We start from the raw sequence: 114,113 nt of genomic DNA, 5'->3' as shown, positions 1-114,113 counted from the left end.
GTCGTCGGTGATGGCCATGGTGAAGGTCCTCCCGGATTCACATACGTCGTATTCGGCTGAGGGTCGTGCAGGTCCGCAGCTCGGCGGCCGGTCCCCTGGTCCGGTCAACCGGCCGTCTGCTGCGGGTCGGCGTCGCTCTCGTGGTTCCGTGTGCCCGCCGCGCCGTCGCCGTCCGCGAATCCGTTCTCCTTGCGGAAGGACTCGTAGATCTGGAGCAGCACCTGCTTCTGCTGCTCGGTCAGCGTGGGGTCGGCGAGGACGACGGCACGGGTCGCCCCGTCCCGGTACTCCTCACCGTCCCGCTCCGCGTCGAGGATGCCGGCCCGCACGTACAGCGTCTCGGCGGAGATCCGCAGCGCCTTGGCGACCTGCTGGAGCACCTCCGCGCTCGGCTTGCGCAGCCCGCGCTCGATCTGGCTCAGGTACGGATTGGACACGCCGGCGGCTTCGGCGAGTTGCCGCAGCGACAGCTGCGCGTTGCGCCGCTGCTCGCGCAGGTACTCACCGAGATTGCCGACGTTGAGCGATGCCATGGCTCCACTGTGCACCAGTCTTGCTAACTATTGCAAGCACCTGCTTGCAATAGTGTGTCGCGCCACTCGTACGCCCCACTCCCGGCCTCAGCCTGATGTGGGCGGCTTCCGTCCGTCGGCACGAAACCGTCCGCGCGCCGTACAAGGAGACGGCCCTGCCGACCATCCCTCTCGCGGACGTCGCGTCGGTGGCACGGGTGGCGCTGACCGCGCCCGGCCATCAGGGGCGCACGTATGCCCTGACCGGTCCGGAGCCGGTGACACCCCGCCGGCAGATCGAGGCCATCGTCGCGGCGCCGGGCCGGGAGGTGTCCTTCGCCTCACATCCCTCCTTCTCACGTCTCCTTCCTCACGTCTCCCTCCCCACACCCCTTCCTCACGTCTCCCACGGCAACTCCCGTTCGTGCACCACCTCAAGTCGCGAGACCGCGCGGGTCAGCACCACGTAGAGCCGGTTCAGGCCGCGCTGCTCCGACTGTGCGATGGCCGCCGGTTCGACGGCGACGACGTGGTCGTACTCGAGGCCCTTGACGAGGGTCGCCGGGACCACCGTCACCCGGGCGGCCGCTCCCTCCGGGCCGTCCGGGGCGGCGGTCGGGATGCCGGCCCCGGTCAGGGCCGCGCGGACCTCGTCGGCCTGGGGGTCCGCGGCGATGACGCCGATCGAGCCCTCGTGCTCAAGCGCGTCGCGTACGGCGGCGACCACCGCGCGGGGCAGATCGCCGTCGGCCCGCCGGACGCGCAGTTCACCGTCCCTGCGCAGGGAGTCGGCGCGTGGCACGTCGACGTCGAGGAGGTCGAGGAGGCGGCCCGCGAGGGCGAGGACGGCGGCCGGGACACGGAAGCCCGTGGTCAGCGGGACGATCGTCGCGCCCGGCTTGCCCAGGTGGGCCATCTGCACCGGCCAGGAGTCCGCCGCCCAGGGGGTGGTGCCCTGCGCCAGGTCGCCGAGGACCGTGAGCGAGCCGAAGCGGACCCGGCGGGCGACCACCCGGCACTCCATCGGGGAGAGGTCCTGGGCCTCGTCGACGACGACATGGCCGTAACCCTGGGGACGGTCGAGGAGGCCGGCGATCTCGTCCAGCAGGACGAGGTCGGCGGACGACCAGCGCGCCGACCTCGGCGAACGGGGCGGGCGCGGCCGGCGCAGGGCCCGCTGCTCCGCGGCGTCCAGGAGGCCGTCCGCGGCCCGTGCCAACTCCTCGCCGTCCGTGAGGAGTTGTGCCAGGACCTCCTCCGGACGCGCCTTGGGCCACAGCGCTTCCACGCAGGCGCTCACCGGCCGGGCGCGTTCGATGCGGCGCGTCCAGGAGGCCGGACGCGGCCCGCTCCGGCGTTCCACCAGCTCCTGGATCCGGCGCACGATCCGGCTGCGCACCCGCTCGCGCCCGATCTCGTACGGCGGCTCCTCGGCGAGCACCCCGCTGACGATCTCCGCCAGCCGGTCGCCCGCGATCCGCCAGCGGTAGGAGCCGTCGGGGACGAAGAGGTCCTCGGCGCGGCCGGCCGCCACCCGTCCGTACACCGCCCTGCGCAGCACCTCGGCCATCCGGGCGTCGTGCTTGACGGCGGCGGTCCGGTCGGGGTCGGTCCCGGTGACCGGCCGGCGGGCGATCTCGTCGTGCAGGGTCGACTGCCGTACGCCGGTCTCGCCGAGGGAGGGCAGCACTTCGGCGATGTAGGAGAGGAAGGTGCGGTTGGGGCCGAGGATCAGCAGTCCGCCGCGCCGGATGCGCCGCGGGTGGGTGTAGAGGAGGTAGGCGGCCCGGTGCAGGCCCACGGCGGTCTTGCCGGTGCCGGGAGCGCCCTGCACGCACACGGACTCGGCGAGGTCCCCGCGGACGAGTTCGTCCTGCTCGGGCTGGATGGTCGCGGCGATGTCCCGCATCGGGCCGACCCGGGGCCGTTCGATCTCGCGGGCGACGATCCCGTCCGGGCGTCCCGCCCCGTCCCGCCCGTGCCGTCCGGCCCGCTCCACGTCGTCGAGGCGGCCGCCCGCGTCGAGGCGCTCGTCCTCCAGGCCGGTGAGGTCGGCGGATGCGCCCCGGCTGCCGGGGGCCCAGCCGAACCGCCGCCGGACGGCCACGCCCTGGGGGTCGCGGGTGCTCGCCTGGTAGAAGGCGCGGGAGACAGGGGCGCGCCAGTCGACGACGAGGGGCGGGGCGGCCGGGTGCTCGCTGATGCGGAGCCGGCCGATGTGGTGGGCGAGGCCCTCGTGCTCGCCGCCCGTGCCGTGCGCGAAGTCCAGCCGGCCGAAGAACAGGGGGCCGTCGGGCAGTTCGTGCAGGGCCTTGGCGTGGCTGCGCAGCCGGTAGCCGAGGACCTCGGCGTCGGCGCCGGAGGCGGAGACGTCCTCGCCGGTGACGACCTGGAGGTCGGCGCCGTCGACCATCGCGGTGAGAGCGGCCCGGCAGAGGTCGTGGTGGGCGCGTTCGTCGCGCAGCGCGGTGCCGAGATCCGGAGGGCTCTTCGGGTCGCCCTCGGGGGCCGGCTCGGGTGTCGTCATACAGCCAGGATAACGAATAACGTTACCTAGTAACGTTTTTTACCAGGTACCACCGAGCCGGGTCAGCCGGCGAGCTGCGGCAAACCCGCCGCCAGCGCCGCGAACGCCCGCTCCACCGCCGCCTCCGCGTCGCCCCGCACGTCCTCCAGCCGCTCCCCCTCCGCGATCCGCCGCCAGTTCTCCTCGGCGAGGATCCGCCGGACGGCGACGATCTGGCCGGCGGCCAGCCGGGCGTCGAGAGCGTCGGGCAGCTCGTCCGCCAGGGCGCCGGCGAGGGCGCCCTCCGAACGCTCCAGGTAGCCGTGGAGCCGCGCGACCAGGGAGGGCGTGCCGTAGAGCATGGCGTAGAAGGCACGCACGTGCGGGTGGTCGTTGAGGCCGGTGACGGGGTCGTCGGCGGCCAGTCCGGCGAGGAAGTGCCGGCGCAGGGCGGGCAGCGGTGCGACCCCCTCGGCCCGCGCCGCCGTGACGACCCGGGCCGACTCCTGCTCGTGGTCGGCGATCCGGTGCAGGACGAGGTCCTCCTTGGCCGGGAAGTACCGGAAGAGGGTCGGCTTGGAGATCTCGGCCGCCGCGGCGATCTCGGCGACGGACACCGCGTCGAAGCCGCGCTCGACGAAGAGCCGGACGGCGATGTCCGACACGGCCTGGTACATCCGCTGCCTCTTGCGCTCGCGCAGCCCGGTCTCGCTCATGGGCCGAGCCTACGGGGACCCCTGTCGCCCGACCCCGCTTCGTCCGGCCGCGTCGGGTTCACGTTCCGGCCGCGGGTCAGGTGCGGCCGCGGGTCAGGTGCGGCCGCGGGTCAGGGCCAGTTCGAGGTAGGGGTTGGTGGCCCGGGGGGACGGGAGGCCGAGGGAGGCGGTGGCCGCGGCCAGTGTCTCGGCGTAGGAGTCCACGGCCCGGCGGACGTTGGGGGCGTCCAGACCGGCCCCGGTGGTCAGGCGGACGAGGTCGATGTACGCCGAGCGGATGATCTCGATCCAGCGGTAGACCGACCAGTCCGTGCGCCAGTCCTCCGTGTACTGCTTCGGCAGCTTCTCCTCCCACCGCCGGAACATCCGGGCCCGGATCTCCGGCCGGGTCGGCGTCAGGTGCATGTGCCGGACCAGGTCGTAGAGCGGGTCGCCGACCAGGGCCATCTCCCAGTCGATGATGGTCAGCGCCCGGTCGTCGTCGCGGCGCACCAGATTCCACGGGTTGAGGTCGCCGTGCAGCAGGGCCGGGGTCCGCAGGCTCACCCGGTGCCGGGACAGGATCTCCCGCAGCCGCCGCTCGTCGGGAAGACCGAGCAGGCGGGCCAGTTGCAGCGACTCCTTCGGCAGGTCCCGTACGAGCCCGATCAGTTGTTCCTTGAGCCACTCGCAGAACTCGGTGACCCGGACACCCGTGTCGAGCAGCCTCTCGTCCACGCGGGTCAGCTCGCACAGTTGGTCGACCAGTGCGTCCGCCTCGTGCGGGAGCAGCCCGTTCACCGGGTGGACGGGCGGCTGGTCGATGCGGGTGCCGACGTACGTGTGAATGCTGAAGGCGTCGTTCGGGTAGCTCCTGCCCAGCGCCAGCACCTTCGGCGCCGCCACCCGCACCCCCGACTCCTGGATCGCCCGCAGGACGGCGTGCTCGCTGAGGTAGCTCGGCTCCAGCCGCGAGACGTTGGGCCGTTTGCGCCGTACGACCAGGGGGGTCGGCCAGCCGTCCACGCAGACCACGGAGTTGAGGTGCGCGGTCCCCTTGAACACCCGGCCCGCCGGAGCGGCTCCCTCGGCGAGCAGGGCCTCGCGCACGGCCGACCGCGGGAAGCGGGGGTGTTCGGGAAGGCGGTGGTCCGGCTCCCAGGCGGGGGCCTTCGTCACCCAGTCCGGGCCTCTGACACCCCGGTCCTCACGCGAGGCCAGCCAGCGGAAGAGCGCGCGGGCGATCTCGTCGTTGGCCGGAACGTCTCCGAGCCGCAGCGGCTCGGCGGCGGTCTCCAGGGCCCGGCGTACCTCCGCGGTGGCCTCGTCCATCGTCTTGCGCGTGGACGACCCCTGCAACGACCGCGCGGCTCGCATCACGTCCGGATAGACGGACTGCGCCCGCTCGAACGCGACGTAGTGGGGAAGGTCCTTGTGCAGGCCCTTGACCGCGGCGGGCCGGTACCGCCGCATGGCGGCGGCCCACGCCTCGATCACCTCGTCCCACTGGTGGTGCGGGTACCGCATGCGCACCAGGTGGGTGGCGAGGTCGTGCAGCGGGTCGCCGAAGGTGGCCAGTTCCCAGTCGACGCAGATGAGCGGCGGGTCGCCGGCGTAGGACACGATCAGGTTGTCGCGGTGCAGGTCCGCGTGCAGGAGGCTGTACGGCCGGCGGGTCATCGCGGGCACGCCCGCGGCCAGCCTCGGCAGAGCGTCGTCGGAGATGCCCAGCGCCTTGAACAGACCGCCGAACTCGTGCCAGTTGGGCCGGCGGATCTGTTCGTCCGCGCACAGGGCCAGGGTCTTCAGGAAAGCCTGGCTGTCGCTGTGGTTGGCGGGCCAGGAGCCGGGCAGCGGCGGCAGTGCCTGGCGACGCACCAGGGTCATCCGGGCCAGCAGCTCGGCCAGCGCCTTCACCAGCAGGGTGTCGACAGGCTTACCGTTTCCGCAGATGGTCGAGAGCGGTACGCCGTCCACATGGCTGTGGACGGCGTAACCCGGCGTCTTGACCAGGCACGCGGGTGCGTGTGACAGGGCGCCGTGGAGGGCGTCGAGGATCGCGGCCTCGTCGTGCCAGGTCCTGATCACCACGGGCAGCGCGTCCGATCGCCTGACGCGCACTATCACCGAGGTCCCCGGTGCCAGGCCGACCAGGGGCGCGACGTCCTCCGTCAGCGGCAGCACGTAGTTGCGGTTGTGATGGCCGCTGGACTCCTGGGTCGACGCGGCGGCCTCGAGGAAGGCCCGCAGCACTCCGGGCACGTCCTCGGTGGTCCGTTTCCCCAGGTGACGAGGGGAAACAAGGTGGTCGACCACTGGCCGCTCCGGTACTCGCGCTGGGCAGGGTAGGGCAAACGGTAAACGCGCCGCACGACCGGAGTGAGGATCAGCTGAGCCGAATGGTGGTTTTGCCACGCACTCACGTCGAGTCGTTCGAGACCGGCTTGTTCGCCGTCTCATACGTACGGACGGGAGCGATTGCTCGCGCGATTGAGGCATGCTAACGCAGCCGGACCGGCTATTCGGCGAGAAGGTTCCAGACGGAGTCGAACCACGCCTGCCAGGCGCCCACGAAGACGCTGCCCGGCGAGCTCGGGTCCTCGTCCTTCACCAGGTGGGTGAGCGTGGCCCCGAGCCCCAGCACGTCGAGAGCGGCGATCTGCTCGTCCTCGTCGTCCGCGCCCACGTCGATCTGCCGTTGGATCACCTCGTACGGACCGAGCAGCGCCTCGGTCTTGTTGACGAGGTAGAGCTTGAAGGCGGGGGTCAGGGGGGCGTGCCGGATCTCGACGTCGACCTCGACCCCCGGCATCTGGGACCGCACGAGTCCCAGCACCCCGCGCAGCGACTCCGTGTGGCGGTTCGTGATGTCGTGCAGACGTGTGCGCAGCCGGTCGTCGTCCTTGTCGCCCTTGGCCCTCGGGTAGGGCAGCGCCAGCTTCTCGGAGGGCAGCAGCATCCGCAGACCGATGTGCCGGGGGGCGATGGACCCCTGGAAGATCCGCTCGGCCTGCAACCGGATGTGCGCGTCCAGCGACTCGGACGTCAACGTGTAGACGTCCAGCGTGACCTCCGGTTGCTCGAAGGCCTCGCTGAGCACCGGTCCCAGCGTGGCCCCCCGCCCCTGCCGGAGGACTTTCGGTGGGGAGGACTCGGCCTTCCGCGTCTTGATCACCCGGGACCCACTGCCCTGACGGGACTCGATCCAGCCCTCGTTGACGAGTTCCCGCATCACGCGGGAAATGGTGTCGCGGGAGACGCCGAACTCCTCGGCGAGGTTCCGCTGGGGCGGCAGGAAGGAGCGCAGCGAATACGTCCCGTCCGTCATCCGGGCACGTAGTTTGTCGGCGACCCGGTGGAACTCCCGGCCGCCACTGTCACCACCCTGCTGCGCTTCCACACACCGACCGTACCGCCACCCGTCCAATGGCAAACCAATCTCAGTCAAGTCCCGCACAGAGCAGGCCGATTAAGGATCAATCAGGCAGGGGAAATCCATTCCAAGTCAAGCAGTCCAATTGGACCGGGACTTGCATGGTTCACCGAATCTGGCAGGAAGGCGGAAGGCCATGCTCCTGTTATCGGCACTCTGGGAACTCCTGGCGTTCTGCGCGGGGTTGACGGTGCAGGCGAAGCTGGGGGCGGTGGGCGTGATGCTGCTCTGCACCGTGGCCGTGGGCGTGCGGGCCCGGCACGACGTGCTCGCCTTCGGGGCGGCCGTCGTGCTCGTCCTGCTGCTGTTCAGAGCTCCCTGACCGCCTTCAGGACCGTCCCCAGCGAGTTCACCACCACCGTGGCACCCGCCTCCCTGAGCATCTTCTCCTTGCGCTCGTTACGCGCGTAGCCCAGGAAGGGCACGCCGGCCTCGCCGGCGGCCTCGAAGTCGGAGGGGGCGTCGCCGATCATCAGGGCGGTGTCGGGTGCCGATCCCATGGCGCGCAGGGCACGGTTCAGGCAGTGCGGGTGGGGCTTGAGGAGACACAGTTCCCGGCTGCGGCCGTAGATGTGCGGCGCGAAGCAGGAGGTGAGCCCGCGGCTCGCCAGGTAGGCGGTCGCCGCCTGCGGGGAGTTGTTCGTGGTGATGGCCAGCCGCAGCTTCCGTGCGACCAGCGTGCGTATCAGGGGGTCCGCCCATGCCGTGGGCATCGCCGTGGACGTCGCCTTCAGTTCCTCCTGGGTGAGGCGCTCCTCCAGCTCCGCGAGCAGGTCGCTGCCCGGATGCCTGCGGTCCACCGCGTGCAACACGACGTGCGGATCCGGCGACTCCCGCTCGGACTCCCGCAGCAGGCCGCGCAGACCCCGCCCTTCGAGCCATTCCACGAGGCCGTCGGCCACCTCGTGCGCCGGGTGACCGGCGAAGAGCCGGCAGATCGGCCCGTCGAAGTCCCACAGGACAACCCTCGCGCGGGTGATCAACTCCCGCACTTCCTCGATCCCGTCGCCCGTGTCTTCGTTTCCGGTGTCGGCTGCCACCTGCTCAGTCTGCGTCGTATCAGAGGTCACTAGAAGAGTGTCAGGTCCGTCGTGATGGTTTCCCAGAGGGCGTCGAACCACTTCTGGGATTCCTCCACGAACGCGGCGTCGCGCTGACCGGTGGCCTTCTCGAAGGAGAAGAGGAGCGACTCGGTGCCCCGCACGTCGTACATGTCGAGGGTTCCGCTGTCGGTGGTCTCCTCCGTGCGCGCGACCATGTAGTACGCGATCAGCGCTTCCTGCCCGTTGAGGAGGTACAGCTTCACCGGCGGGGTGAACGGCAGCGCGCGGAAGGTGATGTTGACGTCCACGCCGTGCGAGCGCAGCGCCCGGAGGTTGTAACTCAGCACCTGTCCCTGCGCGTTGCGCATCGCCAGCCAGCGCTGGTGGACCGGATCCTCGTCGTCGCCGCGGTCCTCGACCGAGACCGGGAAGGCCAGACTGATGTCCCGCGACGGCAGCAGGATGCGGACGTCGACCTTCCGGGGCCGGATGCTGCCGGCGTGGATCAGCCGCAGGGGCTCCCCCAGGGCCGGGATCAGGCTCTCGGCGGTGAGGCAGGCCGCGTCTATCCGCACATGCGGGACTCCGAAGGCCGCGGTCAGCCGCGGGGCCAGGCCGACCATCGTGGGCTGCGGCTCACCGCGGTCCGGCGCCGGCGGCTCCGCGATCCGCGGCGGGCTGCCCTTGCTCACGTTGGTGAGCAGCCCGTCGTCCTGGAGTGCCCGCAGGGCCTGGCGGACGGTGCCGCGTTCCACGCCGAACTCGTCGGCGAGCTCGGCCTGGGTGGGCAACCGGTCGCCGGCCCTGAGATCCCCGACGCGGATGCGTTCGCGCAGGACATCGGCGATCTCACGGGGTGAGAGCCTGCTGCCGTTCACTGCCACGTTCTCCTGGGTCACGACCAAACGCTACAACTTACATCCATCTGGCGGGAGTTGTTTGAAAGTTGTTTAGCAGTCGCCACCAAGTGGGGACAACATAGTCATAGTTGGCAACCAACTTGAGTGAGTTGGCGGAAGGCTTGCCTCCCACTCCCGTCTCGGAAGGGGGAACCACCATGCCCGTCCTCGTCCTCCTCTGTGCCGCCTTCGTCGTCGGTGTCGAACAGACCATCCAGTGGAAGTACGGCACCACCGGTGCCCTCGGCCTGCTCCTGCTCAGCGTCGGCATCAAGGCCAAGAGCCCGGTCATCAGTTCCGCCGGCGCCGTGATCCTGGCCCTCCTCGCCACCGGGCCCGCCGTCAGCTCGTGAGCACCAGCTCCGAGCTGATCGTCTCCCACAGCGCGTCGAACCACAGGTGGGACTGTTCCACGAACGTCGTGTCACGCGGTCCGGCGCCCTGCTCGAAGGCGAACAGCACCGACCGCGTGCCTTCGGCGTCGTACATCTCCAGGTGCTCGTGGTCGATGGTCTGCTCACGCCGCTTGACCATGTAGTAGGCGAACAGCGCTTCCGTCCCGTTGAGGAGATACAGCTTGACGGGCGGGGTGAAGGGCAGTGCGCGGAAGGTGACGCGTACATCGATGCCGTGTGTGGAACGCAGGGTGAGCAGGTTGTGCCGCAGCACCTGGCCCTGCGCGTTGCGGTGGGCCAGCCAGCGGCGCTGGAGCCGCCCGGTGTCCGCGAGGTCCACCGCCGCCGGGAAGGCGAGGTCGATGTTCCGGGACGGCAACAGGACGCGGACGTCGATCTTGGCCGGTTTCAGTCGCCCCGCGTGGATCTGCCGCAGGGGCTCGCCGATCGCGGCCGTCAGCGAGACGGCCGTCAGGCACAGGGCGTCGACCTCGACGTGGTCGGCCGCGAAGGCCTCGGTGATGCGCGGCGGGAGCGCCACCATCGCGGGCTGCGGCGTCGCCGCGGGACCCACAGGGAAGCCGACCGCACCCGGCCGCGCCGCGACCGTCGCCGGGCTTCCCTTGGAGACGTTGGTGAGGAGCTGCTCGGACTGGAGAATGCGCAGCGCCTGCCGTACGGCACCCCGCTCGACGCCGAACTCGTCCGCCAGCTTGGCCTGCGTCGGCATGCGTTCACCCGGCCGCAGCACTCCGGTCCTGATCCGGGTGCGCAACTCGTCGGCCACCTCGCGATGTGACCGCTGCGGCCGCACCGCCGCCCTCCGCCCATTGACGGAGGCATGTTCCGGCTCCACGTCCGCACACTACAACTTCTCGCCATCTTTGGGCAGTTCAAAGATAGATGGTTATAGGACGCTTCCAAGCGGACATAGTTACAGTGAAGTTGGCTGCCAACTTCAACAACATGGTCAAACTTCCAGACGGTTGGCCGGTCGGGCTCCCTTCCGGAGGGGAGCCGGGAGCCCGAGCAGTCGGCACCGACGTACAGCCACAACTGAACATCGTTCGCACAGCCACAACTTCAGAGGGATCGCACAGCCACAACTGAACAGCACGACCGAACAGCTACGGATACCCGCGTCCGAGGACGCACGAGCACCACGGCACCACGGCAAACAGCACCACGCGGCCACACGGCCACAGAGCCGCTCAGGCCCCAGGCCGCTCAGGCACCAGGGCACTCAGGGCGCACAGTCACGCGGAAAGGAGCCGTCAGAACATGTCCGGGCACCAAGGCCGCCCGGACGTTCGCAGCAGGGCGTCGGCCCCTCGGGCGGCGCCCGCTCGTTCTTCCCGGAGCCGGCCCAGCGCCGCCAGCCGCCCCGCGGACTCGTCGCCCAGCCACAGCGTCGCCAGCTCGGCCACGTCCAGGGTGAGGTCGGCGCTGCGGGTGGTCGGCGTACAGGAGGCGCCGTCGGGGGTCGCGTCCAGCAGGAAGCGGCCTCCGGTCAGGCCCGCCCGGTCGACGATCTCGAGGACCATCGCGCCGGACCCGTCGTACGTCCGCGCCTCCAGGGCCCGTACGACGTCCAGGATCCGCACCCACAGCCAGTCCGCCTGGGTGGTGATGCGCGCGGCGCGCGGATCCGGCAGATACAGCGGGAGCAGGTCGTCCGGGGAACGCCAGCCCGTCTTCACCCGGGTGATCCAGTCGATGGAACAGAGGTAGTGCCACAGGGCACGCTCCGCGGCCGGGGTCACCGCGCTCAGCCAGTTCACCTTCGCCGTGTTCAGCGGCTGCTTGCCGTCGCTCCACTCGTCGTCGGTCCGGTAGGAGGCCATGCCCTCGACCACGCCGTCCGCCGAGCGGTACACCACGAAGAACGGCTCGACCCACGCATCGCCGTGCAGCCACAGCTGCCCGGTCCGCGCCGCCCACCAGTGCTCGTCCCGGTCGATCGCGCCCGGCTGGCCGCGACGCAGCCGTTCATGCAGGTCGGGGCCGATCCGGCGGATCTCCTCGCCGTCGGCGAAGTCGATCCGGCCGCCGTCCTGCGGGACCGACCGGTTCGGGTCGAGGCCGGCGCGGGGTACGTCGATCGACCATTCGGTCATCGTGGTCGCCGGGCCGAAGCCGTACCGGCCGTAGATCCGGTACTCGGCGGCTATCAGGGTGGCCACGACGTCTCCGCGGTCCTTCGCGGCCGTCAGGTCGTCGGCCATCAGCCGGGTGAGGAGTCCGCGGCGGCGGTGTGTGGGCGCGACGGTGACGTTGGAGATGGCGTCGGCGGGGACGGCGGCGCCGCCCACCGCCGTGAGCTCCTGGTCGAACGAGCGGAACGTCGCCACGCACCGGCCCGCGTCGAAGGCGCCGGAGACACGGGAGTCCGCGAACGCGAGACGGCGGTCGGCGAGCATCTGGTCGGGGACGGTGGGCGGGCGCAGAAAGCCCGTGTTCACGGCACGGGTCCAGTCGGGTAGCTCCCCGTCGGTGATCGGACGGACGTCGAGGGACTGCTTGGCTCGGCGGGTCATGGGATCACCGTAGGCAGGGCCGGCCGGGTGGGGCGAAGACTTTTCCCGCCCCCGCCCCCGCCCCCGCCTCCCGGTCCCGGTCCCGGTGGGACCCTCCGCCCCGGCCCGGTGGGACCCGCTGCCCGACCCCGGGGGACACTCGGCCCTGCCCCGGTGGGCACTCGCCCCTGTCCCGGTGGGGCTCGCCGGAGTCAGACCAGGAGGTCCTCCACCTGCGCCTCTCCCTCCCGGTACCGCCTCGTGATCTCCGCGCCCGACTCGTCGGCCGTGCGCTGGAGACGCTGGCGGCGGCTCGAGACCTGCTGCTCGTAGCGGACCAGGCAGCCCATCGCGTCGTTGAGCTCGGGATCGGTGCGTGCGCCGAGGTCGGAGAGTTCGACGTCGGAGAGCATGTCGGCGGCCAGCCGCCGGTACTCCTCGCTGTGCGGGGTGCCCAGGGTGACGTGGCGGGCCGAGGAGCGGTGGCGGGCCGGGGCGTCGGTGAGGATCTCCGACAGCCGCTCCACCACGGAGGCCGCGCCCGACGGGGAGCGGCGGGCCAGTTCGGCGCGCAGGATGTCGATACGGCCCTGGAGCAGCCGTCGTACGTAGCTGAGGTCGGCCTCGTCGCGCTGGGCGTCGCGGCGCAGGGTGCGCAGTTCGGGCAGGCTCAGCCGGGTCAGGTCGTGCTGGGGTGGTTCCGCGGGCAGCACGGGGCTGTCGCTGCGCTGTGTCGGCGGCCGGTGTGTGGCGGGCCGCCGGGTATTCGGTGTGTTCATGTCCTTCGACCGTCCCCTCGACCGGCGTGTGGGAAGCATCGTGCCACTCCGATCGGCCGCCGGGTTACCGAGTCCCCCCGAACGGCCCCAGATGGGGGCTTAAGGATCAAAAATGGGCCCCTCGCGGGCCGGTGCGGGGCACCCGGCATCATGGTCCGCATGCGAGCGGTGGTGCAGAGGGTGGACGGCGCGAGCGTCGTCGTGGACGGCGAGACGGTCGGGGAGATCGAAGGCGAGGGACTGTGCGTCCTGGTCGGGGTCACCCACGAGGACACCGAGGAGAAGGCGGCTCGACTCGCCCGCAAGCTCTGGTCGGTCCGCATGCTGCACGACGAGAAGTCGTGCAGCGACATCGACGCCCCGCTGCTGGTGATCAGCCAGTTCACGCTGTACGGGGACGCGCGCAAGGGGCGCCGCCCCACCTGGAACGCGGCCGCCCCCGGCGAGGTCGCCGAACCGCTCGTCGACGCGGTCGTCGCGCGGCTGCGGGAGCTGGGCGCGACGGTGGCGACGGGCCGGTTCGGCGCGCAGATGCGCGTGTCACTGACGAACGACGGCCCGTTCACCGCGCTGATCGAGATCTAGGGCTCCACGACCACTTCCTGGGCGGCGGCGGTCGTCCCGGCCAGCAGGGGCGCGTCCAGCGGCACGTTCCGCTTCACCAGGGCCAGGGCCACCGGGCCGAGCTCGTGGTGGCGTACGGACGTGGTGATGAAGCCGATCTTGCGCCCGTCGGGGGCGTCGTCGGCGACCCGGAGTTCGGTGCCGGCGACCGGCAGGTGGACCTCGCTGCCGTCGAGGTGCAGGAAGACGAGCCGGCGGGGCGGCTTGCCGAGGTTCTGCACCCGGGCCACCGTCTCCTGGCCGCGGTAGCAGCCCTTCTGGAGGTGCACGGCGGTGCCGATCCAGCCGAGCTCGTGCGGGATGGTGCGGTGGTCGGTCTCGAAGCCGAGCCGCGGGCGGTGGTGCTCGACGCGGAGGGCTTCGTGGGCGAGGATCCCGGCCGGCGGGCCCGCCTGCCCGGCGTAGGCCTCCAGGTCGGCGCGCGGCAGGAAGAGATCGCGGCCGTACGCGGTCTCCCGGACGACGACACCCGGCGGGACGGGGGCGATGGAACCCGCGGGGAGATGGACGACCGCGAACTCGGCGGTGCGGTCCGCGACCTCGACCCGGTAGAAGAACTTCATCGACTCCAGGTACGCGATCAGCGCCTCCTGGGTGCCGGGTTCGACGTGCAGCCAGACCGTCAGACCGTCGTCCACCAGGTAGAGCGCGTGTTCGATGTGGCCGTTCGCGGAGAGGATCAGCGCTTCGGTGGCCTCGCCGACGCGGAGGTCGGTGAGGTGCTGGGTGAGGAGGAGGTGCAGCCAGCTCAGCCGGTCCTCGCCGGAGACGGCGACGACCCCGCGGTGCGAGAGGTCGACGAATCCGGTGCCGTCGGCGAGGGCGCGCTGCTCGCGGAACAGGTCGCCGTAGTGACCGGCGACGCCTTCGTCCACACCCTCGGCGGGGACGGCGCCGGGCAGGGACAGCAGAGGGCTCTTCATGACCCCAAGCCTACGACTTGGTAATTGAACCCTTGAGCGTGCAGTCCCCACAGCGCCCGAAGATCGCGAAGTGCTTCATGTCCGTGTCGAAGCCGAAGGTCTCGCGCAGCTTGTCCCGGAACTCCGCGGCCACCTGCACGTCCGCCTCGATGACATTGCCGCAGTCCCGGCAGACGAGGTGGAGGTGATGGTGCCGGTCCGCCAGGTGGTAGGTCGGCGCCCCGTGCCCCAGGTGCGCGTGGCTGACCAGCTCCAGCTCCTCCAAGAGCTCCAGGGTCCGGTACACGGTGGAAATGTTGACCCCCGACGCCGTCTTCCTCACTTCCACGAGGATGTCGTCGGGGGTCGCGTGCTCCAGGGTGTCCACGGCTTCGAGGACAAGCTGGCGCTGCGGCGTCAGCCGGTAACCGCGCTGCCGCAGGCCGCTCTTCCAGTCGGTGCTCTCAGTGCTCACCACACCGAAGAGTCTAGAACTACTTGAAGAAGGCGATCCCGTCGTCCGGCATGTCGTCGGGCAGGGCCTTCGCCCAGCGCTCGACGTCCTCCGGGGTGACGACCTTCTTCAGGTGCGCCGACATGTAGGGGCGCAGCTCGACCTCGGGGGTCTGCTTCTCGCCGACCCACATGAGGTCGCTCTTGACGTAGCCGTACAGGCGCTTGCCGCCGGTGTAGGGGCCGGAGGCGGCCGTGCGGGCCACCGCGTCGGTGACGAGGTCGATCTGCGGCTTCTTGTCGGCGATCTCGCCGTACCAGATCTCGACCACGCCGTCGTCGCGGACCATGGTCACCTCGACCTTGCGGTCGGCGTCGACGCGCCAGAAGCCGGACTCCGACTCCAGGGGCCGGACCTTGTTGCCCTCACCGTCCAGGACCCAGGTGTGGGAGTGGTACTCCAGGAAGTCCCGGCCGTCGTGGCCGAAGGTGACCTCCTGCCCGAAGTTGCACTTCTCCGAACCGGGGAAGTCGTGCACGCCCGCGCCCGCCCAGCTGCCCAGCAGGAAAGCGAGGGGGACGAGGTCCTTGTGGAGGTCGGACGGAATCTCGATCATGGGTGACAGTTCCTGGACGTCGTCGGTCAGCGCTGGCCCTGGTACAGCTTCTTCACGGTCAGACCGGCGAAGGCGAGGACGCCGACGCAGACCAGGACCAGCAGGGCTTCGAAGAAGATCTCCACGGGGTGCTCCTCGGATGAGCGTGCTTTGAGACGTACGACAGGGCCGGCCCCCAGCTTACGCGGCCGGGGGGCGGCCCTCCGTGTGAGGTACTCCCTCGCGGGGGTCAGCCCAGCAGCTGCGTCTGCAGGGCGACGGTCTGCTGGAAGGGGATGGCCGCGGCGGTGCCCTTACGGGACTGGAGCACCAGGGCGACGACGTCGCCCGCGCGGAGGTAGGCCTGCCGCACCTGCTCCTCGCCGTACGGCTTCGCCTCGTCGTACGCGTAACGCTGGATGTCGGAGAGGTCGCCGGCGGTGGGATACGCCTCGTCGAACATCGCCGCGGTGGCGCCGTCGACGGTGTGCAGGGGAGCGTTGTAGGAGGTGAGCCCGCCGAAGACGACGTCGGACACCGTCTCCGTGTCGAACTGGAGCAGGTAGACGCGGGTGCGGGTGCCGTCCGGGGTGGTCCAGCCACGGGCCGCCGTGTGCCGCAGCCCGTTGTCGGTGAGCAGCTGGCCGACGACGTCCCGGTCCGACTCCGTCTCGAACACGGTCAGGAAGTCCTTCGTGGGCAGCCAGCCGTCGGCGCCCCGCAGCGTCTTGTCGTCCGTCGCCCCCTCGGGCGCGGGCAGCAGCAGCGCGCGCAGGTCCGCGTAGTGGGCCTGCGCCCAGTTGTCGGTGTCGAACGGGGCGGGACTGCCCGAGGGCAGCGGCGGCCTGATGAGCTCCGGGTACGCCCAGCGCCCGTCCGACTCGGTGGCGAGACCGGGTACGTCCGTGCGCTCCATGCGCGTGATCCCGTAGGCCGTCCCCGCCCCGAGCGCGGCGAACACCGTGACGACGGCGGTCCAGCGCGCGAGCGCCCGCAGGACTCGCCGGTCCTTCGGAGCGACGGGGCCCTGCGGGACGGCCGGTTCCTGCGGGCCTGCGGGGCCCTCAGGCGTGGCCGGGTCCTGCGGGGTGGGCGGGTCCTGCGGGGCGGGTGTCGACGCGGCCGTCGCACCGGCTGCCTCGGGGCGCGCCACGTCCGCCGTCGCGACGGTCGTTGCGTCAGTCGTCGCGACGGGCGGTGCGGCGGTGGCCGGCGTCTGCTGTTGCTCGGTCATACGGCCTGTCCCGGGTCGTCGATGCGGTCGAGTTGCGCGGTGAAGAAGTTGGTCACGAACTTCGCGTCGAGCGCGCCGGGGGCGTTGGCACTGACGCTGACCAGCACGTCTCCCACGCTCGCGGTGCAGAGCGCGACGCCCAGTTCCTTGTCCTTGTCCTTGACCTTGGGTGTCAGGAAGCACTGGGCGTCCTCGTGGCCCGCGATCTTCGGGCCCTTGCGGAAGACGTCCGTGGCGGCGAGGAAGCCGTTGAAGGACGCCGCCGCCTCACGCACCGCGGTGCGGTTCGCCATCCGCGACAGGTTGACGTCGACGGAGAGCGCGTCCGTCGTGTTGTAGTCCAGCCGGCCGACGGCGTAGCTGCGCATCGCCACGCCCTTGATGCGCTCCTTGTCGATCAGCTTCTCCAGCTGCCGGCGCGACTTGCTGGGCAGGCCCTTGATCGACTCCTTGCGCATGGCCGTGGCCTGGGCTCCGCTGAACTCGGCGTCCGCGCCGAACTCGCCGAGGTCGGGGCCGCGCTCGAAGCCGTCGGTGCCGAAGGGCACGAGCAGGGCGCTCAGCCCCGTCGCCACGTCCTTCTTGGTCTTCTCGTCGTCCTGGGCGGCCGGCGGCGGGAACTTCCACGTCGGCTTGCCGGGGTCGCGGTCGGCGTCCTGGACGGTCACGACGGTGTAGCCGACACCGCCGAGGAGCGCGCAGGCCAGCAGCGCCGCTCCCGCCACGGCCGCGATCCGGCCGGGACGGAGGACCCTGCGGGCGGGCTTCACGACGGCGGGCTCGGCGCCCACGCCGACACCTTCGACGACCTCGGAGCGCTCGGGGCCGACCCCGGAGCTGATCTCGGGACCGTTCTCGGGGGTGTTCTCCGGGGTGACCTCGGGAGTGTTCTTCGGGGTGACCTCGGGAGTGTTCTCCGGGGTGGCCTCGGAAGTGTTCTCCGGGGTGGTCTCGGAGTTGAGGTCCGGGTTGTCGCTCACAGCTTCCCCACCTGCCGCTGGGCCAGGTCCATGATCTTCGCCTTGGAGATCGGCTTGGTGTCGTAGACCTGGATCTCCACGCAGATGTCACCGCGCCACGCGTACGCCTCGGCCGAGTACATCGGGAGGTAGCCCGCCTCCTCTTCGGGTGTGTCGTGCACGTACGCCGTCCCGTTGTCCTCACCCGTGCCGGGGATGGGCCAGCTGCGCGTGTCGTCCTCTTCATCGGCCCAGTAGGAGCCGTTCTCGGCCCACTCGGACGCGGCCGCCTTGCTCTCCTGGTGGAACTGCACGAGGGCGATCTCGACGTTGTACGTCTCTCCCACGCGCCACGAGACCATGGCCGCGCGGCGGAACTCGTCGTCGACGAGGGTGTTGAACGTGGCGCCCGGCTTCGTGTACTCCTCCGCGTACGTGGCCAGATCGGCCCAGCCGTCGCTGTCCACCGCGAAATCGGCGTCCTTGGCCCCCTTGGGGCGCGTGATCAGCAGCTTGCGCAGATCGCCGTCCGTCTTGACCCGCCGGTCCTGCGCCGCCGACAGCGGCTCGACCTCGCCCTTGCCCTGGGCGAGCACGGGCTGGGAGAGCGGCGGCAGCGCGGTCGGTTCGCGGTCGGCCTGCACGAGGAAGCCGGCGCAGGCGCCCGCGACGACACCGAGCACGGCGGCTCCGGCGATCATCAGCGTCGTACGGCCGCGCCGACGACGGGGGCCCGGAAGCGGCGGTTCGGCCTGTTCGGCCTGTTCGCCCGCGACGGCCGCGACCGATCCTGCCTCGACGGCCCCATCCGTCCCGCCCACCTGGGCGTTCGCCTCGACATCCGCCTCGACGATCCCGATTTCACCTATTACCTCTTCGGCCCTTTCAGGACCTTCCACAACATCCCCCTCAGAAGCGTGAAGCGCGTATTCCGTATCGCGCTTCACAGGAGACCCATGGTCAACTCCAGGAGTTGTAGTCGAGTTGATTACGATTCAGGCATGGCGAAGAAGCTCGTGATCAAGGTGACGGCAGGGGCCGATGCGCCCGAGCGGTGCTCTCAGGCGTTCACGGTCGCGGCCGTCGCCGTGGCCAGCGGGGTCGAGGTCTCGCTCTGGCTGACCGGGGAGTCCGCCTGGTTCGCGCTGCCGGGCCGGGCGGCCGGGTTCGAGCTGCCGCACGCGGCCCCGCTGCCCGGTCTGCTCGACGCGATCCTGGCCGGTGGCCGCATCACGCTGTGCACCCAGTGCGCGGCCCGCCGGGACATCACGGAGAAGGACGTCATCGAGGGCGTACGGATCGCGGGAGCGCAGGTGTTCGTGCAGGAGGCGCTGACCGACGGCGTCCAGGCGCTCGTCTACTAGGGCCTGTCCTGGGGGCGGCGCTTCTTGCCGTCCAGCTCGTCCCACCACTCGTCGGACTTCGGGTCGCCGGAGGGGTCGTCCCACCAGCGGTCCTCGGGGCCGCGCCGGTTCGCGACCATGGCGGCGAGCGGCGGGATGACCATGGCCACCACGCACATCCCGACGGCCACGGGCATCGACCAGAGCCGCACGACTCCCCAGGCCAGGACGAACAGTGCGATACAGCTGCCCATCATGGCGAAGTAGACGTGCCTGCGGCGGGCGTACATGTCTCCAGGGTAGAACCGCGGCGCCGGATCGGGGCGGGGCCGGGCACGTGGAAGGGCCGTGCCCCCGGGTGTTCGACCCGGGGGCACGGCCCTTGCGTCAGCGGTGTCGGAGCCGGGGCTCAGACCGCGATCGCGACCTCCGCGAGGCCGCCCTGCTGGGCGACGACCGTGCGGTCGGCGGTACCGCCGGGAACGAGGGCGCGAACGGTCCAGGTGCCCTCGGCCGCGTAGAAGCGGAACTGTCCGGTGGCGGAGGTCGGGACCTCCGCGGTGAACTCGCCGGTCGAGTCCAGCAGGCGGACATAGCCCGTCACCGGCTCGCCGTCGCGGGTCACCTGACCCTGGATCGTGGTCTCACCGGGCTTGATCGTCGAGGCGTCCGGGCCGCCGGCCTTCGCTCCACACATATGCGTCTCCAGAGGTCGTTCAGGTCGGTCTTCGGATGGTTACTTGTTGGCGCCGAGCTCGATCGGGACACCGACGAGGGAGCCGTACTCGGTCCAGGAGCCGTCGTAGTTCTTGACGTTCTCCACGCCCAGCAGCTCGTGCAGCACGAACCAGGTCAGGGCCGAGCGCTCGCCGATACGGCAGTACGCGATGGTGTCCTTGGCCAGGTCGACCTGCTCGTCGGCGTAGAGCTCCTTGAGCGCGTCGTCCGACTTGAAGGTGCCGTCGTCGTTGGCGTTCTTCGACCACGGGATGTTGCGGGCGGACGGGACGTGGCCCGGACGCTGCGACTGCTCCTGCGGAAGGTGCGCGGGGGCGAGCAGCTTGCCGCTGAACTCGTCGGGCGAGCGGACGTCGACCAGGTTCTGCGAGCCGATGGCCGCCACGACGTCGTCGCGGAAGGCGCGGATCGACTTGTTCTGCGGCTTGGCCTGGTAGGAGGTCTCGGGGCGCTCGGGCACCTCTTCGACCAGCTCGCGGGCGTCCAGCTCCCACTTCTTGCGGCCACCGTCGAGGAGCTTGACGTTCTCGTGGCCGTAGAGCTTGAAGTACCAGTAGGCGTAGGACGCGAACCAGTTGTTGTTGCCGCCGTAGAGGATCACCAGCGTGTCGTTGGCGATGCCCTTGGCCGACAGGAGCTTCTCGAAGCCCTCCTGGTCGACGAAGTCACGGCGGACCGGGTCCTGGAGGTCCTTGGTCCAGTCGATCCGGATGGCGTTCCGGATGTGGTTCTTCTCGTACGCGGACGTGTCCTCGTCGACCTCGACGATGGCGATGTCGGCGTTGTCGAGGTTGGCCTCGACCCAGTCGGCGTCGACCAGGACGTCACTGCGGCTCATGCTCGTTCTCCTCCGGGGCAGGTGCGGCGGGGGTGTGCAAGAAAGAGGGTGCGCGGCCGGGTCTCGCCGGCGGCCGACGCACGGATGCCCTCGAACGAGGGCGCCGGGAGGCGCGGAAGGCCGGCGGCGCTTCCGCTCAGAAAGTGCGACAGAGCATGGCGGCGACGCGGCACAGGTCTACTGCCCGCCGCTTCGTGAGGTCCGCCTGTCGCTGCATCATGTCGACGATCGTAGGGACGGACAGGTGGGCATGTCACCAGCATGCCGAATAGTGAGATGCGATCGTCCGAATAGTGGGACAAGGGAAGCGCCCGGGCCGTCGTGGCACGGCTTCCGGGCGCTTGTGTCCGTCGTCACCTCTGCCGAACGGACGACGCCGTCTCGCCTGTCGGACGTCCGCCGTCCACCGCACGCCGGACCGGAGGACCCGGTCCGGGAGCAGCCCTACCCGGCCAGCTTGACGTTCGAACCCTTCACCGAGATGTCCACACCGTTCGTCCCCGCCTGGACCTTGTCGAGCTGGATCCCGCCGGGCAGGTCGTCGATCTTCTGCTCGAAGTCGGTGATCGAGCGCACCTCGCTCTCGGCGGCCCGCACCCCGCCGAAGCTGGGCAGCGAGTCGGCGTGCACGCGCACGGTGTCGCCCTCGACGGTGACCGTGCTGAGGACGTACACGGGCTGCGGCAGCTTGGTGCCGAGCACGGTGGCCTCGACGGCGACCTTGATCTTGCCGTTGCCGCCGTCCGAGAGACCGACCACGTTCGCGGTGACGCCCTGCATCACCTGCGTGGGCTCGGACTTCGCCGTCTTCAGCAGCTCGGCGTAGGTGATGGACGCGGTACCGGTGGCGCTGGAGGCGGTGGCGGAGCTGTAGTCGCCGGAGAACTCGACGCCCTTCATGTCCGCCTGGAGGTCGTCGATCCGGATCGACCGACCGCTGGTGCCGGTCGCCGCCTCGTAGTCCTTCATGCCGACCTCGACGTCGTCCAGCGAGCCGCCGACGACCTGGGTGAGGAACGGGAAGCCCTTGATGGATACGTCCGGGGTGGTGGCGAGGCCCTCGTGGGCCTTCAGCTTGTCGGCCACCTCACCCTCCGCGAAGTTCACGGCCAGGCGGTCCGCGAGCACGAACAGGCCGCCCAGGACCACGACGACGACCAGCAGTATTCGAAGCGCACGCATGCGGTAGTTCCCCCACCCGGATGACCTGAACGGTTCATTGACAACGGTTCAAGGTAACCCCGCGCGGAAGGGGCACCGGCGATTTGTCGATCACCTGTGACAGACCATCACCGCTCTTCACCCCTTACTCCGGCGCCACTCCCCGCGCAGGCCTCACGCCAGCGCCCGCCCGAGCACGTAGATCGCCGGTGCGGCCGCGGCCAGCGGCAGGGCCACGCCCGCCGTGAGGTGGACGAAGCGGGAGGGGTAGTCGTAGCTCGCGACCCGGTGGCCGATCAGCGCGCAGACCGCCGCGCCCGCGCCGAGCAGCGCGCCCTTGGCGCCCAGGCCGGTCATCCCGCCGACCGCGATGCCCGCACCCGCCGCCGCGAGCAGGGCCACCACGACGGAGGCCGGGGTGGGCAGCGGCAGCGCCCGGGCCAGGACGGCCACCGCCACCGCGGCCGCGCCGACCGTCACCGCGTCCGGCTCGGCGCCGAGGTGCCCGGTGGCGAGGACGGCCAGCGCGGAGGAGGCGACGGTCGCCATCAGTCCGTACATGCGCTCGTCGGGGTCGGCGTGCGAACGCAGCTGGAGCACCAGACAGAGCAGGACCCAGACGCCGAGGGTGCCGAAGATCGCGGCGGGCGCGTTCTCCCGGCCCGCCGCGAGGAGCGCCGCGTCCGAGACCAGTGCGCCCAGGAAGGCGAGCGCGATGCCCTGGCGGGCCGGCCACATGCCGTTCAGCCGGAACCAGCCGGCCGCCGTGACGGCCTGGAGCACGACGAGCGGGACGAGGAGGGCGTACGAGCCGACGGCCGCCGCGCCGGACAGGAGCAGACCGAGGAGAGCGGTGAGCGCGGCGGGCTGCATCCCCGGCTCGATGATCGGCGAACGCCCCTCCAGGCGGGCCCGCTGGGCGTCGGTGACGCGGGCGTTGCCGGCCAGGGTGGCGGGTCCGTAGGTCATGCCGGTGTCTCCGGTCGCGGGTTCCGGCACCGGCGCGGAAGCAAGGGGGGCGGCAGACGCCGAGGGCAGGTGGGAGGCCTGCTGCGGGGCCGGGGCCACCTGCCGGTCCCCCGCATGGGCGTGATGCTGCTGGGCCTGGTGGTGCGGCTGGGCGTGGTGCGGCTGGGCCTGGTTCTCCGGCGGCAGGGCCGCACGCGCCCCGGGGCCGCCGCCGTACGACGGGGTGTCGCCGTACCCGGGGCGGTCGCCGTACGCGGAGGAGTCGCCGTAGCCAGGGGTGTCGCCGTACGCGGAGGAGTCGCCGTAGCCAGGGGTGTCGCCGTACGCGGAGGAGTCGCCGTACCCAGGGGCGGTGCCATACGCGGCGGAGTCGCCGTACGCGGACTGCCGGCTGCCGTGGATCGGTGTCTCGCCGGTCTGCGGCGGCAGATAGGCGGTCTGGGCCGGGTCGGCCGGGGTGATCGGCGCCTGGACGCTCGTCTCCCAGGTCTGGCCCTGCCACTGCTGCGTGTGCTGGAGGTGGGCCTGCGGGTCCTCGTAGCCCTGCTGCTGCCCCGGCCAGGCCTGCTGCTGGGCGTGCCGGGGCTGGTGAGCCTGCTGGGGCTGATGAGCCTGCTGGGACTGCTGCTGGGCGTAGGGGTCGTCGTAACCCTCGTAGCCCTCGCGCCCCTGATAGCCCTGCTGGTCGTACGGCTGGTCGGTCATCTCACCCTCCTGCGAACGGCGGGAGCACCTCGACCGTGCCGCCGTCGGCCAGCCGTACCGTCTCATGTGCGCGGGTGCCCACGGGGTCACCGTCGACGAGGAACGAGCATCGCTGCAGGACACGCACGAGTTCACCGGGGTGTCGCGCGCGTGCGGCGTCGAGCGCCTCGGCGAGCGTGGCCGCGTCGTGCGGCTCCTCGGCGACCCCGGCCGCGGCCTTGGCGGCCGCCCAGTAGCGCACCGTGACCTTGGGCATCAGGTTCCTCTGTCGATCGGCTGTGTACACGGTCAGGCTAGCCCGCCCGCGCGACGGCCCAGTCCCCGATGCGGGCCAGCAGGCCGTCGTCGGCCGCGTGCTCGGCGTGGCCCATGCCGTGCTCCAGCCAGAGTTCGCCGTGACCGGCGGCCGCCTCGGCCAGCATCCGGGGGTGGTCGAGGGGGAAGTAACCGTCCTGGTCGCCGTGCACGATCAGCAGCGGGGTGGGCGCGATCCTCGGGACCGCCTCGACCGGGGAGAGCGGGACGGGGTCCCAGTCCCGGCGGTGGATCCGGGTGCGGAAGCCGTAGCGGCCGACCAGCCGGCCCTCGGGACGCGTGACCATCCAGTGCAGCCGGCGCATCGGGGCGGTGCCGCGGTAGTACCAGCGGGCGGGGGCGCTCACGGACACGACGGCGTCCACCGTCCCCTCGTACAGCGCCGCGTGCCGCAGGACCACGGAGCCGCCCATCGAGAACCCGACGGTCACCACGCGCGTGTGCCCGAGCGAGCGTGCCCACTCCACCGCGGCGGCCAGGTCGAGGACCTCGCGGTCGCCGACCGTCGAGTGTCCGCCGGAGCGGCCGTGCCCCCGGAAGGAGAAGGTGACGACGGCGCCGTGCCGGGCGAGGGCGGACGCCACGCGCCGCACGTGCGGACGGTCCACGTCCCCGGTGAACCCGTGGGCGACGACGAACACCGGGTGACGGGTGGATGGCGCGGAGGCGTCGTATACGGCCGCACCCGGTTCGTATACGGAATCGACGGCAATCCCGTCGGCGGTGGGCAGAAACGTCCGCAAAGGTGCGTGCGTGCCCGTCTCGGAATTCGGACGAACGGTGGAACGTGCCACATGACCTGCCGGACCGCTGCTCATGTGGGCTATTCTGCTGGACAGAGGACTCGGGCAGCGTAGCCCCCGGGTCCTTTTGTGCTTTCGGAAGCGTTGTATACGAAATGGGAACCGGGCGGGAAACGCCAGGTGACCGTAGGTGTACGGCCCCGCCGGGATCGCAGAGCAGTGCCGCAAAAGCCGCAGTGCCGCAATGTCCTCGCAGGGACCGAGGAGGAACCAGACGTATGAGTTCTCTGCTGCTCCTGACCAACGCTCTCCAGCCGTCGACGGAGGTGCTTCCGGCCCTCGGACTGCTGCTGCACAACGTGCGAGTGGCGCCGGCCGAAGGCCCCGCGCTCGTCGACACCCCCGGTGCCGACGTCATCCTGATCGACGGCCGCCGCGACCTGCCCCAGGTCCGCAGCCTCTGCCAGCTGCTGCGCTCCACCGGACCCGGCTGTCCGCTCATCCTCGTCGTGACCGAGGGCGGCCTCGCCGCCGTCACCGCCGACTGGGGCATCGACGACGTGCTGCTGGACACCGCGGGACCGGCCGAGGTCGAGGCCCGGCTGCGACTGGCCATGGGCCGCCAGCAGATCGTCAACGACGACTCCCCGATGGAGATCCGCAACGGCGACCTGTCGGTCGACGAGGCGACCTACAGCGCGAAGCTGAAGGGACGGGTCCTGGACCTCACCTTCAAGGAGTTCGAGCTGCTGAAGTACCTGGCCCAGCACCCGGGCCGGGTGTTCACCCGCGCACAGCTGCTCCAGGAGGTCTGGGGCTACGACTACTTCGGCGGCACCCGTACCGTCGACGTCCACGTACGACGGCTGCGCGCCAAGCTCGGCCCCGAGCACGAGTCGCTGATCGGAACCGTCCGCAACGTCGGTTATCGATTCGTTACCCCCGAGAAGGGGGAGCGCGCGAGTGACGACGCGAAGGCCAAGACGGACCGGTCGGAGCGGTCGAACGCGGACGATACGGACAACCGGGACGCCCTGGATGCCACCGAGGTCTCGGCGGAGGCGTAGTACCCGCCGGTAAGCCCGGCACCTGCTCGGGAAGGGCGTTGCTCGCGCACAGGGAAGCTCCTGTACGCCCTGCCCGGAGCAGGTCCATCCGCGTAGACTCCGCGCGTGGCCAAGGTGACTCGGGATGATGTGGCGCGACTGGCGGGGACTTCGACCGCCGTCGTCAGCTATGTCATCAACAACGGACCCCGGCCGGTCGCCCCGGCCACGCGCGAGCGTGTACTCGCCGCCATCAAGGAACTGGGGTACCGGCCCGACCGGGTCGCCCAGGCGATGGCGTCCCGGCGCACCGACCTCATAGGCCTGATCATCCCGGACGCCCGTCAGCCGTTCTTCGGCGAGATGGCGCACGCGGTCGAGCAGGCCGCCTCCGAGCGCGGAAAGATGGTGCTGGTCGGCAACACCGACTACGTCGCCGAGCGCGAGGTCCACTATCTGCGGGCGTTCCTCGGGATGCGCGTCTCGGGCCTCATCCTCGTCAGCCACGCGCTGAACGATCTGGCGGCCGCGGAGATCGACGCCTGGGACGCCCGGGTGGTGCTGCTGCACGAACGCCCCGAAGCCATCGACGACGTCGCCGTCGTCACCGACGACCTGGGCGGCGCCCAGCTCGCCGTACGCCACCTCCTGGAGCACGGCTACGAGTACGTGGCCTGTGTCGGCGGCACCGCGGACACCCCTTCCGTCGGCGACCCGGTCTCCGACCACGTCGAGGGCTGGCGGCGCGCGATGGACGAGGCCGGCGTCAGCACCGAGGGCCGGCTCTTCGAAGCGCCGTACAACCGCTACGACGCCTACCGCGTCTCCCTGGAACTGCTGGCGGGGCCGGACCGGCCGCCGGCCGTCTTCTGCTCCACCGACGACCAGGCGATCGGCCTGCTGCGCGCCGCGCGCGAGCTGCGCATCGACGTGCCCGGCGAACTGGCGGTCATCGGCTTCGACGACATCAAGGAAGCGGCCCTGGCCGACCCGCCCATGACAACGATCGCATCGGACCGTTCGGCGATGGCCCGCGCGGCGGTCGACCTCGTCCTGGACGACGGTCTGCGGGTCGCGGGGTCGCGGCGCGAGCGGCTGAAGGTGTTCCCGTCGCAGCTGGTGGTACGGCGGTCCTGCGGCTGCGAGTAGCCGCTCGGCCTCGGGCAACTGCGCGGGGTGCCCGCGCGGGCCTCGATGAGCCGTGCATGACTCGATGAGCCGTGTATGAGACGTCTCTGAGAGGCTTCCGCCTTCTCGGGGATCGCTCTTTATTTCGGGCATACGAGGTTCTGGCGGGCTTCTCAGGGAGCGCTCAGGGAGCTCTCATGGTCGGGCGAGAAGCTTCCTTCCATGACCGAGAGCATCCGCCGCAGCGGCGAGTACGAGAACTTCGAGAACCCGTACCAGGCCCCGTACGAGGGCGCCCAGCAGCACGCCTCCGCCCCCGTGGGCTCCTCCCCGGTGAACCCGGAGTGGCCGCCCCCGCCGGCGTACGAGCCGGTCGCGCAGCCCGCACCGCACCAGCCGGTACAGCAGTCGGCGCACCAGCAGCCGGCGGTCGAGCCCACCGCGGTGTGGCAGACCCAGGCGGCGGCCGACGGCGCCGACCACGGCGGCTACGGCGGCAACGGCGGCGGAACCGCTCTCCTCACCCCCGTGGCCTCCGAGCCCGCGCCCGCCGGGAAGAAGCGCGCCCGCGGCCCGCTCGCCCTGCTCGCCGCCGTGGCGATCGTCGCGGCGGCCATAGGCGGCGGCACGGCCTACGGCATCCAGGAGCTGACCGGCAAGGACCAGGTGGTCAACTCGTCCACCACGACCAGCGTGGTGCCCTCCAGCAAGACCGGTGACGTGGCCACCATCGCGGCGGCGGTCAGCCCGAGCGTCGTCGAGGTCAGCGCCACGCTCAGCAACGGGACGTCCACCGGCTCCGGGGTGATCATCACCAGTGGCGGCGAGATCGTCACCAACAACCACGTCATCTCCGGCGCCACCTCGATCAAGGTGTCGACGAGCGACGGGAAGTCGTACACCGCCAAGGTCGTCGGCACGGACAGCAAGAAGGACCTCGCGCTCATCAAGCTGGAGAACGCGTCCGGCCTGAAGCCCGCGACCCTCGGCAACTCCGACGGCGTCAAGGTCGGCGACACGGTCGTGGCGATCGGCTCCCCCGAGGGCCTGACCGGCACCGTCACCAGCGGCATCGTCTCCGCGCTCAGCCGGGACGTGACCGTCTCGACCGACGAGAGCCAGAGCCAGGGCGGCCAGAACGGCCAGGGCGGCGACGGCAACTGGCCCTTCCAGTTCGGCGGCCAGCAGTTCAACGGCGACACGGGTACGTCCACGACGACGTACAAGGCGCTCCAGACGGACGCCTCCCTCAACCCCGGCAACTCCGGCGGGGCGCTCATCGACGCCGGCGGCAACATCATCGGCATCAACTCCGCGATGTACTCCGCCGCGACGGACTCCTCGTCCTCCGCCGACGCCGGCAGCGTCGGCCTCGGCTTCGCCATCCCGATCAACACCGTCAAGGCCGACCTCGCCACCCTGCGGGCCGGCGGCTCCGACAGCTGACCACCCACCATCGAGCCAGGGAGTACGTCATGATCAAGCAGGTTTCGCACACGGTGACCGGTTGTGGTGCGGCCGACCTCGGCCTGGCCCTCGACGTGGCGTACGAGCTGCACCCGCCCGTCGCGCCGACCCGCGCGCCGGAGGTGGCGGCCCCCCAGTTGATGGGTCTGCGCACCACCGCGGCCCGCCCGCACCAGCGCAAGGTCCCGCTCAACCGGCTCGCGGCCATACACGGCTGATCTCACCCCAACCCACTCTTTACGCGGGCACCGGGAACCGTGCGAGGCTGAGGACACTCAGCACGTTCAGCAGGTCCAGCCTCCCGTCGTCCCACCGCACCCCCGAGGAATCCACGCCCATGAGCCCCGCCGAAGGCGACCGTGACACCCAGCGCATCCTGATCGTCGACGACGAGCCGGCGGTGCGTGAAGCACTCCAGCGCAGCCTCGCCTTCGAGGGCTACGACACGGAGGTCGCCGTGGACGGCGCGGACGCGCTGGAGAAGGCGTCGGCCTACCGGCCCGACCTGGTGGTGCTGGACATCCAGATGCCGCGCATGGACGGTCTCACCGCCGCGCGCCGCATCCGCGGGGCCGGCGACACCACGCCGATCCTGATGCTGACGGCCCGCGACACGGTCGGCGACCGGGTCACGGGACTGGACGCCGGCGCGGACGACTACCTGGTCAAGCCCTTCGAGCTGGACGAACTGTTCGCCCGCGTACGGGCTCTGCTGCGGCGCAGCTCCTACGCCGCGGCGGCCGGCGCGGCCGTGGAGGAGGACGAGGCCCTCACCTTCGCCGACCTGCGCATGGACCTCGCGACCCGCGAGGTCACCCGCGGCGGACGCCCCGTGGAACTGACCCGCACGGAGTTCACCCTCCTGGAGATGTTCATGGCACACCCGCGTCAGGTGCTCACCCGTGAGCAGATCCTGAAGGCGGTCTGGGGCTTCGACTTCGAACCGTCGTCCAACTCGCTGGACGTGTACGTGATGTACCTGCGCCGCAAGACGGAGGCGGGCAAGGAGCCGCGACTCGTGCACACCGTGCGGGGCGTCGGGTACGTGTTGCGACAGGGCGGCGCGGAGTGAGCAAGGTCATGCGGCGGTTCCGGACCCTGCCCATCCGGGCCCGGCTGTCGATGCTCGTGGCCGCCGCCGTGGCCTTCGCGGTGGCGGCGGTCTCGGTGACCTGCTGGTTCATCGTGCAGGGGAAGTTGTACGACCAGCTGGACAGTGATCTGAGCAAGTCGGCGCAGCGGCCGGTGAGCCCCACCCAGTTGCAGGCCATCCTCACCGCCTGTCCGCAGGAACCCACGGAGACGACCTTCAACGGCCTGCGGTCCCACGACAACTTCTACTCCCAGATCGTCAAGGCCGATGGGACGGCGTGCGTCTCCTCGGACTCCGCCGGCACCGTGAAGACGACGTCCGACGACAAGGACGTCATCGAGAACGCCGCCACCGGCGAAGGCATCTACCGCAACGGCACCGACACCGACGGCGACGACGTCCGGGTCCTGACCAGGCCTGTGATGGTCAGCCAGGGTATGGGCGCGCCCCAGCTGTACCCCGATGCCGCCCTGCTCGTCGCCGTCCCGCTCAAGAGCACCCAGGACACCCTGAACGACCTGGCCCTGGTCCTTCTCCTCGTCTCCGGCATCGGGGTCCTCGGCGCGGGAGCCGCCGGGCTCGCGGTGGCCCGCGCCGGACTGCGGCCCGTCGACAAGCTCACCGAAGCCGTCGAACACGTGGCCCGGACGGAGGACTTGAGCATCCGCATCCCCGTCGAGGACGACAGCGACGACGAAGTCGCCCGGCTCTCGCGTTCGTTCAACTCGATGACCGCCTCCCTCGCCAACTCCCGCGAGCTCCAGCAGCAGCTGATCGCGGACGCCGGGCACGAGCTGCGCACCCCCCTCACCTCCCTCCGCACCAACATCGAGCTCCTCACCCGCAGCGAGGAGACGGGCCGTCCGATCCCGCCGGCGGACCGCAAGGCGCTGCTCGCCTCGGTGAAGGCGCAGATGACCGAGCTGGCGTCGCTCATCGGCGATCTCCAGGAACTGTCCCGTTCGGAGGGTCAGCGCGGCGAACGCGTGCAGGTGGTCTCGCTGGAGGACGCGGTGGAGTCGGCGCTGCGCCGGGCCCGCCTGCGCGGTCCGGAGCTGACCATCACGGCGTCGCTGGAGCCCTGGTACACCCGGGCGGAGCCGGCCGCGCTGGAGCGGGCGGTGGTCAACATCCTGGACAACGCGGTGAAGTTCAGTCCCGAGGGCGGGACGATCGACGTCCGGCTGAGCCACGGGACGCTGACCGTCCGCGACCACGGTCCCGGCATCCCCACCGAGGAACTCCCGCACGTCTTCGACCGCTTCTGGCGCTCCCCCAGCGCGCGTGCCCTGCCGGGTTCGGGCCTCGGTCTCTCGATCGTCGCCCGTACCGTGGAGCAGGCCGGCGGCCAGGTCGGACTGGCCCGGGCGGACGGCGGCGGCACGGTGGCGACGGTCCGGCTGCCGGGGGCACCGACCCCTCCGCCGGAGGATCCCGCCATCACCTCGTAGCCGGCGGACGCATTTCTCCCACGTTTTTCCGTGAGGTCGGCAACCTTACCGATCCGGGCGGCGACCCAGCAGGGCACCAACTCCCCCCGCCCCGCACGGAACGGATGTCGTATGAGCGCGCACCGCAGCAGAGGCACCAGCAGGCCCCGACACCGCAGGCGCGGTACCACCCTCGCGATCGCCGTACCCCTCGCCCTCACCGCCGCCGGCACCCTCGCCTACGGCACGGACCTCGGGCTCTTCGGAGCCGACGCGCAGGCGAGTGCCTCGGCGGCGACCGCCGCCACGCCCGCCTGGGCGACCGCCACCGCCGACGGCTTCGCCTCCGTCGACGCCCTGGGCCAGAACGGTACGTACGGCGGCCGGGACGGCAAGACCGTCACCGTGAAGACGCTCGCCGACCTCGAGAAGTACGCGACCGCCGCCGAGCCGTACGTCATCGTCGTCGCCGCGACGATCACCATGGATCCGGTCGGGAAAGAGATCAAGGTCCAGTCGGACAAGACGATCGTGGGATCCGGGACCGCCGGGCACATCGTCGGCGGCGGCTTCTTCCTCGGGCAGGGCGTCCACAACGTCATCATCCGGAACCTGACGATCCGGGACGCCTACCAGGGCGTCTGGAACGACAAGGAACACGACTACGACGGCATCCAGATGGACGGCGCGCACCACGTCTGGATCGATCACAACGACATCCGGCACATGGCCGACGGGCTCATCGACAGCCGCAAGGACACGACCCACCTGACGGTGTCCTGGAACAAGCTGAGCCAGGACAACAAGGCGTTCGGCATCGGCTGGACCGACAACGTCACCGCCGACATCACGATCCACCACAACTGGATCCGCGAGACCGAGCAGCGCAACCCGTCCACGGACAACGTCGCCCACGCGCACCTGTACAACAACTTCCTGGAGGACGTGGCGGGGACGGACATCAACTCCTCGTACGGCAACTACTCGCGCGGCGCGACGAACATGGTCCTGGAGAACTCCTACTTCCAGGGTCTGACCAACCCCGTCGTCCGGGACGCCACCGCCACCCTCGTCCAGCGCGGCAACGTCTTCTCCGGCACGACCGGCAAGAACGAGAGCGGCGGTACGGGCGCCGCCTGGGACCCGAAGACGTACTACGCGTACACCCTCGACAAGACGGCCGACGTCCCGGCGCTGCTCAAGTCGGGCGCGGGCCCGCGGAGTTCGATCGGCACGACGGCGTCCACCGCGACGACGGCCACCCCGAAGGCGGCCGCCGCCACCACGCTCACCGTCGCCAAGGACGGCAGCGGGCAGTACACGACCGTGCAGGCCGCCGTGAACGCCGTACCGGCGAACAACCCCTCGCGCGTGGTGATCGCCGTCAAGCCGGGCACCTACCGCGAGCTGGTCAAGGTCCCGTCGAACAAGCCGCACGTCACCATCCAGGGCACCGGCGGCAGCCGCAAGGACACCACGATCGTCTACGACAACGCGTCCGGTACGCCGAAGCCCGACGGTTCCGGCACGTACGGCACCGGCGGCAGCGCGACCGTCGCCGTCGACGCGGACGACTTCCAGGCCCGTAACCTGACCATCTCCAACGACTTCGACGAGGCCGCCCACCAGGACATCGCCAACCAGGCGGTCGCCCTGCGCACCTCCGCCGACAAGGTGTTCCTCGACAGCGTCATCATCAGCGGCGACCAGGACACCCTGCTGGTGGACACCGCGGCCAAGGCGAAGCTCGGGCGCGTCTACGTCACCAACTCCTATGTCGTCGGCAACACCGACTTCATCTTCGGCCGTGCCACCGCGGTGATCGACAAGTCCGTCATCACCCTGAAGAAGCGCTGGAACGGCACCTCGGCCGGCTATGTCACGGCCCCCAGCACGGCCGCCGACCGCAAGGGCATCCTGATCGCCAACTCCACCGTGACCGGTGACGTGTCCGACCGGAGCTTCTTCCTCGGCCGCAACTGGCACGCGGGCGGCGACGCGACGCTCGACCCGCAGGCAACCGTCCGCAACACCTCCCTCAGCGCCGCGATCAAGACGACCCCCTGGTCCGACATGAGCGGCTTCTCCTGGAAGGACGACCGGTTCGCGGAGTACAAGAACACCGGCGCGGGCTCGGGCGCCGCGAGCACCGACCGTCCCCAGCTGACCGACGCCCAGGCCGCCGCCCAGGAGGTCGCGGACTGGCTGGGCGACTGGACCCCCACGGCCTCCTGACATCCCGCTGCCAGCCCCGCCACAGCCCCTCGCTCCACCGTGAGGGAATGGTGATACGCACGGTGAAGGAGACGGCGGCGGGGACGGCAATGGGGACGTCGGCCGAAGGAGCGGCCGGGGGGACGCGCACAGCGGGGGGAGCGGGTTCGGCGGGGAGGATCCTGCTGGCCGACTACGACGCGGACGTCCGCGAGGGACTCGGCCGGCTACTCCGCTTCGAGGGCTACGAGACCGTCCTCGCCGGAGACGGACGGCTCGCCCTCGACCTCGCCCTCGACCTCGTCGGAGCCCCCGGCAACGCCCCCGACCTGGTCCTGATGGACGTCACCATGCCGGGCCTCGACGGTCTGGCCGCGACCCGGCGGATCCGGGCCTCCGGTTCCACCGTCCCGATCCTGATGATCACCGGCCGGGACGCGGTGGGCGACCGTATCGTCGCCCTCGACCACGGCGCGGACGACTACCTGATGAAACCGTTCGCCGTGGAGGAGCTGCTGGCCCGGGTGCGGGCCCTGCTGCGCCGGGGCACGCGCTGGGTGTCCCCCGCCGCCCGGGCGGCCGCTCCCCGGCCGGCCTTCCACGACATCGCGATGGACCTGTCCTCGCGTACGGTCACCCGCGCCGCCCGCCCGCTCGACCTCACCCCCACCGAGTACTCCCTCCTGGAGTACTTCCTCCGCCATCCGGCGAAGGTCCTCAGCCGCGCCCAGATCCACAAGGACGTCTGGGGCTTCGACTTCGAACCGACGTCCAACACGCTCGACGTGTACGTCATGTACCTGCGGCGCAAGCTGGAGCAGTACGGCGAACCCCGGATCATCCAGACGGCGCGAGGGCTGGGGTACATGCTCCGGGTGGCGTGACGCCGGCGCCGCACGGCCTGCCGACGCCGCACGGCCTGCCGGTGCCGACCGTGTTGCCCGGGGGGCCGGTACCGCCGGTCGACCGGTGCTCTCTCACAGCCGCAGCACCAGCGTGTCGTCGGTGAACCGGTCACGTGGGCGGGTGGGCCGGCGCGCCGTCTCCGACCACGGTTCGACCAGCCTGGTGTAGGCCTCGCAGCGGGCCATCAGCTCGTCGTGCGTTCCCGCGTCCAGCAGCCGCCCCTCGTCCACGACCAGGATGCGGTCGGCGTCGGGGGCGAGGCTCAGATCGTGGGTGATCATGATCGTGGTGCGCCCGGACATGAGGCGGCGCAGGGGTTGGACGATCTGCCGGGCCGCCACCGAGTCGAGGCCCGCGGTGGGTTCGTCGAGGACCAGGACCGGGGCCGCGCGCAGCATCGCGCGGGCGATGGCGATCCGCTGGAGCTGGCCGCCGGAGAGGGCCGCGGTGCCGGGGGCGATGTGGGTGTCGTAGCCGTCGGGGAGAACGGCGATGAACTCGTGGGCCGCGGCCGACCTGGCCGCCCGCTCGATCTCCTGGTCCGTGGCGCCCGGACGGCCGCACTCGATGTTCTCCCGGATCGTGCCGTTGAGGACGAGGGTCTGCTGGGGAAGCAGCGCCGTGTTCTCGCGGACGAACTCCAGTGGGACGTCCGTGAGCGGGACTCCGTCCAGGCAGACGACGCCCGCGTCCGGGTCGTAGAAGCGGGTGAGGAGTTTGGAGAGGGTGGACTTGCCGGCCCCGCTCGCGCCCGTGACCAGGACCAGTTCGCCGGGACCCACGGTGAAGGTCACGTCCCGCAGCGACGCGCGGGCCGCGTCGGGGTAGCGGAAGGAGACGCCGTGCAGGCTGACCCAGCCCCGGACCGGCCAGGCGGGGACGGGAACGTCCGGGTCCTTCACCGCCGGCTCCGCGTCCAGGAGTTCCGCGATGCGTTCCGCGCCCGCCGTGGCCGCGGTGACCGTCAGGCCCAGCTGGCCGAGGCTGCGGACCGGGGGATAGAGGTAGCCGATGAACGCGGCGAAGGCGAGCAGGGCGCCGAGGGTCATCCGGCCGGCCGAGATCTCCCAGACGCCCAGGCCGATCACCGACAGGACACAGAGGGTCTCGACCACCTCGACGAACTGCTCGTACATCTCGCTCAGCCGGGCCCCGCGCACGCTGGCCCGCATCCACGCGCGGGCCTCCTTGTCGAGGCGCCGCTCCTCGTCGCGGCGGCGGTTGTACGCCTGGGTGAGCACGACGTTGCCCAGCGACTCCTCCACCACCGAGGTGATCGCGCCGTCGGCGACGCGTTCGTCCTGTGAGGCCTGCTTGATCCGGCCGGAGAAGCGGCGGGCGGCGAGGAGGAAGAGCGGGGCGAGGATGAAGGTGGCGAGGGCCAGGTCCCAGCGCAGCCACAGGGCCGCCACCGCGTAGAAGACGGCCGAGAAGCCCGCCGAGATCGTGCCGACCACGCCCGACACGACCAGCTGTTCGATGGCCTCCACGTCTCCCGTCAGCCGTTCCACCAGGTCACCGCGGCGGTGCCGCTGGAAGAAGTGGGGCGGGAGCTCCTGGACGTGACCGAAGACGTTCGCGCGCAGCCGGAGGACGAAGCGTTCCGCCGTCCAGGTGGCGAGCGAGTTGCCGAGGTAGCCGACGAGCGCGCCCAGCGCGGCGACGCCCAGCCAGGCTCCGGCCGGACCCCAGAAGGCGGCGAGCGAGCCGGCCTCGAGGGCGTTGTCGGTGAGTTCGGCGAACAGCAGGATGGACGCCGTCTCGGTGAGCGCGGACACCACCACGCACGCCACGATCACCAGCATCCATCCGCGGTCGCCGCGCGTCAGCGGCCAGAAGCGGCGGAAGGCCTCACGGGCTTCCCTCATGTCAGCAACTCCCTCGACTCCCTGTGTGTGGAGGCACGACCGAGGCGGGGCCCCGGCGCTCGCCGGTGACCCCGCCTCGTGGTGTGCCGTCAGCCCTTGTGCGAGACCGGGCGTCGCTTCGGAGCGACCTTCTTCGCGGCCTTCTTCTTGGCCGCGGGCTTCGGAGCCGGGGCGGCGGCGGTCTTGCGGGCCTTCTTGACGGGGGTGATCTTGTGGAAGCTCATGGGAAATACCTCTTCGATTATCAGGTGCCGACTATGGTGGTTTTACGCGTGGCTTATTTGTCGCGAGTTTGCAACAGCGCCGACTGTGGCATCAGCCCTTATGGGAGACCGGGCGTCGCTTCGGAGCGACCTTCTTCGCGGCCTTCTTCTTGGCCACCGGCTTCGGAGCCGGGGCGGCAGCGGTCTTGCGGGCCTTCTTGACGGGGGTGATCTTGTGGAAGCTCATGATGTTCTCCTGATGTCGTCGATGCTTTCGTTCCCTGCGTCGTTCGCTCTCTTCGCTTTCGCGTCGTTCGCTTTCGACATGGAAAACACTACGGGACGACGGAAGAAGAAAAAGCCGATTCCGCTGAGACCTCGATGAATTGAAGCTGAGACGAGTTTTCAGACGGGCGCGGGAACCAATGGCGGACTCACACAGGTTTTAATACGAAGAGGCGGCCGCGTCACCGACGCGGCCGCCTCTTGGCTGTCTTGCCGAAAGGGTTACTGCACGATCGCGATCCGGTTGGCCACCGGCGGGGCGATCGGGCCCGTGGCCGAGGAGTTGGCGAGCAGGTACTGCTCCAGGGCGGTCAGGTCGTCGGCGCCGACCAGGTCGTTCGTGCCCTGGCCCAGCGTGGTGAAGCCGTCGCCGCCGCCCGCGAGGAAGTTGTTCGTGGAGACGCGGTAGGTGGCGGCCGGGTCGATCGCCGCGCCGTTCAGCTTGATGGAGTCCGTGACGACGCGGTCGGCGCCGCTCTTCGTCAGGTCCAGGGTGTACGTCAGGTTGGCGGACGGCTGAAGGATCTTCGGTGCGCTCGCGTTCGTCCCGCTGACCTGCTCCTTGAGGACCTGGATCAGCTGAGCGCCGGTGAAGTCCTGGAGGTTCACGGTGTTGGAGAACGGCTGGACCGTGAAGCCCTCGGCGTAGGTCACCACGCCGTCGCCCTCACTGCCCTTGGCGGCGTAGGTGAAGCCCGCCCGGACGCCGCCCGGGTTCATCAGCGCGAGGTCCGTCTGCGGGTCGAGCTCCTTGCCGTACCAGAGCTGGGCGTCCGCGATCAGGTCGCCCATCGGGGACTCGGTGCCGGTGTTGGGCACGTCCGCGGAGATGTAGCCGATCGCCCGGTTGCCGACAGGAGCCGCCAGGGTGTTCCACTTGGTGATCAGCTCGGTCATGTCGGGCGCCTTGGCGACGGTCCGGGTGACCACGTGGTTCGCCGACTTGACCGCCGTACGCGCGATGTCACCGGTGAAGCGGTCGTACGTCAGCGTGGTGTCCGTGTACAGACGGCCGAAGGACGCGGCCGAGGTGACCGTGCGCGGCTTGCCCGACGGGTCCGGGATCGTGCACGCGTACGCGGCGTGCGTGTGTCCCGTCACCAGCGCGTCCACCGACGGCGTGATGTTCTTCGCGATGTCGACGATCGGGCCGGAGATGCCGGCGCCCGCGCCCGGGGAGTCACAGTTGTAGTTGTAGGAGCCCGAGGCCGGCAGACCGCCCTCGTGGATCAGCGCCACGATCGACTTCACGCCCTGCTTCTGGAGCACCTTGGCGTACTTGTTGATCGTCTCGACCTCGTCCTGGAACTTCAGGCCCTTGACGCCCTCGGCGGACACCACGCCCGGGGTGTCCTCCAGCGTCACGCCGATGAAGCCGATCTTGACGTCCTTCTTCTTCCAGACGAAGTACGGCTTGAGGATCGGCTTGCCGGTCTTCTCGGACAGGACGTTGGCCGCCAGGTACGGGAAGTCGGCCCCCTTGAACCTCTTGTCCGTGTAGCAGCCGGCCGTCGGGTGGCAGCCGCCGTTCTGGAGCCGGGCCAGCTCCTTGGCGCCCTCGTCGAACTCGTGGTTGCCGACCGACGTGACATCCAGGTCGAGCTTGTTCAGCGCCTCGATGGTGGGCTCGTCGTGGAACAGACCCGAGATCAGCGGCGAGGCGCCGACCATGTCACCGCCGGCCGCGGTGACCGAGTACGCGTTGCCCTCGCGGGCCTCGCGCAGGTGCGTGGCGAGGTACTCCACTCCGCCCGCGTCGATCGTCTTCGTCGTGCCGTCCGCCTGGAGTTCGGTGACCCGGCCGGAGGAACCGGACGGGGGCTCGAGGTTGCCGTGCAGGTCGTTGAAGGACAGCAGCTGCACATCCTGGTAGCGGCTCGGCAGCGGCTTGGAGTGCTTGGCGTCGTGGGCGTCCGCCGGGAGCGCGGCGGCCATCGCACCCACGGTGGCGAGCCCGGCGGCGGCCGCGAGAAGACGGTACGTACGACGTCTGCCGTTCGGATGCGGCTGGGAAGTGGCTGGCATGCGCCCCCCTGAGGTGTCTGCCTGTGGCGTCTGCGTCCCCCGGGCCCGACCGGCCCTGAGAGACGTGTGAGGAAGTGGCCCCGTCCGGCGCAGCCTAGGGTCAACGCGCGTAGCGCGACAGGGGGTTCTTGGTTACATCCTGGTTTCCCTTTGTCCTGCGCTTACCCTCCGCTTTGCCTTTCCGGACCGCCGTCTTCCGCCTTTCCTCCTGCCGCCACTTTGTGCGGCCCGCCCCTTACCCTCGTACGCATGACCAGCGACGACATCGCACGGATCCCCGGCTCCCGATCCATCGAGACCCACGCCGAGCTCTCCCCCGAACAGACCGAGGCCGTCCTCGAACTGCTCGCGGAGGCCGCCCGGACGGACGGCCAGCAGGCGGTGTCCGAACAGGGCCGCCTTCAGCTGCGCGGAGGCGCCCGGGAAGGCGTCTCGCACCTGGTCCTCACCCTCGGCGACGAACTCGTCGGCTACGCCCAGCTGGAGGACACCGATCCGGTCGAGGCACCCGCAGCCGAACTGGTCGTCCACCCCTCGCACCGCGGCCACGGACACGGCCGGGCGCTCGGCTCCGCCCTGCTCGCCGCCTCCGGCAAGCGGCTTCGGGTCTGGGCCCACGGCGGTCACTCCGCCGCCCGGCACCTCGCCCAGGTCCTGGGCCTCTCCCTGTTCCGTGAACTGCGCCAGATGCGACGGCCGTTGACCGATCTCGAACTGCCCGATCCGGTACTGCCCGACGGGGTGAGCGTCCGCACCTTCGTCCCCGGGAAGGACGACACCGCCTGGCTCGCCGTCAACGCCGCCTCCTTCGCCCACCATCCCGAGCAGGGCTCCCTCACCCAGCGCGACCTCGACGCCCGCAGGTCCGAGCCCTGGTTCGACCCGGCCGGCTTCTTCCTCGCCTTCCGCGGCGAGCGGCTCGTCGGCTTCCACTGGACGAAGACGCACGCCGAGGAGCGGCTCGGTGAGGTGTACGTCCTCGGCGTCGCCCCCGGCGAGCAGGGGGGTGGCCTCGGCAAGTCCCTCACCACGATCGGCCTGCGGCACCTCGCGGCGCAGGGCCTGCCGACGGCGATGCTGTACGTCGACGCCGACAACAAGGCCGCGGTGTCCGTGTACGAACGGCTGGGCTTCATCACCCACGAGACGGACCTGATGTACCGCACGGAGACGTGAGCCGCGCGGGGGAAGACGGCGAGGTGAGCCGCGCGGGGGAAGACGGCGAGGTGAACCGCGCGGGGGAAGACGGCGAGGTGAACCGCGCGGGGGAAGACGGCGAGGTGAACCGCGCGGGGAGGGTCCGGGCCTCATCGGCGGCGGGTGCCTCACCCGCGGCGACCGCGACCGCCCCCGGTCGGGCCGACCCGGCCTGACCCGGGTCTCCGGGGTCGCCCGCGCAGCGGTTCCGGTGTCCACAGCACGCTCAGCACGACCGTCGCCGCCAGCATCACCGCCCATCTCGCCTGCGTCGCCGCCCAGTAGGGATCCTGGGACGTGCCCAGCAGGCCCCACCGGTTCGGGACCAGCACCGCCACCGCGGCCGCCGACCCCAGCCAGATCGCCGCGCCTCTGCCCACCTCCGCCGCCTGTGTGCAGCGGACGGCGATCGTCGCGAGGGCGAGCGCGGCGCCGGCCATCCCCGCCGCCTCCAGCGTGGCCGGGCCGAGCGCGGGGCGGGTGGGAGCGGGGGTCAGGAGCAGGGCCGCCGCCCACCACAGGGCGGGCAGGGGGGCGATGACGGCCAGCCGCAGCAGGGTGCGCAGCGGGCGGCCCACCGGTGTCGTCGCCGTGGTGTTGCGGGCCGGGTCGTCCAGCAGGAAGGCCAGGCCCAGTGCGCCGGTGAGCGCGGTGAGGCGCAGCACCAGCCGCCCCAGTTCGGCGTCCGGAGGGTGGCCCGGCAGCCGGGTGGTCCCGGCGAGCAGCAGGCCCAGTCCGCCGGCCGTGGTCAGCGCCCGCCAGGGAAGGCCGCGCCACACCGGCGGCACCAGGGACCGCAGCAGGTCCGGTGGGACCCTCGTCGCTTCCGCTCGCCCTAGTCCCCGCACGGGTCCGCCTCCTTCGGCACCGCGACGCCCAGCAGCTTCGCGGCCTGGACGGTCGTCGTCCTCGCGGACGTCAGTTCCGCCCAGTGGGCCTTCACACGGGCCGTCATCGCGGCGCGTGGCCGGTCCAGCAGTTCCCCGATCACCGTGGTCTGCGCGCTCGACAGGCCCAGTCCGTCGGTCGGCGTCAGGACCACGCCCGAGCCGGTGGTGCTGTCGTCCAGCCGCACGTCCCGGAAGGTGGCCATCGGGGTGGGGTCGTTGCCCAGGACCAGCCACATGACGGTGACCGCGCGGGCGTCGCACATCGGCTCGGTCGTCACGTCCTCCGTGCCGCCCACCAGGACCGACGCGACCCCGACCGCGAACTCGGGGACGCGGTTGCCGCCCCAGCGCGTACCGACCGTCACCTCGCCGGGCGTGGTGGACGCCTCCAGCGCGCCGTCGACCTCCGCCTCGCCGTCGGACCAGATGCGCTGGCGGATCGTCAGGGGGGTCTCCGCCGCCGCGCCGCCCGCCCCGGACCGGACCCGGTCGACGACCTCGGCCCACTCGGACCGCACCCCGCTCCACTCGGGGTACGAGCAGTACGTCGAGCCGTCGTACGTCGTGCACGACTGGACCTTCTCCGGCGAGCCGGACGCCGTCCTGCGGGCCGCTTCCAGCGCCGCCGTGTCGCGCGGGACCTGGCCGATCACACCCACCGCGGTGACCGCGAGGGCGAGAGCGGTCGCCGCCTTGACGGCGCGCGTGCGGCCGCCGGCGACCAACAGGGCCGCGCAGGTCAGCACCGCGCACAGGCCCGCCACGTACAGGGCGTGCCAGCCGGCCGGGCGGCCCAGCAGGTCGGAGGGGACCGGGTCGCCGCCGCTCGACTGGAAGAACTGGATCGGGTCGAGCCAGACCAGCCCGTCGCGCCCGGAGCCGATGAGTCCGGAGACCAGGACGCCGAGCACATACACGGCGATGACGAACAGTATGGGCACGAAGGAGGAGGGCAGCAGCCGGGCCAGCAGCACACCCGTGACGCCTGCCAGCAGGACGCTCAAGGGTCCGACGGCCAGTTCCCCGAAGGAGCCGTGGCCGATCGCGCCGGGCTTCAGCGCCTCCCGGGTGTACTCGGCCGCGACGACCAGCGCGGTGAGTCCCGCGTAGGGGATCACGGACAGCACATGGGCGAGGGTGCGCCGCCAGGGCTCCATGGCCAGTACCCCGAACTGCTGCGCCGTGCCGTGCTTGCGCGAGCGCAGCGTGGCCGCGTTGGCGCAGATGAACAGGGCGAGGGCGAACAGCAGGGGCGCCGCCTGGGTGCGCCGGTCGACCGTGTTGAGCACGGGGAAGTCGTCCATGCCGTCCTTGCTCATCAGCCGCAGGACGACGAGGACGACGTACAGGGCGAAGAAGAACAGCACCGGGATCTGCCGGAGCAGCTCGCGGGCCTCGAAGCGGGCGAGGGCGAGGACGGCCCCGGCGCGGCGGGCCTCGGGCGGCGGCTCGGGGAGCGTGCCGGCGGGTTCCGTGATTGTGGGCGTGGCGGTGCTCATGCCGCCACCTCCGCGCTCTCGCCGTCGAGGGCCAGCAGGTAGCCGTCCTCCAACGTGGGCTCGAGCAGCTCGGCGCCGGTCGGGGGATCGCCGATGTTGCGGAAGCTGCCGGTGCCGGTGCGCCAGCCCGCCAGGGCGTTCGGGTCACGTTCCGTGCTGCTCCAGACCCGGCCGTCCGCGCGGGCGGTCAGCTCGGCCGGGGTGCCCTCGAAGCGGACGCGGCCCTGGGCCAGCACCACGACACGGTGGCAGAGCATCGCCACGTCCTCCGTCTGGTGGGTGGACAGCAGTACCGTGCGGCCCTCGCCGGCCTGCGCGATCAACTCGCGGAACCGCATGCGCTGTTCGGGGTCGAGGCCGACCGTCGGCTCGTCCAGCACCAGGAATCCGGGCTCGCCGACGAGCGCGGCGGCGAGGGCGACGCGCTGCCGCATGCCACCGGACAGCCGCTTGATCCGCGTACCGCGCACCTCCGAGACGTCGACGGCCTCCAGCACGCGCCGCACCTCGCGCAGCCGGGCGCCGCGGTCGGTCAGCTCCTTCAGGATGGCGACGTAGTCGACGAACTCGAAGGCCGTGAAGTCCGGGTGGAAGCCGGGGGTCTGGGGCAGATAGCCGAGCGTGCGGCGCAGGGCGAGGCGGCCGGACGCGGTGCCGGGGTCGTGCCCGAGCGCCGTGAACGCCCCGCCGTCGGGCGGCACGGCCGTGGCCAGCACCCGCAGCAGGGTGGTCTTGCCCGCGCCGTTGGGCCCGAGCAGCCCGGTGACACCACGCGTCAGGCGCAGCGAGACCCCGTCGAGGGCACGGGTCCCGCCGAAGCGCAGGGAGAGGTCGGTGGCCGTCAGGGTGGCGGGGCCGGGGGCAGCGGTGGTCATGTGGAGCTCCTGGAAGTCCGGTGGGCGGGCGGGGCCGGGGCGGGGGCCGTGGGGGCGGTCGGCCGCGTCACACGGTGCCGCCGTCCGGGAAGCCGCCCGGCGGGCGCGCGTCGAAGCGGTCACGGGCCTGGTAGAGCAGGAGGGCGGCGAGCGCCGCCACGGCCGCCGCCGCCGACTGGCCGGCCACCGTGAACGGGGCGAGCGTGTCGTGGGCGTGCACCTGGCTCTTCGCCACCACCAGCAGCGCCACCCACACGCCGCCGACCAGGGCGGGCGCGACGACCGGACCGAGCCGGGCGGTCAGCGCGAGTCCCGCCGCGGTGAGGGCGAGCGCCGGGAGCAGCCAGGCCAGGGCCAGCAGCCCGTACCCGGGCAGCGCCAGCGTCGCCAGCCCGTTGAACGCCAGGCCCGCGGTGAGGACCGCGACCGTGCGGATCATCAGCAGCCGGAAGCCGTGCAGCGGGGCGACGACGGCCATCTCGTACGTCGGGTCCAGGGACGGCCCGTACGACAGGGCGACCCCGGCGAGCGGAAGCAGCGGGGCGAGCGCGAGGAACAGCGCGGGCTGGTCCGCCACCCGCACCGCCAGCACCGTCATGACCAGGAGGAACAGCACCGAAAGGAGCCAGGACCGGCGCAGCACCGGCGTCGCCGTGAGCAGCCGCGCGGTGTGGTCGGCCACGCCGAGCCGTACCAGCAGCCGTTCGAGCAGGCCCTGCCGCGGCGCGTCCAGCTCGGCGTCCAGCCGCTCCCAGCCGGCGTCCAGCGCGACGGGGTCGGTGGTGTCCGCGAGCCGGGCCCGGCACGACGCGCACCCGGTGAGGTGGGTGTCGGCGGACCACAGCAACGGCGGCGCCAACTCGCCGTGCGCGTACGCCCGCAGATCCTCTTCAGCCACATGCCACGTCATGCCACGACCTCCCTCGACTGTCCGTCACCCACGCGCCCGCGCGGGTCCGTTCCGCACACGTACCGCCTCATGCCAGCGCCTCCCGCAGTTGCTTGCGGGCGCGCAGAGCCCGCGTCTTGACGGTGCCGGGCGGGATGCCGAGCAGGACGGCCGCCTCCCGGGTGGTGAGCCCGTCGATGACGGTCGCCTGGAGGACGGCCCGCAGCTCCGGCGAGAGGCGGGTGAGGGCCCCGGCGAGGTCCCCGTGCTCCACCCCCGCGAGCACGCGTTCCTCCGCCGAGGCCTCGTCGCGGTGGCGCAGCCGGTACAGCGCCTGGCGCATCCGGCCTCGCGCCCCGTCGCCGCGGACGGCGTCGATCAGCCGCCGGGAGCCGATGCGCCACAGCCAGCCGGCGGCGTCGTCGGAGTGGCCCTCCTGGCGGTGACGGGCGGTGCCGCGCCACACCGCGAGGAAGGTCTCCTGCACGACGTCGTCGACTATCCCGGCGTCCACGCAGCGGCCGCGCAGACGCGCGGTCAGCCAGGGCGCGTACCGCCGGTACAGCTCCTCGAAGGCGTGACGGTCCCGGTCCGCCGCGATGGCCCGCAACAGCTCCCCGTCGCTTCTCGTTTCGCTCACATCCCCTCATCGGACGGGCCCCGCCCATCGGTTCACGGTTCGCCGCACGATTTTTTCTTGACTTCGCACACCACCTTCCACCACCCTTTCACTACTCAATTAGTGAAAGGGTGGTTGTCCAGTGGTCGAATACCGCATCGACCGGCACAGCGGCGTGGCCACCTACGTCCAGATCGTCCAGCAGACCAAGCAGGCCCTGCGCCTGGGCGTGCTGCGGGCCGGCGACAAGCTGCCCACCGCCCGCGAGGTCGTCGAGGCGACCGCCATCAACCCGAACACCGTGCTGAAGGCGTACCGCGAGCTGGAGCGCGACGGACTGGTGGAGGCCAGGCGCGGCATCGGCACCTTCGTGCGGCGCGGGCTGAGCACCGCCCCGGCCGACTCGCCCCTGCGCGCCGAACTGGACGCCTGGGCCGTCCGGGCCCGCGAGGCCGCACTGGACCGCGACGACGTGGCGGCACTCTTCACCGCCGTACTCGACGAGCACTTCGCCGCACCGACCCCCACCGACCGGACCGACCGCACCGACGGGGCCGGCCGGCACAGCCGAACCGACGTGCACGAGCCACGCAACCCGCACGACCGGCACGACCGGCACGACATCAATCCTGGAGACCCCTCATGACCGACACCGCCATGGCGGCAACCGCGCTCGGCAAGCGCTTCGGCCGACGCGGGGGCTGGGCGCTGCGCGACTGCACGTTCCGCCTCCCCGCCGGGCGCGTCTGTGCCGTCGTCGGCCCCAACGGCGCGGGCAAGTCCACGCTGCTCGCCCTCGCCGCGGGCCTGCTGGCGCCCACCGAGGGCGGGGTCACCGTCCTCGGCACGGATCCGGCGTCCGCACGCGCGCGTGTCGGTTACGTCGCCCAGGACAAGCCGCTGTACCCCCAGCTCTCCGTCGCCGAGACACTGCGCGTGGGCGCCGATCTCAACCCGGGGCGCTGGGACGCCGAGACCGCCGAGCGGATCGTCTCCGCGGGCGATCTCGACCCCGGGAAGAAGATCCGCGCCCTCTCCGGCGGCCAGCGCACCCGGGTGGCGCTCGCTCTGGCCCTCGGCAAGCGGCCCGAGCTGCTCCTCCTCGACGAGCCGATGGCCGACCTCGACCCGCTGGCCCGGCACGAACTGATGGGCACCCTGATGGCGCGCGCGGCGCAGTACGGCACGACGATCGTCATGTCGTCGCACGTGGTCGCCGAACTGGAGGACTCCTGCGACCACCTGCTGCTGGTCGGCGGCGGTCGGGTGCGCCTCGCCGGTGAGATCGACGACCTCCTCGCCGCCCACGCGCGCGTGAGCACCACCGCGGGCTCCACCGGGCTCCCCGAGCCCACCGCGGACGGCTCCCCGGGCGGCCCGCCGGAACTGGCCCCGCACATCGTCGTCGAGTCCCGGATCACCGGCCGCCAGCTCACCGCCCTGGTGCGCCCCGCCGGCCCCCTCGCCGACGACTGGCGCACGTCGACGCCCTCCCTGGAGGAACTCGTCCTCGCCTACCTGCGCAACCCGCACGCCGCCCCGCTCACCCCGGCCCAGCCCGAGGAGGCCGCCGTATGACCGCCCTCGCCCCGTCGCCGACCCTCTCGGAGACCAGCAGGACCACCCCCGGAGCGGGCTGGCTGCTCCGCCTGCACCGGCCCGCCCTGTACCTGTGGATCGGTGCCGTCGCCATCCTCGCCGTCGTCCTTCTGTGGCTGGGGGGCCCGCTGACCGATACGGCGGCCACGGCCTGGCGGGAGTACGACAAGGCCTGCAGCAACGGCGGTTCCTGCCGCTACGACCAGGATTCGATCGTCCGCTACAAGGACGTGTACGCGTACACGACCGCCGCGCTGACCGCGCTCCCCTTCGTCGTCGCCGCCTGGGCGGGCGCCGCGCTGTTCGGCCGCGAACTGGAGCACGGCACCGCGCAGCTCGCCTGGACGCAGAGCCTGTCCCCGACCCGCTGGCTGACCACCAAGCTGATCGTGCCCGCGGTCCTGGTCACCGCGGGCACCGGCCTGCTGGTCGCGCTGCACCGCGTGATGTGGACGGCGGGCAGCGGCCGGATCAACACCGCCGACGCCTGGTACGCCAACCTCACCCTGCACACCAACGGCCCCACCACCGTCGCCTTCGCCCTGACCGGCCTGGCCGGCGGCGCCCTCGCGGGCGTGCTGCTGCGCCGTACCCTGCCCGCGCTCGTGCTCGCGCTCGCCTGCGTCGCCGCCCTGCGGTTCCTGGCCGACCGGCTCATGCCGCACCTGTGGCCGGCGGTCACCCAGGTCAGCAGCCTCGCCGACGGCTACCGGGGCTCGGGCCTCGGCGTGGACTCGGGCCTGGTCACCGCCACCGGCGCGCACATCGCCGACCCCGGCTGCGGGCCGACCTTCGTCGCCGGCTGCAAGACGGTGTACGCCGACCTCGACGCCACCGGCTTCTACACCACGTACCACCCCGAGTCCCACTACTGGCCACTCCAGCTGACCACGACCGCCCTGCTGCTGGCCGCGACCGCCGCTCTCACCGTCGCCACGTTCGTCCTGCTCAGGCGCTCGACGGCCACCGTCCCGCGCGCGGACGACAAGGCCGCCCCCACGGCCTGATACCCCTCCCGATCCCGGGGTGTGCGGGTCCCACCACGGGGGGAGGGACCCGCACACCCCGTAGCCCTCCCCGCACCGCACCCCGGCGGAAATCCCCGCGACCGGCGCCCGCACACAACCCTTCAGACACCCTTGGTCAGCCTCGTACACAGCCGCTCCACGACATCGACCCCCGCGAGCCGCCCCCCGATATCCCGCACGCCATGTCTTGGTAACCAGTGGTTAAGACGACCTTGCGACGCTCGGCGAATGACGCCCGCCGTGCCCGAGCCCTCGCCGCCTCCGGGGAGAAATCGCCCCCACGGAGAATCCGCCGCGATCCCGCCCGCACGCTCCGACGCGCCTGTCACGCTCCTGGCGCGGAAGAATGGGTCCATGAGCCAGTCAGACGCCCAGGCCGAGGTCCAGCACGCGCAGCCCTCCGTGGGCTCCATAGCAGCGCACCGCCCGCACACCGTCTCCGCCGTGGTCTCCGATCTCGAGCCCGACATCGACGCCGACCTCGACACCTACGAGGAGGCGCCGTACGACGGCCCGCAGCTGCCCCAGGGCCGCTTCCTCGACCGGGAACGCAGCTGGCTCGCGTTCAACGAGCGCGTTCTGGAACTCGCCGAGGATCCGAACACGCCCCTCCTCGAGCGGGCCAACTTCCTGGCGATCTTCGCCAGCAACCTGGACGAGTTCTTCATGGTCCGGGTGGCCGGTCTGAAGCGCCGGATCGCCACCGGGGTCGCCACCCGTTCGGCCTCAGGCCTCCAGCCGCGCGAGGTGCTGGAGATGATCTGGGCCCGCTCCCGCGAACTCATGGCCCGGCACGCGGCGACGTACCACGAGGACATCGCCCCCGCCCTCGCGGAGGAGGGCATCCACCTGGTGCGCTGGGGCGAGCTGACGGAGAAGGAACAGGCACGCCTGTTCACGCTCTTCCGGCACCAGATCTTCCCGGTGCTGACCCCGCTCGCCGTCGACCCCGCGCACCCCTTCCCGTACATCTCGGGTCTCTCGCTCAACCTCGCGGTCGTCGTGCGCAACCCGGTCAGCGGCCACAAGCACTTCGCGCGCGTCAAGGTGCCGCCGCTGCTGTCCCGCTTCCTGGAGAGCTCCCCCGGCCGCTACGTCCCCATCGAGGACGTCATCGGCGCCCACCTGGAGGAGCTCTTCCCGGGCATGGAGGTGCTGGAGCACCACGCCTTCCGGCTCACCCGCAACGAGGACCTCGAGGTCGAGGAGGACGACGCCGAGAACCTCCTCCAGGCCCTGGAGAAGGAGCTCATGCGGCGCCGCTTCGGGCCGCCGGTGCGCCTGGAGGTCGAGGAGTCCATCGACCGTGAGGTGCTCGACCTGCTGGTGCGCGAGCTGAAGATCGGCGAGGCCGAGGTCTACCCGCTGCCGGGCCCGCTCGACCTCACCGGTCTCTTCCGCATCCACGGCCTCGACCGGCCCGAGCTGAAGTACAAGAAGTTCATCGCCGGCACCCACCGCGATCTCGCCGAGGTCGAGTCGTCGTCCCCGCCGGACATCTTCGCGGCGCTGCGCAGCCGGGACGTCCTGCTGCACCACCCCTACGACTCCTTCTCGACGTCCGTGCAGGCCTTCCTGGAACAGGCGGCGCTGGACCCGGACGTCCTCGCCATCAAGCAGACCCTGTACCGGACCTCGGGCGACTCCCCGATAGTCGACGCGCTCATCGAGGCCGCCGAGTCCGGCAAGCAGGTCCTCGTCCTGGTCGAGATCAAGGCCCGCTTCGACGAGCACGCCAACATCAAGTGGGCGCGCAAGCTGGAGGAGGCCGGCTGCCACGTCGTCTACGGCCTCGTAGGCCTCAAGACGCACTGCAAGCTGTCGCTGGTGGTCCGTCAGGAGGGCGACACGCTGCGGCGCTACTGCCACGTCGGCACCGGCAACTACCACCCGAAGACGGCCCGGCTCTACGAGGACCTCGGTCTGCTCACCGCCGACCCGCAGGTCGGCGCGGACCTCTCCGACCTCTTCAACCGGCTCTCCGGCTACTCCCGCCGCGAGACCTACCGCCGTCTCCTCGTCGCCCCCAAGTCCCTGCGGGACGGCCTGATCGCCCGCATCGACAAGGAGATCCAGCACCACCGCGCCGGACGGCCCGCGCACGTCCGCATCAAGGTCAACTCGATCGTCGACGAAGCCCTCATCGACTCGCTCTACCGCGCGTCCCAGGCGGGCGTCCAGGTCGACGTGTGGGTGCGCGGCATCTGCGCGGTGCGCCCGGGCGTGCCGGGCCTGTCGGACAACATCCGGGTCCGTTCCATCCTCGGCCGTTTCCTGGAGCACTCCCGGGTCTTCGGATTCGGCAACGGCGGGGAGCCCGAGGTGTGGATCGGCAGCGCCGACATGATGCACCGCAACCTCGACCGCCGTATCGAGGCCCTGGTCAGGGTGACCGACCCGGCCCACCGGGCGTCCCTGAACCGGTTCCTGGAAACGGGCATGTCCGACTCCACCGCCTCCTGGCACCTCGGCCCGGACGGCGAGTGGATCCGGCACTCGCACGACGCGGACGGCGCGCCCCTGCGCAACATCCAGGAGACGCTCATAGACGCCCGGAGGCGCCGGCGTGGCACAGCGACACCATGACCTGACGGACCCCGCGGCCGGGCCCGCGACCACCGGGGACGCCCTCGCGGGCTATCTCCGGGGCCAGGCCACGGAGTTCCTCCGCGCGCTGCGCCTGCACCGGGAGACGGGCGGCGCGGCGTCGAACGGCTCCTCGGGCGCCTCGGCGGGCGGTCCGGCGGGCGCGCAGGTGCGCGTGGACGCGGTGCGCGCCCTGCGCCGCTCGGCCCGTCGGATCAGCGGCAGCCTGCACACCTTCCGACCGCTCCTGGAGCCCGAGTGGTCGGAGGGCATCCGCCCCGAACTGGCGTGGCTGTCCGGCACCCTGGCCCTGGAGCACGCGTACGGGGCCCGTCTGGAGCGGCTGCTGCTGGCGCTGAACCGGCTGTCGGGCGCGGCGCCGGTACCCGGCCAGCCGACCGGCCCGACCGGCCCGCTCGGTTCAGCAGGAACGATCAACTCAGCAGGCACGCTCGGCTCGGCAGGGCCGAAAGCGGACGACCGGACCGTCGCCCACCCCGCGACCCCGGACCGCGGCAATCTGACCGTGGGCGCGGCGAAGGCGGGCGCCCTGCTGGACCGCCAGCTCACCCTCGCCCGCACCCGGGCCCACTCCACCGCCCTCCAGGCCCTCGGCTCCTCCCGCTTCCACGCCGTCGCGGACAAGGTCGCCGTCCTCGCCAGCGAGGTCCCGCTCACCCCCGCCGCCGCGGCCACCGCTCTGCGCCCGCTGGCCGCGGCGGCCGAGGAACGCCTCGCCGACGCGGTCACCGCGCTGCCGCTCGTCACCGCGGGCAGCCCGTACAACGCGGCGGCCCTGGTCCACGGCCTCTCCCCGGACCCGGCCCCGCACCCGCAGGACGCGCCCTGGCACCAGGTCCGCCTCCTGCTGCGGCTGCACCGCTACGCCTGCGAGGTCGTGCACGGCAGGAGTGCGCCGCCGGACGTCCGCCTGTTCGCGGCGGGCGAGGCCCTCGACCGGCACCGCGACGCCTCGGAGGCGTCCTCCGCCGCGGCCCAGGCGGCCCGCACCCCCCGGATAGCGCCGGCGACGGCGTACGCGCTCGGCGTGCTGCACGCGGATCAGCGGCTCGAGGTGGAGGCCGCGCGGTACGCGTTCCAGCGGTCGTGGCAGAAGCAGACCATCGGCGCACCCTGACCGGACAGGTGGTGAGGACCAGGTGAGCAGCGCGGACAACCCCGACGCCATCCCCGACGCCGACCCTGACGCGGGCCCTGACGGCATCCCGGCCGCCGACCCGGACACCGCCCCCGTCGCCGGCCCCGACGCCCTCCCCGTCCAGGCGGCGGGCTGTGTGCTGTGGCGGCGCTCCCCTGCGGACGGCGGACTGGAGCTCTGTCTCGTCCACCGCCCCAAGTACGACGACTGGTCGCACCCCAAGGGCAAGCTGAAACGTGGCGAGGACCCGCTCGCGGGCGCCCTGCGGGAGGTCCACGAGGAGACGGGCTACCGGGCCGCGCCCGGCACCCGGCTGCCGACCGTGGGCTACGAGGCGAACGGCCGCCCCAAGCAGGTCCGCTACTGGGCGGCCGAGGCGGTGTCCGGCGCGTTCACCCCGAACGACGAGGTGGACCGCCTCCTCTGGCTCCCCGCGCCGGCCGCCCGCGACCGGCTCACCCAGCCGAGGGACCGCACGCTCGTGGACGCCCTGCTGCACGTCCTGCACCTGGCCTGACGGGTCGCGGACCACCGGTCGCCGGAATCGCTCCGTGTCCTCGACGTAAGCGTTCCGTGACCTAACCGCACCGCCGCCAGGGGTTCACCCCCCGTTCACCCGCGCCCGTAGGCGCCTTCACCTGTTCTGCCTAATTTCGGCCTTACGCGGTGCGGTGCGGGACCCGGGTGGTCACGTCTGCGCCGAGCAGACTTCTGCATACTCCGCACGCCGCTGGATTCAGGACGGCGGCTCCTGGAAGGATCTTCCCCAAGTGAAGCTTCAGCGCATGAACCGGCGGGCTCTCTCCCTCGGTGCTCTCGCCGTCTCCGGCGCCCTGGCCCTCACGGCGTGCGGCTCCGACGACACCGGCTCCAGCAGCGACGGCAGCACCTCGTCCGCCACCGCGGCCGCCGGATCCATCAAGTGCGACGACGCCAAGGGCCAGCTCCTCGCCGACGGCTCCTCCGCGCAGAAGAACGCGATCGACGCCTGGGTCAAGAACTTCACCCAGGCCTGCTCGGGCGTCCAGGTGAACTACAAGGGCTCCGGCTCCGGCGCCGGTGTCACCGCGTTCACGCAGGGCCAGGTCGCCTTCGCCGGCTCGGACTCCGCGCTCAAGCCCGAGGACGTCACCGCCTCCAAGTCGGTCTGCTCCGGCGGTCAGGGCATCGACCTGCCGATGGTGGCCGGGCCGATCGCCGTCGCCTACAACGTCGCCGGCGTGGACAACCTGGTCCTCGACGCCGCGACGATCGCGAAGATCTTCGACGGCAAGATCACCAACTGGAACGACGCCGCGATCGCCAAGCTCAACCCCGACGCGAAGCTGCCCGACCTGAAGATCCAGCCGTACCACCGCTCGGACGAGTCCGGCACCACGGACAACTTCACCAAGTACCTGATCGCCGCCGCCCCGGACAACTGGAAGTACGAGGGCGGCAAGGCCTGGCAGGCCAAGGGCGGGCAGGCCGCGGCCGGCTCCTCCGGTGTCGCCCAGGGCGTCAAGCAGACCAACGGCGCCATCGGCTACATGGAGCTGTCGTACGCCAAGGACGGTCTGGGCACCGTCGCCGTCGACACCGGTGCCTCGGCCCCGGTCAAGGCCTCCTCCGACGGCGCCACCAAGGCCGTCGCCGCCGCGCAGGTCGTCGGCACCGGCAGCGACCTGTCGCTGAAGCTGGACTACAACACCAAGGCCGAGGGCGCCTACCCGCTCACCCTGGTCACGTACGAGATCGCCTGCGACAAGGGCAACAAGGCCGCCACCCTGCCGGCCACCAAGGCGTTCCTGCGCTACATCGCCAGCGAGGACGGCCAGGGCATTCTCTCGGGCATCGACTACGCGCCGATCCCCGACGCCATCATCTCCAAGGTCCGCACCACCATCGAGGGCCTGAGCTGATCCCAGTGGTGCGGTCCGGCTCCCGGGGAAACCCGGTCCGGACCGCACCCGTCCGGTGCACCGCCGCCAGGGGCCGTCCGTAACCCGGCCCCACCCGAGCCGCCCCCACCACCGCAGGCGGCTCCGCAGACCGGAGACCTCCATGAACATATCGACACAGCACACAGACACGGACGACGCCCCTCCGCCCACCGCCCCGCCGGCCGAGAGCGCCGAGTGGAAGCGCGCGGCACGTGGTGCCACCCGACCCGGTGACCGGATCTTCCTCGCCCTCTCCCGCGGCTCGGGCATCTTCCTGCTGGTGATCATGGCCGCGATCGCGGTCTTCCTCGCCTACCGGGCCTACCTCGCCATCAGCAAGGACGACGCCAACTTCCTGACCACCTTCGAGTGGAACACCGGCCTCGTGCCGCCGAAGTTCGGCATCGCGGTCCTGGCCTTCGGCACCGTCGTCTCGTCGGTCATCGCGATGGTCATCGCGGTCCCGATCGCCGTCGCGATCGCCCTGTTCATCACGCACTACGCCCCGCGCCGCATGAGCGGCCCCGTCGCGTACGTGATCGACCTGCTCGCCGCCGTCCCGTCCATCGTGTACGGCCTCTGGGGCGCCCTGGTCCTCGTACCGCACATGGACGGCCTGTTCGGCTGGCTGAACGACTACCTGGGCTGGACCGGCGTCTTCTCCTGGGACGACGGCGCCCCGCGCTCGATGCTCACGGTGGGCATCCTGCTGGCCGTGATGATCCTTCCGGTGATCACCAACGTCAGCCGCGAGGTGTTCCGCCAGGTCCCGCAGATGCACGAGGAGGCGGCCCTCGCGCTGGGCGCCACCCGCTGGGAGGTCATCCGCATGTCGGTGCTCCCCTTCGGCCGCTCCGGAGTCATCTCCGCCTCGATGCTCGGCCTCGGCCGCGCGCTGGGCGAGACGATGGCGGTGGCCACCGTCCTCTCCCCCGACTTCGACATCCACGCCAGCCTCCTCAACCCCGGCGGCGGCACCTTCGCCCAGAACATCGCCAGCAAGTTCAACGAGGCGACGGAGTTCGGCCGGGACGCGCTCATCGCCTCCGGTCTGGTCCTGTTCGTCATCACCCTGCTGGTCAACGGCGCGGCACGCATGATCATCGCCCGCCGCAGCGAGTACTCGGGGGCCAACGCATGAGCCACGCAGCAGTAGCGGACAAGTCCCCGAGCACGCTCCAGGGCGCGAGCCTCCCCCGCTGGTCCCCCTGGGCCATCGCGGCCGGTTCGATCGTCCTCGCGCTCGTCATCGGCCTCGTCGGCAGCCTGGACAGCAAGGTCCAGCTGGGCCTGATCGCCGGCCTCCTCTTCGTCTTCGGCACCTTCGGCATCGCCGCGAAGGTGGAAGGCCGCCGCCAGGCGAAGGACAGGGTGGCGACAAGCCTGGTCTGGGTCGCCTTCGTCCTGGCCGTGGTCCCGCTGGTCTCCCTCCTCTGGACGACGATCCAGCGCGGCGTGAAGGTCCTGGACGTCTACTTCCTCACCCACTCCATGGGCGTGGTGGCGGACAGCGAGCCCGGCGGCGGTATCTACCACGCGATCCTCGGCAGCCTGGAGCAGGTCGGTCTGGCGACCGCGATCGGCGCCCCGATCGGCATCCTGACGGCGATCTACCTGGTGGAGTACGGCCGGGGCGCCCTCGCCAAGTCCGTCACGTTCTTCGTCGACGTCATGACGGGTATCCCGTCGATCGTCGCGGGCCTGTTCATCCTCAGCCTGATGCTGATGTTCGACATGCAGCCCTTCGGCTTCGCGGGCTCCCTCGCCCTGGCGATCCTGATGATGCCGGTCGTCGTACGCTCAACAGAGGAAATGCTGAAGCTGGTCCCGAACGAGCTGCGCGAGGCGTCCCTCGCCCTGGGCGTCCCGAAGTGGCGCACGATCCTCAAGGTGGTAGTCCCGACCTCGATCGGCGGCATCATCACGGGAGTGATGCTGGCGATCGCCCGTATCGCGGGCGAAACGGCGCCGGTCCTCCTCCTCGTCTTCGGAAACCCGTTCATCAACGCGAACCCCTTCGAGGGTGCGCAGGCGTCGCTGCCTCTGTACATCTACCAGCAGTACTCACAGAGCGCGGGGTCGACGGCGGCCTACGACCGCGCCTGGGCGGCGTCGCTCACACTGATCGCCTTCGTGATGATCCTCAACCTCGTGGCCCGCGGCATCGCCCGCTGGAAGGCCCCGAAGACCGGTCGCTGACACAGCGATCCGCGGCCACCGCCGCGCACGGGCCCCCTCAGCGACCGACTGGAAGTGAAGTAGAAAACATGGCGAAGCGAATCGACGTAAGCGGTCTGACCGCCTACTACGGATCCCACAAGGCGATCGAGGACATCTCGATGACGGTCGAACCGCGCTCGGTGACGGCCTTCATCGGCCCCTCCGGCTGCGGCAAGTCGACGTTCCTGCGCACGCTGAACCGTATGCACGAGGTGACGTCGGGCGGCCGCGTCGAGGGCAAGGTGCTGCTGGACGACGAGGACCTGTACGCCGCGGGCGTGGACCCCGTCTCGGTCCGCCGCGAGGTCGGCATGGTCTTCCAGCGCCCGAACCCGTTCCCCACCATGTCGATCTTCGACAACGTGGCGGCGGGCCTGCGCCTCAACGGCAGCTACAAGAAGTCGGAACTGGCGGACGTCGTCGAGAAGTCCCTCAAGGGCGCGAACCTCTGGAACGAGGTCAAGGACCGTCTGAACAAGCCCGGCTCGGGCCTGTCCGGCGGCCAGCAGCAGCGGCTGTGCATCGCCCGCGCCATCGCGGTGGAGCCGAAGGTCCTGCTCATGGACGAGCCCTGCTCGGCTCTGGACCCGATCTCCACCCTGGCGATCGAGGACCTGATCGGTGAACTCAAGGCACGGTTCACGATCGTCATCGTGACGCACAACATGCAGCAGGCGGCGCGCGTCTCGGACCGCACGGCCTTCTTCAACCTGTCCGCCGTCGGCCGGCCCGGCCGGCTGATCGAGATCGACGACACGGAGCGCATCTTCTCCAACCCGTCGGTCCAGGCAACCGAGGACTACATCTCAGGCCGCTTCGGCTGACCCGCCCCGGCCTCCCCAACCCCTCGCGGTGCTGCATGGCGGTGCCACCGCGAGGACGCAAAGGGCCCGCCCTCCGATCGGAGGGCGGGCCCACGCATGTGCCTGCGGCGGCTGAGCCGGGACGCGACGAAGGCCCCACCGGGGGGCGACGGTCCCACGCCCGGAAGGCCGGCAGGGGTGTAGGGACGCAGTCCCGCAGGGATGCGGGGCGGAGCCCCCGCCAGGGTGTACGGGACGACCCCCGCAGGGGCGCAGGGGACGCAGTCCCCGCCCGGGGTCCGGGGCAGAGCCCCGTGACGGGGACGCTCTCCCCACCGAGCCGGGCGGGTGGGTGGGCAAAAACCCCCTACAGAAACGCCACGTTCACGATCCAGAACGCACACGCGGCGACAAACCCCGCCGCCGGCATCGTGATGAACCACCCCAGGACGATGTTCTTGGCGACACCCCACCGCACGGCATTGATCCGCTTGGTCGCCCCGACCCCCATGATCGCCGAAGTGATCACATGCGTCGTGGAGATCGGCGCCTTGAACAGGAACGCCGTGGTGAACATGATCGACGCCCCGGTCGTCTCCGCGGCGAACCCCTGCGGCGGATCAAGCTCGATGATCTTCCGCCCGAGCGTCCGCATGATGCGCCACCCACCGGCGTACGTCCCCAGCGAGAGCATCACCGCACAGGCGATCTTCACCCACACGGGAATCGGATCGTCGGCCCCCTGCACATCGCCGATGACGAGCGCCATCACCACGATGCCCATCGTCTTCTGCGCGTCCTGGAGACCGTGCCCCAGCGCCATCCCCGCGGCCGAAACCGTCTGGGCGATCCGGAAGCCCCGCTTGGCCTTGTGCGGGTTGGACCTGCGGAACAGCCACAGGATGGCCGTCATCACCAGGTATCCGGCGATCAGCCCGACGACCGGTGAGAGGAACATCGGGATGACGACCTTCTCGAGGACGCCGGACCAGATGACCTCCGTACCACCGGCGAGCGCCGCGCCCACCATGCCACCGAACAGCGCGTGCGAGGACGACGAGGGCAGCCCGAAGTACCAGGTGACCAGGTTCCAGACGATCGCCCCGACGAGCGCGGCGAAGAGGATCCCCATCCCCTTGGACCCGTCGGGCGTCTCGATGAGCCCCTTGCTGACGGTGTGCGCGACCCCGCTCCCGAGGAACGCCCCGGCGAGGTTCATGACCGCCGCCATGGCCAGCGCCGCCCGTGGCGTCAGCGCCCGGGTCGAAACCGATGTGGCGATGGCGTTGGCGGAGTCGTGAAAGCCGTTGGTGTAAGTGAATCCGAGCGCGACGCCGATGGTCACGATCAGAGCAAAGGTGTCCATTAAGGGCTCAGGACTCCTTGACCGCGATGGTCTCCACCGTGTTGGCCACGTGCTCGAAGGCGTCGGCGGCCTCCTCCAGCACATCCACGATCTGCTTCAGCTTGAGCACCTCGATGGCCTCGTACTTGCCGTTGAAGAGGTGCGCGAGCAGCTTGCGGTGGATCTGGTCGGCCTGGTTCTCGAGCCGGTTGACCTCGATCCAGTACTCGGTGAGGTTCTGCATGGTCCGCAGGTTCGGCATGGCCTCGGCCGTCAGCTCGGCGGCCCGTGCCAGAACCTCGATCTGCTGCTCGACGCCCTTGGGCAGCTCTTCGACGTTGTAGAGGACGACCAGGTCGACGGCCTCCTCCATGAAGTCCATGATGTCGTCGAGGGAGGACGCGAGGTTGTAGATGTCCTCACGGTCGAACGGCGTGATGAACGAGGAGTTCAGCTGGTGGAAGATCGCATGCGTGGCGTCGTCACCTGCGTGTTCCGCGGCCCGCATACGCTCTGCGATCTCGGCCCGGCCGGCGGGGTCCGCCCCGAGCAGTTCCATCAGGAGTTTCGAGCCCGTGACGATGTTGTCCGCGGATGCGGCGAACATGTCGTAGAAGCTCGTCTCCCTGGGGGTCAGACGAAAGCGCACGTGGGGTCCTCAGGATGCATCGGTTTCGGTCAGGCTGATGCTAGGCGCATCATCCGGCCACGGCTAATGGGCCGTCCACCAGTGTCGCTCATCGGACAGAGCGACCGGGAGGGGGGCGACCGGCAGGTGGGACACCGGCGAAGTCCCTGCTCGGGCCGCATACCCACCGAGGTTCGGTACGATATACCCGGTAGGGGTATATGTGCGGAGCCGGAGCGCTGGAGGACACGATGACGACCACAGAGGCCGGCGAGCCCATCGCCGAACCCGGCGCCGGGCCGGACCACGCACCGGGGACGGTTCACGCGCCGGGGACGGTCCACGGCTACCACAAGCAGAAGGACGAGCACCTCAAACGACTGCGCCGTATCGAGGGCCAGATCCGCGGCCTTCAGCGCATGGTCGACGAGGACACCTACTGCATCGACATACTCACCCAGGTGTCCGCCTCCACCAAGGCCCTCCAGTCGTTCGCGCTCCAGCTGCTGGAGGAACACCTGCGCCACTGCGTCGCCGACGCGGCCCTCAGGGGCGGCGACGAGATCGACGCCAAGGTGGAAGAGGCGACGAAGGCCATCGGCCGGCTCCTGCGCACCTGATCAGCGCCCGGCGCCGGCCCCCGTCCCGGGGTCGCCGCCCGTCCGCTCCTCCCCCACGCGCAGCACCTGGTCGATGCTCTCGAGACTGAGCCGTTCCTCCCCGGCCGCCGAGGCGGCGATGATCAGCTCCCCGCACAGCTCGATCTCGGCGAGGGCCTCGTGGTCCTGAACTGCCGTACCGCCGCCCGGAGCCACGCGCATCACCTCGTCCCTGCCGTCACCGACTTCCTAGAGTAGGGAGCGCTGTACACCGCGCGCATGGCACGGACGGGCTAGTCCTTGTGTCCACCCTGTGGCCGAAAACACGCGTTCCGGTCAGCACGGCGGGGGCTCAGTCCTCCGCGATCCGCCCCGCGTAGATGTCACCGGCGGCGGGCAGCCGCACCTCGACGGGCGCCCCGAAGTCGTACAACAGGGTCGTGGAGGCCACCGCGACGGCCTCCTTGCGCTGCCCGTTCACGAAGCTGAACCGGTGCCGGACCTTACGGATGCGCCCGTCGTCGTCGAGGTAGACGTCGAACGGCACCCGCGCCGTGGCGAACCCCTTCGCCGCCGCCCGCAGCGCGTCCCGGCCGCCCGCCGACGCGTGGTCGGCGGCCACCGTCAGATCGGCAGTGCCGCGGTAGTGCCGTACCGCCGTCCCGGCCACCTCGGTCCGTCCCACGTACGTCGCCGTACGCGTCCCCCGCAGCACCTCGGCGGCGGCGAACGGATCGGTGGCCCCGCCGGTCACGAGGTTCCCGTCGGACAGGCCGGCCGTCTCCACCCGCACCCACTTGTCGTCCGGCACCCCGGCGCCCCGGTTCTTCATGAACAGGGCTCCGGGCGCGAGCAGTTCGGTGATCGGACGATGCTCGATGGTCCCGGCCGGATCCTGCGGCAGCAGCACCTTCAGCTCACCGCGCTGCGTGCGGTAGTCGTACACGCCCTGACCCCGGATGGTGACCCTCGTCCCGCCGGTCGCCATCTCCATCGACGTACGGGCCCTGGACGTGCCCGCCTCGACGAGGGTGTCGGCGGCCCGGTGCAGCGTCTCGACGGGGTCGGCCGCCCGGCCGTCCTCCGCGGCGGCCCCGCCCGCGGAGCATCCGGCGGCCCCCGCGCAGGCCCCCGCCACGAGCCCCGAAAGGACCATCGCGCCCATCAGCCCGCGCCGCCGCTCCGCCATGGCCCTGTGCACCCCCAGCCGGTACGTCCGTCACGGGCTTCCTGTCGTTCCGGTTAACGACGGGTAAGTGCCGCCGTCACGCCGGTGCACGGGCCTGCGACCGCCATACGGTTTCACCGCCGATCCTGGGTACGGTTGTCTTCGTGACGCAGCAGGACGGATCGCCCCATCCCCGCACCGACGGGGAACACAGCACCACGACCGTCGAACAGGGCAGGTTCTGCCTGGCCCACTGCACCTGCGGCTGGCGCGGCCCGGCCCGCAGAGCGAGAAGCATGGCGAGAACGGACGCGGAGCGGCACACGGGCAACTGACCGCCCGCCCCGGCCCGACCGCACGACACCGGCCGTCCGACCGAGACCGACCGGTGAACCGAGACCGACTGTCCGACCGAGACCGGCTGCCCGACCGGCTGACGTCACTGTTGCGTCACCGCCGGCGCCCGCTGGAACCTGTGGTCCCATGACCCCGTCTCGCTCCATGAGGCCGCAGGAAGCCGCGGGAGGCCGCGGGAAGCGGCAGGAGCCGACAGGCTGCCGAGGGAAGGCGCAAGAACATGGAACGGCGTACGTTCATCGCGGGCGGCACGGCCGCGGTCGCGGCGGCAGCGACCGCGTGCAAGGCGACCGGCGACAGCGCGGGCGCCTCCGCGTCCGCCACCGCGTCGGCCACCGGGAGCAGCACCACGACCCCCCTGACCACGACCAGCGTCGCCGCCCCCGCCAACTGGGCCGCGCTCGCCCGTGACCTGGACGGCACCCTGGTCCGCCCCGGCGAAGCGTCCTGGGCCGCGGCCCGCCAGCTCTACAACACCCGCTTCGACAACCTCAAGCCGGCGGCGGTGGCGTACGTCGCCCACGCCGACGACATCCGCACGGTGCTCGCGTACGCCCGTGCCCACAAGATCAAGGCCGCGATCCGCAACGGCGGCCACTCCTACGGCGGCTGGTCCTCGGGCGACGGCCGGCTGATCGTCGACGTCTCCAAGCTGAACCGGGTCCGGGCGAGCGGCACTTCGGCCGTGGTCGGCGCGGGGTCGAAGCTGATCGACGTCTACCGGGCGCTGGCCGCGAAAGGCGTGACGATCCCGGCGGGGTCCTGCCCGACGGTCGGTGTCTCCGGCCTGGTGCTGGGCGGCGGCCACGGCGTCGTCTCCCGCGCCTACGGTCTGACCTGCGACAGCCTCACCCGGGCCACGATCATCACCGCGGACGGCAAGCAGCTCACCGCCGACGCGAAGACGAACAAGGACCTGTTCTGGGCGCTGCGCGGAGCCGGCAACGGCAACTTCGGCATCGTCACGGAGCTGGAGTTCACCACCCACCCCGCGCCCCAGGCGGTGACCGGCTACCTCACCTGGCCCTGGTCGAAGGCGGCGGCGGTGGTGAAGGCCTGGCAGGAGTGGGGCCCGTCCCAGCCCGACGAGATCTGGTCCTCCCTCCACCTGGCCAACGCCACCGGCGGCACCCCCACCATCTCCGTGGCCGCGTTCTGCATCGGCACGTACGGCCAGCTCCAGAACGCGGTCGACCGTCTCGCGGACCGGGTGGGCGCCCCCGCCACGAACGTCTCCCTCCGCCGCCGTACTTACGAGGCGGCGATGGAGATCTACGCCGGCTGCTCGTCCTTCTCCTCCGACGCCCAGTGCCATCTGCCGGGTTCGACGCCGGGCCGCTCCCCGCAGGGCGCGCTGGGCCGGGAGACGTACGCGGCCCGCTCGGACTTCTTCGACGTCTCGCTCCCGGCGGCGGGCATCCGGACCCTCCTCAAGCAGATGGGTTCGGTGCAGGGCGGCTCGGGCAGCATCGCTCTCACCGCGCTGGGCGGCGCGGTGAACCGGGTCTCGCCGACGGCCACGGCGTTCGTCCACCGGCGCTCGCGCATGCTGGCGCAGTACATCGGGGCGTGGCGGGCCGGCACGGCGGGGACTGCGGCCCAGTCCTGGCTGAACACGGCCCACAAGGCGATGGCCCCGTACGCCTCGGGCGCGGCGTACCAGAACTACGCGGACCCGACCCTCACCAACTGGCGCAAGGCGTACTACGGCGACGCGCTGCCGCGCCTGACCCAGCTGAAGAAGCAGTACGACCCGAACGGCTTCTTCAGCTACCCGCAAGCCCTCTGACGGACTGCCCTAGGCGGCGAGGTCGCGCTCCTCGGCGGCGACCTCGGTCCGCGCGCCGGGGATGAACCCGTCCCGCTGTCCGGCCCGTGCGGCCCGGCTGCGCACCACCCGTCCGAGCCGGGGCGACCGGTCGACGGCCCTCAGCACGGGGGTGAGCAGCATGGAGGCGACGGGCGACAGCAGCAGGGCCACCGCGGTCCCGAGCGCGAACCCGCCGACGACGTCCGTCGGATAGTGCACACCCATGTAGATCCGGCAGAACCCCTCGAGCAGGGCGATCCCTATCCCGACGAGCCCGAACCTGCGGTGGGCGACGAACAGCCCGACGGCCATGGCCATCGTGAGGGTGGCGTGGTCGCTCACGAAGGAGTAGTCGGTCTTGCCGGAGACGAGCACCTCCAGCCCCTGATGGTCGAGGAAGGGCCGCGGCCGTTCGACGAATCCGCGTATGGGGACGTTCACCAGTACGGCGATGCCGGCGGCGAGCGGCGCCCAGATCAGGGCGGCGATGGAGGAGGCGGCCTCCTCGGCCCCGCCGGGCCGCCGCCGGACGCCCCACCAGCACCACATGATCAGCAGCACCATGACGAGCAGCAGCCCGTACTCGCCCACGAACTCGACGGTCCGGTCGAGCCAGTGCGGAGCGTCCTTGGCCAGCCCGTTGATGTCATAGAGCAGGTCGACGTCGGGGTTCGACCCGGATTCGGCGAGTCCAGCCATGGTGCTGCGGCCCCTTCGTCGTGTTCTGCTCGGCGCACCTCACATGTGCCCGCTCCAACAGGAACGCACGGCCCCGGTTGATACGTTCCACTCTCCACTGAATGATCACTCAGACGTTATCGAAGAGAGACAGATCCGCGCAGCTCAGGGGCCGGGTGCGGAGATCGTTCAGACGGTCGTGGGGAGCGCTTTCGCGCCATCTTCGGTGACGCGGGTGGCCCCGAAGTACTCGCCCGTGTCGATGGGGTCGAACCGGATGACGGCCCCCGTGTAGGGCGCGTCGATCATGTACCCGCCGCCCACGTAGATCCCCACGTGGTGGATGGCCCGCGAGTTGTTCGGATCGGTGGAGAAGAACACCAGGTCCCCCGGCAGCAGCTCGCTGCGCCGCGGGTGCGGCCCCGCGTTGTACTGGTCGTTGGCGACCCGCGGCAGCGTGATCCCGACGCTCTCGTAGGAGGCCTTGGTCAGCCCGGAGCAGTCGAACCGTCCGCCCTGGTCAGCCGTGCCGTTGCCACCCCAGAGATAGGGCGTGCCGAGCTTCTTCTGGGCGTAGTAGATGGCCCCCGCGGCCTGCTCGGACGGATCCACCCGGCTGACGGGCGCGGCGAAGGACTCCTCCAGGGTCGTGATCGTCTTCACGTAGTTCCGGGTCTCGCTGTACGGCGGTACGCCCCCGTACTTGATGACCGCGTAGGCCCCCGCGTTGTAGGCGGCGAGCATGTTGTGCGTGACGTCCCCGGGGACGTCCTTCACGTACGAGGCGAGCTGGCAGTCGTACGACGCGGCCGACGGAATCGCGTCATTCGGGTCCCAGACGTCGCGGTCGCCGTCGCCGTCGCCGTCGACGCCGTGCGTGGCCCAGGTGCCCGGGATGAACTGCGCTATCCCCTGCGCGGCGGCGGCGCTCTGCGCCCTCGGGTTGAACCCGCTCTCCTGGTAGAGCTGGGCGGCGAGCAGCGCGGGGTTGATGGCGGAGCACAGATTGCCCCACTTCTGCACGAGCGCCTGGTAGGCGGCCGGCACGGCGCCCTTGGCCAGGGCTCTGCCCGCACCGCCGGCCCCGCTGGTGGCGCTCCCGCCGATGAGGTACACCCCGATGACGAGCGCCATCATGAAGGCGACGCCGGCACCGACGGCAGCGGTCGCCACGATCCACGCCTTACGCACCGTCAACCGCCCCTCGCCGCCCAGGAGTCCGCCCCGGACAGTGTAGAGGCGGCTCCCGCGCAGCGGGGTGATCACGAACGGCGTCGGGCCCGACTTCTCGTCAGGTCACCGTCGGGTCGGCGGTCGAATCACTGTCGGACGCATCGTCGGCATCACGTCGCAATCACCGCGTCGCGTAAAGGGCGGCCCGGGCGCAGCCCAAGCACCCACCATCGACGGGCCTCGGATTCCCCATCCGTGGCCATGATCGGGCAAGGTGGGCGCCGGGTTCGGGGCTCGGACATACGTTCCACCCCGTGATCACCGAAGACACCTCCCCCACAACCGCCCGACGCGCCCTGCTCCGCGGCGGCGTGGCCGGCGCCGTGGCCCTGGGCGGCGCGGCCCTCGCCGCCGTCCCCGCGTCCGCCGCGCCCGGCGCCGGCCCCCGCTCCGCGTCCCGCCCCGGCACGGCCGAAGCGGCCCTGCGGGAACTGGCGGCCGGCAACCGCCGCTGGCGCGCCTTCCGCGAGCGGCACCCGGACGAATCGCCGTCCGTCCGGACAAGCCTGACGTCCGGTCAGCAGCCCTTCGCCCTCGTCCTCGGCTGCATCGACTCACGGGTGCCGCCCGAGCTGGTCTTCGACCAGGGCCTGGGCGACCTGATGACCGTCCGGAGCGCCGGCGAGGTCCTGGACGAGGCCGTGCTCGGCAGCGTCGCGTACGGGGTGCTGGAGCTGGACATACCCCTGGTCGTGGTCCTGGGCCACCAGTCGTGCGGTGCCGTGAAGGCGGCCGTCCAGGCGGACCTCACGGGCGCGGCGCTCCCCCGCCACATCCAGTACCTGGCCGACGAGATCGCCCCGTACATAGACCGCGCGAAGGAGGGTGACGCCCGCGTCGACGCGACCATCGACGCCAACATACGGGCCGTCCGCTCCCGCCTCGCCGCCGAGCCCGACCTCGCCGCGAAGATCTCCGCAGGCGAGCTGGCCGTGGTCGGCGCACGCTACGAACTGACCACCCAGCTCGTCCACCGCCTCGCCTGACGCCCGGTTAGGAGTCGGAGGCCGCGTCCCGGTAGAGCTCCGCGGCTTCCGTCCCCAGGACGACGCTGTACGAGATGTCGGGCGTGGCCCCGCCCTGTTCGTGCCCGCCGAGGACACCGACCACCTCCCCGTCACCGTTCACCCAGGGGCTGCCGCTGGTTCCGCCGGTGAAGTCGGGGCAGTCGACGCGCTGCTGGGTGGCGTTGTGGGCGGTGGGCCGGTTCGTGCAGCGGACCGGCACCTCCAGGGAGTCCGGGTACCCGGTGACGGTCACGGCGGTCGCCCCGGTGGTGGTATGCGTCGCGAACCGGTTGCCGCCGACCACGTCCTCGACATCCTTGCCGTCCTGCCCGGCCAGGACGGCGAACGCCACATCGCTGTCCTCGTCCTGTCCCTGCGCCCATCCGTCGGGAAGGAAGGCCCGTTCGACCCGCCAGATCCCGTAGGGGGCCCGGCCGTCCCGGTATCCGGGGGCGAAGACCAGGTCACCCGCTTCGCCGAGGCAGTGCGCGGCGGTGACGACGAGGTCGCGGTGCGGACTGTGCACCACCGAGGCGGTGCAGAAGTGCTCACCGGCGAGCTTCCCGGCGTCGGCGTCGGCCGCGGTGAACAGCACGCCGACCCGCGCGGACTGCGCCGTGGCCGCCGCGACGGCCGTCACCCCCAGGGGGCCGGGCCCACCGTCGGCGGCCGCCTCGGAGGCGGAGGTGACGGCCAGCAGGACGACCGCACCGAGCAGGGCGTTTCGCTTCATCGGGTTCACTGTGTCCCACGAAGGTGAGAGAAACCTCAGACGCATGCTTCTCCTACGACGCTACCCGCACTCCGCCCACAGCACCTTTCCGCCGGCGCGGGGTTACCGTGAGCGGGTGGCTGACATTCCCTGTGACCTCATCTGGACCCGCGCCGCGCCGCCGGACGCGACCGGCCCCGGCCCGTGGATCGAGATCGCCTTCGGCGAGGGAGACGACGGCGAGGCCCCCGTCTACCTCCGCGAGACAAGTGCCCCGGAGAACGTCGTCACCACAAACCGCAGAAAGTGGGACGCGTTCGTCCTGGGCGTCCAGGCAGGCGAATTCGACCATTTCGTCGAGGGCGTACTGGAAAGCGACCGGACCGAATAGCGGAGCGGCGTGAGCCGCACACCGAAGGGCCCCGCGGGCAATGGCCGACGGGGCCCTTCGTACCGGTGTTTTCTCTACCAGCGGTACCAGCGGCCCTTGCGGCCGCCGTGCCCGGCGGGACGGACCACGAAGCCCACCAGCCAGACAGCCAGAACGATGACGGCGATCCACCACAGTGCCTTGAGAGCGAAACCGGCACCGAAAAGGATCAGGGCGAGAAGCAGAACAACAAGCAGGGGAACCATGATTATCAACCTCCGCAGAATCATGTGCCCTGCGAAATCCCCTTCATGCCCTCAAATGTTGAATGCATATGCGCGGGATTCCCGGGAACACGGTTCGCCCGAAATCGCGGTCGCCGGAATCACAGGAAACGCCGGATGGGCATGACGGCGGCCTCGCGCGCCCGCTGCAACGCCGAGCGCCGCTTCCAGCGGCCCTCTTGGATCAGCGCGGCGGCCTTCAGGTCGTCGTCGAAGTGAGCGTCGAGCGTGGCGGTGAACTCCTGGTCCAGCACGGCGAGCATGATCTCCTCGTCGTGGTCGAGGGAGCGGCGGTTGAAGTTGGTGGAGCCCACCAGCGCGGCGACGCCGTCGACGGTGATGACCTTGGCGTGCATCATCGTCGGCTGGTACTGGTGGATCTTCACGCCGCAGGCGGTGAGGTCCTCGTAGTAGTGCTGGCCGGCCAGCTGGCAGACCCGTTTGTCGGTGTGCGGGCCGGGCAGCAGGATCTCCACCTCGATGCCCCGCCGGGCGGTGGCGCACAACAGTTCGATGAAGAAGACGTCCGGTGAGAAGTACGCGGTGGCCAGCCGGAAGCGTTCCTCGGCCGACTCCAGCATCACCCGGATCAGGGTCTGCATGTCCTGCCAGCCGAAGCTGGCCGACCCGCGTACCACCTGCACCACCGCGTCGCCCTGCGGGCGGTGCGGGACGAACCGGTCGCAGTCGTCGAAGAGCTCGTCGTGGCACTCGGCCCAGTTCTGCGCGAAGGCGGCGGCGATGCCGTCCACGGCCGGCCCGCGCACCTCCACATGCGTGTCACGCCATTCCCGCTCGTTGCGGGCGTCGCCGCACCACTCCTCGGCGATGCCGACCCCGCCGGTGAAGGCCGTCTGCTCGTCCACGACGAGGACCTTGCGGTGGCAGCGGTGGTTCTGCTTGAACGGCGAGAGGGTCAGGGGTCTGCGGAACCAGGCCACCTGCACCCCGGCCCGTTCCATCTCCTCCAGCAGTTCCTTCTCGATCAGCCGGCTGCCGAAGCCGTCCAGCAGCAGTCGCACCCGCACGCCCGCCCGGGCCCGGTCGGCCAGCGCCCGCGCGAACTCGCGGGCGATGTCCCCCCTCCAGTAGACGAACGTCATCATGTCCACGGTGTGCTCGGCGGACCGGATGGCCGTCAGCATCGCCGGAAAGATCTCGTCCCCGTTGCGCAGGGCGGTGAGGGCGTTGCCCTCGGTCGCCGCGATGCCGATCAGCCGCTCCAGGCGCCGGCGTATCCGCACGGCACGCTCCTGGACCCGCTCCGTCTCCGTCTGCGGCGACCCGGCGCCGGTCACGGTCAGCTCGGGGCGGTCCTGCGTACTGGTCATTTCGTCACCTGGCCGGCACCACAGAGGACAAGGGAGCCGCGCGGCCCGGTCCGGCACGGGGCGCGGCCAGCAGACTGTACTCCCGCACGTCTGCCCGCCCGGCGGGGACGGCACCCTCCCGGCCGCCCTCCTCACCCTCCGCGACACACCGCACGTCCGGCGTGAGGCAGGGGCTCTCGCCGTGTCGACCGCGAAGGAGACGCTCTGCGAGAATGTGTCGTATGGCTTGTCGTATGGCTGTAGGTCGTATGACCGTGCGGGGCAGGGCCCATCTGACGGCGCCCTGCCACACGGAGGGCCCGATCGCGACGGCTTCCCCGCAGGTGGGGCCCCGCGCGCGGCCCCACGGTCCCGGAAGTCGGCCGGCCGCCCGGATCGTGACCGGCCACCGCCCCCCGTTCGCCGCGCCGAGGGCGACGGCTGCTGCCGCGATCACCTCCTCCGCCCCGTCCGCGCGATGACGCACGGCCCCGGCGACGGCGTGCACGGCGGCCCCCCGCCGCCCGACGAGCAGCCCGACGCCCAGCCCCGCCGACAGCCCGACGAACAGCCCCGCGAACGGCCCGGCGAGCAGCCAGGCGACAGCGGGGCCGCGCTCTCCGCGCTCGTGGAGGACAGCGCCGAGGACCTGTACGAGCACGCGCCCTGCGGCTTCCTCTCCACCCTGCTGGACGGCACGATCGCGAAGATCAACACGACCCTGCTGGACTGGCTCGGCTACGCCCGCGGCGACCTGGTGGGCCGCAGGACGTTCTCCGACCTGCTGACCGTGGGGGGCCGCCTCTACCACGAGACGCACTTCGGCCCGCTGCTGCGCATGCAGGGCGAGATCAGGGGCATCGCCCTGGAACTCGCGACCGCCGACGGCAGTCGTCTGCCCGTGCTCGTCACCTCCACGATCAAGTCCGGCAGCGACGGGCAGCCGATACTGATCCGCACCACCGTCTTCGACGCCCACGACCGACGCGCCTACGAGACCGAACTGCTGCGCGCCCGGCAGCAGGCGGAGAAGGAACGCGAAGAGCTCAAGCGCCTCAACGCCACCCTGCAAGAGACCCTGCTGCCTCCGACGCTGGTGAGTGTGCCCGGGCTGGACGTGGCCGCGCACTACCACATCGCCTCCGTCGACAAGGTCGGCGGCGACTTCTACGATCTCTTCCCGCTCGGCGCGGGGACGTGGGGGCTGTTCATGGGAGACGTCTGCGGCAAGGGCGCCGCCGCCGCGGCCGTCACCTCCCTGGCCCGCTACACCCTGCGCGCCGCCGCCGTCTACGACCCCGACCCGGTCGCCGTCCTGCGCAACCTCAACACGGTCCTCAACCACGAGTACAACGGCGACGACCCCCGGTTCTGCACCGTCATCTTCGGGCTGCTCACCCCCGACACCCTCCACGGCGGCTTCCGCATCACCCTGGCCGGCGGCGGCCACCCCCCGGCACTGCTCCTGCGGGCGGACGGCAGCGCCGACACCCTTGACACCCCCGGCGGACAGCTCATCGGCGTCCTGCCCGACCCCGACATCGCCACCGCCACCGTCCACCTGGAGGCGGGCGACACCCTGCTGCTGCACACCGACGGGCTCACCGAAGCGCACACGGCCGCGAACAGCGACGACGACCGCTACGGGGACGAGGCGCTCCTCGACTTCGTCCAGGCCCTGGCGCCCACCACCGCGACCGCCGCCGTCGCCGCGATCCGGGAGCTGCTCGACACCTTCGGCACCGGCGTCGACGACGACACCGCCGTCCTCGCCGTCAGCGTGCCCCGGCCCACCGGCGAACAGCGGCGATAGCCCGCCCCGCCCCGCGGCACCCGAGCGCCCGCGCGACAGCCACCACGTAAAAGTCACCACGTAAAAGTCACCACGCAAGCGGCCGAAGCCGCCACGACACCCCGGCCCCGGGCCCTGTCCTGGGCTCGGCCCCACCCCCTGCCCTGTGCCTGGCCCGGCCCTCGGCCCCGGGCCTCCGCCCCGGGCCACGGACCGCTGTGAGCCTCCCCGCCGAAGAGGAGCGCCCTCGGGCCTCACAAGGCCTCGAGGTCAAGCACCGGCCATCGCGGCACCATCCGCCCGCCATTGATCAGCAATCCCCGAACCCCCTTGAGTAAGGCGGAAGTCAGGATTCCGCCACCCTTCTTGTTGTCGCGTACTCAACAAGGGAACAGTCGTCGGCGGGCCGCCGCCCGCCACCGGGGACCACGTACCGGTGGCACGCACCACCCCCCACCCGCACCGCCCCTGTCACCCCATCATCAGGAGCTGTCGGTTGCGTACGACGACTTCCCCCAACTCCTCCGCCATATCCGGCAGATGGCGCCGCATCGGCGCCTCGGCCCTCGGCACCGCCGCCCTCGTGCTCGCCGGCGTCGGCACCGCGGCCCACGCGAACGCGGCCCCCACCACCCCCACCCGGACCTCGCCCGCCCACGTCACCTGGGCGGCCACCCCCTGCGCCACCCCCAAGCACCAGGGCGACCTGGCCTGCAATTCCTTCCGCGTGACCGGCGGCACCACGGCCTTCCAGAAGGAACGCGCCGCCGAGACCGGCAAGACCGCCAAGGTCACCCCGAAGGCCGCCGCCGCGAGCCCCACCGGCTACGGCCCGTCCGACCTCCAGGACGCCTACGGCCTGACCGACGCGGCCGCCGCCGACGGCTCCGGCGAGACCATCGCCGTCGTCGACGCCTACGACGACCCCAACGCCGCCGCCGACCTCGCCAAGTACCGCACGTACTACGGCCTCCCCGCCTGCACGGTCGCCAACGGCTGCTTCAAGAAGGTGAGCCAGAGCGGCTCCACCACCTCCCTGCCCGGCGCCGACAGCGGCTGGGCCGAAGAGGAGTCCCTCGACCTCGACATGGCGAGCGCGGTCTGCCCGAACTGCAAGATCCTGCTCGTCGAGGCCACCTCGGCGTCCATGGCCAACCTCGGCAAGGCCGTGAACGAGGCCGTGACCCTGGGCGCGAAGTTCGTCTCCAACAGCTACGGCGGCTCCGAGTCCTCCTCCGACACCTCGTACGACACCTCGTACTTCAAGCACGCGGGCGTCGCCATCACCGTCAGCGCGGGCGACGAGGGCTACGGCGCCGAATACCCGGCCGCCTCCAAGTACGTGACGTCCGTCGGCGGCACCGCCCTGTCCACCTCGTCCACGACCCGCGGCTGGACCGAGAAGGTCTGGAACACCAGCTCCGCCGAGGGCACCGGCTCCGGCTGCTCCGCCTACGACACCAAGCCGACCTGGCAGACCGACACCGGCTGCGCCAAGCGCACCGTCTCCGACGTCTCGGCCGTGGCCGACCCCGCCACCGGCGTCTCGGTCTACGACTCCTACGGCGTCACCGCCGGCTGGTACACCTTCGGCGGTACCAGCGCCTCCGCGCCGATCATCGCCGCGGTCTACGCCCTCGCCGGCACCCCGGGCAGCACCGACTACCCGGCCGCCTACCCCTACGCGGCCGCCGGCACCTCCGCCCTGAACGACGTCACCAGCGGCAGCAACGGCACCTGCTCCTCCACCGCCGCCTACCTCTGCACCGCCAAGTCGGGCTACGACGGCCCCACCGGCCTCGGCACCCCGCAGGGCACGGACGCCTTCACCGGCTGACTCCGCGTCATACCCGGCCACAACAGAACAGCCACCGTGGGCCGTGGGGGCCACACGTGGTGAAGGGACGGACGGGCCCCGGCATCCAGCCGTGGCCCGTTCGCCATGCCCGGTGTGCGCCACGTCATGAGAACATCGAAACGTACGCTCACCCGACCAGCCGTCAGAAACGGTGCAGGGCCGTGAAGTGGGCTAACGACGGAACCACACCACAGGTTCCGCTCCGGCCTCATTGCCCGGCGTGACCTGCCGTGATACACAGAGTGACCATACGAGCTATTCGTACGAATCCCGCCCGTCAATGACGCCAAGTCGACATACGGCGGCGACATTGTCGGCGAGAATGAGGCGTGACCTCTGCACACCCGCAGAGGAACTGCGGAACTACCCACCAGGGGCGGTGACTTACATGCTGTTTGCGGCCGACAAGGGCGACATCAACACCATCATCGGTGGGATCGCTCCGGACTGGGGGCCCTTCGGCAGCCTGGGCAACGAGGCCAAGGTGATGATCGAGGTCGTGATGGCGGTCGCCATCCTCCTCTGCCTCGGCATCGCCATCTGGGGCGCGGCCAAGCAGCGCATCGGCGCGACCGCCCTACGGGACACCTTCAGTGCGGAACAGGGCAAGGGCCTCATCATCGCCGGGCTGACGGGGGTCTTCATCATCGGCTCCCTCGGGACGCTGTTCACCATCGTGTACGGCATGGCCGTGTAGCCGCGGCCTCCGCACCACCCCCAGTCCCGTCCGGGCACGCCCGGCCCGCCACCCCCACCCACCTGTCGTGCCCACCGGCTGAGGTTGCGTTTCCCTGATGTCCCTGATGTCGAGTCACCACACCGCGCCCGCGCGGGAACCAGCGCGGCTACCGTCGTACCTGTACGCGTCCCGGTACGGCAGCGAGGGGGCCTACGCGGCATGACTCCCGGCGACGAACACGACTACGGCGAATCCACGCGAGCCGACGAGGGGCACGGGTACGGCCGGACCCGCCTCCGGCTCCCCGAGAACGACCCCTACGGCGGTGCCCGCAAGGGCGGCCGCTCCTCCTCGCGGAGCCTGGTCACGGTGGTCGGCGTCGTCGTCCTCCTCATCGCGGCGATCGCTTTCGCGAACCGCGGAGGAGACGATTCCTCTTCCACCTCGGCCAACGGCTCCACCGGCGACAAGCCGGACGCCACCAGCACGGCGGCCACCGGCACGAAGCCGGTGGAATCGAAGAGCGGCACGATTCCCACCGGGTACGCGCACGACGCGCAGGGTGCGCAGAGCGCTGCCGCCAACTACGGCATCGCGCTGGGTTCGGCGGACATGTTCAACACGGACCTGCGACACGAGATCGTCAACACCGTGTACGCGCCGGACGTCGCCGCGAACAAACAGTCGGCGCTGGACACCGCGTATTCGAGCGCCACGTTCCTGAGCAACATCGGGCTCGACAAGGACGGCTCAGCACCGGCCGGCCAGTCCTTCGTCTCCCGTGTCATCCCCGTAGGCACCAAGGTCACCGCCTCCACGGGCAGCAAGGCCACGGTCGAACTCTGGTACACGTCGCTGTTCGGTCTGTCGGGCGAGGCATCGACCAACCCGGTGTCCGAGAGCTGGTTCACCACCACTTACCAGCTCGACTGGGTCAACGGCGACTGGAAGGTCACCGACTTCCAGCAGAAGGACGGACCCGTCCCGGTGGGTCGCGATCAGCAGGCCTCCACCGCCGACGACATGACGAAGGCCGTCGAGGAGTTCGGAGGGTTCACCTATGCGCGCTAAGCACCTCTCCCTCAAGGTGACGGCCGCCCTGGCCGCCGTTCAGACGACCGCGGTGCTGACGGCCACCCGTGCCTTCGCCGCGCCGACGCCCAGCCCGTCACCGTCCCCCTCCACGTCCTCGAGCACGAGCGCGTGCAGCGAACTCATCCGAGGCCCCGCCAGGGACTACTGCGAGAAGGGCAACGCGGGCTCGGGCACCACCACGAACCCCGGCGTCTCCGACACCCTCGACCCCCTCTCCTCGCTCGCCAAGGGCTGTGCCGACGCCGCGTCCTGGACCGTCGACAAGCTCAGCGAGGCCGTCAAGGACACCGCGAACGTCGACTTCACCAACGAGCGGTTCCTCCAGCAGTACGCCGTCGTCTTCGCCGCCTCGACCGTCCTGACGCTCCTGCTGTGGCTGCTGGCCGTCGCCAAGCGCGCGGTGCGCGGGGTGCCCCTCACCACCGCCATCGGCGAGGCCGTCGGTTTCCTCTGGCTGACCGTCCTGGCCTCCGCCTTCACCCCGCTCATCCTCTACACGGTCGTATCCGCCACGGACGGCATCACCGACGTCCTCGCGAAGACCACCGGCAACCAGACCGACACGTTCTTCGGCACCTTCTCCGCGGCCCTGTCCAAGGGCGAGGACATCGGCGGCGGCCCGATCATGCTGATCGTGGTCTCCCTGGTGTCGATCCTCGCGGCCGGAGTGCTCTGGCTGGAGCTCGTCATCCGGGCCGCCCTCCTCTACGTGGGCGCCCTGCTCGGCACGGTCGTCTACGCGGGCCTGGTCGACAAGAACCTGTGGAGCCACGTCCGCCGCTGGGCCGGCATCATGATCGCCGTCATCCTGGTCAAGCCGGTCATCGTGATAGTGCTAGGCCTCGCCGGGGCGCTGTCCTCCGCCGACGGCCCGAACGCGTTCTCCGCCGTCGTCTCCGGCCTCTCCATCATCCTGCTCGCCATCTTCGCCAGCGCGATGATCTACCGCTTCGTCCCCGGCTTCGGCGACGAGATCGCGGGCTCCCGCAACAACCGCATCATGCAGGGCGCCGAGGGCAAGGCGGCGGCCGTCATCAGCTCCCCGGCGACCCTCGTCGCCCAGGGCATCAAGACGCACAGCACCCGTGCGGACAACAACGGCGGCGGCCAGTCCGGCTCCTCCGGCGCCCGCCCCTCCAACCCCGCCTCCGGCGGAGTCGCCGCGCACAGTTCGCGCACCTCGAGCGGGGGCGGCGGATCTGTCCCCTCCGCCGCACCCGCACCCCGCGCTAGCAGCCCGGTCAACACCCCGCACGCGAGCAACACCCGCAACAGCAGCAACAACCGCACGGGAGGTGAAGGGCGTTGACGACCGAGTCCCACGTGTCCCACGCGATCACGCCCCGCCGGACATATCTGATCGGCCGCGCCCGGCCGAACGCGATCGTCGGCCGCAACCGCGAGACCGGCGAGATCGCGCTCATCGTCGTCGGCGCGTTCCTCGGCATGATGTGCGGTCTCCTCGTCCCCGTCCTCGCGCTGCGGATCGTGCTGCTGAGCGGCTTCCCGATGATCGCGCTGGCCGCCGTCTACGTGCCGTACAAGCACCGCACGTTCTACAAGTGGTTCGAGATCAACCGCAGCTACAAGCGCACCCTCCGCCAGGGCACGGCCTACCGCTCGACCGTCATGGAGGCGGGCACCCGGATCGACGGCCAGGAGATCGAGATCGGCCCGCCCCCGGGCATCGGCCGCATCAACTGGCTGGCGGCCCCCTTCGGCCCCGACGAGATCGCCGTGCTCCTGCACGCCGACCGCCGTACGGTGACGGCCGCCATCGAGATCGAGGGCCCGGGCGTCGGTCTGCGCGACAGCGAGGACCAGGAGGCCCTCGTCGACCGCTTCGGCACCCTCCTCAAGCACGTGGCGAACGGCGACGGCTTCGTCACCCGCCTCCAGATGCTCGCCCGCACCCTCCCCGCCGACCCCGACGCCCACGCCAAGGACGTCGCCGTCCGCGGGGACGAGCGCTCTCCCGACTGGCTGGCCCGCTCCTACGACCAGCTCCAGTCCATGGTGTCCACGAGCAGCGAGCAGCACCGCGCCTACCTCGTCGCCTGTATGCACTACACCCGCGAACTGTCCGCCGAGGCCCACGCCATGGCCCGCGCGGCCCGCCCCCGGTCGGGCCGCAAACTGGACCGCGACGCGGGTCTCGCGGTCGTCATGGCCCGCGAGCTGACGGACATCTGCTCCCGCCTCCAGGAGGCGGACATCCGCGTCCGCCAGCCCCTGGGCCAGGGCCGGCTGTCCTCCCTCGTGCACTCCATGTACGACCCGGACCACCCCATCGACCACATCCAGGCGATGACCAAGCGCAACGCCTGGCCGGCCGAGCTGGACGCCATGGAGCCGACGTACCTCCAGGCGAAGACCCGCGAGTCGTCCACCCGGGCCCCCTGGTGCCATGCCACGGCCTGGGTGAAGGAGTGGCCGATGACCCCGGTGGGCGTCAACTTCCTGGCACCGCTCCTCGTCCACACCCCGGACGTCATCCGCACCGTCGCCGTGACCATGGACCTCGAACCCACCGAGGTCGCCATCGAACGCATGCTGACGGAGAAGACGAACGACGACGCCGAGGCGAGCCGGGCCGCCAAGATGAACCGCACCGTCGACCCACGCGACGTGGCGGCCCACTCCCGGCTGGACCAGCGCGGCGAGGACCTGGCGTCCGGCGCGGCCGGCGTGAACCTGGTCGGCTACATCACCGTCTCCTCCCGCAATCCCGAGGCCCTCGCCCGCGACAAGCGGACGATAAGGGCGTCGGCCGGCAAGTCGTACCTCAAGCTCGAATGGTGCGACCGAGAGCACCACCGGGCGTTCGTGAACACCCTTCCGTTCGCCACCGGAATCCGACGGTAGGGGCTGATGAGCTGATGCGGGATCCGCTGTCCGTCCTCACGGACGCCTTCACGTCCTTCCTTTTCGGCAAGGTCGAGACGACCCGGTTGCCGGTGCGCACCTCCACGGGCCAGGCCCAGGCGGTGTACCTGCCGACGGCCGCCCCCGGTCTGGGCGACTCCGGCGTCATCATCGGCCGCGAGGTCTACTCCGGAAAGGGCTACATCTACGACCCCTTCCAGCTGTACGGCCAGCAGCTCCCCGCCCCGCACTGGCTGGTCCTCGGCGAGTCCGGGAACGGCAAGTCGGCGCTGGAGAAGACGTACGTCATGCGTCAGCTGCGCTTCCGCGACCGCCAGGTCGTCGTCCTGGACGCACAGGGCGAGGACGGCGTCGGCGAATGGAACCTCATCGCGCAGGCGCTGGGAATAACTCCAGTCCGCCTGGACCCGACGGCCGCCCTGGACCACGGCATCCGCCTCAACCCCCTGGACCCGTCGATCACCACGACCGGCCAGCTCGCGCTGCTGCGCACCATCATCGAGGTGGCGATGGGCCACGGCCTGGACGAGCGCGCCGGCTTCGCGCTCAAGGTCGCCCACGCCTACGTCAACGAGACGATCGTGGAGCGCCAGCCGGTCCTGACCGACATCGTCGAGCAACTGCGCCACCCCGAACCGGAGTCGGCGGAGGCGATGAACGTCGCCATAGACGATGTACGGGCCTGGGGCCTGGACGTGGCACTGGTCCTGGACCGCCTGGTCGACGGTGACCTCCGGGGGATGTTCGACGGCCCCACGACGGTCGGCATCGACCTGGACGCTCCGCTGATCGTGTTCGATTTGTCCCACATCGACCGCAACTCGATCGCGATGCCGATCCTGATGGCGATCGTCGGGGTCTGGCTCGAACACACCTGGATCCGCCCCGACCGGAAGAAGCGCATCTTCCTGGTCGAGGAGGCCTGGCACATCATCAACAGCCCGTTCGTGGCCCAGCTGTTCCAGCGGCTGCTGAAGTTCGGCCGTCGCCTCGGCCTGTCGTTCGTGGCGGTCGTCCACCACCTGTCCGACGTCGTGGACGGAGCGGCGGCGAAGGAGGCGGCGGCCATCCTGAAGATGGCGTCGACCCGGACCATCTACGCCCAGAAAGCGGACGAGGCGAGGGCGACGGGCCGGGTCATCGGCCTGCCGCGGTGGGCGGTGGAGATCATCCCCACCCTCACCCCGGGTATCGCGGTCTGGGACGTCAACGGCAATGTGCAGGTGGTGAAACACCTGGTCACCGAGACGGAACGGCCACTGGTCTTCACCGACCGGGCAATGACCGAGTCCTCCACCGACCGCACGATGTCCGACGACGACGCACTGCTCGCCGCCGAACTCGAACAGGAACGCCGAGCGGCGGCCTTCATGGAACAGCACCTGGCCGACCTGGACGGTTCGTCCGAGTCGACGGTGGCGTAGCGCGGGAGAGGGGGGTCGTCATGAGACCGGGAGACGAGCGGCGCCACGACATCCCCGGCCACGGCCAGGGAGGCATCCCCGACGGTCTGCTGGTCGGCATACTCGCCTTCCTGCTCGGCATGACCCTGCTGGTCTGGTCGGCGACCGGCCTGGCCGCCCTCTTCGCCCACGGCTCCTGGCCGGCGGGCGTCACCTTCACCCGCACCCCGCTGGCCATGCGGCACCTCATCGCCAGGCCCCACGACATCCCCGGCGCCTGGCCCGAGGCCGAGGCGGCGGACTTCTCCGGCTACGGGCTGTTCTGGGGCCTGTTCATCGGCCAGGTGATGATCCTGCTGGTCCTCACGGTGTTCGTGATGGGGACACTCGCCCGGTGGCGCGCGGTACGAGCGAGGAAGCGAGCGGACCTCGGACCGGCGCCCGCGCCCGCCCAGGAACCCGTGACCTCCCCCACGCACCACGAGGTGCCCACCCAACGCGTCGAGACCGGACCGGGACCGGACGTCGAGCACCCGACGCCCACGCCCACCCAGCCGCTCCAGCCGGCACCGCCCGCGCACCACGCGCACGGGTCGCTCTCACCCTCCCCGCAGCCACAACCGCAGCCGTCGGCATCCGCCGCCACCGCTGCCCTGCTCCCGGCCGTGACAGCGGAAGGGGCGGTCGGCTGGGAAGCCAACCGCTTCGAGGGCGCGGCCCACTACGCCCCGCCGGCAACCCGCCACGCGACCGCGGCCCAGGCCATCCGGGACGCCGAGGGCCCCGCCCTCATCCTCACCTCCAGCCCCGCCCTCTGGCAGGAGACCAAGGACGCCAGAGCCAAGCTGGGCCCGGTTCACCTCTACGACCCCGGTCACCTCTGCGACACCCCGGCCCGCCTCCACTGGTCCCCCACCACGGGCTGCGAGAACCGGCAGACCGCGACCTCCCGAGCGGCGGCGCTGCTCGCCCCCGTGCGCCCCGCCTCGCGGCTCGACCAGGCGGTCAGCGACACCGCCGAAACCCTCCTGCGCAGCTACCTGCACGCCGCGGCCATCGACGGCCGCACCATCCGTCACGTCCACCGCTGGTCCCAGGGCACCGGCATCCAGGAAGCCGTCCGCACCCTGCGGACCAACCCCAAGGCCGCCCCGGGCGCGGCAGGCGAACTCGAAGCCGCCCTCACCGCGCACCCCGAACGCCGGGACATCGCCCAGGAACTGACGTCCCGTGCCCTGTCCGCCCTCTCCACGGTGAACATCCGCGAGGCGTGCACTCCCAACCGAACTGACGCTCTCGCCTTGGATTCCTTCGTGGACGAAGGGGGAACGCTCTATGTGCTAGGTGAATCAATCGAGGACCCCAGGACCAGCCCCGGCGCGATGCCGCTGCTGACGGCCCTCGTCTCCAGCGTGGTCGAGCGCGGCCGGCGCATGGCCGAACGGTCATCCTCCGGTCGCCTCGACCCACCAATGTCCCTCGTCCTGGACGACGTGGCCGCCGTGGCCCCGATCCCCCAGCTCCCGGACCTCCTGGCCACCGGCGCCGACCGCGGCCTGCCCACCCTGGCCCTGCTCCGCTCCCGCGAACAGGCCAAGGCCCGCTGGCCGCACCACGACCTACCGGTCTGACACCCCGGGGCGCTCGAGGACGTATTCGTACTCGGCCTCGCCGTCCCCGTCCTCCACGGCCCCTTCTTTCAAGGCCACGGTCCGCCCGCTCGGTAGGAACCCCGCCTTGCGGTACGCCCCCTGCGCCCGCAGGTTCTTCTCGTGGACGATGAGCCGCACCCGCTCGAGCCCCAGCTGCCACGCCCAGTCCACGGCGGCGTCGAGAAGCGCGCGCGTCGTCCCGCCGCCACGCCATTCGTCCCGCACATAGACGCCGACGACGTGCCCCTGACGCCGCTCCACGGGGAAACCGGCCCAGTCGAGGGTTCCCGGCTCCTCCACGAGCAGGGTGACCGTCCCCGCCCACTTCCCGTCCTCCGCCTCGGCGACGAACTGCCGTACGCCGGCATTGCCCTCCGCGGCGCCGGCCGCACGTTCCTGCCAGAAGGAGTCGGGTCGCGCCTCGGCCACCTCGTAGGTCTCCATGAAGGCGATCGACGCCGCCGGGTCCTTCAGAGCACGCAACCGCAAGGCCTTCACGGCGGCCCATTCATCGGCCCGTACGGCCCGCACCACATACGTGTACATGAAAAGCACCGTAACGCAGAAAACCCCCGCACCGTGAGGTGCGGGGGTCTCCCGTAATATTTGTTCGGCGGTGTCCTACTCTCCCACAGGGTCCCCCCTGCAGTACCATCGGCGCTGTAAGGCTTAGCTTCCGGGTTCGGAATGTAACCGGGCGTTTCCCTCACGCTATGACCACCGAAACACTGTGAAACACATGCAGCCGCACCACACCGTGACCATGGCATGGGGCTGTTCGTGGTTTCAGAACCAACACAGTGGACGCGAGCAACTGAGGACAAGCCCTCGGCCTATTAGTACCAGTCAGCTTCACCCATTACTGGGCTTCCACATCCGGCCTATCAACCCAGTCGTCTACTGGGAGCCTTAACCCCTCAAGGGGGTGGGAATACTCATCTCGAAGCAGGCTTCCCGCTTAGATGCTTTCAGCGGTTATCCCTCCCGAACGTAGCCAACCAGCCATGCCCTTGGCAGAACAACTGGCACACCAGAGGTTCGTCCGTCCCGGTCCTCTCGTACTAGGGACAGCCCTTCTCAATATTCCTGCGCGCGCAGCGGATAGGGACCGAACTGTCTCACGACGTTCTAAACCCAGCTCGCGTACCGCTTTAATGGGCGAACAGCCCAACCCTTGGGACCGACTCCAGCCCCAGGATGCGACGAGCCGACATCGAGGTGCCAAACCATCCCGTCGATATGGACTCTTGGGGAAGATCAGCCTGTTATCCCCGGGGTACCTTTTATCCGTTGAGCGACGGCGCTTCCACAAGCCACCGCCGGATCACTAGTCCCGACTTTCGTCCCTGCTCGACCCGTCGGTCTCACAGTCAAGCTCCCTTGTGCACTTACACTCAACACCTGATTGCCAACCAGGCTGAGGGAACCTTTGGGCGCCTCCGTTACTCTTTAGGAGGCAACCGCCCCAGTTAAACTACCCATCAGACACTGTCCCTGATCCGGATCACGGACCCAGGTTAGACATCCAGCACGACCAGAGTGGTATTTCAACGACGACTCCACAACCACTGGCGTGGCCGCTTCAAAGTCTCCCACCTATCCTACACAAGCCGAACCGAACACCAATATCAAACTGTAGTAAAGGTCCCGGGGTCTTTCCGTCCTGCTGCGCGAAACGAGCATCTTTACTCGTAGTGCAATTTCACCGGGCCTATGGTTGAGACAGTCGAGAAGTCGTTACGCCATTCGTGCAGGTCGGAACTTACCCGACAAGGAATTTCGCTACCTTAGGATGGTTATAGTTACCACCGCCGTTTACTGGCGCTTAAGTTCTCAGCTTCGCCACCCCGAAGAGTGACTAACCGGTCCCCTTAACGTTCCAGCACCGGGCAGGCGTCAGTCCGTATACATCGCCTTACGGCTTCGCACGGACCTGTGTTTTTAGTAAACAGTCGCTTCTCGCTGGTCTCTGCGGCCACCCCCAGCTCGAGGAGCAAGTCCTCTCACCAGTGATGGCCCCCCTTCTCCCGAAGTTACGGGGGCATTTTGCCGAGTTCCTTAACCATAGTTCACCCGAACGCCTCGGTATTCTCTACCTGACCACCTGAGTCGGTTTAGGGTACGGGCCGCCATGAAACTCGCTAGAGGCTTTTCTCGACAGCATAGGATCATCCACTTCGCCACAATCGGCTCGGCATCAGGTCTCAGACTATGTGAACGGCGGATTTGCCTACCGTTCGTCCTACACCCTTACCCCGGGACAACCACCGCCCGGGATGGACTACCTTCCTGCGTCACCCCATCACTCACCTACTGCAAGTCTGGTTCGTCGGCTCCACCACTTTCCTTTCCCCGAAGGGTCCGGAACGGCTTCACGGACTTAGCATCGCCTGGTTCGATGTTTGACGCTTCACAGCGGGTACCGGAATATCAACCGGTTATCCATCGACTACGCCTGTCGGCCTCGCCTTAGGTCCCGACTTACCCTGGGCAGATCAGCTTGACCCAGGAACCCTTAGTCAATCGGCGCACACGTTTCTCACGTGTGTATCGCTACTCATGCCTGCATTCTCACTCGTGAACCGTCCACAACTCGCTTCCGCGGCTGCTTCACCCGGCACACGACGCTCCCCTACCCATCCATACAGGCGTTGGCCCTATTGTATGAATGACACGACTTCGGCGGTACGCTTGAGCCCCGCTACATTGTCGGCGCGGAATCACTAGACCAGTGAGCTATTACGCACTCTTTCAAGGGTGGCTGCTTCTAAGCCAACCTCCTGGTTGTCTGTGCGACTCCACATCCTTTCCCACTTAGCGTACGCTTAGGGGCCTTAGTCGATGCTCTGGGCTGTTTCCCTCTCGACCATGGAGCTTATCCCCCACAGTCTCACTGCCGCGCTCTCACTTACCGGCATTCGGAGTTTGGCTAAGGTCAGTAACCCGGTAGGGCCCATCGCCTATCCAGTGCTCTACCTCCGGCAAGAAACACACGACGCTGCACCTAAATGCATTTCGGGGAGAACCAGCTATCACGGAGTTTGATTGGCCTTTCACCCCTAACCACAGGTCATCCCCCAGGTTTTCAACCCTGGTGGGTTCGGTCCTCCACGAAGTCTTACCTCCGCTTCAACCTGCCCATGGCTAGATCACTCCGCTTCGGGTCTTGAGCGTGCTACTGAAACGCCCTATTCGGACTCGCTTTCGCTACGGCTGCCCCACTCGGGTTAACCTCGCAACACACCGCAAACTCGCAGGCTCATTCTTCAAAAGGCACGCAGTCACGAGACGAAGAGCAAGCTCTCCGTCCGACGCTCCCACGGCTTGTAGGCACACGGTTTCAGGTACTATTTCACTCCGCTCCCGCGGTACTTTTCACCATTCCCTCACGGTACTATCCGCTATCGGTCACCAGGGAATATTTAGGCTTAGCGGGTGGTCCCGCCAGATTCACACGGGATTTCTCGGGCCCCGTGCTACTTGGGTGTCTCTCAAACGAGCCGTTGATGTTTCGACTACGGGGGTCTTACCCTCTACGCCGGACCTTTCGCATGTCCTTCGCCTACATCAACGGTTTCTGACTCGTCTCACAGCCGGCAGACTGTGAAAGAGAGATCCCACAACCCCGCACACGCAACCCCTGCCGGGTCTCACACGTATACGGTTTGGCCTCATCCGGTTTCGCTCGCCACTACTCCCGGAATCACGGTTGTTTTCTCTTCCTGCGGGTACTGAGATGTTTCACTTCCCCGCGTTCCCTCCACACTGCCTATGTGTTCAGCAGCGGGTGACAGCCCATGACGACTGCCGGGTTTCCCCATTCGGAAACCCCCGGATCAAAGCCTGGTTGACGACTCCCCGGGGACTATCGTGGCCTCCCACGTCCTTCATCGGTTCCTGGTGCCAAGGCATCCACCGTGCGCCCTTAAAAACTTGGCCACAGATGCTCGCGTCCACTGTGCAGTTCTCAAACAACGACCAGCCACCCATCACCCCGCCACACTCGGCGAGTTCACTGGGGCCGGCACTGAAGGCAGCCATACGGCCATACCCTCAGATACCCAACAGCGTGCCCGGCACCCTCGCCACTCATGATCATGCTTTCCACGCTCCGAAGAACAGTACTTGCAGCCCGAGATGACTGAGAATGCCGAATAATCAACGTTCCACCCATGAGCAACCAGCATCGGACGTACGCCGATGTACTGGCCTCTGACCTCACCCCGAAGGGATCGGTAAGAAGTGCTCCTTAGAAAGGAGGTGATCCAGCCGCACCTTCCGGTACGGCTACCTTGTTACGACTTCGTCCCAATCGCCAGTCCCACCTTCGACAGCTCCCTCCCACAAGGGGTTGGGCCACCGGCTTCGGGTGTTACCGACTTTCGTGACGTGACGGGCGGTGTGTACAAGGCCCGGGAACGTATTCACCGCAGCAATGCTGATCTGCGATTACTAGCAACTCCGACTTCATGGGGTCGAGTTGCAGACCCCAATCCGAACTGAGACCGGCTTTTTGAGATTCGCTCCACCTCACGGTTTCGCAGCTCTTTGTACCGGCCATTGTAGCACGTGTGCAGCCCAAGACATAAGGGGCATGATGACTTGACGTCGTCCCCACCTTCCTCCGAGTTGACCCCGGCAGTCTCCTGTGAGTCCCCATCACCCCGAAGGGCATGCTGGCAACACAGAACAAGGGTTGCGCTCGTTGCGGGACTTAACCCAACATCTCACGACACGAGCTGACGACAGCCATGCACCACCTGTACACCGACCACAAGGGGGCACTATCTCTAATGCTTTCCGGTGTATGTCAAGCCTTGGTAAGGTTCTTCGCGTTGCGTCGAATTAAGCCACATGCTCCGCTGCTTGTGCGGGCCCCCGTCAATTCCTTTGAGTTTTAGCCTTGCGGCCGTACTCCCCAGGCGGGGAACTTAATGCGTTAGCTGCGGCACCGACGACGTGGAATGTCGCCAACACCTAGTTCCCACCGTTTACGGCGTGGACTACCAGGGTATCTAATCCTGTTCGCTCCCCACGCTTTCGCTCCTCAGCGTCAGTAATGGCCCAGAGATCCGCCTTCGCCACCGGTGTTCCTCCTGATATCTGCGCATTTCACCGCTACACCAGGAATTCCGATCTCCCCTACCACACTCTAGTCTGCCCGTATCGAATGCAGACCCGGGGTTAAGCCCCGGGCTTTCACATCCGACGTGACAGACCGCCTACGAGCTCTTTACGCCCAATAATTCCGGACAACGCTTGCGCCCTACGTATTACCGCGGCTGCTGGCACGTAGTTAGCCGGCGCTTCTTCTGCAGGTACCGTCACTTTCGCTTCTTCCCTGCTGAAAGAGGTTTACAACCCGAAGGCCGTCATCCCTCACGCGGCGTCGCTGCATCAGGCTTTCGCCCATTGTGCAATATTCCCCACTGCTGCCTCCCGTAGGAGTCTGGGCCGTGTCTCAGTCCCAGTGTGGCCGGTCGCCCTCTCAGGCCGGCTACCCGTCGTCGCCTTGGTGAGCCATTACCTCACCAACAAGCTGATAGGCCGCGGGCTCATCCTTCACCGCCGGAGCTTTTAACCTCCACCCATGCGAGTGGAAGTGTTATCCGGTATTAGACCCCGTTTCCAGGGCTTGTCCCAGAGTGAAGGGCAGATTGCCCACGTGTTACTCACCCGTTCGCCACTAATCCCCACCGAAGTGGTTCATCGTTCGACTTGCATGTGTTAAGCACGCCGCCAGCGTTCGTCCTGAGCCAGGATCAAACTCTCCGTGAATGTTTTCCCGTAATCGGGACGACACCACGAGAGCGGAACAGCCAGGCGGAATAAGCCCGGCCGTTCACAGCGTCCTCGCTGTGTTTTGTTTCAAAGGAACCTCATCTCCGGCTATCACTGCCGGGGACGGGGTATCAACATATCTGGCGTTGATTTTTGGCACGCTGTTGAGTTCTCAAGGAACGGACGCTTCCTTTGTACTCACCCGAGAGACTCTCTCAGGCTTTCCTCCGGGCGCTTCCCTTCGGTCTTGCGTTTCCGACTCTATCAGATCTTTTTTCGACCCGATTTCCTCGGTGCTTTCCAGGTTTTCGCTTTCGCGTTTCCCTTTCCGGCGGTTCCGACTCTATCAGATCCTTTCGGGCCTGATTCCCAGTCAGAGGGGGCTTGTCTTCCCGGCTGTTGGGCCGTTCCGACGTCTCAAACCTTAGCGGATCCGCTCGGCAGTTCCTAATCGGGCTGCCGGCCCCAAATCGAATTGAATTCGGGCACGCCGAATTCGATCCCGTTGGGAGATCTTGCTGGTGGTTTGTGGTGCCGCTACTGCGGCGGAGGTGCTGTCGAAGAACCGTTACGGCTCCCCGGCAACCCGAAGAACTCTACGGACCCTGGAGGGGGGATGTCAACCACCCCTGTCAAGATCTTTTCGAGCGACCGGGATCGGCTGCTCAGTCGAGGTCGCTGAGGCGGCCGCCGGCGTCGGGCTGGGCGTGCTCCACCCTGCGCAGCAGTCTGGTCAGGACCTCGCCCAGAACCGTCCGCTCGTCCGCGGAGAGGTCCTGGAGGAGATCCTCCTCGAAGACCGTGGCCATGCGCATCGCCTCCAGCCACTTCTCGCGACCCTCGGGCGTCAGCTCGACGATCACGCGTACCCGGTTGGACTCGTCCCGCTCCCGGGTCACCAGTCCTTCGGCGAGCATGCGGTCGATGCGGTGGGTCATCGCGGCCGGTGTCAGGCCCAGGCGCTTGGCCAGATCGCTCGGCCCCAGGCGATACGGGGCGCCGGAGAGGACCAGGGCCTTGAGGACCTCCCACTCGGCGTTGCTGATGCCGAGGTCCGCGGTCTGGCGACCGTAGGCGACGTTCATCCGGCGGTTGAGGCGGGAGAGCGCCGAGACGATCTTCTCGACCTGGGGGTCGAGGTCCTGGAATTCGCGCTGATAGGCCGCGATCTGCTCTTCGAGGGTCGGCTCGCCGCCGCTGCCGGTGCCGACCGTGCCGGGGGTGTCGCCCATGCACGTAAGTATCGCACGTGGCTCGTTCGCATTGAAGTTCTTGGAGGTGTACAGTTTAGCTTCTAACTTTAGCTTCGAAGTCTTCGGTTCTAAGTACTGAGGCAGCGGAAGTACCCCGCTCTCCCTCTCCCCTTGGTGCCGACGACGACTACCTGAGAGAGGTGAACGTGACCAGGGCGAGGGGCGCAGCGATGCGCCGGATCCACGTGGGCAACGCACTCAGCGCGTTCGGACTGGGCTTCACGGTCCCCTACCTGTACGTCTATGTGGCGCAGGTGCGGGGGCTGGGTGGCATGACGGCGGGGCTCGTCCTCGCCGTCTTCGCCGTGGCCGCGTTGATCGTGCTGCCGTTCGCCGGTAGGGCGATCGTGCGACGCGGCCCGCTGCCGGTCCTGCTCGCCGCCCTGGTCACCGCCGCGCTGGGCGCGCTGAGCCTGGGGCTCGCCGGCAGCGCCACCGCCGTACTGCTCGCCGCGGCCGCGCTCGGTGCCGGGCAGGCGGTGATGCAGCCGGCGCTGGCGACGATGATCGTGGACTGCTCGACCGCGGAGACCCGGTCGCGGGCGTTCGCGACGCAGTTCTTCCTGCAGAACCTCGGGCTCGGGGTGGGTGGGCTGATCGGCGGGCATCTCGTCGACACCTCGCGCGTGTCCTCGTTCACCCTGCTGTTCGCCATCGAGGCGGCGATGTTCCTGCTGCTGGCCGGGGTGCTGTCGACCGTGCGTCTGCCGCATGCCCCGCGTGTCGAGGACGCCCCGAGGGCCATCGGGGGCAGTTGGAAGCAGTTGCTCGGCAACCGGGCCATGGTGCAGCTGAGTGTGCTGGGCTTCGTGTTGTTCTTCGCCTGCTACGGGCAGTTCGAGTCGGGGCTGAGCGCCTACGGCGTCGAGGCCGCCGGGATCTCGACGTCCGCGCTCGGGACCGCGCTCGCCGCCAACACCGCGATGATCGTGGTCGCGCAGTTCGCCGTGCTGAAGTTCGTCGAGCGGCAGAAGCGGTCCCGGGTGATCGCGGCCGTGGGGCTGGTCTGGGCTCTCGCGTGGGTCGTCGCCGGGTACGCCGGGCTCGGCCACGGCAGCCAGGAGATGGCTACGGCCGCGTTCGTGTCGACGTACGCGCTGTTCGGGCTGGGTGAGGCGATGCTGTCGCCGACGCTCGCGCCGCTGGTGGCCGATCTGGCGCCGGCCGGTCTGGTGGGGCAGTACAACTCGGCGTTCGCCCTGGTGAAGCAGCTCGCACTGGCTGTCGGGCCGGCGGTGGGCGGTCCGATGGGGGCCTCGCTGCACGCGCCGTACATCGTGACGTTCCTGCTGTTCTCGCTGGGGATCACCGGTCTGGCGCTGCGGCTGGGGCGGCAGCTGACCGCCGTCCAGGATCAGCCGTGGCTGATGCGGAAGCGCGTGGTCGCGCGAGGCGGCGCGGTGGCGGAGCCGGTGGCCGCCGAAGCGTGAGGCGGGTGGGAGAGGCGGTCGTCGTCCGGGAGGGCGGCGGCCGCCTTTCGTGTCGGCGGGGGCTGTGGTCCGTGGTCCGGCCGAGGCGTACCGCCTGCCGCCGCGCCGGGCCCCGCCGGTTGCCCGCCTGCTGTCACTCCGCGGGCTTCGGCAGGACGAACTCGCACCACACGGCCTTTCCACCGCCCGGGGTGCGGCGGCTGCCCCAGTGGGTGGCGATCGTGGCGACGATGGCGATGCCTCGGCCGGACTCGTCACCCGGTTCGGCGCGGCGGCGGCGCGGGAGATGGTCGTCGCCGTCGGTGACCTCGATGATCAGGCGGCGGTCGGTGCGGCGCAGCCGCAGTCGCATGGGCGGGGTGCCGTGCTGGAGGGAGTTGGCGACGAGTTCGCTGGCGGCGAGGACGCCGAGGTCGTGCAGGTCGGGCGGGAAGCGCCAGCTGGTCAGGACGCCGGAGGCGAAGGCACGCGCGCGTGGGGCCGCCTCGACGCCGCCGAGCAGCTCCAGGGCCGCGTTGCGGAACAGCTCGCCGGCGGGGCCGGTGCGGGCCGGCTGCTGGAGGACCAGGACGGCGACGTCGTCGTCGTGGTCGGCGGTGACGCCGGCCGAGCGGACGAGGCGGTCGCAGACGACCTGGGGGGTGCCGGTCGCGCCGGACAGGGCGCGTTCCAGGGACGCGATGCCTTCGTCGAGGTCTTCGTTCCTGCGTTCGACCAGGCCGTCCGTGTAGAGGACGGCCGTCGAGCCGGGACCGAGGGGGATCGAGCCGGAGGCGTGCATCCAGCCGCCGGTGCCCAGGGGCGGTCCGGTGGGTTCGTCGGCGCGCAGGACGGTGCCGCTGTCGTCGCGGACCAGGATGGGCAGGTGGCCCGCGGAGGCGTACACCAGTCGGCCCTCGTTGGGGTCGTGGATGGCGTACGCGCACGTGGCGATCTGGTTGGCGTCGATCTCCGTGGCGAGGCCGTCGAGGAGCTGGAGGATCTCGTGCGGGGGCAGGTCGAGGCGGGCGTAGGCCCGGACCGCCGTGCGGAGCTGGCCCATGACGGCTGCCGCTCGGACGCCTCGGCCCATGACGTCGCCGATGACGAGGGCGGTGCGGCCGCCGCCGAGGGTGATGACGTCGTACCAGTCGCCGCCGACCGCCGCTTCGGTGCCGCCGGGCTGGTAGGTGGCGGCGATGCGCAGGTCGTCGGGTTCTTCGAGCTCCTGGGGGAGCAGGGAGCGCTGGAGGGTGACGGCGGTCTCGCGCTGGCGGCGTTCGCTGGTTCTCAGGCGTTCGGCGGCCTCGGCGTGGTCGGTGACGTCGGTGGCGAAGATCAGGACCGTCCCCTTGCCGTTGTCCTCGGCGGCCGGGGTGCAGGTGAAGGTGTAGGAACGGCCGTCGGGGGCCTTGCGGGACTTCAGGGTGCGGGGCTTGCCGCTGCGCAGGGCCTGGTCGAGCAGGGGCATGAGGCCGAGGTCGCGGAGCTCGGGGAGCGCCTCGGCGGCGGGCCGGCCGCAGGAGCGGACGCCGAAGGCCGCCGCGTAGGCGTCGTTGACGTAGGCGAGACGGTGGTCGGGGCCGTGGACGAGGGCGACGAGGGCCGGAACGCGGTCGAGGACCTCACGGACCGGGAGTTCGTCGACGGCGGGCACCGGGGGCGGTTCGTCGGTGAGCCGTTCGGCGCGGGCCGCGGGTACGGAGCCTTCGCTCCGCCGGTCCGTGGTGGTGACCGGGTGCTCGGCTCGCGCGGCGGCGCGGCGCTGCGTTCCGGGGAGCCGGGCGCTCCAGCGCGTGAAGTTCACGAATCCTTGCCTCGTGTAGTCGTCGGCGGCCCGGCTCCGGGCCCGGCCTGGGCTGCGGGGCCGCGCGGCGGTGGCCGCACATTGTTACAGCACCGGGGGTGGAGCACGTGGAACGGCCTCGTGGGTCGGGGGGCGGGTGGTGGCCCGCCGGGAAGCTCGGGAGGGACTGGAGCAGGGAGCAGTCTGGCAGTGTGGCCGCCGTCCGGGCCGACATTCGTCAGACGTGGGGGCGGTCGGTGGAGTTCCTGGATCCGGTCAGGACGACCCCTTCGGGTCGCCGGAGGACTCGTCAGAAGGCTTTCCACCGGCAGCGAGTTCGAACTCAGCGCGGGGATGTTCGAGTGATCCGAGGGAGACGATCTCCCGTTTGAAGAGCCCGGAGAGGGTCCATTCGGCGAGCACGCGTGCCTTGCGGTTGAAGGTGGGCACGCGGCTGAGGTGGTACGCGCGGTGCATGAACCAGGCCGGGTAGCCCTTGAGCTTGCGTCCGTAGACGTGGGCGACGCCCTTGTGGAGGCCGAGCGAGGCGACCGAGCCGACGTACTTGTGGGAGTACGGGCGGAGGGGTTCGCCGTGCAGCGAGCGCACGATGTTGTCGGCGAGGGCTTTGGCCTGGCGGACGGCGTGCTGGGCGTTCGGCGCCGTCTCCTTGCCGGGCTCGTCGGCCGTCACGTCGGGAACGGCGGCGGCGTCCCCGGCCGCCCACGCGTGCGTGACGCCGTCGATGGTCAGCTCGGGGGTGCATTTCAGCCGACCTCGTGCGTTCAGCGGGAGGTCGGTGGCGGCGAGGAGCGGGTGGGGTTTCACGCCGGCGGTCCACACGACCGTACGGGTCGGGAAGCGGGCGCCGTCGCTGAGGACGGCGATCCGGTCGGCGCAGGACTCCAGGCGGGTGTCGAGGCGTACGTCGATGTTGCGACGGCGCAGCTCACTGACGGTGTAGCGGCCCATGTCGGCGCCCACCTCCGGCAGGATCCGGTCGGAGGCCTCGACCAGGATCCACTTCATGTCCTCGGGCTTGACGTTGTGGTAGTAGCGCGTGGTGTAGCGGGCCATGTCCTCCAGCTCGCCGAGCGCCTCCACGCCCGCGTAGCCGCCGCCGACGAAGACGTAGGTGAGGGCGGCGTCGCGGATCGCGGGGTCGCGCGTGGAGGAGGCGATGTCCATCTGTTCGATGACGTGGTTGCGCAGCCCGATGGCCTCTTCGACGGTCTTGAAGCCGATGGCGTGGTCGGCCAGGCCGGGGATCGGCAGCGTGCGGGAGACGGAACCGGGCGCGAGGACGAGTTCGTCGTACGTCAGCTGTCGGGGGCCGGTGCCCTCTTCGTCGGTGGCGAGGGTGGTGAGGGTGGCGCTGCGTTTGGCGTGGTCGACGGCGGTGACCTCGCCGACCACGACCCGGCAGTGCGGCAGGACGCGGCGCAGGGGCACGACGACGTGCCGGGGTGAGATGGAGCCCGCGGCGGCCTCGGGGAGGAAGGGCTGGTAGGTCATGTACGGGTCGGGTGTGACGACCGTGATCTCGGCCTCGCCCCGGCCGAGTTCCTGTTTCAGCTTCTGCTGGAGCCGCAGGGCCGTGTACATCCCGACGTAGCCGCCGCCGACAACGAGAATGCGCGCACGTTCCTTCACCATCCCATGACGCACCGGCCGCCGGAGTTTGTCCACAGCCCCGACAATTTGTGTGACCGCGAGTCGGGTGTGCGCAGGGTTGGCCGAAACACCGGAGTGCGTGGCAGAAGCGCAGGTCAGGGGTGGTGCGCCGGGGTGCACGAAGGGGTGTAATCGGGACGTATACCGCCCGTACTCCGATCGGGGGGCGCTCCGTGCGGAACCTGCCCCTTCTGAATTGACTCCCTCTCAACTATGTTCGTGTGTCGACGGGGTGTCAGGGGGAAGTGCTCTGCGGGTCTGCGACGGGTGGGCCCGGGGAGGCCGCCCCCTGTGTTCCACGCCCCCGACTTTCTATGGCGGGGAGAGTCTCCGGGGGGAGACGTCATTACCGGGGGAACATTCATGCACACTCACAACTCGCATTGGTCGTCCGCGTCGGCCCTGTCACCAGGCGGCGCGGTCGGTACGGCAGTGGGCGGCGGACGCGGCGAAAGCGCGCGGACGGCACCCCTGCGGGTGGATGCACAGCGCAATCTCGAGCACGTACTGCGGGCGGCGCGCGAAGTCTTCGGCGAGCTGGGTTACGGCGCGCCGATGGAGGACGTGGCGCGGCGCGCGCGGGTCGGGGTCGGCACGGTCTACCGGCGTTTCCCGAGCAAGGACGTCCTGGTGCGGCGGATAGCCGAGGAGGAGACGTCCCGGCTGACCGACCAGGCGCGGACGGCGCTCGGCCAGGAGGACGAGCCGTGGTCGGCGCTGTCGCGCTTCCTGCGGACGTCCGTGGCGTCCGGTGCCGGGCGGCTGCTGCCACCGCAGGTGCTGCGGGTCGGCGTCGCGGAGGACGGCGCCGAGGCGGCGCCGGCCGAAGAGGCGCGGGTGCCGCAGCAGCGGACCCAGTCGGGCGGTGGCGAACTGCGGCTCGTCGCGGGCGACGGCACGACGGCCGCCGTCGACGACGCCGGGGCGGCGGCACTGCTCGACGTCGTGGGCCTGCTGGTGGAGCGGGCGCGGGAGGCGGGCGAGCTGCGCGCCGACGTGTCGGTGTCGGACGTGCTGCTGGTCATCGCGACGGCGGCGCCCTCGCTGCCGGATCCGGCTCAGCAGGCGGCGGCGTCGGCGCGGCTGCTGGACATCCTGCTGGAGGGCCTGCGGTCGCGTCCCTCCTCGTGAGGGCCGGGGCCGACGGCGCCGGCGGTGCCGGCGGCTTCCGGTCGGGTGGCTCGAAAGGGTGACGGTGGGGCGGGAGTGCCGCGGGACTCCCGCCCTCGTCCACCGCGCCGGAAATCCGGGACACGCCCGCCGGGAAACACAACTGACGCCTACGGCACGGGAGTTGCGTCTTCCCGGTACGGGTGGAAGCCGGTACCGGATGGGGTCGGGTCTCCACAGACGAGTGGACGTTCCGTCCGACGGGGTTCTGACCAAAAGCCAATATGGCACTCTGACCCGGTGGTCAGGACTGGATGGGCCAACGGCGGGGGCGTTCCGCGATGAGTGTTGACGGTGGGGACGAGTCGCTCGGTCCGGCCGGTGACGGTGACACGGAGGCCGACGGCCTGACCTCACCGCAGGTGCCGAGCCAGGGCGGACGCGCGAGCGGGCCCCTGGGCGGTCCGACGGTCGGCCGTCCGGCCGATCCGATGGCCCGTCCGCCGGTACGACCGGCGGTACCTCCGCTCGACGACCCGTCCGAGGGCACCGTGCCGGCCCAGCGCGAGCGGCGTGCCGAGGTGGCCCTGCCGCCGCCGCGGGACCTGCCGCCGGCCGACACCGACCTGATCGGCCGGATGCGCTCGGGCGACGACACGGCGTACGAGGAGCTGTACCGGCGGCACGCCGACGCCGTGCGCCGCTACGCCCGCACCTGCTGCCGGGACGCGTACACCGCCGACGACCTCACGGCCGAGGTGTTCGCCCGCATGCTCCAGGCGGTGCGCGGCGGCTCGGGACCCGAGTACGCCGTCCGCGCCTACCTCCTCACCTGCGTCCGGCGGGTGGCCGCGGGCTGGACGCAGACGGCGAAGCGGGAGCAACTCGTCGACGACTTCGCGGTGTTCGCCACTCAGTCCGCCCGCTCCGGCGAAGGCGCCGGCGGCGGCACGGTGTCCGACGGCTCCTTCGGAGCGGGCCTGGAACTGGGCGCCGACGTCCGCGCCATGCACGAGGCCGAACAGTCCATGGCCATGCAGGCCTTCCGCTCTCTGCCCGAGCGCTGGCAGGCGGTGCTGTGGCACACCGAGGTCGAGGACGAGTCGCCGAGCGAGGTCGCCATGCTCTTCGGCCTCGACGCCAACGGCACGCGCGTGCTCGCCAGCCGCGCCCGGGAAGGCCTCAAGCAGGCCTACCTCCAGGCGCATGTCAGCGCCACCCTCACCAGCGACGAGGAATGCGCCGGCTACGCCGACCAGCTCGGCACCTACGCCCGCCGCAGGCTGCGCACCCGCGCCGAACGGGGGCTGCGCAAGCACCTGGAGGAGTGCGCCAAATGCCGGCTGGCCGCCCTCCAGATCGAGGAGGTCGCCGGCAGCATCCCCGCCGTCGTGCCCCTCGCGGTCATCGGCTGGTTCGGTGCCGCCGGGTACGCCAAGGCGGTGGCGCTCATCACCGGCGGTGCCGGAGCGGGGGCGGCGGGCGTCGCGGGCGCGGCCGCCGCGGCGAGCGGTTCCTCGGGTGGTGCGGGCACCGGTGGCGGCGCGCTGGCCTCGGAGGGGCTGGGCGCCCCCGTGAAGGCCGGGATCGCCGCCGGGGTGGTCGCGGTGGCGGCCGCCGCCGTGGCCCTCGCGCTCGTCGGCGGCCAGGGCGGTCCCGCCGCTCAGCGGCCCGAGGCCGCCGCACCCCCGGCGTCCGCGCCGGCCCCGGTCGCCCGGCCCGAGGAGCCGACGCCCACTCCCACGCCCACGAAGGAGCGCGGGCCGCAGCCTGCGGCGATCGTCCCGGCGGACGCCCCGACACCGGCCCGCGCCGTCGAGTCGACGCCCGCCCCGGAACCGACGCCCACGCCCAGCCCGACACCGACCCCCGTCGCGACTGCGACCCCCACCGCGACCCCCACGCCCACGCCGACTCCGGCACCCACGCCGCCGCCCGGCCCGGCCGTCTATCCCCTGGGCGGGCTGTCCTTCGACGTCACCGGTGACGGAGCCGGACCCGAGATCCGGCTCGGCGGCAGCAGCTGGGTGTGGCAGCGGTACGGGCTGTCCATCGCGGACCGGTGGTACGAGCGTGGGGTGACCGTGCACGGCGACTCCTCCGTGACCGTCGACCTCAACCGGGCGTGCACCTCCTACGACGCGTTCGTCGGCGTCGACGACCTGACGATGAAGCTCGGCAAGGTCTCCTTCGCCGTCTACGCCGACGGACGCCGGGTCTGGGCGTCCGGTGCGATCAAGGGCGGCGACCCGGCGGTGCCCGTCCACGTGAACCTCACCGGCCGCACCACGGTGCGTCTGGTGGTCGAGCCGCACAACGGCCTCGACTCGGTGGCGCTCGCGGACTGGGCGGACTCCGGGTTCACCTGCTCGTAGGCGTCTGCGCCGTCGCGGCCGGCGGTCCGGCCGGGTGGTCGTGCACGCTGTCCGTGAGCTCGCGCAGGACGTCGGTCACCGTCAGCGGCATGCCCAGGGCGCGCTCCGCCGCCCAGCGCTCGGTGCCCAGGGCCTCGCGGGCCGCCGTCTCGGCGAGCTCGGCGCGGGCCTGCTGCGGGGCGGGCCGCGGGTGGGGGCCGCGCAGGGTGTCGGCGGCCGCCAGGAGACGGGTCGCGCGCGGGTGGTCCCCGAGCCGGGTCAGCAGATCCGCCGCGCCGTCCAGGATCGCCGCCGTGACCGTCTCGGCGCACTGGTCGGCCACCGACCGGCGCAGCGTGTCGGCGAGCATCGGCAGGCCGTGCGCGGGGCCGCGTTCGGCGGCGGTGAGATCCGCGTCGAGCATGTTCAGTGCCGCGAGGAACTGGGGCGGCGGGGTGCCCGCCGCGGCCGCCACGCGGACCTCGTCGCAGAGCACGCGCGCGTGTGCCACCTCGCCCTCCTGCAACGCGATGTGGGAGCGCAGCAGGAGGACGAACGCCCGGACGTCGGGCACGCCGTAGCGGTCGGCGGCACCGTCCGCCTCGTCCAGCGTGGCCAGGGCGCCCTCGACGTCACCCGAGCGGTAGGCGATCTCCGCGAGCCGGGCGATCAGGAACGGCGACTCGGCGTATGCCCCGACCTCGTAGGCGAGGCGCAGCGCCTCGCGATACTCGCTCTCCGCCTCCACGAAACGGCCGCGCGCCATCTCCGCCTCGCCGGCCGCGCCGCACACCTGGGCCCGCATCCAGCGGTCGCCGACGCGCAGGCTGAGCTCGCGCAGCTCCGCCAGGTCGTCGTCCACGCCGTGCAGTCCGCCGGGCGAGTCGACGACCATGTGGGTGCGGAACATCAGGGCGCAGCCGAGCTCCCAGTCGCCGCCGTGGACCCGGCAGTTGGCGACGGCGCGGTCCAGGACCGCGCGGACGTCCACCATGTCCCTCATCTGGAAGGCCGTCAGCGGCCACAGCAGGCCCGGCATACGCGCCGCCCGGGGGCCGCCCGGCTCGTAGTCGGCGCGCAGGCGGACCAGGTACTCCTGGTAGCGCGGGTCCGCCACGAAGTCCCTCGGCTCGGACTCCGACAGCAGGAACAGGTTCAGCATCCGCAGGTTCATCCGCTGGGTGTGCCGGGGGTGGGCGGTCTCCGTGGCGGCCTCGGTGCCGAGCAGGGCGTCGACGGGGTCGAGGGCGGCCATGCGGGCGGTGAGATCGGCGGGCAGGGGCGACGGCACGCCGGACGAGGCTTCCTCAGGGGTGCCCTCGGTGCCCTCGGTGTCCTGGGCGCCCTGAGTGTTCTGGGCGCCCTGGGTGTGCGGGAGGTCCAAAGTGTCGAGGACGGCGCTCAGGCGCATGGTCCGGTCGGTCCACTCGGCGCCCTCGCGACGGTAGTTGCGCAGCCACCAGAACCAGCCCGTGGCGAGGCAGAGGGCGATGGCCTCCTCCTCGTCGCCCGCCGTGAGCGCGCGCTGGAGGGCCACCCGGATGTTGTCCAGTTCGGTCTCCAGGCGGGAGATCCAGGGAAGTTGCCCGGCGGAGCGCAGCAGCGGGTCGGCCCGTTCGACGAGGGCGCGCACCCACGCGCGGTGGCGCCGTCGGGCCGCCGCGCGGCAGCGGGGTAGCTCGGCGGCGCGTTCGGTCGCGTACTCGTGGATCGTCTCCAGCATGCGGTAGCGCATGCCGCCCCCGCCGTCGCGCTCGCACGGGGCGGCCACGACCAGGGACTTGTCGACGAGCGCGCCGACGAGGTCCGCGACCGGGCCGGTGCACACGGCTTCCGCCGCCTCCAGGTCCCAGCCGCCCGCGAACACGGACAGCTCGCGCAGCAGTGTGCGCTCGGGTTCGTCGAGCAGGTCCCACGACCAGTCGACGACGGCACGCAGGGTCTGCTGGCGGGGCAGGACCGTGCGGCTGCCGGAGGTGAGGAGGCGGAAGCGGTCGTCGAGGCGGTCGGCGATCTGGCGCGGGGTGAGCATCCGCAGCCGGGCGGCGGACAGTTCGATGGCGAGCGGCAGTCCGTCCAGCCGCCGGCAGATCTCCGCGATCGCCCGCTCGTCCCGCAGCAGGGCGGCTGTCGCGTCGGGGCGGACGGCGGTCGCGCGCTCGGTGAAGAGACGGTGCGCCTGGTCGGGGAGGAGAGGCTCGACCGGACGGACCGACTCGCCCGGGACGCCCAGGGGTTCACGGCTGGTGGCGAGGATCGTGAGCCCGGGGCAGCGGGTGAGGAGGGTCTCGGCGAGGGCGGCGGCCGCGCCGATGACGTGTTCGCAGTTGTCAAGGATCAGGAGTTGGCTGCGCGGGGCGCAGTACTCGACGAGCAGGGCGACCGGGTCGTCCTGCGGGGACGCCAGCTCGGTGGTCATCAGGGCGGTCTCGCGCAGACCGAGGGCACTGACCACCGCGCCCGGCACCGCCTCCGGCCGGTCGAGCGGCGCCAGCTCGGCCAGCCACGCCTGGGGGAGCCCGGCGGCGGCCTCCTCGGCGAGACGGGTCTTTCCGGAGCCGCCCGGTCCGGTGAGGGTGACGAGACGGGCCCTGTGCAATGCGGAACGGATGGCGTGCAGCTCGGGTTCCCGGCCCACGAAGGAGGTAAGCCGCGGACGGATGTTGCCGGTGCGTTCGGGGAGCCGGAGCGGGCTGCGGGACGCCGGCGGTGTCACCGGTTCGGGGTGGTGGGTCGCAGGGGTGCCCTGGGCCGCCGGGGTGCCGGGGGCCGGTTCCGGGCGGTGGAGGAGCTCGGTGTGCAGGGCGCGCAGGTGCGGGCCCGGGTCGGTGCCGAGTCCGTCGGCGAGGGTACGGCGGGCGGTCTCGTACGCGGCGAGGGCGTCGGCTTCGCGGCCGGTGTCGCGCAGGGCGCGGATGAGGAGGACGTGCAGCGGCTCGTCGTACGGGTGCGCCGCGGCCAGTTCGGTCAGGCGCGGTACGGCTTCGCGGGCGCGGCCGAGGAGGAGGTCCGCCTCGGCACGACCGCGGGTGGCCTCCAGACGGAGGGCCTCGGGGCGGGTGGCCGCGGTGCGGTCGGGAAGGTCGGCCAGGGCGGGGCCGCGCCACAGGGCGAGGGCGTCGTCCAGGGTGCGGGCGGCGGTGGGCGCGTCACCTCGCCGCAGCGCCTCGTCGCCCTCGCGCACGAGCCGTTCGAAGACGAAGAGGTCGACGTCGTCCTCGGTCGCGGCGAGGCGGTATCCGCCCGGGGCGGAGGTGACGCCGTCCTTGCCGACGGCCCGGCGGAGACGGCCGATCAGTGCCTGGAGGGCGGCCGGGGCGTCCTGGGGCGGGTTCTCGGCCCACACCTCGTCGATGAGGGTCTCCGGGGCGGTGAGGCGGCCCGGACGGAGGGCCAGGGCCGTCAGGAGGGCGCGAAGCCGGCGACCGGGGACGGGTACGGCGGTGCCCTGGTCGTCCGTTGTCTGGGTGACGCCCAGAATTCTGTACCGCACCCGCCCATTGTCACCGGGGGTGAGGCGTGGGGCACGGGGTTTGTGGCCGGTGGGTGGTCGGTGGGTCGTGGGGTGGGTGGTCGGTGGGGCTCACCCCCCGGAGGAGACCGCCCGTCTCTGGGGAGCGATGCCCGCCGGTACGGCACGCGCGCGTGCCGGTGTGCCCGTCCAGCAGGTGCCCCGGCGGGACAGCAGGCGGCGCAGCCAGAGTTCCAGGGAGATGAGGTCGGCCAGGCCGTCCAGGGGGAGGGGCTCGCCCGCCGCCGCGGCCCGGAGGGCCTTGCGGACGACTCTCGCCTCGATCAGACCCGCCTCCGCGAGGAGGGGCGCCTCGAAGAGGGTGAGCAGGGGGTCCATGGCCATGCGCAGGCCCGCCCGGGCCGCCGCGGTGGCGGACGCCTGGGAGGGGGCGCCCCAGCCGGGCGGGAGGTCGGTGACGCCGGCGCCCTTCAGGACGGTGCGCAGGATCGCGGCACGCGCCCCCGGTTGCACGCGCAGGGTCTCGGGGAGCGCGCGGCACGCGCGGACGACCTGGTTGTCGAGGAACGGTGCGTGCAGTCGCTGGGAGCGGATCTCGGCGGCCTGCTCCAGGACGCGCAGGTCCATGGCGTGCCGGGCGAGGGCCGCACGGGCCCGGTAGTCGCCCGGCCGCTGGCCGGGACCCACGCCCGAACGGTGCGCGGCCCCTTGGAGGCGAACCGATACTTCAGCCAGCGCCTCCCCCGTCAGCCAGCGCGCGGCCGGGCCCGCTCCACCCCAGGTGAGGGCGGCGAGCGACGCCCCTACGGCGCCTGTGGGGTCGTCGGAGCCGAAGGTTCGGTGCATGAGGCGTTCGGCCAGGCCCTCCAGGCCGGCGCGGTACGGCATGCGGGCCAGCCGGCGGGCCGCGCCGTACACGCGCGCGGGGACGAGCACCGAGCCGTCGGCCTTCGTCAGGGCCGCCACCGGGCGCACCAGATGACGGCGTTTGCGGTCCATCAACAGGTCCGCGAGGCGGGCCGGGTGGGCGTCCAGCACCTGCCGGGCGCCGTAGCCCGTGAAGTGGTCCGCGCTGCCGGCCGCGAGGCGCGCGCGGTGCCGGGCGGCCGTGACCAGGCTGGGGCCGGGTTCGTCGGTCAGCGGGCCGTCCAGGTCGGCGTAGGGCAGGGCCTCCTCGCCGCCGGCCACCACGACGTGGTGCAGGCGCGGGTTGGCCGCGAGGGTGCCGGCCCGTTCCAGTTCGGCCTCGCGGCCGCCGACGGCCAGGTCGTTGAAGGTGACGGCCAGCAGCCGCTCCCCCGCGCCCGTACCGTGGCCCAGCAGCGTGCCCGGCATGCCGGGCAGGCCCGCCGCGAGGAGCGCCAGCGTGCCCGAGGCCGGACCGCCGGAGAGGTCGGCGCCGATGCCGGGAACGGGCATCCCGCGCGCGGCACGCCGTTCCGCGGGCCCCATGCCGGGCACCGGGCCGGGGTCGATGTCGGGGACGTGCCGGGGCGCGGCCAGCCGTGTGCGGACCGCCTCGATGAGGGCGTCGCGTACGGCGCCGACCGCGCTCTCCGGGTCGGCGGGGGGCGCCGCGACGGCGAGCGAGGCGACCGGCTCGTATCCGGCGATCTCCCGGGCCCCGGCGCGAAGGATCAGCGCGTGCCCCGGCGGAATGCGGTGCACGCCGTCGTACGGGGTGGAGTCGTGCAGCGCGGCCGGTACGTCGGGGGCGGCCAGGAGCGCCGCCAGGTGGCCGAAGTCGAGGTTGGCCTCGATGAGGTCGGCCAGCGGGAGCGCGGCCGTCGCGTACGCCGTGCCACCGGCCCAGGGCGTGTGGAACACCGGGCGCGCGCCCGCCAGATCGCCGCAGACCGTGATGCGCCGGTCGACCTGGACGATCGCCGTGTAGCTGCCCGGCCAGGCCGTCAGATGCCGAAGTGCCCCTCCGCGCGCGGCGAACAGTCCGACGCGCAGCTGTTCGTCCGTCGCGCCGCAGGTGCCGAGGACCGCGACCCGGGTCCGGGCGTCGGCCTTCACGATCCGCACCTCGTCGGGGCGCCAGTCGCCGACGGCCCACAGCGGATCGGGGTCGCCCCACAGGAGTTGGGAGCCGACCGGGTGCAGGGTCTCGCCGTCGTGCCCGACCCGGCCTCCGTACGCGGCGTCGTCGTGACGGCCGTCGTAGCCGCCGGATCCGCCCAGCGCGCCCGTGGCGGTGCTGCTCCATCCCACCAACCACCGCATGGACGCCTCCACAGGCTGTGGACAACCGAGTGCACCGTACGAACGGTTCACCATGCTGCCACGAAGAACGCGCCGTAGAAGGAGGCGGCGCCGCTCGCGATCCGGGGACTGTACCCGCGTCAACACGTCGGCGCTTGCGGGGGAGTCGTTGAGCACCCCGGCGTCTGCGACGTGAATGCGCCCCCGGTACGCTCCCCCAAGACGCCCTGCGCGCCCTCGATTTCCATGGTGGGAGGCGTTGTCCCCCACAGAACAGAGGGTCGATTTTCGGCCAAATCCCCGTGGTGCGACGCGCGTCGAGAACGTCCCGCGCAGGCCTCGCACACGCTCCGTACACACGCGCGTGCCGCCAAGGGCTCGCGCCGGCCCGGGAGGCGGACGCCGCCTCCCGGACCGCTCCGCCGCCCGCGGGGATGAAGGCGGCGGTGTCCCCCAGCCCACTGGATCCAGTACAGCGGGCCGACCCACGCACGGCCCATGGAACCGCTCCCGCGGTGGCCGGAGAAGAGCGCACGGCCGGGCGCACGGCCACACGGCGGGGGCACGACGCGACGATCCGTACCGGCGCCCCGACATTCGTACGGACCACAATCCCGCCAACCGGAAGAATGCCCCTTAACGCTTGGGATGCGGCGAACTACGCTGGGTTTACGAATGCCGCATGGTTATGCCAGCGCGGCAGCCGTCTGTGTCGAGGGGTGGCGCAATGTCCAGGGAGCAACGCGGGCCGAACGAAAAACTCGGCACCGTTCTCGCCCTCGCGGGAATCAGCAACGCAGGACTCGCGCGACGCGTCAACGATCTTGGCGCTCAACGCGGGTTGACTCTTCGCTACGACAAGACGTCGGTGGCGCGCTGGGTGTCGAAGGGCATGGTGCCGCAGGGCGCCGCGCCCCACCTCATCGCGGCCGCCATCGGCCAGAAGCTCGGCCGTCCGGTGCCGCTCCACGAGATCGGCCTGGCGGACGCGGATCCCGCACCAGAGGTGGGCCTCGCCTTCCCCAGGGACGTCAACCAGGCCGTGCGCTCGGCCACGGAGCTCTACCGCCTCGACCTCGCCGGCCGCCGGGCCGGTTCCGGGGGCATCTGGCAGTCGCTGGCGGGATCGTTCGCAGTAAGCGCGTACGCGACGCCCGCCTCACGGTGGCTGATAACCCCGGCCGACAGTTCGGTGGCGCGCGAGGTACACCTCGTGGAGGAGTCCGGCGCACCGCTCAAAGTCGGCCACAGCGATGTGCAGAAGCTGCGGGAGGCCGCCGAGGACGCCAGACGCTGGGACTCCAAGTACGGCGGCGGCGACTGGCGTTCGTCCATGGTGCCGGAGTGCCTGCGGGTGGAGGCGGCTCCGCTGCTGCTCGGCTCGTACTCCGACGAGGTCGGCCGGGCCCTGTTCGGGGCGAGCGCCGAACTGACGCGCCTCGCGGGGTGGATGGCGTTCGACACCGGTCAGCAGGAGGCCGCGCAGCGCTACTACATCCAGGCGCTGCGGCTCGCCCGCGCGGCGGCCGACGTGCCCCTCGGGGGCTATGTCCTGGCCTCCATGTCCCTCCAGGCCACGTACCGCGGCTTCGGCGACGAGGGCGTCGATCTCGCGCAGGCGGCACTGGAGCGCAACCGGGGGCTGGCCACGGCCCGCACGATGAGCTTCTTCCGGCTCGTCGAGGCACGCGCGCACGCACGCGCCGGGGACGCGCAGGCCGCCGGCGCGGCGCTGAAGGCCGCCGAGGGCTGGCTGGAGCGGTCCCGTGACGGAGATCACGACCCGACCTGGCTCGGCTTCTACTCCTACGACCGCTTCGCCGCCGACGCCGCCGAGTGCTACCGCGACCTGAAGGCGCCGCGGCAGGTGCGCAGGTTCACCGAGCAGGCGCTGTCGCAGCCGACGGAGGAGTTCGTCCGGTCGCACGGGCTGCGGCTCGTCGTCTCTGCGGTCGCCGAACTGGAGTCGGGCAACCTGGACGCCGCCTGCGCGCAGGGCGTGCGGGCCGTGGAGGTGGCCGGGCGTATCTCCTCCGCCCGCACCACGGAGTACGTCAAGGATCTCCTGCACCGGCTGGAGCCCTACGGCGACGAGCCGCGGGTGGTGGAACTGCGGGAGCGGGCCCGGCCCCTGCTGATGACTCCGGCCTGACGGCCCCGGGCCACGGACCGGCAGGACGCCCGCCCCGGGTTTGAAGCCACTGTCAGTGGCGCAGTGCACTATCGAAGCCGGGAGGTGGTGCACGTGCCGAGGATCGCTTACGACTGTGACGTGCTCGTGGTCGGCGGGGGCATCGTGGGGCTGTCCACGGCGTACGCGATCACGCGTGCCGCCCCGGGTACCCGCGTGACGGTGCTGGAGAAGGAGCCCGGGGTGGCGCGCCACCAGACCGGGCGCAACAGCGGGGTCGTGCACAGCGGGATCTACTACCGGCCGGGATCGCTGAAGGCGCGGTACGCGGTGCGGGGCGCGGCGGAGATGACGAAGTTCTGCGCCGAGTACGGCATCCCGCACTCCGTCACCGGCAAGCTGATCGTCGCCACGAGCCGGGAGGAGCTGCCCCGGCTGCACGCGCTGGTGCAGCGCGGCCGGGAGAACGGGATTCCGGTCCGGGAACTGGGCGCCGCCCAGATCGCCGAGTACGAGCCGGAGGTCCGGGGGCTCGCCGCGATACGGGTGCGGACGACGGGCATCTGCGACTACTCGGCCGTCGCACGGCAGCTGGGCCGGGCCTCCGGGGCGGACATCCGGTACGGCGCCCGGGTCGTGCGGATCGACCGGCGGCCGGAGCACGGGGTGGCGGTGCTCACCGCGCGCGGGGACGTCGTCCGGGGTCGGGTGCTGGTGAACTGCGCCGGGCTGTACTCCGACGAGGTGGCCCGGCTGACCGGGGACGAGCCCGACGTGCGGATCGTGCCGTTCCGGGGCGAGTACTACGAGCTGGCGCGGCCCGAGCTGGTGCGCGGGCTGGTGTACCCGGTGCCCGATCCGGCGTTCCCCTTCCTGGGCGTGCACCTGACCAGGGGGATCGACGGGGGTGTGCACGTCGGCCCCAACGCCGTGCCGGCGCTGGCCCGGGAGGGGTACGGCTGGGGCGTCGTACGGCCCCGCGAGGCGATGGCCACGGCGGCCTGGCCCGGGGCGTGGCGGATGGGCCGGCAGCACTGGCGGTACGGGATGGGGGAGCTGCGGCGGTCGGTGTCGAAGAGGGCGTTCGTGGACGCGGTGCGCCGGCTGCTGCCGGCGGTGGAGGAGGGCGACCTGGTGCGGGCGTCGGCCGGGGTACGGGCGCAGGCGGTGCTGCGGGACGGCACTCTGGTGGACGACTTCCTCATACGGGAGGCGCCACGGGTGGTCCACGTGCTGAACGCGCCCTCGCCGGCGGCCACCGCCTCCCTCCCGATCGGACGAGAGGTGGCCCGCCGGGCCCTGGCGGCTCTGGCCGACGCGTGAGCGGTCGGGTGCCGTGCCGCACCGATGCCCGGCCGGACGCGGTACCGCCCGTGTGCGCGGTCGCGGGTGCCGTCGGCATGCCGGGCTCGCGGCCACCCCACGGGCGCCGTCGGCACCTGGAGCCGACCCGTAAAATCGACCTCACTGTGTCTGATTCCGTGAGTACCCCCGAAGCCCCCCAGCCCTTTCCCGGTGGCGAGCACCACCCGGGCGAGTCCGTTCGGCACACCCGCGCCAAGGGAGAGCCCCGGTTCCCCGACGGGCCCAAGGCCGATCCCGCCGGGTCGCACTTCGAGCGGCGGATCCGCAGCTTCCAGCCCCGGCGCAGCCGGGTGACCGCAGGGCAGGCGGACGCCTTGCAGCGTCTGTGGGCCAAGTGGGGGCTCGACATCGACGGGCACCACGTCGACCTCGCCGAGCTGTTCGGCGACGAGCGCCCCGTCGTGCTGGAGATCGGCTTCGGCATGGGCGAGGCGACCGCGCAGATGGCGGCCGCCGACCCGGAGACCGGCATCCTCGCGGTGGACGTGCACACGCCCGGCCAGGGGAATCTGCTCAACCTCGCGGACCGCACCGGGCTGACCAACGTCCGGGTGGCCAACGGCGACGCGATCATCCTGCTGCGCGAGATGCTGCCGGCGGACTCGCTGGACGGGCTGCGCGTCTACTTCCCCGACCCCTGGCCGAAGAAGCGCCACCACAAGCGGCGCCTCATCCAGCCCGAGTTCCTCGACCTGGCCGCGACGCGGCTGAAACCGGGGGCGACCGTGCACTGCGCCACGGACTGGGAGCCGTACGCCGAGCAGATGCTCGAGGTGCTGAGCGCGCATCCCGGTTTCGAGAACACGCAGGCCGACGGCGGGTTCGCGCCCCGGCCCGAGTTCCGGCCGCTGACCCGTTTCGAGGGACAGGGGCTGGACAAGGGTCACGTCGTGAACGATCTGCTCTTCCGTCGCGTACAGCATCCCGTCCAGCCCGGGGATCGCTGACCGGCCGAGGACCGATCAGGACCGCCCGAGGAATCGGTCGAGGAATCGGTCGGGAAACGAGGTCCCGCCCCACCAGAGGATCACCGACCGACCTGCCCCTCCACCACAGTCCTCTCCCTCGTTAGGGTCGATGCCGTGGCCATCAGTCCTCCGTTTCCGCCCCGTCCGCCGCATCCCGGCGGCGCACCCGAGGACGGTGTGCTCCGGCGCGCTCACCGGTGGCAGCGGTGGGTGTCCCCCCGGGGCGGAGGCGGGCCGAGGACCTGGGGAAAGCTGCGGTACGCGGCCCTGATCACCCTGCTCGCACTGTCCGGCCTGGTCATCCTCGCGCTGGTGCGCGAACAGACCGGCACGGAGGGGTTCCTGGTCGGGCTCGGTCTCGCCGTGCTGCCCGTACCGCTGCTGGTCGCCGCCTTCCGCTGGCTGGACCGGGTCGAGCCCGGACCCTGGCAGAACCTCCTCTTCGCCTTCGCCTGGGGCGCGTGCGCGGCGGCGCTGATAGCCATCATCGCCAACAGCTTCGCGACCCGATGGATAGCCACCGCGACCGCCGACCCGTCCGGCGCGGACACCCTCGGGGCGACCGTCATAGCGCCGATCGTCGAGGAGTCCGCGAAGGCCGCCGCCGTCCTGCTGGTGTTCCTCTTCCGCAGGCGGCACTTCACCGGGATCGTCGACGGCGTGGTCATAGCCGGGCTCACCGCCACCGGCTTCGCGTTCACCGAGAACATCCTCTACCTGGGCACCGCCTTCGGTACCGACCGGCTCACGGGCGACACCGGCGTCGCGTCCGTCACCGCCGCGACCTTCTTCGTACGCGTCGTCATGTCGCCGTTCGCGCACCCGCTGTTCACCGTCCTGACCGGCATCGGCTTCGGCTTCGCCGCGTTCTCCGGGGACCGCCGGCAGCTGCGGCGCGTGCTGCTCCCGCTGGGCGGACTGCTCCTCGCGATGGGCATGCACGCCCTGTGGAACGGCTCCTCGTCGTTCGGCGAGTTCGGGTTCTTCGCCGTGTACGTGGCGTTCATGGTGCCCGCGTTCGGGCTGCTGACCTGGCTGGCGGTGTGGACGCGGCAACGCGAGCTGCGTGCCGTGCGCGAGGAACTGCCCGCCTACGCGGCCGCCGGCTGGCTCGCCCCGGCCGAGCCGTTCGCGCTCGGCTCGATGCGGGCCCGCCGACTGGCCCGGGAGTACGCCGGCCTGCACCTCGGCAAGCCGGCGGCGCGCGAGGTGGCGCGGTACGAGGCGTACGCGACGGCCCTCGCGTTTCTGCGGTACCGCAGCCGACGGGGGCAGGCCGACGCCGACTTCCTCGTCCGGGAGCGGGAGTTGCTCGACGAGCTGTGGCGGCGCAAGGACCTCGCCCGGCCCGCGCTGGACCACGCGGCCCGCGTGACGGCCCCGCCGGTGAGGGTGACCGCGCCGCCCTGGCCGGTGTACGGGGTGTACGGGTACGGCCAGGGTCCCGCGGCCCACGGGCAGGGCCACAGCGCCGGGTTCGGACACCCGGCGGGGCCGATGTACGGAAGTCCGGCGGGGCCGATGTACGGGTACGGCTACGGGGGCCCGGCGGCGCACGGTCCCGGACCGGGGCACGGACCGGCGTACGGCCCCCGCTCGCACCGGTAGGTCAGGCCGAGGCCCGGTTCAGCCGGGTGATCTCCTGTGCCGTCAGTTCCAGCTCCGCCACCCCCAGCAGCGCGGGCAGCTGCTCGACCGTTCGCGCGGAGGCGATCGGCGCGGCGACCGTCGGCTGCGCGGCGAGCCACGCCAGGGCGACCGTGGGGATGTGGGTGCCGTGGGCCTGGGCGACCTCGTCCAGGGCCGTGAGGACGTTCCGGCCCCGCTCCGTGTCGAGGTGCTTGGCGGCGCCGGCGGCGCGGGCGCTCTCCACCGTCGTACCGGGCCGGTACTTGCCGGTGAGGAAGCCGGCGGCCAGCGCGAAGTACGGGACGGCGGCGAGGCCGAAGCGGCCGGCGAGGTCCTGGAGGCGGCCCTCGTAGGTGTCGCGGGAGACCAGGTTGTAGTGGGGCTGGAGGGCGACGTAGCGGGCCAGGCCCTCGCGGTCGGAGAACTCCAGGGACTCCTGGAGCCGCTCGGGCGAGATGTTGGAAGCCGCGATGTGCCGCACCTTGCCCGCCCGCACCAGCTCGTCGAGCGCGCCGATGATCTCCTCGACGGGCACCTCGGGCTTGTCGAAGTGCGTGTAGTAGAGGTCGATGTGGTCGGTGCCCAGGCGGCGGAGCGAGGCGTCGGCGGCTGCCTTGATGTTGTCGGCGGACAGGCCGGGGAACTCGGGGTGCTGGCTCACCTTGGTGGCGATCACGACGTCGTCGCGGTTGCCCCGGGCCTTCACCCACCTGCCGATGACGGTCTCGGACTCACCACCGCTGTTGCCGTCGATCCATGCCGAGTAGGAGTCGGCGGTGTCGACGAAGTTCCCGCCCGCGGCCGCGTAGGCGTCGAGAACGGCGAAGGAGGCCGTCTCGTCGGCGGTCCAGCCGAAGACGTTGCCGCCCAGGGAGAGCGGGAAGACCTCGAGGTCGGAGGAGCCGAGTCGGCGAAGAGCAGTCATGCTTCGTGTCAACGGACGAGGACCGTCCGCCCATTCCGGGCGTGACGCGAAGAACAGATGAACGGCCCCTGTGCACGGCGCCCGCACACCGCACAGATCGGCGGCCCCGACGCGGAGGGCGTCGGGGCTGCCGGGGTGGCTCAGGGCTGCGGGGCTGGATCAGGTGTCCGCGGGACGGGTTCCGCCCGGGGAGCGACCGAGGGGTGCCGTCGGAGGTTGCCGTTCAGGGGCGCCGGAGGGTGCCGCTCAGGGGGTGAGGCCCTTGTCGCGCAGCCAGGCGGCCGGGTCGATGCCCTCGGCGCTGCCGCCGGGGTGGACCTCGAGGTGGAGGTGGGCCCCGGTGACGTTCCCGGTCGCGCCCACCCGGCCGATGACGTCACCGGTGGCGACCTTCTGGCCGACACTGACGCTGATCGACGACTGGTGGCAGAACCAGAGCTCGGTGCCGTCGTCCAGGGTCAGGATGGTGCGGTAGCCGTAGGAACCAGCCCAGCCCGCCTCGGTGATGGTGCCGCTGTGGACGGCCTTGATGAGCGTGCCCGTCGGCGCGGCGAAGTCGAGACCCGTGTGGTAGCCGGAGGACCAGAGCGAACCGGCCTGCCCGAAGGTCGAGGTGATGGTGTACGAGGAGGTCGGCAGCGTGTACTGCTTGGCCAGCTCGGCCAGGCGCGCGGTCTCGGCCTTCGCGGCGGCTTCCTCGGCGGCCTTCTTCTTCGCGGCGGCGGCCTTGGCCTCCGCCTCCTTCTCGGCCTTGGCGGCGGCGTCCGACTCGGCCTTGGCCGCCGCGGCGAGCGCCTTGACCTCGACCTGGGACTGCTGCGACTCGGCCTGCGCCATGATCCGGCTGCGCAGCGCCTCGCCGGCGTCGGCGGCGCTCTCGTCGGTGTCGACGGCGGCTTCGGAGCCGAAGCTCGCGAGGGCCGGCGCGGCTTCCGGGGCGGGCTCGTCGTCGGAGATGAGGGAGCCCACGTTGGGCAGGTCCGGCATCGAGATGGAGACAGGCGCCTTGCCGGTGTTGGCGCTGGCCATGCCACCGGCGCTGACCGCGGCTATGACGCCGACGCCGAGAACGGTGGAGCTGCGGGCGAATCCGCCGCCGCGCTGCTTGGCGACGCGGTGCTTGCCGCGCACCGGGCGAGTGGACTCCGCGGTGGGGTTCCACTCCTCCCAAGGTCCCTCGTCGGGGCGGTAACCGCCGAAGCCGAAGGTCTCGGTGGACCCCTGGCCGGGCGCGTACGGGGCCTCGGGGGCAGGCGGGTTGGACGCCACGCGGGCGCACTCCTTTCCTTCCGTCGCCTACCGGGTTAGCTGACGGGTTCGGAGCGGGAAGGTCTCCTACGCGCGTAAACCCCTTGTGGACTCAGCGAGTTCACAACGGCTTCCGCGTGATTCACCCCATGGTGGTGGTTCCCCGGTTCCCTTGCGGGATTCGGCACGTGCCGCACGGAGCCGACTCTGGTGCCGGCTGGGACGACCGCGCTGCGTTATCGAACGTTAATAGACCCGGGGGTGCGTTTCCAAGCCGTTCCTCTTGATCAACAACATTTCTGGCCTGGACTTTTGGGCTGGCAGCGGTGAAAAACGGGCGAGTTGACCGCGCGAGGCGATGCCCCGAAAACGCTTCATCAGTCACAGGAGCTTTGATGGTGACTCAGTTGTTATGCGCAGGGCGGTCGTCCGGTCACCCGGAGTGAGGGACGCGTCGGGGAACGCACCGAAGGCCGGAACCCTTTCGGATTCCGGCCTTCGACTTATCAGTAGCGGGGACAGGATTTGAACCTGCGACCTCTGGGTTATGAGCCCAGCGAGCTACCGAGCTGCTCCACCCCGCGGCGATGAACACAACTGTACGCCATCAGCGGGACGGAAAGCACATCGGTTGATCCACGGCGCCCCGGCGGCCTCAGAGGAGGTGCCGGTTCGGCCCCTTCGCCCGCTCCTCGTACTCGGGGAGCACGAGGACGTCGACGCCCTGGGCCGTCAGCAGACCGGTGCCGTCCGCCTCCGTGACGAAGGTGTCCGGCTCGCGCCAGGCCGTGACCACCCGGCGCACTCCCGCGTCGAGGATGAGGCGGGCGCAGGGGGCCGGACGGGAGGAGCGGCGGGCGCACGGTTCGAGGCTGCTGTAGACGGTGGCCGTGGGCAGCCGGGGGTCGGCGGGGTCGAGCTTCGCGAGGGCTGCCTCCTCGGCGTGCACGACCGGGTCGCCGGCCTCGCGGGAGTGGCCGCGCGCCAGTTCGGTGCCGTCGGAGGCCACGATCACGGCGCCGACGCTGAAAGCGGTCCGCGACGGTGGACAGTCGGCCGCGAGCGCGCAGGCGAGCGCCAGCCAGTGCCGGTCGGCCGCGGCCGGCAGCGGCCCGGCGCCGGGGGCGGTGGGCTCGTAGCGGTTCAGGACGACGTCCTCGATGCGCCGGGTCTCCACCAGGCGCAGCCGTCCGCCCTGGTAGCCGCCCGGGCCGAAGAGGCGGGGCGCGGCCGGGTCGCCGACGAACAGCGGGGCGAGGACCAGCTGGAGTTCGTCGGCGAGACCCTGCCGGAGCAGCTGGGTGTGGACGGTTCCCCCGCCCTCGACCATGAGCCGCCGTACGCCGCGCACGTCGTGGAGGTGTTCGAGGAGGCGGCGCCAGTCCAGTGCGGGGCCGAGCGGGACGGCGTCCGCGGCGATACCGAGCGCGCGCACCCGCTCGGCGCCCTTGTCCGTCGTGTACACGACCTTCTCGCCACCCGTGTGCCAGAAGTTCGCCGCCGGGTCCAGTTCGCCGGAGCCGCTGACGGTGACCTTGAGGGGGTACGGCGGCAGCCCGGCGGCCACCCGGGCGGCGCGGCGCTCGGGGGAGTTCACGAGGAGCCGGGGGTTGTCGGCGCGGATGGTGCCGGCGCCGATGAGAATGGCGTCGACGGAGGCCCGTACCTCGTCGACACGGTCGAAGTCGGCGCGGCCGGAGAGGAGCAGGCGCTCGGGCGTGGTGTCGTCCAGGTAGCCGTCGAGGGAGACGGCGGCGGACAGCAGGACGTACGGGTACGGCATCGACGCGGCTCCCCGGGCTCGGTCCGACGGCGGTTGGTCGGCGTCGGAACGATGGTTGGACGACGGTTGGACGGCGGTCCGACAACGGTTCGACAGCGGCCTGGCGGCCGGACTTGGTTCAAGTTTGAAACAAACCTACACTGGGTGTATGACGACTCGCTGGCTCACCCCCGAGGAGCAACGCGCCTGGCGCGCGTTTGTCGCCGGTTACCTCCTCCTCGACGACGCGATCGACCGGCAGCTCCAGCAGGAGGCCGGCATGCCCCATCTGTACTACTCCATCCTCGCCAACCTCTCCGACCTGCCCGAACGGCGGCTGCGGATGACCGACCTCGCGGAGCGGCTGAAGATCACCCGCAGCCGGCTGACCTACGCGGTGTCCCGGCTGGAGAAGGACGGGCTGGTGCGGCGCGAGGACTGCGCGTGGGACAAGCGCGGCAGCGTCGCGGTCCTGACGGACGAGGGTATGACGGTGCTGGAGAACGTGGCGCCCGGCCATGTCGAGACGGTCCGCACGGCCCTGTTCGACCGGCTCACCCCCGAGCAGGTGGGACAGCTGGAGGAGATCTTCACGCAGGTCGCACGCGGGTTCCAGGGGGACGACGGCGGCGAGACGGCCCCGGAGGACCTCCCGTGGCGCCGACGCTCGTCACCCTGCTCCGGAACCCCGTGACCACGAGCCCCCCGTGACCGCGAATCCGTAAACCCATGGGCCCCTGAGCCGATGAGCCCATGCGCCGGTGAGCCCCCCGAGTCCGTGAGCGGCGAGCAGTGAGGGGGCATGTGGGGCATCGCAAACCAGTTGCTTCAAATTTAAAGCATGGGGTAGGGTCTCGACTCGTTGGATCTGCTTCAAATCTGAAGCACAAGGTGGCCCGGCGCCGCCTTGTCACCGTCCTCCGGACCCGGGAGCCCGCATGCCCGACACCCCCGCCGCCACCCCGCGCGCCCGCGTCCGGGTACCGCTGCGCTTCCCCGACGGCTACTCCGTCGACGCCGAACTGGTCACCTTCCACGGCCTCTCCGACGGCCAGGAGCACGTCGCCGTCGTCCTCGGCGAGCCGGCGCCCGGCGCCACCCCCCTGGTCCGGCTGCACTCCGAGTGCCTGACCGGCGACGTCTTCGGCTCCGCCCGCTGCGACTGCGGGCCCCAACTGCGCGAGGCCGTCGAGCGCATCGCCGGGACCGGCGGCGTCCTGCTCTACCTCCGCCAGGAGGGCCGCGGCATCGGCCTCTACAACAAGCTCGACGCGTACGCCCTCCAGGACCAGGGCCTGGACACCTACGAGGCGAACGCCGCGCTCGGCCTGCCCGAGGACGACCGGGACTACACGGCCGCCGCCCAGATGCTGCGCGCCCTGGGCGTCACGAGCCTGGACCTGCTGTCCAACAACCCCGACAAGGCGGACCAGTTGCGGGGCCTGGGCATCGACGTCCAGAACCGTGTCCCGACCGGCGTCTTCACGACCCCGCACAACGTCCGCTACCTGCGCGCGAAGGTCCTCCAGACCCAGCACACGCTGCCGCTCGCCGACCTCACCGAGCTGAGCGTGGGCTGACCGCCGACGCCCCGAACGGGCCGTCCAGCGCGGCCCATTGGAGCAGCATGATGGTCTTCGCGTCCGCGATCGCGCCGGAGCGGACGAGGTCGAGGGCCTCGGCGAAGGGGAGTTCGACGACGGCGATGTCCTCGCCCTCGGCCGCCACGCCCGCCGTGTCAGCGCCGGGGACGGAGGCGTCGTAGGGGGCGGCGAAGAAGGCGAGGCGCTCGGTGACCGAACCGGGGCTCATGAACGCGTCGAAGACGTGCTCGACGTCGTGCACCGCCCGTCCGGTCTCCTCGGCCGCCTCGCGGCGGATCGCCTCGCGCGGGTCGTCGCCGTCCAGCAGCCCGGCGGCCGTCTCCAGCAGCATGCCGTCCGGATGCCCGTTGACGTATGCGGGCAGCCGGAACTGCCGGGTGAGCAGGACGGTACGGCGCTCGGCGTCGTAGAGCAGGATCGTGGCGCCGTCGCCCCTGTCGTACGTCTCGCGCTGTTCGCGGCTCCAGTGGCCGTCGCTGTGCCGGTAGTCGAAGGTGGTGCGGCGCAGGACGGACCAGTCGCAGGCGAGGACCTCGACGTCCACGACGCGGACCCGGTCGTTGCCGGTGAGGTCGCGTCCGTGGCGGTCCAGTCCGGTACGGCCGCGGGGGTCGGGGACGTCGATGCCGGGGATGCCGGGAGTGCCGGGCGCGGGGGCGGGCGGGGTGTCGACGTGCTCGGTCATCGGCGGCCTTCGGGGAGGGGGTCGGTGGCGTCGGCGGTGCGGGCGTCGGGAACGTCGGCGAGGTCGGCGTAGACCGGTTTGCCCTGGGCCCGGGCCCGCTCGGCCATCCGGTCCGCACCCGGTGACGGACCGCCGACGCGCAGGACCGCGTCGCAGCGGTCCAGCAGGCGTTCGGCGACGGGGTGGAAGAGCTCGTCGAAGAGCGGGTCGCCGGGGGCGGCGCCGCCCGCCGTCTCCAGCAGGGGCAGCGCGAGCGCCTCACCGGTGACGGGCAGGTGCCCGGCGCGGAAGAGGACGAGGGCGGTCTCGTTCATGGCCCTCACGTTGGCCGCGAGCTTCGCGGGGTCGTCGCCGGTGCCCGAACGGTACGGGCCGGCGACGAGGATCATCAGCGGTTTCACGGGGTCTCCTGGGGCGGTTCGGGCCGGGGCGGGTTCAGGCCAGCCGGGTCTCGACGCCGGCGTCGCGCAGGGCGTCCAGGGTCTGCGGGCCGCCCGGATGGGTGGCGGGGTCCGCCGCGGCGGCGTCGGTGACGAAGGAGTGCACGGCGTCGAGGGGGGCGACCTGGCTGAACGCGCGCACGCCCAGCTTGGTGGCGTCGGCGACGGCGACCGTACGGGCCGCCTGGCCGAGCCCGACCTGCTTCACTGCCGCGTCCTCGAGGGAGAACTCCGACCAGCCGTGCGTGGCGTGCACCCCGCCGATCGACATCACGAACACGTCGAAGGCCAGAGACTCGAGGGTGCGCAGGGCCAGCGGTCCGACGAGGGACCGCTCACCCGGGCGGGACCGGCCGCCGACGACCAGCAGGTCGATGCCGGGCCGGTCGGCCAGCCGCAGCGCCGCCTGGAGACTGAGCACGGCGACGGTCAACGGGCCCCGCGCGGCGAGGTGTTCCGCCACGTGCACGGTCGTGGTCCCGGCGTCCAGCAGCACCCGTGACCCCGGCTCGACGAGTCCGGCGACGGCCGCGCCGAGCCGGTCCTTCGTCGCCGTCTGCCATGCCTGCCGGGCCTCGAAGCCGCCACCCTCCTCGCGCGGGCGCCCGGGGACGGCCCCACCGTGCACCCGCCGCACCAGCCCCTGCCGCTCCAGCACGTCCAGGTCCCGGCGCACGGTCATCTCCGAGACCCCGAGCCGCTGCGCGAGCTCGGCGACGGAGACCCGCGCCTGTCCTTGGTCCTGGCCGTGCCCCTGGACGAGGCGGAGGGTCAGGTCGAGACGGTCTGCGACATCCATGACGACATTTCTACCACGCCCATGTTCGAATGAACATCGATCTGTTCACTCGCCTCGTCTCCGCACACGTCAGGGGCCCCGGTGTCCTACGACACCGGGGCCCCTGAGGAATCGCACCACCGCCCGCCGGTCCTGGCGCTGCACCGGCTGCGGCACTGCGGGTACTGCCACCGCGTCGACCGCGGTTCCACTCGCGGCGTCCCCTCATCACTGCGGGCCGCCCGGCCCGGCCGTCAGTCCCGTCGCCGTCCTGCAACCACCTGGCTTCGACACTCCACCGCCGTAGCGTCATGCACCTGCTGTGCCCGGCAGTTCGTGTCTGCCCGGCCTTGGTCGATCTCCGTTACGAGAGAAACCATAGGCGGAGGAGCTCCCAATGTCTACTCTGACAAGAACAGATTTTGGGGTGCTCGGCGATGAGGTATCCCCGTCGCTCGGCCCAGGACGGGTCGGTGCATAGAATCCGATCTCATGCCGAAGCCTGACGAGCTGATCGTTGACATCGCCGCCCTCGTGGAATCCGAGCAGAGCAATCAGATGCCCCTGACCGTCGTCACCGGTGGTGCTGTCATCACCGGTCGACTGGCTCCCGAAGCCACGTGGCGGCAGCGCGTGTCGGAGGTGCTGACGGACTCCGCCCGCCTGGGCGAGTTCTCCGCCGTCTTCGACACCCCCGTGAAGAGGGACGGGCCGCCCACACATCTGCACTTCCATGTCGCCCGGATCCTCCAGGGCACGGTGGGGATCCCCGAGACGGGCGGGATGTACCGCGTCGCGATCGAGGACGTCAGCGCCTGGACCGTCGGGGACTTCAGCTACTCCGACCACTGACGCCCCGCACGCCCCCTCACGCGCGAAACGGAAGCAGCGCCCGGGTCGACCGAAGTCGACCGGGCGCTGCTTCACAGGCCGGAACGGGATGTCCCCCGCCCCGTCACCGGTAGGCCCTGTGGGACTCGAACCCACAACCAATGGATTAAAAGTCCACTGCTCTGCCAATTGAGCTAAGGGCCCAGGCGATGTTGCCTCCCCGAGCATAGCCGGACGTGGCCGTGTCTCCGATCGGGTATCGGAGACACGGGCGCGCCGGACGACGTGAAGCGATCGAGTTCGGTCACGGGTCGGGCAGTTCGGCGGGCGCCCCCGCCCGTGACGCCTCGCGGGCGATGGTCCGTTCGTGCTCGGGGTTGAGGAACCAGTTCCGTGCGGAGACCTGCCACCACACCCCCGCGAATCCCAGCACCACGAGGACGGCGACCGGGGCGTAGTTGAAGGTCTCCCAGGTGACCGGGGAGACCTGGGGCAGCATGAACAGGACGGTGATGACGACCACCC

101 protein-coding genes, 2 tRNA genes, 3 rRNA genes, 2 pseudogenes and 1 riboswitch (2 of these 109 only partly in view) are annotated in these 114,113 nt (G+C 70.8%); of the genes and pseudogenes, 47 read left to right on the top strand and 61 right to left on the bottom strand.

What is annotated here, in order from left to right:
- Both OG440_RS20180 and OG440_RS20175 read right to left on the bottom strand, forming a co-directional pair.
- On the bottom strand, positions 1-18 hold the start of the coding sequence (locus OG440_RS20180; protein ID WP_406008195.1) for a hypothetical protein. It extends 663 nt beyond the left edge of the window; the window shows 18 of its 681 coding nt (coding positions 1-18); it begins with the start codon at positions 16-18; its stop codon lies off the left edge, out of view.
- Positions 19-104: 86 nt separating this feature from the next.
- Positions 105-533 carry a helix-turn-helix domain-containing protein gene (locus tag OG440_RS20175; RefSeq protein ID WP_406008194.1) on the bottom strand — a complete coding sequence of 143 codons (429 nt, stop codon included), beginning with the start codon at positions 531-533 and terminating at the stop codon, positions 105-107.
- A 65-nt stretch (positions 534-598) separates the two neighbouring features.
- Between OG440_RS20175 and OG440_RS20170 the strand changes: the two are divergent.
- Positions 599-853: pseudogene (locus OG440_RS20170) on the top strand (capsule biosynthesis protein CapD); the annotation flags it as partial.
- Between the two features lie 56 nt (positions 854-909).
- Here the strand turns inward: OG440_RS20170 and OG440_RS20165 are convergent.
- From OG440_RS20165 to OG440_RS20150, 4 genes are all read right to left on the bottom strand, one after another.
- On the bottom strand, positions 910-3,039 hold the full coding sequence (locus OG440_RS20165) for a HelD family protein (RefSeq protein WP_406008193.1): 2,130 nt from the start codon (positions 3,037-3,039) through the stop codon (positions 910-912).
- A 62-nt stretch (positions 3,040-3,101) separates the two neighbouring features.
- Positions 3,102-3,734, bottom strand: coding sequence for a TetR family transcriptional regulator (locus OG440_RS20160; protein WP_406008192.1), 633 nt, complete (start codon positions 3,732-3,734; stop codon positions 3,102-3,104).
- A 93-nt stretch (positions 3,735-3,827) separates the two neighbouring features.
- The gene (locus OG440_RS20155; RefSeq protein WP_406008191.1) at positions 3,828-5,975 is read right to left on the bottom strand and encodes an aminoglycoside phosphotransferase family protein; all 2,148 of its coding nucleotides are present in this window, start codon (positions 5,973-5,975) and stop codon (positions 3,828-3,830) included.
- Between the two features lie 256 nt (positions 5,976-6,231).
- Complete coding sequence (locus tag OG440_RS20150; protein WP_406008190.1) at positions 6,232-7,113, bottom strand: winged helix-turn-helix domain-containing protein; 882 nt, start codon at positions 7,111-7,113, stop codon at positions 6,232-6,234.
- A 169-nt stretch (positions 7,114-7,282) separates the two neighbouring features.
- On the opposite strand from OG440_RS20150, the gene OG440_RS20145 reads away from it, so the two are divergent.
- On the top strand, positions 7,283-7,468 hold the full coding sequence (locus OG440_RS20145; protein WP_406008189.1) for a hypothetical protein: 186 nt from the start codon (positions 7,283-7,285) through the stop codon (positions 7,466-7,468).
- Here the strand turns inward: OG440_RS20145 and OG440_RS20140 are convergent.
- Both OG440_RS20140 and OG440_RS20135 read right to left on the bottom strand, forming a co-directional pair.
- Positions 7,455-8,186 carry an HAD family hydrolase gene (locus OG440_RS20140; RefSeq protein ID WP_406008188.1) on the bottom strand — a complete coding sequence of 244 codons (732 nt, stop codon included), beginning with the start codon at positions 8,184-8,186 and terminating at the stop codon, positions 7,455-7,457. The two genes, OG440_RS20145 and OG440_RS20140, sit on opposite strands and share 14 nt — an antisense overlap.
- A 29-nt stretch (positions 8,187-8,215) precedes the next feature.
- Positions 8,216-9,094, bottom strand: a complete 879-nt coding sequence (locus tag OG440_RS20135) for a GntR family transcriptional regulator (RefSeq protein ID WP_406008187.1) — start codon at positions 9,092-9,094, stop codon at positions 8,216-8,218.
- Between the two features lie 152 nt (positions 9,095-9,246).
- Here OG440_RS20135 and OG440_RS20130 point away from each other — a divergent pair, with 152 nt between their 5' ends.
- The gene (locus tag OG440_RS20130; protein ID WP_054243849.1) at positions 9,247-9,441 is read left to right on the top strand and encodes a hypothetical protein; all 195 of its coding nucleotides are present in this window, start codon (positions 9,247-9,249) and stop codon (positions 9,439-9,441) included.
- Here the strand turns inward: OG440_RS20130 and OG440_RS20125 are convergent.
- From OG440_RS20125 to OG440_RS20115, 3 genes are all read right to left on the bottom strand, one after another.
- Positions 9,431-10,297: a winged helix-turn-helix domain-containing protein gene (locus OG440_RS20125; RefSeq protein WP_406011400.1), complete on the bottom strand. Its 867-nt coding sequence runs from the start codon at positions 10,295-10,297 to the stop codon at positions 9,431-9,433. The two genes, OG440_RS20130 and OG440_RS20125, sit on opposite strands and share 11 nt — an antisense overlap.
- A gap of 460 nt (positions 10,298-10,757) precedes the next feature.
- Positions 10,758-12,020, bottom strand: coding sequence for a GNAT family N-acetyltransferase (locus OG440_RS20120; RefSeq protein ID WP_406008186.1), 1,263 nt, complete (start codon positions 12,018-12,020; stop codon positions 10,758-10,760).
- Positions 12,021-12,211: 191 nt separating this feature from the next.
- Positions 12,212-12,778, bottom strand: coding sequence for an aerial mycelium formation protein (locus OG440_RS20115; protein WP_406008185.1), 567 nt, complete (start codon positions 12,776-12,778; stop codon positions 12,212-12,214).
- Between the two features lie 159 nt (positions 12,779-12,937).
- Here OG440_RS20115 and dtd point away from each other — a divergent pair, with 159 nt between their 5' ends.
- A complete protein-coding gene (gene dtd / locus OG440_RS20110) occupies positions 12,938-13,363 on the top strand; it encodes a D-aminoacyl-tRNA deacylase (protein ID WP_406008184.1) in 426 nt (141 codons plus the stop codon).
- Here the strand turns inward: dtd and OG440_RS20105 are convergent.
- The 6 genes from OG440_RS20105 to OG440_RS20080 all read right to left on the bottom strand — a co-directional run bounded on the left by OG440_RS20105 (position 13,360) and on the right by OG440_RS20080 (position 18,445).
- Positions 13,360-14,325 (bottom strand): YgfZ/GcvT domain-containing protein, encoded by a 966-nt coding sequence (locus OG440_RS20105; protein WP_406008183.1) that lies wholly within the window; start codon positions 14,323-14,325, stop codon positions 13,360-13,362. The two genes, dtd and OG440_RS20105, sit on opposite strands and share 4 nt — an antisense overlap.
- Positions 14,326-14,335: 10 nt before the next feature.
- On the bottom strand, positions 14,336-14,782 hold the full coding sequence (locus tag OG440_RS20100) for a Fur family transcriptional regulator (RefSeq protein ID WP_406008182.1): 447 nt from the start codon (positions 14,780-14,782) through the stop codon (positions 14,336-14,338).
- Between the two features lie 16 nt (positions 14,783-14,798).
- Positions 14,799-15,374: an FABP family protein gene (locus tag OG440_RS20095; protein ID WP_406008181.1), complete on the bottom strand. Its 576-nt coding sequence runs from the start codon at positions 15,372-15,374 to the stop codon at positions 14,799-14,801.
- A 229-nt stretch (positions 15,375-15,603) separates the two neighbouring features.
- Complete coding sequence (locus OG440_RS20090) at positions 15,604-16,587, bottom strand: hypothetical protein (protein ID WP_406008180.1); 984 nt, start codon at positions 16,585-16,587, stop codon at positions 15,604-15,606.
- Positions 16,584-17,567, bottom strand: a complete 984-nt coding sequence (locus tag OG440_RS20085; protein ID WP_406008179.1) for a hypothetical protein — start codon at positions 17,565-17,567, stop codon at positions 16,584-16,586. Before OG440_RS20085 ends, OG440_RS20090 begins: the two co-directional genes overlap by 4 nt.
- Complete coding sequence (locus tag OG440_RS20080) at positions 17,564-18,445, bottom strand: hypothetical protein (RefSeq protein ID WP_406008178.1); 882 nt, start codon at positions 18,443-18,445, stop codon at positions 17,564-17,566. The genes OG440_RS20085 and OG440_RS20080 overlap by 4 nt, the downstream gene beginning before the upstream one ends.
- Positions 18,446-18,547: 102 nt before the next feature.
- Here OG440_RS20080 and OG440_RS20075 point away from each other — a divergent pair, with 102 nt between their 5' ends.
- On the top strand, positions 18,548-18,910 hold the full coding sequence (locus tag OG440_RS20075; RefSeq protein ID WP_406008177.1) for a DsrE family protein: 363 nt from the start codon (positions 18,548-18,550) through the stop codon (positions 18,908-18,910).
- Here the strand turns inward: OG440_RS20075 and OG440_RS20070 are convergent.
- The 8 genes from OG440_RS20070 to OG440_RS20035 form a co-directional block, all read right to left on the bottom strand.
- Entirely contained in the window at positions 18,907-19,179 is a 273-nt protein-coding gene (locus tag OG440_RS20070; RefSeq protein ID WP_406008176.1) for a DUF3099 domain-containing protein, read from the bottom strand. The two genes, OG440_RS20075 and OG440_RS20070, sit on opposite strands and share 4 nt — an antisense overlap.
- A gap of 119 nt (positions 19,180-19,298) precedes the next feature.
- Positions 19,299-19,586 (bottom strand): DUF1416 domain-containing protein, encoded by a 288-nt coding sequence (locus OG440_RS20065; RefSeq protein ID WP_004986406.1) that lies wholly within the window; start codon positions 19,584-19,586, stop codon positions 19,299-19,301.
- 39 nt (positions 19,587-19,625) lie between these two features.
- Positions 19,626-20,465: a sulfurtransferase gene (locus OG440_RS20060; protein ID WP_406008175.1), complete on the bottom strand. Its 840-nt coding sequence runs from the start codon at positions 20,463-20,465 to the stop codon at positions 19,626-19,628.
- A gap of 136 nt (positions 20,466-20,601) precedes the next feature.
- On the bottom strand, positions 20,602-20,682 hold the full coding sequence (locus OG440_RS20055) for a putative leader peptide (protein WP_351007875.1): 81 nt from the start codon (positions 20,680-20,682) through the stop codon (positions 20,602-20,604).
- Positions 20,683-20,909: 227 nt separating this feature from the next.
- On the bottom strand, positions 20,910-21,647 hold the full coding sequence (locus OG440_RS20050) for a DUF2993 domain-containing protein (protein WP_406008174.1): 738 nt from the start codon (positions 21,645-21,647) through the stop codon (positions 20,910-20,912).
- Positions 21,648-21,800: 153 nt separating this feature from the next.
- Positions 21,801-23,300, bottom strand: coding sequence for a hypothetical protein (locus OG440_RS20045; protein ID WP_406008173.1), 1,500 nt, complete (start codon positions 23,298-23,300; stop codon positions 21,801-21,803).
- A gap of 1 nt (position 23,301) precedes the next feature.
- Entirely contained in the window at positions 23,302-23,556 is a 255-nt protein-coding gene (locus tag OG440_RS20040; protein ID WP_406008172.1) for a MoaD/ThiS family protein, read from the bottom strand.
- A gap of 37 nt (positions 23,557-23,593) precedes the next feature.
- On the bottom strand, positions 23,594-24,433 hold the full coding sequence (locus OG440_RS20035; protein ID WP_406008171.1) for an alpha/beta hydrolase: 840 nt from the start codon (positions 24,431-24,433) through the stop codon (positions 23,594-23,596).
- A gap of 203 nt (positions 24,434-24,636) precedes the next feature.
- Here OG440_RS20035 and OG440_RS20030 point away from each other — a divergent pair, with 203 nt between their 5' ends.
- The 8 genes from OG440_RS20030 (at position 24,637) to OG440_RS19995 (ending at position 33,620) form a co-directional block, all read left to right on the top strand.
- On the top strand, positions 24,637-25,425 hold the full coding sequence (locus OG440_RS20030) for a response regulator transcription factor (RefSeq protein ID WP_406008170.1): 789 nt from the start codon (positions 24,637-24,639) through the stop codon (positions 25,423-25,425).
- A gap of 105 nt (positions 25,426-25,530) precedes the next feature.
- Complete coding sequence (locus OG440_RS20025) at positions 25,531-26,553, top strand: LacI family DNA-binding transcriptional regulator (protein WP_389507220.1); 1,023 nt, start codon at positions 25,531-25,533, stop codon at positions 26,551-26,553.
- Positions 26,554-26,754: 201 nt separating this feature from the next.
- Positions 26,755-27,978, top strand: a complete 1,224-nt coding sequence (locus OG440_RS20020; RefSeq protein WP_406008169.1) for a S1C family serine protease — start codon at positions 26,755-26,757, stop codon at positions 27,976-27,978.
- A gap of 29 nt (positions 27,979-28,007) precedes the next feature.
- Positions 28,008-28,217, top strand: coding sequence for a hypothetical protein (locus OG440_RS20015; protein WP_406008168.1), 210 nt, complete (start codon positions 28,008-28,010; stop codon positions 28,215-28,217).
- Between the two features lie 119 nt (positions 28,218-28,336).
- Positions 28,337-29,071 carry a response regulator transcription factor gene (locus OG440_RS20010; RefSeq protein WP_406008167.1) on the top strand — a complete coding sequence of 245 codons (735 nt, stop codon included), beginning with the start codon at positions 28,337-28,339 and terminating at the stop codon, positions 29,069-29,071.
- Positions 29,068-30,543: a sensor histidine kinase gene (locus OG440_RS20005; RefSeq protein ID WP_406008166.1), complete on the top strand. Its 1,476-nt coding sequence runs from the start codon at positions 29,068-29,070 to the stop codon at positions 30,541-30,543. Before OG440_RS20010 ends, OG440_RS20005 begins: the two co-directional genes overlap by 4 nt.
- Positions 30,544-30,654: 111 nt before the next feature.
- Complete coding sequence (locus OG440_RS20000) at positions 30,655-32,757, top strand: pectinesterase family protein (protein WP_406008165.1); 2,103 nt, start codon at positions 30,655-30,657, stop codon at positions 32,755-32,757.
- Between the two features lie 47 nt (positions 32,758-32,804).
- Positions 32,805-33,620 (top strand): response regulator transcription factor, encoded by an 816-nt coding sequence (locus OG440_RS19995; protein ID WP_406008164.1) that lies wholly within the window; start codon positions 32,805-32,807, stop codon positions 33,618-33,620.
- Between the two features lie 93 nt (positions 33,621-33,713).
- Here OG440_RS19995 and OG440_RS19990 read toward each other — a convergent pair whose 3' ends face one another.
- The 4 genes from OG440_RS19990 to OG440_RS19975 form a co-directional block, all read right to left on the bottom strand.
- Complete coding sequence (locus OG440_RS19990; RefSeq protein WP_406008163.1) at positions 33,714-35,510, bottom strand: ABC transporter ATP-binding protein; 1,797 nt, start codon at positions 35,508-35,510, stop codon at positions 33,714-33,716.
- 89 nt (positions 35,511-35,599) lie between these two features.
- Complete coding sequence (locus OG440_RS19985; protein WP_406008162.1) at positions 35,600-35,734, bottom strand: hypothetical protein; 135 nt, start codon at positions 35,732-35,734, stop codon at positions 35,600-35,602.
- 91 nt (positions 35,735-35,825) lie between these two features.
- On the bottom strand, positions 35,826-35,960 hold the full coding sequence (locus OG440_RS19980; protein ID WP_362265987.1) for a hypothetical protein: 135 nt from the start codon (positions 35,958-35,960) through the stop codon (positions 35,826-35,828).
- Positions 35,961-36,220: 260 nt separating this feature from the next.
- Positions 36,221-38,023 (bottom strand): bifunctional metallophosphatase/5'-nucleotidase, encoded by a 1,803-nt coding sequence (locus OG440_RS19975; protein WP_406008161.1) that lies wholly within the window; start codon positions 38,021-38,023, stop codon positions 36,221-36,223.
- A 249-nt stretch (positions 38,024-38,272) separates the two neighbouring features.
- Between OG440_RS19975 and mshD the strand changes: the two genes are divergently transcribed.
- Positions 38,273-39,199, top strand: a complete 927-nt coding sequence (mshD, locus tag OG440_RS19970) for a mycothiol synthase (protein WP_406008160.1) — start codon at positions 38,273-38,275, stop codon at positions 39,197-39,199.
- 149 nt (positions 39,200-39,348) lie between these two features.
- Here mshD and OG440_RS19965 read toward each other — a convergent pair whose 3' ends face one another.
- The 5 genes from OG440_RS19965 to OG440_RS19945 all read right to left on the bottom strand — a co-directional run bounded on the left by OG440_RS19965 (position 39,349) and on the right by OG440_RS19945 (position 44,013).
- Positions 39,349-40,068, bottom strand: coding sequence for an ABC transporter (locus OG440_RS19965; RefSeq protein WP_406008159.1), 720 nt, complete (start codon positions 40,066-40,068; stop codon positions 39,349-39,351).
- A complete protein-coding gene (locus tag OG440_RS19960; protein ID WP_406008158.1) occupies positions 40,056-41,609 on the bottom strand; it encodes an ABC transporter permease in 1,554 nt (517 codons plus the stop codon). Before OG440_RS19960 ends, OG440_RS19965 begins: the two co-directional genes overlap by 13 nt.
- Positions 41,606-42,484 (bottom strand): ABC transporter ATP-binding protein, encoded by an 879-nt coding sequence (locus tag OG440_RS19955; protein ID WP_406008157.1) that lies wholly within the window; start codon positions 42,482-42,484, stop codon positions 41,606-41,608. The genes OG440_RS19960 and OG440_RS19955 overlap by 4 nt, the downstream gene beginning before the upstream one ends.
- Before the next feature lie 67 nt (positions 42,485-42,551).
- Positions 42,552-43,394, bottom strand: coding sequence for a zf-HC2 domain-containing protein (locus OG440_RS19950; protein ID WP_406008156.1), 843 nt, complete (start codon positions 43,392-43,394; stop codon positions 42,552-42,554).
- Between the two features lie 67 nt (positions 43,395-43,461).
- Positions 43,462-44,013 carry an RNA polymerase sigma factor gene (locus tag OG440_RS19945; protein WP_406008155.1) on the bottom strand — a complete coding sequence of 184 codons (552 nt, stop codon included), beginning with the start codon at positions 44,011-44,013 and terminating at the stop codon, positions 43,462-43,464.
- Between the two features lie 121 nt (positions 44,014-44,134).
- On the opposite strand from OG440_RS19945, the pseudogene OG440_RS19940 reads away from it, so the two are divergent.
- The 10 genes and pseudogenes from OG440_RS19940 to pstB all read left to right on the top strand — a co-directional run.
- Positions 44,135-44,503, top strand: a pseudogene (locus tag OG440_RS19940) (GntR family transcriptional regulator); the annotation flags it as partial.
- A gap of 131 nt (positions 44,504-44,634) precedes the next feature.
- Positions 44,635-45,570, top strand: a complete 936-nt coding sequence (locus OG440_RS19935; RefSeq protein WP_406008154.1) for an ABC transporter ATP-binding protein — start codon at positions 44,635-44,637, stop codon at positions 45,568-45,570.
- On the top strand, positions 45,567-46,598 hold the full coding sequence (locus tag OG440_RS19930; protein WP_406008153.1) for an ABC transporter permease: 1,032 nt from the start codon (positions 45,567-45,569) through the stop codon (positions 46,596-46,598). Before OG440_RS19935 ends, OG440_RS19930 begins: the two co-directional genes overlap by 4 nt.
- A 249-nt stretch (positions 46,599-46,847) precedes the next feature.
- Positions 46,848-49,205, top strand: coding sequence for an RNA degradosome polyphosphate kinase (locus OG440_RS19925; RefSeq protein ID WP_406008152.1), 2,358 nt, complete (start codon positions 46,848-46,850; stop codon positions 49,203-49,205).
- Positions 49,186-50,343 (top strand): CHAD domain-containing protein, encoded by a 1,158-nt coding sequence (locus OG440_RS19920; RefSeq protein ID WP_406008151.1) that lies wholly within the window; start codon positions 49,186-49,188, stop codon positions 50,341-50,343. Before OG440_RS19925 ends, OG440_RS19920 begins: the two co-directional genes overlap by 20 nt.
- A gap of 85 nt (positions 50,344-50,428) precedes the next feature.
- Positions 50,429-50,881: an NUDIX hydrolase gene (locus tag OG440_RS19915; protein ID WP_406011399.1), complete on the top strand. Its 453-nt coding sequence runs from the start codon at positions 50,429-50,431 to the stop codon at positions 50,879-50,881.
- A gap of 253 nt (positions 50,882-51,134) precedes the next feature.
- On the top strand, positions 51,135-52,265 hold the full coding sequence (gene pstS / locus OG440_RS19910) for a phosphate ABC transporter substrate-binding protein PstS (protein ID WP_406008150.1): 1,131 nt from the start codon (positions 51,135-51,137) through the stop codon (positions 52,263-52,265).
- A 142-nt stretch (positions 52,266-52,407) separates the two neighbouring features.
- Complete coding sequence (gene pstC, locus OG440_RS19905; protein WP_406008149.1) at positions 52,408-53,427, top strand: phosphate ABC transporter permease subunit PstC; 1,020 nt, start codon at positions 52,408-52,410, stop codon at positions 53,425-53,427.
- Positions 53,424-54,485: a phosphate ABC transporter permease PstA gene (pstA, locus tag OG440_RS19900; RefSeq protein WP_406008148.1), complete on the top strand. Its 1,062-nt coding sequence runs from the start codon at positions 53,424-53,426 to the stop codon at positions 54,483-54,485. Before pstC ends, pstA begins: the two co-directional genes overlap by 4 nt.
- A gap of 68 nt (positions 54,486-54,553) precedes the next feature.
- Entirely contained in the window at positions 54,554-55,330 is a 777-nt protein-coding gene (gene pstB, locus OG440_RS19895; protein ID WP_406008147.1) for a phosphate ABC transporter ATP-binding protein PstB, read from the top strand.
- 346 nt (positions 55,331-55,676) lie between these two features.
- On the opposite strand, the gene OG440_RS19890 is transcribed toward pstB, so the two are convergent.
- On the bottom strand, positions 55,677-56,675 hold the full coding sequence (locus OG440_RS19890) for an anion permease (protein WP_406008146.1): 999 nt from the start codon (positions 56,673-56,675) through the stop codon (positions 55,677-55,679).
- Positions 56,676-56,682: 7 nt separating this feature from the next.
- Positions 56,683-57,303 carry a DUF47 domain-containing protein gene (locus OG440_RS19885; protein WP_406008145.1) on the bottom strand — a complete coding sequence of 207 codons (621 nt, stop codon included), beginning with the start codon at positions 57,301-57,303 and terminating at the stop codon, positions 56,683-56,685.
- A 230-nt stretch (positions 57,304-57,533) separates the two neighbouring features.
- Here OG440_RS19885 and OG440_RS19880 point away from each other — a divergent pair, with 230 nt between their 5' ends.
- Positions 57,534-57,902, top strand: coding sequence for a metal-sensitive transcriptional regulator (locus tag OG440_RS19880; RefSeq protein WP_406008144.1), 369 nt, complete (start codon positions 57,534-57,536; stop codon positions 57,900-57,902).
- On the opposite strand, the gene OG440_RS19875 is transcribed toward OG440_RS19880, so the two are convergent.
- Positions 57,903-58,103 (bottom strand): hypothetical protein, encoded by a 201-nt coding sequence (locus OG440_RS19875; protein ID WP_406008143.1) that lies wholly within the window; start codon positions 58,101-58,103, stop codon positions 57,903-57,905.
- Positions 58,104-58,233: 130 nt separating this feature from the next.
- Positions 58,234-59,070, bottom strand: a complete 837-nt coding sequence (locus OG440_RS19870) for a hypothetical protein (protein WP_406008142.1) — start codon at positions 59,068-59,070, stop codon at positions 58,234-58,236.
- Between the two features lie 143 nt (positions 59,071-59,213).
- On the opposite strand from OG440_RS19870, the gene OG440_RS19865 reads away from it, so the two are divergent.
- Together OG440_RS19865 and OG440_RS19860 are read left to right on the top strand one after the other, a co-directional pair.
- Positions 59,214-59,384, top strand: coding sequence for a hypothetical protein (locus tag OG440_RS19865; RefSeq protein ID WP_406008141.1), 171 nt, complete (start codon positions 59,214-59,216; stop codon positions 59,382-59,384).
- A 242-nt stretch (positions 59,385-59,626) separates the two neighbouring features.
- The gene (locus OG440_RS19860) at positions 59,627-61,195 is read left to right on the top strand and encodes an FAD-binding oxidoreductase (protein ID WP_406008140.1); all 1,569 of its coding nucleotides are present in this window, start codon (positions 59,627-59,629) and stop codon (positions 61,193-61,195) included.
- A gap of 9 nt (positions 61,196-61,204) precedes the next feature.
- Here the strand turns inward: OG440_RS19860 and OG440_RS19855 are convergent, their stop codons facing one another.
- Positions 61,205-61,915: a phosphatase PAP2 family protein gene (locus OG440_RS19855; protein WP_406008139.1), complete on the bottom strand. Its 711-nt coding sequence runs from the start codon at positions 61,913-61,915 to the stop codon at positions 61,205-61,207.
- Positions 61,916-62,083: 168 nt separating this feature from the next.
- Positions 62,084-63,091: an NlpC/P60 family protein gene (locus tag OG440_RS19850; RefSeq protein ID WP_406008138.1), complete on the bottom strand. Its 1,008-nt coding sequence runs from the start codon at positions 63,089-63,091 to the stop codon at positions 62,084-62,086.
- Between the two features lie 290 nt (positions 63,092-63,381).
- Here OG440_RS19850 and OG440_RS19845 point away from each other — a divergent pair, with 290 nt between their 5' ends.
- Positions 63,382-64,113, top strand: a complete 732-nt coding sequence (locus OG440_RS19845; protein WP_406008137.1) for a carbonic anhydrase — start codon at positions 63,382-63,384, stop codon at positions 64,111-64,113.
- Positions 64,114-64,120: 7 nt separating this feature from the next.
- On the opposite strand, the gene OG440_RS19840 is transcribed toward OG440_RS19845, so the two are convergent.
- Entirely contained in the window at positions 64,121-64,867 is a 747-nt protein-coding gene (locus OG440_RS19840; protein ID WP_406008136.1) for a trypsin-like serine peptidase, read from the bottom strand.
- A 115-nt stretch (positions 64,868-64,982) separates the two neighbouring features.
- On the opposite strand from OG440_RS19840, the gene OG440_RS19835 reads away from it, so the two are divergent.
- Positions 64,983-65,237, top strand: coding sequence for a DUF397 domain-containing protein (locus OG440_RS19835; protein ID WP_406008135.1), 255 nt, complete (start codon positions 64,983-64,985; stop codon positions 65,235-65,237).
- A gap of 74 nt (positions 65,238-65,311) precedes the next feature.
- Here OG440_RS19835 and OG440_RS19830 read toward each other — a convergent pair whose 3' ends face one another.
- Together OG440_RS19830 and OG440_RS19825 are read right to left on the bottom strand one after the other, a co-directional pair.
- Entirely contained in the window at positions 65,312-65,482 is a 171-nt protein-coding gene (locus OG440_RS19830) for a hypothetical protein (RefSeq protein ID WP_028807375.1), read from the bottom strand.
- Positions 65,483-65,601: 119 nt separating this feature from the next.
- Positions 65,602-66,831, bottom strand: coding sequence for a phospholipase D-like domain-containing protein (locus OG440_RS19825; protein ID WP_406008134.1), 1,230 nt, complete (start codon positions 66,829-66,831; stop codon positions 65,602-65,604).
- Between the two features lie 457 nt (positions 66,832-67,288).
- Between OG440_RS19825 and OG440_RS19820 the strand changes: the two genes are divergently transcribed.
- From OG440_RS19820 to OG440_RS19785, 8 genes are all read left to right on the top strand, one after another.
- Positions 67,289-68,623 carry a PP2C family protein-serine/threonine phosphatase gene (locus OG440_RS19820; protein WP_406008133.1) on the top strand — a complete coding sequence of 445 codons (1,335 nt, stop codon included), beginning with the start codon at positions 67,289-67,291 and terminating at the stop codon, positions 68,621-68,623.
- 475 nt (positions 68,624-69,098) lie between these two features.
- Positions 69,099-70,439 (top strand): peptidase S8, encoded by a 1,341-nt coding sequence (locus tag OG440_RS19815; RefSeq protein ID WP_406008132.1) that lies wholly within the window; start codon positions 69,099-69,101, stop codon positions 70,437-70,439.
- A 409-nt stretch (positions 70,440-70,848) separates the two neighbouring features.
- Positions 70,849-71,157: a hypothetical protein gene (locus tag OG440_RS19810; RefSeq protein WP_003991275.1), complete on the top strand. Its 309-nt coding sequence runs from the start codon at positions 70,849-70,851 to the stop codon at positions 71,155-71,157.
- Between the two features lie 201 nt (positions 71,158-71,358).
- The gene (locus tag OG440_RS19805; protein ID WP_406008131.1) at positions 71,359-72,210 is read left to right on the top strand and encodes a hypothetical protein; all 852 of its coding nucleotides are present in this window, start codon (positions 71,359-71,361) and stop codon (positions 72,208-72,210) included.
- Positions 72,200-73,543, top strand: coding sequence for a hypothetical protein (locus OG440_RS19800; RefSeq protein WP_406008130.1), 1,344 nt, complete (start codon positions 72,200-72,202; stop codon positions 73,541-73,543). Before OG440_RS19805 ends, OG440_RS19800 begins: the two co-directional genes overlap by 11 nt.
- Positions 73,540-75,099 (top strand): SCO6880 family protein, encoded by a 1,560-nt coding sequence (locus OG440_RS19795; RefSeq protein WP_406008129.1) that lies wholly within the window; start codon positions 73,540-73,542, stop codon positions 75,097-75,099. Before OG440_RS19800 ends, OG440_RS19795 begins: the two co-directional genes overlap by 4 nt.
- 14 nt (positions 75,100-75,113) lie before the next feature.
- Positions 75,114-76,544 carry an ATP-binding protein gene (locus OG440_RS19790; RefSeq protein ID WP_406008128.1) on the top strand — a complete coding sequence of 477 codons (1,431 nt, stop codon included), beginning with the start codon at positions 75,114-75,116 and terminating at the stop codon, positions 76,542-76,544.
- A 20-nt stretch (positions 76,545-76,564) separates the two neighbouring features.
- Positions 76,565-78,154, top strand: coding sequence for a type VI secretion protein (locus OG440_RS19785; RefSeq protein WP_406008127.1), 1,590 nt, complete (start codon positions 76,565-76,567; stop codon positions 78,152-78,154).
- On the opposite strand, the gene OG440_RS19780 is transcribed toward OG440_RS19785, so the two are convergent.
- The 5 genes from OG440_RS19780 to OG440_RS19760 form a co-directional block, all read right to left on the bottom strand.
- Positions 78,143-78,721 carry a GNAT family N-acetyltransferase gene (locus OG440_RS19780; protein WP_406008126.1) on the bottom strand — a complete coding sequence of 193 codons (579 nt, stop codon included), beginning with the start codon at positions 78,719-78,721 and terminating at the stop codon, positions 78,143-78,145. The genes OG440_RS19785 and OG440_RS19780 overlap by 12 nt on opposite strands.
- Before the next feature lie 62 nt (positions 78,722-78,783).
- Positions 78,784-78,900: ribosomal RNA gene (rrf, locus tag OG440_RS19775) — 5S ribosomal RNA — on the bottom strand.
- A gap of 91 nt (positions 78,901-78,991) precedes the next feature.
- Positions 78,992-82,114: ribosomal RNA gene (locus tag OG440_RS19770) — 23S ribosomal RNA — on the bottom strand.
- A gap of 314 nt (positions 82,115-82,428) precedes the next feature.
- A 16S ribosomal RNA gene (locus tag OG440_RS19765) occupies positions 82,429-83,953 on the bottom strand.
- The 16S, 23S and 5S rRNA genes sit together here, the layout of an rRNA operon.
- Before the next feature lie 668 nt (positions 83,954-84,621).
- Entirely contained in the window at positions 84,622-85,188 is a 567-nt protein-coding gene (locus tag OG440_RS19760) for a MarR family winged helix-turn-helix transcriptional regulator (RefSeq protein WP_020665696.1), read from the bottom strand.
- A gap of 191 nt (positions 85,189-85,379) precedes the next feature.
- Between OG440_RS19760 and OG440_RS19755 the strand changes: the two genes are divergently transcribed.
- Positions 85,380-86,639 carry an MFS transporter gene (locus OG440_RS19755; protein WP_406008125.1) on the top strand — a complete coding sequence of 420 codons (1,260 nt, stop codon included), beginning with the start codon at positions 85,380-85,382 and terminating at the stop codon, positions 86,637-86,639.
- 133 nt (positions 86,640-86,772) lie between these two features.
- Here the strand turns inward: OG440_RS19755 and OG440_RS19750 are convergent, their stop codons facing one another.
- Together OG440_RS19750 and OG440_RS19745 are read right to left on the bottom strand one after the other, a co-directional pair.
- Complete coding sequence (locus OG440_RS19750; protein ID WP_406008124.1) at positions 86,773-88,425, bottom strand: SpoIIE family protein phosphatase; 1,653 nt, start codon at positions 88,423-88,425, stop codon at positions 86,773-86,775.
- Positions 88,426-88,680: 255 nt separating this feature from the next.
- On the bottom strand, positions 88,681-90,060 hold the full coding sequence (locus tag OG440_RS19745; protein WP_406008123.1) for an NAD(P)/FAD-dependent oxidoreductase: 1,380 nt from the start codon (positions 90,058-90,060) through the stop codon (positions 88,681-88,683).
- A gap of 381 nt (positions 90,061-90,441) precedes the next feature.
- Between OG440_RS19745 and OG440_RS19740 the strand changes: the two genes are divergently transcribed.
- Both OG440_RS19740 and OG440_RS19735 read left to right on the top strand, forming a co-directional pair.
- Positions 90,442-91,209 carry a TetR/AcrR family transcriptional regulator gene (locus tag OG440_RS19740; protein WP_406008122.1) on the top strand — a complete coding sequence of 256 codons (768 nt, stop codon included), beginning with the start codon at positions 90,442-90,444 and terminating at the stop codon, positions 91,207-91,209.
- A gap of 320 nt (positions 91,210-91,529) precedes the next feature.
- Entirely contained in the window at positions 91,530-93,563 is a 2,034-nt protein-coding gene (locus OG440_RS19735; protein WP_406008121.1) for a sigma-70 family RNA polymerase sigma factor, read from the top strand.
- Here the strand turns inward: OG440_RS19735 and OG440_RS19730 are convergent.
- The gene (locus OG440_RS19730; RefSeq protein WP_406008120.1) at positions 93,550-97,035 is read right to left on the bottom strand and encodes a BTAD domain-containing putative transcriptional regulator; all 3,486 of its coding nucleotides are present in this window, start codon (positions 97,033-97,035) and stop codon (positions 93,550-93,552) included. The genes OG440_RS19735 and OG440_RS19730 overlap by 14 nt on opposite strands.
- Positions 97,036-97,125: 90 nt before the next feature.
- A complete protein-coding gene (locus OG440_RS19725) occupies positions 97,126-99,243 on the bottom strand; it encodes an asparagine synthase-related protein (protein ID WP_406008119.1) in 2,118 nt (705 codons plus the stop codon).
- Positions 99,244-99,949: 706 nt separating this feature from the next.
- On the opposite strand from OG440_RS19725, the gene OG440_RS19720 reads away from it, so the two are divergent.
- The 4 genes from OG440_RS19720 to OG440_RS19705 all read left to right on the top strand — a co-directional run bounded on the left by OG440_RS19720 (position 99,950) and on the right by OG440_RS19705 (position 105,294).
- On the top strand, positions 99,950-101,374 hold the full coding sequence (locus OG440_RS19720; RefSeq protein ID WP_406008118.1) for an MFS transporter: 1,425 nt from the start codon (positions 99,950-99,952) through the stop codon (positions 101,372-101,374).
- Between the two features lie 84 nt (positions 101,375-101,458).
- Positions 101,459-102,676, top strand: coding sequence for an L-2-hydroxyglutarate oxidase (gene lhgO, locus OG440_RS19715; protein WP_406011398.1), 1,218 nt, complete (start codon positions 101,459-101,461; stop codon positions 102,674-102,676).
- A 146-nt stretch (positions 102,677-102,822) separates the two neighbouring features.
- Positions 102,823-103,665: a tRNA (guanosine(46)-N7)-methyltransferase TrmB gene (gene trmB / locus OG440_RS19710; protein ID WP_406008117.1), complete on the top strand. Its 843-nt coding sequence runs from the start codon at positions 102,823-102,825 to the stop codon at positions 103,663-103,665.
- 135 nt (positions 103,666-103,800) lie between these two features.
- The gene (locus OG440_RS19705) at positions 103,801-105,294 is read left to right on the top strand and encodes a PrsW family intramembrane metalloprotease (protein WP_406008116.1); all 1,494 of its coding nucleotides are present in this window, start codon (positions 103,801-103,803) and stop codon (positions 105,292-105,294) included.
- 1 nt (position 105,295) lies between these two features.
- Here OG440_RS19705 and OG440_RS19700 read toward each other — a convergent pair whose 3' ends face one another.
- From OG440_RS19700 to OG440_RS19685, 4 genes are all read right to left on the bottom strand, one after another.
- A complete protein-coding gene (locus OG440_RS19700; RefSeq protein WP_406008115.1) occupies positions 105,296-106,240 on the bottom strand; it encodes an aldo/keto reductase in 945 nt (314 codons plus the stop codon).
- A 246-nt stretch (positions 106,241-106,486) separates the two neighbouring features.
- Positions 106,487-107,509, bottom strand: a complete 1,023-nt coding sequence (locus OG440_RS19695; protein ID WP_406008114.1) for a M23 family metallopeptidase — start codon at positions 107,507-107,509, stop codon at positions 106,487-106,489.
- Positions 107,510-107,516: 7 nt separating this feature from the next.
- Positions 107,517-107,685, bottom strand: a riboswitch (cyclic di-AMP (ydaO/yuaA leader).
- Between the two features lie 313 nt (positions 107,686-107,998).
- Positions 107,999-108,072: transfer RNA gene (locus OG440_RS19690), tRNA-Met, on the bottom strand.
- 71 nt (positions 108,073-108,143) lie between these two features.
- Positions 108,144-109,271 carry a dihydrofolate reductase family protein gene (locus OG440_RS19685; RefSeq protein WP_406008113.1) on the bottom strand — a complete coding sequence of 376 codons (1,128 nt, stop codon included), beginning with the start codon at positions 109,269-109,271 and terminating at the stop codon, positions 108,144-108,146.
- Between the two features lie 148 nt (positions 109,272-109,419).
- On the opposite strand from OG440_RS19685, the gene OG440_RS19680 reads away from it, so the two are divergent.
- The gene (locus OG440_RS19680; protein WP_406008112.1) at positions 109,420-109,944 is read left to right on the top strand and encodes a MarR family winged helix-turn-helix transcriptional regulator; all 525 of its coding nucleotides are present in this window, start codon (positions 109,420-109,422) and stop codon (positions 109,942-109,944) included.
- A gap of 244 nt (positions 109,945-110,188) precedes the next feature.
- Entirely contained in the window at positions 110,189-110,830 is a 642-nt protein-coding gene (gene ribA, locus OG440_RS19675; protein ID WP_406008111.1) for a GTP cyclohydrolase II, read from the top strand.
- Here ribA and OG440_RS19670 read toward each other — a convergent pair.
- The 3 genes from OG440_RS19670 to OG440_RS19660 are packed head-to-tail and all read right to left on the bottom strand — an operon-like array spanning position 110,808 to position 112,778.
- Positions 110,808-111,539: an NUDIX domain-containing protein gene (locus tag OG440_RS19670; protein WP_406008110.1), complete on the bottom strand. Its 732-nt coding sequence runs from the start codon at positions 111,537-111,539 to the stop codon at positions 110,808-110,810. The two genes, ribA and OG440_RS19670, sit on opposite strands and share 23 nt — an antisense overlap.
- Positions 111,536-111,928: a DUF4406 domain-containing protein gene (locus OG440_RS19665; protein ID WP_406011397.1), complete on the bottom strand. Its 393-nt coding sequence runs from the start codon at positions 111,926-111,928 to the stop codon at positions 111,536-111,538. The genes OG440_RS19670 and OG440_RS19665 overlap by 4 nt, the downstream gene beginning before the upstream one ends.
- A 46-nt stretch (positions 111,929-111,974) precedes the next feature.
- Positions 111,975-112,778 (bottom strand): DeoR/GlpR family DNA-binding transcription regulator, encoded by an 804-nt coding sequence (locus tag OG440_RS19660; RefSeq protein ID WP_406008109.1) that lies wholly within the window; start codon positions 112,776-112,778, stop codon positions 111,975-111,977.
- Positions 112,779-113,249: 471 nt separating this feature from the next.
- Between OG440_RS19660 and OG440_RS19655 the strand changes: the two genes are divergently transcribed.
- Complete coding sequence (locus OG440_RS19655) at positions 113,250-113,609, top strand: hypothetical protein (RefSeq protein ID WP_406008108.1); 360 nt, start codon at positions 113,250-113,252, stop codon at positions 113,607-113,609.
- Positions 113,610-113,719: 110 nt separating this feature from the next.
- Here the strand turns inward: OG440_RS19655 and OG440_RS19650 are convergent.
- Positions 113,720-113,792, bottom strand: a tRNA-Lys gene (locus tag OG440_RS19650).
- Positions 113,793-113,892: 100 nt separating this feature from the next.
- Positions 113,893-114,113, bottom strand: partial view of an amino acid permease gene (locus OG440_RS19645; protein ID WP_406008107.1) — the 3' end only. 1,333 nt of this gene lie beyond the right edge of the window; only the last 221 of its 1,554 coding nucleotides appear in the window; its start codon lies off the right edge, out of view — the gene reads right to left on this strand; it ends in the stop codon at positions 113,893-113,895.

The organism is Streptomyces sp. NBC_00637, assembly GCF_045161545.1.
Taxonomy (GTDB): Bacteria; Actinomycetota; Actinomycetes; order Streptomycetales; family Streptomycetaceae; genus Streptomyces.
The sequence above is the reverse complement of the archived record's forward strand: the minus strand, read 5'-3'. Positions and strand labels throughout refer to the sequence as shown.

What these genes read in the sequence shown, in the direction of transcription:
- OG440_RS19720 (WP_406008118.1), top strand. Translation starts at nt 99,950, where the DNA reads ATGTCCAGGGAGCAACGCGGGCCGAACGAAAAACTCGGCACCGTTCTC.
- OG440_RS20070 (WP_406008176.1), bottom strand. Translation starts at nt 19,179, where the DNA reads ATGTACGCCCGCCGCAGGCACGTCTACTTCGCCATGATGGGCAGCTGT.
- OG440_RS20010 (WP_406008167.1), top strand. Translation starts at nt 28,337, where the DNA reads ATGAGCCCCGCCGAAGGCGACCGTGACACCCAGCGCATCCTGATCGTC.
- OG440_RS19880 (WP_406008144.1), top strand. Translation starts at nt 57,534, where the DNA reads ATGACGACCACAGAGGCCGGCGAGCCCATCGCCGAACCCGGCGCCGGG.
- OG440_RS19950 (WP_406008156.1), bottom strand. Translation starts at nt 43,394, where the DNA reads ATGACGTGGCATGTGGCTGAAGAGGATCTGCGGGCGTACGCGCACGGC.
- dtd (WP_406008184.1), top strand. Translation starts at nt 12,938, where the DNA reads ATGCGAGCGGTGGTGCAGAGGGTGGACGGCGCGAGCGTCGTCGTGGAC.
- OG440_RS19800 (WP_406008130.1), top strand. Translation starts at nt 72,200, where the DNA reads ATGCGCGCTAAGCACCTCTCCCTCAAGGTGACGGCCGCCCTGGCCGCC.
- OG440_RS19830 (WP_028807375.1), bottom strand. Translation starts at nt 65,482, where the DNA reads ATGGTTCCCCTGCTTGTTGTTCTGCTTCTCGCCCTGATCCTTTTCGGT.
- OG440_RS20145 (WP_406008189.1), top strand. Translation starts at nt 7,283, where the DNA reads ATGCTCCTGTTATCGGCACTCTGGGAACTCCTGGCGTTCTGCGCGGGG.
- OG440_RS19670 (WP_406008110.1), bottom strand. Translation starts at nt 111,539, where the DNA reads ATGACCGAGCACGTCGACACCCCGCCCGCCCCCGCGCCCGGCACTCCC.
- OG440_RS19825 (WP_406008134.1), bottom strand. Translation starts at nt 66,831, where the DNA reads ATGACCAGTACGCAGGACCGCCCCGAGCTGACCGTGACCGGCGCCGGG.
- OG440_RS20090 (WP_406008180.1), bottom strand. Translation starts at nt 16,587, where the DNA reads ATGACCGAGCAACAGCAGACGCCGGCCACCGCCGCACCGCCCGTCGCG.
- OG440_RS20175 (WP_406008194.1), bottom strand. Translation starts at nt 533, where the DNA reads ATGGCATCGCTCAACGTCGGCAATCTCGGTGAGTACCTGCGCGAGCAG.
- OG440_RS19700 (WP_406008115.1), bottom strand. Translation starts at nt 106,240, where the DNA reads ATGACTGCTCTTCGCCGACTCGGCTCCTCCGACCTCGAGGTCTTCCCG.
- OG440_RS19930 (WP_406008153.1), top strand. Translation starts at nt 45,567, where the DNA reads ATGACCGCCCTCGCCCCGTCGCCGACCCTCTCGGAGACCAGCAGGACC.
- mshD (WP_406008160.1), top strand. Translation starts at nt 38,273, where the DNA reads ATGACCAGCGACGACATCGCACGGATCCCCGGCTCCCGATCCATCGAG.
- OG440_RS19990 (WP_406008163.1), bottom strand. Translation starts at nt 35,510, where the DNA reads ATGAGGGAAGCCCGTGAGGCCTTCCGCCGCTTCTGGCCGCTGACGCGC.
- OG440_RS20075 (WP_406008177.1), top strand. Translation starts at nt 18,548, where the DNA reads ATGGCGAAGAAGCTCGTGATCAAGGTGACGGCAGGGGCCGATGCGCCC.
- pstC (WP_406008149.1), top strand. Translation starts at nt 52,408, where the DNA reads ATGAACATATCGACACAGCACACAGACACGGACGACGCCCCTCCGCCC.
- OG440_RS19855 (WP_406008139.1), bottom strand. Translation starts at nt 61,915, where the DNA reads ATGGCTGGACTCGCCGAATCCGGGTCGAACCCCGACGTCGACCTGCTC.
- OG440_RS19760 (WP_020665696.1), bottom strand. Translation starts at nt 85,188, where the DNA reads ATGGGCGACACCCCCGGCACGGTCGGCACCGGCAGCGGCGGCGAGCCG.
- OG440_RS20165 (WP_406008193.1), bottom strand. Translation starts at nt 3,039, where the DNA reads ATGACGACACCCGAGCCGGCCCCCGAGGGCGACCCGAAGAGCCCTCCG.
- OG440_RS19790 (WP_406008128.1), top strand. Translation starts at nt 75,114, where the DNA reads ATGCGGGATCCGCTGTCCGTCCTCACGGACGCCTTCACGTCCTTCCTT.
- OG440_RS20030 (WP_406008170.1), top strand. Translation starts at nt 24,637, where the DNA reads ATGAGTTCTCTGCTGCTCCTGACCAACGCTCTCCAGCCGTCGACGGAG.
- OG440_RS19960 (WP_406008158.1), bottom strand. Translation starts at nt 41,609, where the DNA reads ATGAGCACCGCCACGCCCACAATCACGGAACCCGCCGGCACGCTCCCC.
- OG440_RS19680 (WP_406008112.1), top strand. Translation starts at nt 109,420, where the DNA reads ATGACGACTCGCTGGCTCACCCCCGAGGAGCAACGCGCCTGGCGCGCG.
- OG440_RS19735 (WP_406008121.1), top strand. Translation starts at nt 91,530, where the DNA reads ATGAGTGTTGACGGTGGGGACGAGTCGCTCGGTCCGGCCGGTGACGGT.
- OG440_RS20045 (WP_406008173.1), bottom strand. Translation starts at nt 23,300, where the DNA reads ATGACCGACCAGCCGTACGACCAGCAGGGCTATCAGGGGCGCGAGGGC.
- OG440_RS19860 (WP_406008140.1), top strand. Translation starts at nt 59,627, where the DNA reads ATGGAACGGCGTACGTTCATCGCGGGCGGCACGGCCGCGGTCGCGGCG.
- OG440_RS19740 (WP_406008122.1), top strand. Translation starts at nt 90,442, where the DNA reads ATGCACACTCACAACTCGCATTGGTCGTCCGCGTCGGCCCTGTCACCA.
- OG440_RS20000 (WP_406008165.1), top strand. Translation starts at nt 30,655, where the DNA reads ATGAGCGCGCACCGCAGCAGAGGCACCAGCAGGCCCCGACACCGCAGG.
- OG440_RS20120 (WP_406008186.1), bottom strand. Translation starts at nt 12,020, where the DNA reads ATGACCCGCCGAGCCAAGCAGTCCCTCGACGTCCGTCCGATCACCGAC.
- OG440_RS20015 (WP_406008168.1), top strand. Translation starts at nt 28,008, where the DNA reads ATGATCAAGCAGGTTTCGCACACGGTGACCGGTTGTGGTGCGGCCGAC.
- OG440_RS19810 (WP_003991275.1), top strand. Translation starts at nt 70,849, where the DNA reads ATGCTGTTTGCGGCCGACAAGGGCGACATCAACACCATCATCGGTGGG.
- OG440_RS19785 (WP_406008127.1), top strand. Translation starts at nt 76,565, where the DNA reads ATGAGACCGGGAGACGAGCGGCGCCACGACATCCCCGGCCACGGCCAG.
- OG440_RS19935 (WP_406008154.1), top strand. Translation starts at nt 44,635, where the DNA reads ATGACCGACACCGCCATGGCGGCAACCGCGCTCGGCAAGCGCTTCGGC.
- OG440_RS20065 (WP_004986406.1), bottom strand. Translation starts at nt 19,586, where the DNA reads ATGTGTGGAGCGAAGGCCGGCGGCCCGGACGCCTCGACGATCAAGCCC.
- OG440_RS19875 (WP_406008143.1), bottom strand. Translation starts at nt 58,103, where the DNA reads ATGCGCGTGGCTCCGGGCGGCGGTACGGCAGTTCAGGACCACGAGGCC.
- OG440_RS19995 (WP_406008164.1), top strand. Translation starts at nt 32,805, where the DNA reads ATGGTGATACGCACGGTGAAGGAGACGGCGGCGGGGACGGCAATGGGG.
- OG440_RS20105 (WP_406008183.1), bottom strand. Translation starts at nt 14,325, where the DNA reads ATGAAGAGCCCTCTGCTGTCCCTGCCCGGCGCCGTCCCCGCCGAGGGT.
- OG440_RS19985 (WP_406008162.1), bottom strand. Translation starts at nt 35,734, where the DNA reads ATGAGCTTCCACAAGATCACCCCCGTCAAGAAGGCCCGCAAGACCGCC.
- OG440_RS20035 (WP_406008171.1), bottom strand. Translation starts at nt 24,433, where the DNA reads ATGAGCAGCGGTCCGGCAGGTCATGTGGCACGTTCCACCGTTCGTCCG.
- OG440_RS19925 (WP_406008152.1), top strand. Translation starts at nt 46,848, where the DNA reads ATGACGCCCGCCGTGCCCGAGCCCTCGCCGCCTCCGGGGAGAAATCGC.
- pstB (WP_406008147.1), top strand. Translation starts at nt 54,554, where the DNA reads ATGGCGAAGCGAATCGACGTAAGCGGTCTGACCGCCTACTACGGATCC.
- OG440_RS19805 (WP_406008131.1), top strand. Translation starts at nt 71,359, where the DNA reads ATGACTCCCGGCGACGAACACGACTACGGCGAATCCACGCGAGCCGAC.
- OG440_RS19685 (WP_406008113.1), bottom strand. Translation starts at nt 109,271, where the DNA reads ATGCCGTACCCGTACGTCCTGCTGTCCGCCGCCGTCTCCCTCGACGGC.
- OG440_RS19840 (WP_406008136.1), bottom strand. Translation starts at nt 64,867, where the DNA reads ATGAAGCGAAACGCCCTGCTCGGTGCGGTCGTCCTGCTGGCCGTCACC.
- OG440_RS20055 (WP_351007875.1), bottom strand. Translation starts at nt 20,682, where the DNA reads ATGCAGCGACAGGCGGACCTCACGAAGCGGCGGGCAGTAGACCTGTGC.
- OG440_RS19665 (WP_406011397.1), bottom strand. Translation starts at nt 111,928, where the DNA reads ATGATCCTCGTCGCCGGCCCGTACCGTTCGGGCACCGGCGACGACCCC.
- OG440_RS20115 (WP_406008185.1), bottom strand. Translation starts at nt 12,778, where the DNA reads ATGAACACACCGAATACCCGGCGGCCCGCCACACACCGGCCGCCGACA.
- OG440_RS19780 (WP_406008126.1), bottom strand. Translation starts at nt 78,721, where the DNA reads ATGTACACGTATGTGGTGCGGGCCGTACGGGCCGATGAATGGGCCGCC.
- OG440_RS20060 (WP_406008175.1), bottom strand. Translation starts at nt 20,465, where the DNA reads ATGAGCCGCAGTGACGTCCTGGTCGACGCCGACTGGGTCGAGGCCAAC.
- OG440_RS19955 (WP_406008157.1), bottom strand. Translation starts at nt 42,484, where the DNA reads ATGACCACCGCTGCCCCCGGCCCCGCCACCCTGACGGCCACCGACCTC.
- OG440_RS20050 (WP_406008174.1), bottom strand. Translation starts at nt 21,647, where the DNA reads ATGCGTGCGCTTCGAATACTGCTGGTCGTCGTCGTGGTCCTGGGCGGC.
- pstA (WP_406008148.1), top strand. Translation starts at nt 53,424, where the DNA reads ATGAGCCACGCAGCAGTAGCGGACAAGTCCCCGAGCACGCTCCAGGGC.
- OG440_RS19655 (WP_406008108.1), top strand. Translation starts at nt 113,250, where the DNA reads ATGCCGAAGCCTGACGAGCTGATCGTTGACATCGCCGCCCTCGTGGAA.
- OG440_RS19890 (WP_406008146.1), bottom strand. Translation starts at nt 56,675, where the DNA reads ATGGACACCTTTGCTCTGATCGTGACCATCGGCGTCGCGCTCGGATTC.
- OG440_RS19820 (WP_406008133.1), top strand. Translation starts at nt 67,289, where the DNA reads ATGACGCACGGCCCCGGCGACGGCGTGCACGGCGGCCCCCCGCCGCCC.
- OG440_RS19870 (WP_406008142.1), bottom strand. Translation starts at nt 59,070, where the DNA reads ATGGCGGAGCGGCGGCGCGGGCTGATGGGCGCGATGGTCCTTTCGGGG.
- OG440_RS19980 (WP_362265987.1), bottom strand. Translation starts at nt 35,960, where the DNA reads ATGAGCTTCCACAAGATCACCCCCGTCAAGAAGGCCCGCAAGACCGCT.
- OG440_RS20020 (WP_406008169.1), top strand. Translation starts at nt 26,755, where the DNA reads ATGACCGAGAGCATCCGCCGCAGCGGCGAGTACGAGAACTTCGAGAAC.
- OG440_RS19660 (WP_406008109.1), bottom strand. Translation starts at nt 112,778, where the DNA reads ATGGATGTCGCAGACCGTCTCGACCTGACCCTCCGCCTCGTCCAGGGG.
- OG440_RS19725 (WP_406008119.1), bottom strand. Translation starts at nt 99,243, where the DNA reads ATGCGGTGGTTGGTGGGATGGAGCAGCACCGCCACGGGCGCGCTGGGC.
- OG440_RS20160 (WP_406008192.1), bottom strand. Translation starts at nt 3,734, where the DNA reads ATGAGCGAGACCGGGCTGCGCGAGCGCAAGAGGCAGCGGATGTACCAG.
- OG440_RS20130 (WP_054243849.1), top strand. Translation starts at nt 9,247, where the DNA reads ATGCCCGTCCTCGTCCTCCTCTGTGCCGCCTTCGTCGTCGGTGTCGAA.
- ribA (WP_406008111.1), top strand. Translation starts at nt 110,189, where the DNA reads ATGCCCGACACCCCCGCCGCCACCCCGCGCGCCCGCGTCCGGGTACCG.
- OG440_RS20040 (WP_406008172.1), bottom strand. Translation starts at nt 23,556, where the DNA reads ATGCCCAAGGTCACGGTGCGCTACTGGGCGGCCGCCAAGGCCGCGGCC.
- OG440_RS19745 (WP_406008123.1), bottom strand. Translation starts at nt 90,060, where the DNA reads ATGGTGAAGGAACGTGCGCGCATTCTCGTTGTCGGCGGCGGCTACGTC.
- OG440_RS19755 (WP_406008125.1), top strand. Translation starts at nt 85,380, where the DNA reads ATGCGCCGGATCCACGTGGGCAACGCACTCAGCGCGTTCGGACTGGGC.
- OG440_RS19975 (WP_406008161.1), bottom strand. Translation starts at nt 38,023, where the DNA reads ATGCCAGCCACTTCCCAGCCGCATCCGAACGGCAGACGTCGTACGTAC.
- OG440_RS20095 (WP_406008181.1), bottom strand. Translation starts at nt 15,374, where the DNA reads ATGATCGAGATTCCGTCCGACCTCCACAAGGACCTCGTCCCCCTCGCT.